Annotated in this window: 89 protein-coding genes, 4 tRNA genes and 3 pseudogenes (1 of these 96 cut by a window edge); 34 read left to right on the plus strand and 62 right to left on the minus strand. The window is 71.2% G+C overall.

Features of this window, described 5'->3' with window-relative positions; genetic code table 11:
- The coding region (locus ACFYX4_RS04015; RefSeq protein ID WP_389325380.1) for a HAMP domain-containing protein at positions 1–3,083 on the plus strand (3,083 nt) is incomplete at its 5' end.
- Between the two features lie 10 nt (positions 3,084–3,093).
- Positions 3,094–3,408: pseudogene (locus ACFYX4_RS04020) on the plus strand (two-component system response regulator); the annotation flags it as partial.
- A gap of 85 nt (positions 3,409–3,493) precedes the next feature.
- On the opposite strand, the gene ACFYX4_RS04025 reads toward ACFYX4_RS04020, so the two are convergent.
- Positions 3,494–5,377, minus strand: coding sequence for an AMP-dependent synthetase/ligase (locus ACFYX4_RS04025; RefSeq protein WP_389325382.1), 1,884 nt, complete (start codon positions 5,375–5,377; stop codon positions 3,494–3,496).
- A 202-nt stretch (positions 5,378–5,579) separates the two neighbouring features.
- A complete protein-coding gene (gene lepA, locus ACFYX4_RS04030; RefSeq protein ID WP_389325385.1) occupies positions 5,580–7,448 on the minus strand; it encodes a translation elongation factor 4 in 1,869 nt (622 codons plus the stop codon).
- A gap of 242 nt (positions 7,449–7,690) precedes the next feature.
- Between lepA and rpsT the strand changes: the two genes are divergently transcribed.
- Positions 7,691–7,957, plus strand: coding sequence for a 30S ribosomal protein S20 (gene rpsT, locus ACFYX4_RS04035; protein WP_363088202.1), 267 nt, complete (start codon positions 7,691–7,693; stop codon positions 7,955–7,957).
- 374 nt (positions 7,958–8,331) lie between these two features.
- Here the strand turns inward: rpsT and holA are convergent, their stop codons facing one another.
- The 9 genes and pseudogenes from holA to leuS all read right to left on the minus strand — a co-directional run bounded on the left by holA (position 8,332) and on the right by leuS (position 20,869).
- Positions 8,332–9,318 (minus strand): DNA polymerase III subunit delta, encoded by a 987-nt coding sequence (holA, locus tag ACFYX4_RS04040; RefSeq protein ID WP_389325388.1) that lies wholly within the window; start codon positions 9,316–9,318, stop codon positions 8,332–8,334.
- Between the two features lie 130 nt (positions 9,319–9,448).
- Entirely contained in the window at positions 9,449–9,694 is a 246-nt protein-coding gene (locus ACFYX4_RS04045) for a hypothetical protein (protein WP_389325391.1), read from the minus strand.
- Positions 9,687–10,556 (minus strand): arylamine N-acetyltransferase, encoded by an 870-nt coding sequence (locus ACFYX4_RS04050; RefSeq protein ID WP_389325394.1) that lies wholly within the window; start codon positions 10,554–10,556, stop codon positions 9,687–9,689. The genes ACFYX4_RS04045 and ACFYX4_RS04050 overlap by 8 nt, the downstream gene beginning before the upstream one ends.
- A gap of 4 nt (positions 10,557–10,560) precedes the next feature.
- Entirely contained in the window at positions 10,561–13,425 is a 2,865-nt protein-coding gene (locus ACFYX4_RS04055) for a ComEC/Rec2 family competence protein (RefSeq protein WP_389325397.1), read from the minus strand.
- A complete protein-coding gene (locus ACFYX4_RS04060) occupies positions 13,422–14,603 on the minus strand; it encodes a helix-hairpin-helix domain-containing protein (protein ID WP_389325400.1) in 1,182 nt (393 codons plus the stop codon). Before ACFYX4_RS04060 ends, ACFYX4_RS04055 begins: the two co-directional genes overlap by 4 nt.
- Positions 14,604–14,715: 112 nt before the next feature.
- Entirely contained in the window at positions 14,716–15,561 is an 846-nt protein-coding gene (locus ACFYX4_RS04065) for a DegV family protein (RefSeq protein WP_389325403.1), read from the minus strand.
- A 10-nt stretch (positions 15,562–15,571) separates the two neighbouring features.
- Positions 15,572–16,879, minus strand: a pseudogene (locus ACFYX4_RS04070) (RNA-guided endonuclease InsQ/TnpB family protein).
- 246 nt (positions 16,880–17,125) lie between these two features.
- On the minus strand, positions 17,126–17,863 hold the full coding sequence (locus ACFYX4_RS04075) for a hypothetical protein (protein ID WP_389325406.1): 738 nt from the start codon (positions 17,861–17,863) through the stop codon (positions 17,126–17,128).
- A 132-nt stretch (positions 17,864–17,995) separates the two neighbouring features.
- Positions 17,996–20,869, minus strand: a complete 2,874-nt coding sequence (gene leuS, locus ACFYX4_RS04080; RefSeq protein ID WP_389325409.1) for a leucine--tRNA ligase — start codon at positions 20,867–20,869, stop codon at positions 17,996–17,998.
- A 415-nt stretch (positions 20,870–21,284) separates the two neighbouring features.
- Between leuS and ACFYX4_RS04085 the strand changes: the two genes are divergently transcribed.
- Positions 21,285–22,604, plus strand: coding sequence for a cytochrome b/b6 domain-containing protein (locus tag ACFYX4_RS04085; protein ID WP_389325412.1), 1,320 nt, complete (start codon positions 21,285–21,287; stop codon positions 22,602–22,604).
- Complete coding sequence (locus ACFYX4_RS04090) at positions 22,601–24,211, plus strand: NADH-ubiquinone oxidoreductase-F iron-sulfur binding region domain-containing protein (RefSeq protein WP_389325415.1); 1,611 nt, start codon at positions 22,601–22,603, stop codon at positions 24,209–24,211. The genes ACFYX4_RS04085 and ACFYX4_RS04090 overlap by 4 nt, the downstream gene beginning before the upstream one ends.
- A gap of 106 nt (positions 24,212–24,317) precedes the next feature.
- On the opposite strand, the gene ACFYX4_RS04095 is transcribed toward ACFYX4_RS04090, so the two are convergent.
- The 10 genes from ACFYX4_RS04095 to ACFYX4_RS04140 form a co-directional block, all read right to left on the minus strand.
- A tRNA-Ala gene (locus ACFYX4_RS04095) sits at positions 24,318–24,390 on the minus strand.
- 108 nt (positions 24,391–24,498) lie between these two features.
- Positions 24,499–24,732, minus strand: coding sequence for a hypothetical protein (locus ACFYX4_RS04100; protein WP_019523121.1), 234 nt, complete (start codon positions 24,730–24,732; stop codon positions 24,499–24,501).
- Positions 24,733–24,735: 3 nt separating this feature from the next.
- Complete coding sequence (locus ACFYX4_RS04105) at positions 24,736–24,909, minus strand: hypothetical protein (RefSeq protein WP_389325418.1); 174 nt, start codon at positions 24,907–24,909, stop codon at positions 24,736–24,738.
- Between the two features lie 275 nt (positions 24,910–25,184).
- Positions 25,185–25,257, minus strand: a tRNA-Ala gene (locus ACFYX4_RS04110).
- A 106-nt stretch (positions 25,258–25,363) separates the two neighbouring features.
- Positions 25,364–26,038, minus strand: a complete 675-nt coding sequence (locus tag ACFYX4_RS04115; protein WP_389325421.1) for a histidine phosphatase family protein — start codon at positions 26,036–26,038, stop codon at positions 25,364–25,366.
- Entirely contained in the window at positions 26,035–26,481 is a 447-nt protein-coding gene (rsfS, locus tag ACFYX4_RS04120; RefSeq protein WP_389325424.1) for a ribosome silencing factor, read from the minus strand. Before rsfS ends, ACFYX4_RS04115 begins: the two co-directional genes overlap by 4 nt.
- A gap of 101 nt (positions 26,482–26,582) precedes the next feature.
- Positions 26,583–28,460 carry a LytR C-terminal domain-containing protein gene (locus ACFYX4_RS04125; protein WP_389325427.1) on the minus strand — a complete coding sequence of 626 codons (1,878 nt, stop codon included), beginning with the start codon at positions 28,458–28,460 and terminating at the stop codon, positions 26,583–26,585.
- 16 nt (positions 28,461–28,476) lie between these two features.
- Positions 28,477–29,103, minus strand: coding sequence for a nicotinate-nucleotide adenylyltransferase (gene nadD / locus ACFYX4_RS04130; protein WP_389325430.1), 627 nt, complete (start codon positions 29,101–29,103; stop codon positions 28,477–28,479).
- A 79-nt stretch (positions 29,104–29,182) separates the two neighbouring features.
- Positions 29,183–29,347, minus strand: coding sequence for a hypothetical protein (locus tag ACFYX4_RS04135; RefSeq protein ID WP_389325433.1), 165 nt, complete (start codon positions 29,345–29,347; stop codon positions 29,183–29,185).
- Positions 29,348–29,455: 108 nt separating this feature from the next.
- Positions 29,456–29,617 (minus strand): hypothetical protein, encoded by a 162-nt coding sequence (locus ACFYX4_RS04140; RefSeq protein WP_389325436.1) that lies wholly within the window; start codon positions 29,615–29,617, stop codon positions 29,456–29,458.
- Between the two features lie 142 nt (positions 29,618–29,759).
- On the opposite strand from ACFYX4_RS04140, the gene ACFYX4_RS04145 reads away from it, so the two are divergent.
- Entirely contained in the window at positions 29,760–30,854 is a 1,095-nt protein-coding gene (locus ACFYX4_RS04145; RefSeq protein WP_389326715.1) for a M48 family metallopeptidase, read from the plus strand.
- A gap of 104 nt (positions 30,855–30,958) precedes the next feature.
- Here ACFYX4_RS04145 and ACFYX4_RS04150 read toward each other — a convergent pair whose 3' ends face one another.
- The 7 genes from ACFYX4_RS04150 to rfbA form a co-directional block, all read right to left on the minus strand.
- A complete protein-coding gene (locus ACFYX4_RS04150) occupies positions 30,959–32,029 on the minus strand; it encodes a hypothetical protein (protein ID WP_389325439.1) in 1,071 nt (356 codons plus the stop codon).
- A 112-nt stretch (positions 32,030–32,141) separates the two neighbouring features.
- Positions 32,142–32,735 carry a hypothetical protein gene (locus ACFYX4_RS04155; protein WP_389325441.1) on the minus strand — a complete coding sequence of 198 codons (594 nt, stop codon included), beginning with the start codon at positions 32,733–32,735 and terminating at the stop codon, positions 32,142–32,144.
- A gap of 102 nt (positions 32,736–32,837) precedes the next feature.
- Positions 32,838–34,124 carry a glutamate-5-semialdehyde dehydrogenase gene (locus ACFYX4_RS04160; protein WP_389325444.1) on the minus strand — a complete coding sequence of 429 codons (1,287 nt, stop codon included), beginning with the start codon at positions 34,122–34,124 and terminating at the stop codon, positions 32,838–32,840.
- A gap of 99 nt (positions 34,125–34,223) precedes the next feature.
- Entirely contained in the window at positions 34,224–34,691 is a 468-nt protein-coding gene (locus ACFYX4_RS04165; protein ID WP_389326718.1) for a hypothetical protein, read from the minus strand.
- Positions 34,692–34,886: 195 nt separating this feature from the next.
- Positions 34,887–35,993, minus strand: a complete 1,107-nt coding sequence (gene proB / locus ACFYX4_RS04170; protein WP_389326721.1) for a glutamate 5-kinase — start codon at positions 35,991–35,993, stop codon at positions 34,887–34,889.
- Between the two features lie 209 nt (positions 35,994–36,202).
- A complete protein-coding gene (gene rfbC / locus ACFYX4_RS04175; protein ID WP_389325447.1) occupies positions 36,203–36,808 on the minus strand; it encodes a dTDP-4-dehydrorhamnose 3,5-epimerase in 606 nt (201 codons plus the stop codon).
- A gap of 50 nt (positions 36,809–36,858) precedes the next feature.
- A complete protein-coding gene (rfbA, locus tag ACFYX4_RS04180; protein WP_389325450.1) occupies positions 36,859–37,728 on the minus strand; it encodes a glucose-1-phosphate thymidylyltransferase RfbA in 870 nt (289 codons plus the stop codon).
- A 104-nt stretch (positions 37,729–37,832) separates the two neighbouring features.
- On the opposite strand from rfbA, the gene rfbB reads away from it, so the two are divergent.
- The 9 genes from rfbB (at position 37,833) to ACFYX4_RS04225 (ending at position 50,656) form a co-directional block, all read left to right on the plus strand.
- Positions 37,833–38,822 carry a dTDP-glucose 4,6-dehydratase gene (rfbB, locus tag ACFYX4_RS04185; RefSeq protein ID WP_389325453.1) on the plus strand — a complete coding sequence of 330 codons (990 nt, stop codon included), beginning with the start codon at positions 37,833–37,835 and terminating at the stop codon, positions 38,820–38,822.
- The gene (rfbD, locus tag ACFYX4_RS04190) at positions 38,819–39,703 is read left to right on the plus strand and encodes a dTDP-4-dehydrorhamnose reductase (RefSeq protein WP_389325456.1); all 885 of its coding nucleotides are present in this window, start codon (positions 38,819–38,821) and stop codon (positions 39,701–39,703) included. The genes rfbB and rfbD overlap by 4 nt, the downstream gene beginning before the upstream one ends.
- On the plus strand, positions 39,700–40,968 hold the full coding sequence (locus ACFYX4_RS04195) for a lipopolysaccharide biosynthesis protein (RefSeq protein WP_389325459.1): 1,269 nt from the start codon (positions 39,700–39,702) through the stop codon (positions 40,966–40,968). The genes rfbD and ACFYX4_RS04195 overlap by 4 nt, the downstream gene beginning before the upstream one ends.
- 163 nt (positions 40,969–41,131) lie before the next feature.
- Positions 41,132–41,527 carry a DUF2304 domain-containing protein gene (locus tag ACFYX4_RS04200; RefSeq protein WP_389325462.1) on the plus strand — a complete coding sequence of 132 codons (396 nt, stop codon included), beginning with the start codon at positions 41,132–41,134 and terminating at the stop codon, positions 41,525–41,527.
- Positions 41,524–42,258, plus strand: a complete 735-nt coding sequence (locus ACFYX4_RS04205) for a glycosyltransferase family 2 protein (RefSeq protein WP_389325465.1) — start codon at positions 41,524–41,526, stop codon at positions 42,256–42,258. Before ACFYX4_RS04200 ends, ACFYX4_RS04205 begins: the two co-directional genes overlap by 4 nt.
- Positions 42,255–43,163 carry a glycosyltransferase family 2 protein gene (locus ACFYX4_RS04210; RefSeq protein WP_389325468.1) on the plus strand — a complete coding sequence of 303 codons (909 nt, stop codon included), beginning with the start codon at positions 42,255–42,257 and terminating at the stop codon, positions 43,161–43,163. The genes ACFYX4_RS04205 and ACFYX4_RS04210 overlap by 4 nt, the downstream gene beginning before the upstream one ends.
- A 72-nt stretch (positions 43,164–43,235) precedes the next feature.
- Entirely contained in the window at positions 43,236–45,449 is a 2,214-nt protein-coding gene (locus tag ACFYX4_RS04215) for a CDP-glycerol glycerophosphotransferase family protein (protein WP_389325471.1), read from the plus strand.
- 60 nt (positions 45,450–45,509) lie between these two features.
- Positions 45,510–49,085: a CDP-glycerol glycerophosphotransferase family protein gene (locus ACFYX4_RS04220; RefSeq protein ID WP_389325474.1), complete on the plus strand. Its 3,576-nt coding sequence runs from the start codon at positions 45,510–45,512 to the stop codon at positions 49,083–49,085.
- Positions 49,082–50,656, plus strand: coding sequence for a hypothetical protein (locus ACFYX4_RS04225; RefSeq protein ID WP_389325477.1), 1,575 nt, complete (start codon positions 49,082–49,084; stop codon positions 50,654–50,656). Before ACFYX4_RS04220 ends, ACFYX4_RS04225 begins: the two co-directional genes overlap by 4 nt.
- 82 nt (positions 50,657–50,738) lie before the next feature.
- On the opposite strand, the gene obgE is transcribed toward ACFYX4_RS04225, so the two are convergent.
- The 8 genes and pseudogenes from obgE to ACFYX4_RS04265 all read right to left on the minus strand — a co-directional run.
- Positions 50,739–52,175 (minus strand): GTPase ObgE, encoded by a 1,437-nt coding sequence (obgE, locus tag ACFYX4_RS04230; protein ID WP_389325480.1) that lies wholly within the window; start codon positions 52,173–52,175, stop codon positions 50,739–50,741.
- A gap of 107 nt (positions 52,176–52,282) precedes the next feature.
- A complete protein-coding gene (rpmA, locus tag ACFYX4_RS04235; protein ID WP_389325484.1) occupies positions 52,283–52,537 on the minus strand; it encodes a 50S ribosomal protein L27 in 255 nt (84 codons plus the stop codon).
- A gap of 14 nt (positions 52,538–52,551) precedes the next feature.
- The gene (gene rplU / locus ACFYX4_RS04240; RefSeq protein WP_004931419.1) at positions 52,552–52,872 is read right to left on the minus strand and encodes a 50S ribosomal protein L21; all 321 of its coding nucleotides are present in this window, start codon (positions 52,870–52,872) and stop codon (positions 52,552–52,554) included.
- A 173-nt stretch (positions 52,873–53,045) separates the two neighbouring features.
- Positions 53,046–54,152 (minus strand): iron-containing alcohol dehydrogenase family protein, encoded by a 1,107-nt coding sequence (locus tag ACFYX4_RS04245; RefSeq protein ID WP_389325486.1) that lies wholly within the window; start codon positions 54,150–54,152, stop codon positions 53,046–53,048.
- Positions 54,140–54,892: a sugar phosphate nucleotidyltransferase gene (locus ACFYX4_RS04250; RefSeq protein ID WP_389325489.1), complete on the minus strand. Its 753-nt coding sequence runs from the start codon at positions 54,890–54,892 to the stop codon at positions 54,140–54,142. The genes ACFYX4_RS04245 and ACFYX4_RS04250 overlap by 13 nt, the downstream gene beginning before the upstream one ends.
- A gap of 82 nt (positions 54,893–54,974) precedes the next feature.
- The gene (locus ACFYX4_RS04255; RefSeq protein WP_389325492.1) at positions 54,975–59,306 is read right to left on the minus strand and encodes a ribonuclease E/G; all 4,332 of its coding nucleotides are present in this window, start codon (positions 59,304–59,306) and stop codon (positions 54,975–54,977) included.
- A gap of 277 nt (positions 59,307–59,583) precedes the next feature.
- Positions 59,584–60,348, minus strand: a complete 765-nt coding sequence (locus ACFYX4_RS04260) for a TIGR03936 family radical SAM-associated protein (protein ID WP_389325496.1) — start codon at positions 60,346–60,348, stop codon at positions 59,584–59,586.
- A gap of 48 nt (positions 60,349–60,396) precedes the next feature.
- A pseudogene (locus tag ACFYX4_RS04265) lies at positions 60,397–60,591 on the minus strand (hypothetical protein); the annotation flags it as partial.
- A gap of 226 nt (positions 60,592–60,817) precedes the next feature.
- Here ACFYX4_RS04265 and ACFYX4_RS04270 point away from each other — a divergent pair.
- Positions 60,818–61,990 (plus strand): hypothetical protein, encoded by a 1,173-nt coding sequence (locus ACFYX4_RS04270; RefSeq protein WP_389325499.1) that lies wholly within the window; start codon positions 60,818–60,820, stop codon positions 61,988–61,990.
- A 224-nt stretch (positions 61,991–62,214) separates the two neighbouring features.
- On the opposite strand, the gene ACFYX4_RS04275 is transcribed toward ACFYX4_RS04270, so the two are convergent.
- The 11 genes from ACFYX4_RS04275 to ACFYX4_RS04325 form a co-directional block, all read right to left on the minus strand.
- Positions 62,215–64,164 carry a TIGR03960 family B12-binding radical SAM protein gene (locus ACFYX4_RS04275; protein ID WP_389325502.1) on the minus strand — a complete coding sequence of 650 codons (1,950 nt, stop codon included), beginning with the start codon at positions 64,162–64,164 and terminating at the stop codon, positions 62,215–62,217.
- A gap of 118 nt (positions 64,165–64,282) precedes the next feature.
- Positions 64,283–65,866: a CHAD domain-containing protein gene (locus ACFYX4_RS04280; RefSeq protein ID WP_389325505.1), complete on the minus strand. Its 1,584-nt coding sequence runs from the start codon at positions 65,864–65,866 to the stop codon at positions 64,283–64,285.
- Positions 65,867–65,996: 130 nt separating this feature from the next.
- Positions 65,997–67,193, minus strand: coding sequence for a rod shape-determining protein RodA (gene rodA, locus ACFYX4_RS04285; protein WP_389325509.1), 1,197 nt, complete (start codon positions 67,191–67,193; stop codon positions 65,997–65,999).
- Positions 67,190–69,457, minus strand: a complete 2,268-nt coding sequence (mrdA, locus tag ACFYX4_RS04290) for a penicillin-binding protein 2 (RefSeq protein ID WP_389325512.1) — start codon at positions 69,455–69,457, stop codon at positions 67,190–67,192. Before mrdA ends, rodA begins: the two co-directional genes overlap by 4 nt.
- Before the next feature lie 211 nt (positions 69,458–69,668).
- The gene (mreD, locus tag ACFYX4_RS04295) at positions 69,669–70,340 is read right to left on the minus strand and encodes a rod shape-determining protein MreD (protein WP_389325515.1); all 672 of its coding nucleotides are present in this window, start codon (positions 70,338–70,340) and stop codon (positions 69,669–69,671) included.
- 12 nt (positions 70,341–70,352) lie between these two features.
- Positions 70,353–71,294: a rod shape-determining protein MreC gene (gene mreC / locus ACFYX4_RS04300; protein ID WP_389325518.1), complete on the minus strand. Its 942-nt coding sequence runs from the start codon at positions 71,292–71,294 to the stop codon at positions 70,353–70,355.
- Between the two features lie 146 nt (positions 71,295–71,440).
- A complete protein-coding gene (locus tag ACFYX4_RS04305) occupies positions 71,441–72,460 on the minus strand; it encodes a rod shape-determining protein (RefSeq protein ID WP_030779466.1) in 1,020 nt (339 codons plus the stop codon).
- Between the two features lie 321 nt (positions 72,461–72,781).
- Positions 72,782–73,195, minus strand: a complete 414-nt coding sequence (gene ndk, locus ACFYX4_RS04310) for a nucleoside-diphosphate kinase (protein ID WP_389325523.1) — start codon at positions 73,193–73,195, stop codon at positions 72,782–72,784.
- A gap of 64 nt (positions 73,196–73,259) precedes the next feature.
- The gene (locus tag ACFYX4_RS04315; protein ID WP_389325526.1) at positions 73,260–73,625 is read right to left on the minus strand and encodes a DUF4233 domain-containing protein; all 366 of its coding nucleotides are present in this window, start codon (positions 73,623–73,625) and stop codon (positions 73,260–73,262) included.
- A 9-nt stretch (positions 73,626–73,634) separates the two neighbouring features.
- Positions 73,635–75,152, minus strand: coding sequence for a bifunctional folylpolyglutamate synthase/dihydrofolate synthase (locus tag ACFYX4_RS04320; protein WP_389325529.1), 1,518 nt, complete (start codon positions 75,150–75,152; stop codon positions 73,635–73,637).
- 89 nt (positions 75,153–75,241) lie between these two features.
- Positions 75,242–77,866 (minus strand): valine--tRNA ligase, encoded by a 2,625-nt coding sequence (locus ACFYX4_RS04325; protein ID WP_389325532.1) that lies wholly within the window; start codon positions 77,864–77,866, stop codon positions 75,242–75,244.
- A gap of 136 nt (positions 77,867–78,002) precedes the next feature.
- On the opposite strand from ACFYX4_RS04325, the gene ACFYX4_RS04330 reads away from it, so the two are divergent.
- A complete protein-coding gene (locus tag ACFYX4_RS04330) occupies positions 78,003–78,968 on the plus strand; it encodes a hypothetical protein (protein ID WP_389325535.1) in 966 nt (321 codons plus the stop codon).
- 83 nt (positions 78,969–79,051) lie between these two features.
- On the opposite strand, the gene clpX is transcribed toward ACFYX4_RS04330, so the two are convergent.
- The 5 genes from clpX to ACFYX4_RS04355 form a co-directional block, all read right to left on the minus strand.
- Positions 79,052–80,341: an ATP-dependent Clp protease ATP-binding subunit ClpX gene (gene clpX, locus ACFYX4_RS04335; protein WP_389325538.1), complete on the minus strand. Its 1,290-nt coding sequence runs from the start codon at positions 80,339–80,341 to the stop codon at positions 79,052–79,054.
- A gap of 191 nt (positions 80,342–80,532) precedes the next feature.
- Positions 80,533–81,198, minus strand: coding sequence for an ATP-dependent Clp protease proteolytic subunit (locus ACFYX4_RS04340; RefSeq protein ID WP_389325541.1), 666 nt, complete (start codon positions 81,196–81,198; stop codon positions 80,533–80,535).
- Between the two features lie 67 nt (positions 81,199–81,265).
- A complete protein-coding gene (locus tag ACFYX4_RS04345) occupies positions 81,266–81,871 on the minus strand; it encodes an ATP-dependent Clp protease proteolytic subunit (protein ID WP_389326724.1) in 606 nt (201 codons plus the stop codon).
- 393 nt (positions 81,872–82,264) lie between these two features.
- Positions 82,265–83,668, minus strand: a complete 1,404-nt coding sequence (gene tig / locus ACFYX4_RS04350) for a trigger factor (RefSeq protein ID WP_389325544.1) — start codon at positions 83,666–83,668, stop codon at positions 82,265–82,267.
- Positions 83,669–83,919: 251 nt separating this feature from the next.
- Positions 83,920–83,996: transfer RNA gene (locus ACFYX4_RS04355), tRNA-Pro, on the minus strand.
- Positions 83,997–84,161: 165 nt separating this feature from the next.
- Between ACFYX4_RS04355 and ACFYX4_RS04360 the strand changes: the two genes are divergently transcribed.
- Positions 84,162–84,232: transfer RNA gene (locus tag ACFYX4_RS04360), tRNA-Gly, on the plus strand.
- A 63-nt stretch (positions 84,233–84,295) separates the two neighbouring features.
- Here the strand turns inward: ACFYX4_RS04360 and ACFYX4_RS04365 are convergent.
- Together ACFYX4_RS04365 and ACFYX4_RS04370 are read right to left on the minus strand one after the other, a co-directional pair.
- Complete coding sequence (locus ACFYX4_RS04365) at positions 84,296–84,643, minus strand: DUF1330 domain-containing protein (RefSeq protein ID WP_389325547.1); 348 nt, start codon at positions 84,641–84,643, stop codon at positions 84,296–84,298.
- 107 nt (positions 84,644–84,750) lie between these two features.
- Positions 84,751–84,945 (minus strand): hypothetical protein, encoded by a 195-nt coding sequence (locus ACFYX4_RS04370; protein WP_130436771.1) that lies wholly within the window; start codon positions 84,943–84,945, stop codon positions 84,751–84,753.
- A 441-nt stretch (positions 84,946–85,386) separates the two neighbouring features.
- On the opposite strand from ACFYX4_RS04370, the gene ACFYX4_RS04375 reads away from it, so the two are divergent.
- Positions 85,387–86,550: an acyltransferase family protein gene (locus tag ACFYX4_RS04375; RefSeq protein ID WP_389325550.1), complete on the plus strand. Its 1,164-nt coding sequence runs from the start codon at positions 85,387–85,389 to the stop codon at positions 86,548–86,550.
- A gap of 58 nt (positions 86,551–86,608) precedes the next feature.
- On the opposite strand, the gene ACFYX4_RS04380 is transcribed toward ACFYX4_RS04375, so the two are convergent.
- Both ACFYX4_RS04380 and ACFYX4_RS04385 read right to left on the minus strand, forming a co-directional pair.
- A complete protein-coding gene (locus tag ACFYX4_RS04380) occupies positions 86,609–87,064 on the minus strand; it encodes an HD domain-containing protein (protein WP_389325554.1) in 456 nt (151 codons plus the stop codon).
- Positions 87,065–87,103: 39 nt separating this feature from the next.
- Complete coding sequence (locus ACFYX4_RS04385) at positions 87,104–88,288, minus strand: PP2C family protein-serine/threonine phosphatase (RefSeq protein ID WP_389325557.1); 1,185 nt, start codon at positions 88,286–88,288, stop codon at positions 87,104–87,106.
- Between the two features lie 163 nt (positions 88,289–88,451).
- Here ACFYX4_RS04385 and ACFYX4_RS04390 point away from each other — a divergent pair, with 163 nt between their 5' ends.
- On the plus strand, positions 88,452–89,714 hold the full coding sequence (locus ACFYX4_RS04390; RefSeq protein WP_389325560.1) for a GNAT family N-acetyltransferase: 1,263 nt from the start codon (positions 88,452–88,454) through the stop codon (positions 89,712–89,714).
- 26 nt (positions 89,715–89,740) lie between these two features.
- Here the strand turns inward: ACFYX4_RS04390 and ACFYX4_RS04395 are convergent, their stop codons facing one another.
- Both ACFYX4_RS04395 and ACFYX4_RS04400 read right to left on the minus strand, forming a co-directional pair.
- Entirely contained in the window at positions 89,741–90,547 is an 807-nt protein-coding gene (locus ACFYX4_RS04395; protein ID WP_389325563.1) for an Fpg/Nei family DNA glycosylase, read from the minus strand.
- A gap of 66 nt (positions 90,548–90,613) precedes the next feature.
- Entirely contained in the window at positions 90,614–91,099 is a 486-nt protein-coding gene (locus tag ACFYX4_RS04400) for a ribose-5-phosphate isomerase (RefSeq protein WP_389325565.1), read from the minus strand.
- 227 nt (positions 91,100–91,326) lie between these two features.
- Between ACFYX4_RS04400 and ACFYX4_RS04405 the strand changes: the two genes are divergently transcribed.
- Together ACFYX4_RS04405 and ACFYX4_RS04410 are read left to right on the plus strand one after the other, a co-directional pair.
- Entirely contained in the window at positions 91,327–92,778 is a 1,452-nt protein-coding gene (locus ACFYX4_RS04405; protein ID WP_389325568.1) for an amino acid permease, read from the plus strand.
- 309 nt (positions 92,779–93,087) lie between these two features.
- Positions 93,088–94,260, plus strand: coding sequence for an RNA-guided endonuclease InsQ/TnpB family protein (locus ACFYX4_RS04410; RefSeq protein ID WP_389325571.1), 1,173 nt, complete (start codon positions 93,088–93,090; stop codon positions 94,258–94,260).
- Between the two features lie 83 nt (positions 94,261–94,343).
- Here ACFYX4_RS04410 and ACFYX4_RS04415 read toward each other — a convergent pair whose 3' ends face one another.
- On the minus strand, positions 94,344–96,761 hold the full coding sequence (locus ACFYX4_RS04415; protein ID WP_389325574.1) for a protein kinase: 2,418 nt from the start codon (positions 96,759–96,761) through the stop codon (positions 94,344–94,346).
- A gap of 275 nt (positions 96,762–97,036) precedes the next feature.
- Here ACFYX4_RS04415 and ACFYX4_RS04420 point away from each other — a divergent pair, with 275 nt between their 5' ends.
- Positions 97,037–97,756, plus strand: coding sequence for an LPXTG cell wall anchor domain-containing protein (locus ACFYX4_RS04420; protein ID WP_389325578.1), 720 nt, complete (start codon positions 97,037–97,039; stop codon positions 97,754–97,756).
- 188 nt (positions 97,757–97,944) lie between these two features.
- Here the strand turns inward: ACFYX4_RS04420 and ACFYX4_RS04425 are convergent, their stop codons facing one another.
- The gene (locus ACFYX4_RS04425) at positions 97,945–98,526 is read right to left on the minus strand and encodes a biotin transporter BioY (RefSeq protein WP_389325581.1); all 582 of its coding nucleotides are present in this window, start codon (positions 98,524–98,526) and stop codon (positions 97,945–97,947) included.
- A gap of 462 nt (positions 98,527–98,988) precedes the next feature.
- On the opposite strand from ACFYX4_RS04425, the gene ACFYX4_RS04430 reads away from it, so the two are divergent.
- The 10 genes from ACFYX4_RS04430 (at position 98,989) to ACFYX4_RS04475 (ending at position 111,598) form a co-directional block, all read left to right on the plus strand.
- On the plus strand, positions 98,989–100,278 hold the full coding sequence (locus tag ACFYX4_RS04430; protein WP_389325584.1) for an ROK family protein: 1,290 nt from the start codon (positions 98,989–98,991) through the stop codon (positions 100,276–100,278).
- Between the two features lie 307 nt (positions 100,279–100,585).
- Positions 100,586–101,653: an ABC transporter substrate-binding protein gene (locus tag ACFYX4_RS04435; RefSeq protein WP_389325587.1), complete on the plus strand. Its 1,068-nt coding sequence runs from the start codon at positions 100,586–100,588 to the stop codon at positions 101,651–101,653.
- Between the two features lie 5 nt (positions 101,654–101,658).
- Positions 101,659–102,501, plus strand: coding sequence for an ABC transporter permease (locus tag ACFYX4_RS04440; protein ID WP_389325590.1), 843 nt, complete (start codon positions 101,659–101,661; stop codon positions 102,499–102,501).
- Positions 102,477–103,211 carry an ABC transporter ATP-binding protein gene (locus tag ACFYX4_RS04445; protein ID WP_389325593.1) on the plus strand — a complete coding sequence of 245 codons (735 nt, stop codon included), beginning with the start codon at positions 102,477–102,479 and terminating at the stop codon, positions 103,209–103,211. The genes ACFYX4_RS04440 and ACFYX4_RS04445 overlap by 25 nt, the downstream gene beginning before the upstream one ends.
- A gap of 169 nt (positions 103,212–103,380) precedes the next feature.
- Positions 103,381–104,718: an LLM class flavin-dependent oxidoreductase gene (locus ACFYX4_RS04450; protein ID WP_389325596.1), complete on the plus strand. Its 1,338-nt coding sequence runs from the start codon at positions 103,381–103,383 to the stop codon at positions 104,716–104,718.
- Between the two features lie 79 nt (positions 104,719–104,797).
- A complete protein-coding gene (locus ACFYX4_RS04455; RefSeq protein ID WP_389325598.1) occupies positions 104,798–105,727 on the plus strand; it encodes a TauD/TfdA dioxygenase family protein in 930 nt (309 codons plus the stop codon).
- A 113-nt stretch (positions 105,728–105,840) separates the two neighbouring features.
- Entirely contained in the window at positions 105,841–107,220 is a 1,380-nt protein-coding gene (locus tag ACFYX4_RS04460; RefSeq protein ID WP_389325601.1) for an amino acid permease, read from the plus strand.
- Between the two features lie 342 nt (positions 107,221–107,562).
- Complete coding sequence (locus ACFYX4_RS04465; RefSeq protein WP_389325604.1) at positions 107,563–109,758, plus strand: MMPL family transporter; 2,196 nt, start codon at positions 107,563–107,565, stop codon at positions 109,756–109,758.
- Positions 109,759–109,763: 5 nt separating this feature from the next.
- Positions 109,764–110,963: a sensor histidine kinase gene (locus ACFYX4_RS04470; protein ID WP_389325607.1), complete on the plus strand. Its 1,200-nt coding sequence runs from the start codon at positions 109,764–109,766 to the stop codon at positions 110,961–110,963.
- Entirely contained in the window at positions 110,960–111,598 is a 639-nt protein-coding gene (locus ACFYX4_RS04475) for a response regulator (protein ID WP_389325610.1), read from the plus strand. The genes ACFYX4_RS04470 and ACFYX4_RS04475 overlap by 4 nt, the downstream gene beginning before the upstream one ends.
- Before the next feature lie 29 nt (positions 111,599–111,627).
- On the opposite strand, the gene ACFYX4_RS04480 is transcribed toward ACFYX4_RS04475, so the two are convergent.
- Together ACFYX4_RS04480 and ACFYX4_RS04485 are read right to left on the minus strand one after the other, a co-directional pair.
- Entirely contained in the window at positions 111,628–112,404 is a 777-nt protein-coding gene (locus tag ACFYX4_RS04480) for an SAM-dependent methyltransferase (RefSeq protein ID WP_389325613.1), read from the minus strand.
- Between the two features lie 65 nt (positions 112,405–112,469).
- Positions 112,470–113,129 carry a DsbA family protein gene (locus ACFYX4_RS04485; RefSeq protein ID WP_389325616.1) on the minus strand — a complete coding sequence of 220 codons (660 nt, stop codon included), beginning with the start codon at positions 113,127–113,129 and terminating at the stop codon, positions 112,470–112,472.
- Between the two features lie 160 nt (positions 113,130–113,289).
- On the opposite strand from ACFYX4_RS04485, the gene pepN reads away from it, so the two are divergent.
- Positions 113,290–115,343, plus strand: the 5' portion of a protein-coding gene (gene pepN / locus ACFYX4_RS04490) for an aminopeptidase N (RefSeq protein WP_389325620.1). Its footprint extends 526 nt past the window's final position; 2,054 of the gene's 2,580 nt are visible here — the first part of the coding sequence; it begins with the start codon at positions 113,290–113,292; the stop codon falls past the right edge of the window.

Here is a 115,343-nt window from a genome sequence, read left to right on the forward strand (position 1 = left end):
CGACCATCAACACCATGGTCGACCAGCTGTCCGCCTTCGCCGACGAGGTCACCCGGGTCGCCCGCGAGGTCGGCACCGAGGGCAACCTCGGCGGCCGGGCCCAGGTGCGAGGCGTCTCCGGGGTCTGGAAGGACCTCACCGACAACGTCAACTTCATGGCGGACAACCTGACTTCGCAGGTCCGCAATATCGCCCTCGTCTCCACGGCCGTCGCCCAGGGCGATCTGGGCAAGAAGATCACGGTGGAGGCGAAGGGCGAGATCCTGGAGCTGAAGTCGACCATCAACACCATGGTCGACCAGCTGTCCGCCTTCGCCGACGAGGTCACCCGGGTCGCCCGCGAGGTCGGCACCGAGGGCAACCTCGGCGGCCAGGCGCAGGTGCGGGGCGTCTCCGGGGTCTGGAAAGACCTCACCGACAACGTCAACTTCATGGCGCTGAACCTGACTTCGCAGGTCCGCAACATCGCGCAGGTGACGACGGCGGTCGCCAACGGCGACCTGTCGAAGAAGATCACCGTGGACGCCCGGGGCGAGATCCTGGAGCTGAAGGACACCGTCAACACGATGGTGGAGCAGTTGCGCGCCTTCGCCGACGAGGTGACCCGGGTGGCGCGTGAGGTCGGCACCGACGGGCGGCTGGGCGGGCGCGCTCAGGTGCTGGGCGTGTCGGGCGTGTGGCGGGACCTCACCGACAACGTCAACTACATGGCGGACAACCTGACTTCGCAGGTCCGCAATATCGCGCAGGTGGCCACCGCCGTGGCCCAGGGCGATCTGTCGCGGAAGATCGACGTGGACGCGCGCGGCGAGATCCTGGAGCTGAAGACCACCATCAACACGATGGTCGACACGCTGTCCTCGTTCGCCTCCGAGGTCACCCGGGTGGCCCGCGAGGTGGGCTCGGAGGGCCAACTCGGCGGCCAGGCGCGGGTGGAGGGCGTGTACGGCACCTGGAAGCGGCTGACGACCAACGTGAACGAGCTGGCGCTGAACCTCACCACCCAGGTCCGGGCGATCGCCGAGGTGGCCTCCGCGGTGGCCCAGGGCGACATGTCCCGTTCGATCTCCGTGGAGACGCGCGGCGAGGTCGCCGAGCTGAAGGACAACATCAACCTGATGGTGGCCAACCTGCGCGAGACGACCCGCGCGAAGGACTGGCTGGAATCCAACCTCGCCCGGCTCGCCGCCCTGATGCAGGGCCACCGGGACCTGATGGAGGTCGCCGACCTGATCCTGCGGGAGCTGACCCCGCTGGTGAACGCCCAGTACGGCGCCTTCTACCTGGCCGACCCGGACCAGGACGCGGCGGTGCGGACGACGGTCCCGGCCAAGGGGCTCGCGTTCATCGCCGGTTACGGCTCGGCGGAGGGCGCGACCGTGGAGACGGGCGGCCTGCCGGTGCACGGCCTGGTCCACCAGGCGGCCCGCGAGAAGAAGCGGATCCTGGTCGAGGAGGCCCCGCCGCACTACATCAAGATCAACAGCGGTCTGGGCGAGGCCTCCCCCACCACGATCGTCATCATCCCGATCCTCTTCGAGGACAAGCTCCTCGGCGTGATCGAGCTGGCGTCCTTCTCCCGCTTCTCCGATGTGCACCTGGCCTTCTTCGACCAGTTCGTGAACACCATCGGCGTCGCCATCAACACGATCATCGCCAACTCCCGTACGGAGTCGCTGCTCGGCGAGTCCCAGCGGCTGGCGATGCAGCTCCAGGAGCGCTCCGACGAACTCCAGAAGCAGCAGGCGGAGTTGCAGCGCTCCAACGCGGAACTGGAGGAGAAGGCAGCGCTGTTGGCGACCAGCTCGCAGTACAAGTCGGAGTTCCTGGCCAACATGTCCCACGAGCTGCGCACGCCCCTGAACTCGCTGCTGATCCTGGCCCGGCTGCTCTCCGACAACCCCGACGGCCATCTCTCCGACCAGGAAGTCCAGTTCGCGACGACGATCCACCGCTCGGGCTCGGACCTCCTGCAACTGATCAACGACATCCTGGACCTGTCGAAGATCGAGGCCGGCCGGATGGACGTACGCCCCAAGCGGCTGCCGCTCATCAAGCTGCTGGACTACGTCCACGCCACCTTCCGCCCGGTCACGCTCGACCGGAGGCTCGCCTTCGAGGTGGCGGTCGGCGAGGACGTGCCGCGCGAGATGTACTCGGACGAGCAGCGGCTCCAGCAGATCCTGCGCAACCTGCTCTCCAACGCGATCAAGTTCACCGCGTCCGGCCGGGTGGAGCTGCGGGTGAACCGGGTCAAGGATCCCGAGCACCGCTATGTGAAGAGCAGCGACGAGGTGATCGCCTTCACGGTCTCCGACACCGGCATCGGCATCGCGCCCGAGAAACTCCCGGTGATCTTCGAGGCGTTCCAGCAGGCCGACGGCACCACCAACCGCAAGTACGGCGGCACGGGCCTCGGTCTGTCCATCAGCCGGGAGATCGCGGGCCTGCTCGGCGGTCGCATCGTCGCCGAGAGCGAGCCCGGCAAGGGCTCCACGTTCACCCTGTACGTCCCCGTCGTCAGCCCCGGCCACGCGGCCGCCGCCGAGCGCACCGCGTCGGCCCTGCCCGCCGAACCGCATCCGGCCGCGCACGACGCCGACGACTCATGGCCGGCCCCCACCAAGCTGGAGGCCTGGCAGGTGGGCCGGGCCGGACAGGTGCTGCCCGGCCGCCGGGTGCTGATCGTGGACGACGACATCCGCAACGTCTTCGCGCTCACCCACGTCCTGGGCCGGGTCGGCATGCCCGTCCTGTACGCGGAGAACGGCCGCGAGGGCATCGAGACGCTGGAGCGCAACCCGGACGTCGAACTCGTCCTGATGGACATCATGATGCCGGAGATGGACGGCTACGAGACCATCGCCGCCATCCGCCGCACCCCGCGCTGGACGGGGCTGCCCATCGTCGCCCTCACCGCCAAGGCGATGCCCGGCGACCGGGAGAAGTCCATCGCCCGGGGCGCCAACGACTACGTGCCCAAGCCGGTGGACGTCGACCGGCTGCTGACGGTCGTGTGCGCCCTGCTGGATCCCGAGGGCGCCGAGGACGAGGAGCCCGCCGGCCAGGCACCGACCGAGTGAGGGCACCGTCATGAGCGCCGAGGCACCCTTCGACGAACGCGCCGGGATCCTCCTCGTCGACGACATGGAGGACAACCCGACCGCCCTGGAGGCGGTCCTGGTCTCCCTCAACCAGCCCCTGGTACGGGCCCGTTCGGGCGAGGAGGCGCTGAAGGTCCTGCTGCGGCGCCGGATCGCCCTCGTCCTCCTCGACATCCGCATGCCGGGCATGGACGGCGTCGAGGACGACTCCGGCTACACCTTCCGCGGCTACGCCACCGGAGCGGCGGACTACCTACAGAAACCTTTCGACCCGTGGGTACTGAGAGCCAAGGTGAATGTGTTTAGGCCAGGGGCGCGAGGAACTGCGCGACCAGCCCAATCAGACCCGCAGCCGCCACGCAGTCCCCGGCCACCCCTCCGAGAACGCGCTACGCCTCCCGCGTCCCCGCGTACATCTCATCGATCAGATGCTTGTACTCCCGCTCGACCACCGGCCGCTTCAGCTTCAGGCTCGGCGTGATCTCCCCGTGCTCCACATCGAGATCCCGGGGCAGCAGCCGGAACTTCTTGATCGTCTGCCACTTCTGGAGCCCCTGGTTCAGCTGCTCGACGTACCCCTGGACCAGGGAGACGGTCGCCGGCGCGGCGACGACCTCCGCGTACGACTTCCCCGCGAGCCCGTTCTCCGCGGCCCAGCCCAGGATGGACACCTCGTCGAGGGCGATCAGCGCGGTGCAGAAGTTCCGGTCCGCCCCGTGCACCAGGATGTTCGACACGTACGGGCAGACCGCCTTGAAGTGGCCCTCGACCTCGGCCGGCGCGATGTACTTGCCGCCCGACGTCTTGATCAGGTCCTTCTTGCGGTCGGTGATCCGCAGGTACCCGTCGGCCGACAGCTCGCCGATGTCGCCGGTGTGGAACCAGCCGTCCGCCTCCAGCACCTCGGCGGTCTTCTCGGGGAGCCCGTGGTAGCCCTCCATGATGCCGGGCCCGCGCAGCAGGATCTCGCCGTCCTCCGCGATCCGCACCTCGGTGCCGGGCAGCGGCTTGCCGACCGTGCCGGTGCGGTAGGCCTCGCCCGGGTTCACGAAGGAGGCCGCGGAGGACTCGGTCAGGCCGTAGCCCTCCAGGATGTGCACCCCGGCGCCGGAGAAGAAGTAGCCGATCTCGGGGGAGAGCGCCGCGCTGCCGGAGATGCAGGCGCGCAGGTTCCCGCCGAACGCCTCACGGATCTTGGAGAAGACGAGCGCGTCGGCGACCTTGTGCTTCGCGCCGAGTCCGAACGGGACGGAGGCGGTGCCGGTGCGCCGGAAGTTGTCCTGGGCGGCCTTGGCGTACTCGCGGGAGACCCCGGCGGCCCACTGGAAGATCTTGTACTTGGCGCCGCCGGCGGCCCGTGCCTTCGCGGCGACCCCGTTGTAGACCTTCTCGAAGATGCGGGGCACGGCCGCCATGTAGGTCGGCTGCACGACCGGCAGATTCTCGATGATCTTGTCGACGCGGCCGTCGACGGCGGTGACGTGCCCGACCTCGATCTGTCCGGAGGTCAGCACCTTGCCGAACACGTGCGCGAGCGGCAACCACAGGTACTGCACGTCCTCGGAGCTGACCAGCCCGGTCGCGGCGATCGCCTTCGCCATGTACGACCAGTTGTCGTGCGGCAGGCGCACGCCCTTGGGGCGGCCGGTGGTGCCGGAGGTGTAGATCAGCGTCGCGAGCTGGTCCTTGGTGATCGCGCCGACCCGCTCCTTGATCAGCTCAGGCTCCTGCTCCAGCCTGGCAGCGCCGCGCTTCTCCAGCTCGTCCAGGGTGAGGATCCAGTCGCCGGTCTCCACGCTCTCCAGGCCCGCCGCGTCGACGACGATCACATGGGTGAGCTCGGGCAGCTCGGGGCGCTTCTCCACCGCCTTGGCGAGCTGGGCCGCGTCCTCGGCGATCAGCACCCGGCTCGCGGAGTCGGACAGGATGTACGCCGACTCCTCGGCGTTGGTCTGCGGGTAGATCGTCGTCGTCGCCGCGCCGGCGCACATGATGCCGAGGTCGGCGAGGATCCACTCGATCCGGGTGGACGAGGCGAGCGCCACCCGCTGTTCCGGCTGTACGCCCAGTTCGATGAGTCCCGCCGCGATGGCGTACACCCGCTCGGCGGCCTGGGCCCAGCTCAGCGACTTCCAGTCGTCCGGCCCCTGGCCGGACGCGGCCGGCACGGGATGGCGATAGGCCTCCGCGTCGGGCGTGGCCGACACGCGCTCCAGGAAGAGGCCCGCGACGGACGGCGGACGGTTCTCGATCAAAGTCTGTGTGTCGCTCACGACATCCTCCGGGGCCCGCGACGATGCGGCTGGCTCAGTGCGGCTGTTGTTTAACTCGCGAGTAACTATCGAGCAGGCTTCAGCGTAAAGGGCGACCGCCCGGCACGTAAGGGGTCACGTACTGTCACTTTCTACAGACCACAGGCACGGGGCCCGCCGCGCAACCGCGCGACGGGCCCCGCGACACCCGTGTCGCCCCGGCCTACTTCTTGCCCTTGGCCGACGCCGAGCCGTCATCGCTGCTGAGCACGGCGATGAAGGCCTCCTGCGGAACCTCCACCGAACCCACCATCTTCATCCGCTTCTTGCCCTCCTTCTGCTTCTCCAGCAGCTTGCGCTTACGGGAGATGTCGCCGCCGTAGCACTTGGCGAGGACGTCCTTGCGGATGGCGCGGATGGTCTCGCGGGCGATGACCCGGGAGCCGATGGCGGCCTGGATCGGCACCTCGAAGGCCTGCCGCGGGATGAGCTCGCGCAGCTTGGCGACGAGCCGCACACCGTAGGCGTACGCGGCGTCCTTGTGGGTGATCGCGGAGAAGGCGTCCACCTTGTCGCCGTGCAGCAGGATGTCGACCTTGACCAGGGAGCTGGTCTGCTCGCCGGTGGGCTCGTAGTCCAGCGACGCGTACCCGCGCGTCTTCGACTTCAGCTGGTCGAAGAAGTCGAAGACGATCTCCGCGAGCGGAAGGGTGTAGCGGATCTCGACCCGGTCCTCGGAGAGGTAGTCCATGCCGAGCAGGGTGCCGCGCCGGGTCTGGCACAGCTCCATGATCGAGCCGATGAACTCGGTCGGCGCCAGGATGGTGGCGCGCACGACCGGCTCGTACACCTCGCTGATCTTGCCTTCCGGGAACTCGCTCGGGTTGGTGACCGTGTGCTCGGCGCCGTCCTCCATGACCACGCGGTAGACCACGTTCGGAGCGGTGGCGATGAGGTCGAGCCCGAACTCGCGCTCCAGCCGCTCCCGGATCACGTCCAGGTGGAGCAGGCCGAGGAAGCCGACGCGGAAGCCGAAGCCGAGGGCTGCGGAGGTCTCCGGCTCGTAGACGAGCGCGGCGTCGTTGAGCTGGAGCTTGTCCAGGGCCTCGCGCAGCTCGGGGTAGTCGGATCCGTCCAGCGGATACAGACCCGAGAAGACCATGGGCTTGGGGTCCTTGTAGCCGCCGAGCGCCTCCGTCGCGCCCTTGGCCTGGCTGGTGACGGTGTCGCCGACCTTCGACTGGCGGACGTCCTTCACACCCGTGATCAGGTAGCCGACCTCGCCGACGCCGAGGCCGTCGGCCGACAGCATCTCCGGCGAGTTGGTCCCGATCTCCAGCAGCTCGTGCGTCGCGCCCGTGGACATCATCCGGATCCGCTCGCGCTTGTTGAGCTGCCCGTCGATGACACGGACGTAGGTGACCACGCCGCGGTAGGAGTCGTAGACGGAGTCGAAGATCATGGCGCGGGCGGGCGCGTCCTTGACGCCGACCGGCGCCGGGACCTCAGCGACGACCTTGTCGAGCAGCGCGTCGACGCCCAGGCCGGTCTTGGCGGAGACCTTGAGCACGTCCTCCGGGTCGCAGCCGATGAGGTTGGCGAGCTCCTCGGAGAACTTCTCCGGCTGGGCGGCCGGCAGGTCGATCTTGTTCAGCACGGGGATGATCTTGAGGTCGTTCTCCATCGCCAGGTAGAGGTTGGCGAGGGTCTGGGCCTCGATGCCCTGGGCGGCGTCGACGAGGAGGACGGTCCCCTCGCAGGCGGCGAGCGACCGCGAGACCTCGTAGGTGAAGTCGACGTGCCCGGGGGTGTCGATCATGTTGAGGATGTGCGTGTTGTCCTTGTCGTGGCTCGGAGCCCACGGCAGACGCACCGCCTGCGACTTGATCGTGATACCGCGCTCGCGCTCGATGTCCATGCGGTCGAGGTACTGGGCACGCATCTGCCGCTGCTCGACCACACCGGTCAGCTGGAGCATCCGGTCGGCGAGCGTGGACTTGCCGTGGTCGATGTGCGCGATGATGCAGAAGTTGCGGATCAGTGCCGGGTCGGTACGGCTCGGCTCGGGCACATTGTTAGGGGTCGCGGGCACGCAGGGTCCTGTCTCTTGAGGCGCCTTATGCCTCGGGTCGGATCTATACGTAGGTTCCATGGTCCCACGGGCGGCGACCTGGAAGCGGTTTGGGCCACTCTCCCGCCCGCTGGTACGCTGGGTGGCTGTGTCTCATGCCCTCTCAGCACGAGGCACGTCATAAGAAATCACCTGGTACGGGCCTGGATCCTCCCTCGCGGAGATCCTCCTGGCCCCGTGCCTGAACCTGTAAAGGCTCATTCGTGGCGAACATCAAGTCCCAGATCAAGCGGATCAAGACCAACGAGAAGGCTCGGCTGCGCAACAAGGCCGTCAAGTCCTCCCTGAAGACCGCGATCCGCAAGGCCCGCGAGGCCGCTGCCGCGGGTGACGTCGAGAAGGCCACCGAGCTCCAGCGCGCTGCCGCGCGTCAGCTCGACAAGGCCGTCTCCAAGGGCGTCATCCACAAGAACCAGGCCGCCAACAAGAAGTCGGCGCTCGCTTCCAAGGTCGCGACCCTCAAGGGCTGACCCTTCTGATCTGACCGCCGGACGGACCCAGAGCGGGCCCTCTCTCATCCGCTCCCACCCGGCCCCCGGAACCGCGCGCGGCCTGCGTTCGCCACGCGGGCGCGGTTCCAGCACCGCTTGAACCGAAAGCCCCCGCTCCCGCCCTTCCCCAGGACGGACGCGGGGGCTTTCGGCTTGCGCGGCGGCTATGGGCTCGCGGGAGCTTGGGGTGGGGCGGGGTCAGGGGAGTGCGGGAGCTCGTGATCGCCGGTCCGGCAACCCCCTGAAGGGGCGCCGGACGGTGTCGATCTGCGGCTCCGCCGCGTGGGCGCGACCAGCCACGACGGTGCCGCAGGCAGCCGACTACGCACCCGGCACCACCAGCGGAGCGTCCCTCACCGACCCCTGGAACGCGCCGCCCGGGCGATCGTCACCACGGCCTTCTCCAGGGCGTACTCCGGATCGTCCCCGCCGCCCTTGACTCCCGCGTCCGCTTCGGCGACGGCCCGCAGCGCGACGGCGACCCCGTCCGGCGTCCACCCGCGCATCTGCTGGCGCACCCGGTCGATCTTCCACGGCGGCATGCCCAGCTCCCGCGCGAGGTCGGCCGGACGGCCCCCCCGCGCCGAGGACAGCTTGCCGATCGCCCGCACGCCCTGCGCGAGCGCGCTCGTGATCATCACGGGCGCGACACCGGTCGCCAGCGACCACCGCAGCGCCTCCAGCGCCTCCGCCGCCCGCCCCTCCACGGCCCGGTCCGCGACGGTGAAGCTCGACGCCTCCGCCCGCCCGGTGTAGTACCGCCCGACGACGGCCTCGTCGATGGTCCCCTCGACGTCGGCGACGAGCTGCGACACGGCGGACGCCAGCTCCCGCAGGTCGCTGCCGATCGAGTCGACCAGCGCCTGGCACGCCTCGGGCGTGGCCGACCGCCCGGTGGCCCGGAACTCCTGCCGGACGAAGGCCAGCCGGTCCGCCGGCTTGGTCATCTTCGGACAGGCCACCTCCCGCGCCCCCGCCTTGCGCGCGGCGTCCAGCAGCCCCTTGCCCTTGGCCCCGCCCGCGTGCAGCAGCACGAGCGTGATCTCCTCGGCGGGCGCCGAGAGATACGCCTTGACGTCCTTCACGGTGTCGGCCGACAGGTCCTGCGCGTTGCGCACGGCCACGACCTTGCGCTCCGCGAAGAGCGACGGGCTCGTCAACTCGGCCAGCGTGCCGGGCTGCAACTGGTCCGGGGTGAGATCCCGCACGTCCGTGTCGGCGTCGGCGGCCCGGGCGGCGGCCACCACCTCCTGCACGGCACGGTCGAGCAGCAGGTCCTCCTGCCCCACGGCAAGCGTCACCGGGGCGAGAGGGTCGTCGTTCGCAGTCTTCCTGGCCATTGCCCACAGCATCCCACGGCCCACTGACAACGGCGTCGGCCACGAGCGCTCCCCGACGCTTCGGCCCCGGTGCCGACGCACCCCGGCCCCCGCACCCCGGCTCCCGGTCTCGCCGCACCCCGGCGGAGCGTCACGGCTCCTCGCGCCACCCCTCCCACTCCCCCGCGAACGCGTCCAACTCCCCCGCGTCGAGCCGCTCCTCCTCGTCCCGCAGCACCACCAGCCACTGCGCGTCCTCCGCGTCGTCCTCGCCCGCCAACGCGTCCCGGACGACGTGCGGCTCCTCACGCACCCCGAACCGCTCCCTCAGCGCCTCGACGACCTCCTCAGCGGCATCCCGGTCCGGCAGCACCAGCACATGTCTCACATCACTCACGCCCCCATCCTCCCCGCACCTCCGGCACCCGCTCCAACCGGATCCCGAACCGCTCCCGGTACACCGCCAGCACCTCCTCGTCCTCCGTCAACTCCCGCTCCTCACCCGCCCCGTCGGCCGCCGTCACCTTCAACCGGCGTCCGCTCAGCGTGATCCGTCCCCCGTCCTCCGCGACCCGCGAACAGACCAGCGACCGTGTGAAGTGCGACTCCGGGGAGGTGCGGTGCCACCACGCCCCGGCCGCGAAGTCGCCCAGCGCCCGCGGCCGCACGTCGAGGCGGTACTCACGCGCCTTGTTGCGGACGACGTCCAGATCACCCGCCGAACGCCCCGCCCCGCCCTTCACCCCGGCCGCGTCCGCCCCGGCCTCCACGATCCGGAACACACCCCCGGGATCCTGCTGTTCGCCCCGGTGCTCCCACCGCAGCGGATAGTGACTGTGCGCCCCGAAGCCCACGTCGGCCAGCCACTCCCCCGCGTCCACCGTCCGCACCAGCAGCGCGAGATGGTCGTACGGGATCCCGAGCCGCCCCGCCTCCCCGTACACCCGGCCCATCACCAGCGTCACATCGAAGCCGAGCCCCCTGAGCAGCGCCCCGAACGCCCCGTTCAGCTCGTAACAGAAGCCGCCCCTGCGCTGCTCGACCACCTTCTCCACCAACCGCCGCTCCTCGAGGACGACCTCCTCTCCGAGGTGGACGGACAGATTCTCGAAGGGCACCGTCTGAAGATGCCGCAGATGCAGCTCGCGCAGCACGTCGACGGTGGGCCACGCCGGGTACGCGACCCCGAGGCGGCTCAGATAGGCCTCCAGCAGACGGGCGTCGAGCGGCGATGAGGAGGCGACCTGTGCGGAATCCATGCCCTCAGTCTCCCGCCACCCGCAGCTCCGCGCCCGTACCGGCGACCGCGAGTGCCCCGTCCCGGTCCGTCCGCAGCACCATCGCGCCCATCGCCCGCAGCGCCGCGACCGTGCCGGGAGCGGGATGCCCGTACCTGTTGTCCGCCCCGCAGCTGATCAGCGCGAGCCGCGGGGCCACCGCCCGTATCAGGTCCGGGTCCTGGTAGGCCGACCCGTGGTGGGCCACCTTGAGCACATCCACCCCGCCGCCCAGCAGCGCGGCCGCCGGCGAGCGCAGCAGCGCCCGCTGGGCCGGGGGTTCGAGGTCCCCGAGCAGCAGCATCCGCAGCCCGGCCGTGCGCACCAGCAGCGTCACGCTCGCGTCGTTCGGCCCGTCCGGCGCCGGCACCGGGGCCGGCGGCGGCCACAGCACCTCCCAGTCGAGAGGGCCGGCCCTCCGCCGCTCCCCCGCCACCGCCCGCACCACGGGCACCCCCCGGGCCCGCGCCTCCCTCCTCACGAACTCCGCCTGCTCCACGGGCTCCTCGAACCCCGTCGTCGCGATCGCCCCCACCGCCCGGCCCCGCAACACCCCCGGCAGCCCCGCCACATGGTCGGCGTGGAAGTGGGTCAGCACGACGAGCGGGACGCGGGTGACGCCCAGCGTGCGCAGGCACCGGTCGACGAGGACCGGATCCGGCCCGGCGTCCACCACCACACCGACGCCCGCCCCCGCCGCGAGCACGGTCGCGTCACCCTGCCCCACATCGCACATGGCGAGCCGCCAGCCCGGCGGGGGCCAGCCGGTGAGCACCCGGGTCAGCGGCGGCGGCTGCACCACGACGAGCAGCAGCAGCGCTCCGCAGATCCCGCACAGCCACGGATGCCGCGACAGCCGCCGCCCGAGCAGCACCAGCACGGCCGTGGCAAGGGCGAGCAGCAGCGCCCCGGTCCAGCCGCCCGGCCAGTCCAGCCCCGCGCCGGGCAGCGCCGCCCCGGTCCGCGCGACGTCCGCGATCCACCCGGCCGGCCAACTCGCGCACCACGCCAGCGCCTCGGCCACCGGCATCGCCACCGGAGCGGTCCCGAGCGCCGCGAAACCCAGCACCGTCGCCGGCGCCACCGCGAACTCCACGAGCAGATTGCACGGCACCGCCACCAGACTCACCCGCGCCGACAGCACGACCACCACCGGCGCGCACACCGCCTGCGCGGCCCCCGCCGCCGCCAACGCCTCCGCCAGCCGCGGCGGCACCCGCCGCCCGCGCAACGCGGCGCTCCAGCGCGGGGCCAGCGTCAACAGCGCTCCCGTCGCCAGCACGGACAACAGGAACCCGTAACTCCGCGCCAGCCACGGGTCGTACAGCACCAGCAACAACACCGCCGTCGCCAGCGCCGGGAGCAGGGACCTGCGGCGACCGGTCGCGAGGGCCAGCAGGACCACGGCTCCGCAGGCCGCCGCCCGCAGCACGCTCGGGTCGGGCCGGCACACGACGACGAACCCGAGCGTCAGCGCCCCGCCCAGCAGCGCGGTCGTCCTGAGCGGGATGCCGAGCCTCGCCGCCGGCCCGCGCCGTTCTACGTGCTGCGCCAGGCCGGGCGGGCCGAGGAGCAGGGCGAGCATGATCGTGAGGTTGCTCCCGGACACGGCGAGCGTGTGCGCGAGGTCCGTCTCCTTGAAGGCCTCGTCCAGCTCGGGCGTGATCCGTGAGGTGTCCCCGACGACCAGCCCCGGCAGCAGCGCCCGCGCGTCCGCCGGGAGCCCGTCGGTGGCCTCCCGCAGCCCGGCGCGCAGCCGCCCCGCCGTGCGCTGCGCAGCCGACGGCCCCCGCACCACCTCGGGCCCCGCCGGGTCCCGCACCCGCAGCACGGCCGCCGTCCGGTCCCCGCCGCTCAGCGCCGGCGTCAACCGCCCGGTCACCCGCACCCGGGTGGAGGGCAGCAGCCCGAGCCACCCCGCCCGCGCCGCCCGCTCGGCGGCCCCCGGCCGCTCGCCTCCCGCGAGATCCACGACCATCAACACCGGCGTCCGAGTCCCGACCACGGCCCTCGCCGCCCCCTCCACCCCCGCTGGCCCGGCCGCCCCCGCTGGCCCGGCCACACCCATCACCCCTGCTGGCCCGGCCACACCCACCGGCCCTGCCTCCCCGGCACTCCCCGCCGACCCCACAGGCCCCGTCGGCCCTGTCACCCCGGCACTCCCCGCCACGCCCACCGGCCCTGCCGCCCCGGCACTCCCCGCCGACCCCACAGGCCCCGCCGGCCCCGCCGGCCCCGCCGGCCCCGCCGTCCCGGCCTTCCCGGCCTTCCCGGCCGGCATTTCGACGCCACGCACCTCGACCCCGCGCACCTCGGCGTCGATCAGCACGGCGTCCGGGGCCCGGCGGTCACCGCTCCCCCGGGGCCGGGCGAGCCGTGGGTCGGAGGTGATCTCCACCTCGGCGGTGACCCTGGCGTACTCCTCGGCCAGCGCAGGCACCGGCCCCCGCCGCAGATCGGCCCCGTGCAGCCCGGCCGACGCGGCGGCCGCAGCCACGCAGAGCAGCACAGCGGCGACGGTCGCCCGCAACCGGCCGACCCGCACGCTGGAGGACGGCTCCCCGGCGGACGGCTCCCGGGCAGACCGCCCGCCGGACGACCATCCCCGCCGCCGCCCCCGCCACTCCGCGCCGAGGAGCACCCCGGTCACAGTCAGACAGACCACCACCGCACCGGTCACCACCCCCGGCGAGGCGTGCAGTGTCACCGCCGCCGTCGCCCAGGCCGCCAGCGCGGGCGGCACGAGCCGCAGATCCACCGGCCCCTTCTGCCGGGGGTGAGCGTCGCCCAAGCGCTTCCCGGAGTCAGCGTGTACGTCCCGCCGACGCGACGAGGCCTCGTCGTGCCTCATGGCCGTACGAGGTTCCGCAGGTCGGCGAAGCGTCGCTCGCCGATGCCGTTGACCTCGCGCAGTTCGTCCACCGACCGGAAACCGCCTTGCTGCGTGCGGTAGTCGACGATGTGCCGCGCCAGCACGGGCCCCACCCCCGGCAACGCATCGAGCTGCTCGACGGTGGCTGTGTTGAGGGAGACCGGAGCTCCCGGCGCGGTCCCCGCAGCGCCGCCCCCGGGCCCGCCGCCCGATCCTGCGGCCCCGCCCACGGCCGGGCCGCCCGCCGTGCCACCGCCCCCCGCCGGACCGCCGACGACGACCTGTTCCCCGTCGACCAGGAACCGCGCCCGGTTGAGACCGTCGGTGTCCGTGCCCGGCCGCACCCCGCCGGCCGCGTTCAACGCGTCGACGACACGCGACCCGGCCGGCAGCCGGTGGATCCCGGGTTTCCGCACCTTCCCACTGACGTCGACCACGATCTCGCCCGAGGCCGCACCCACCCCCACCCCCATACCGACACCCGCACCCGCATTCGCGCCGCCGGCAACCCCCGCCGTACCCCGCGCCCCCACCACACCCGACGCTCCGGATGCTCCGCCCGCACCGGCCCCCTCGCCCGGTCCGCTCCGCTCGCCTCCCGCGTGGGCTCCCGCCGCCCGCACCACCTCCGGCGCCCGCACCGGCTGGGCCCCGCCGGACCAGAAGTGCTGCACGGCGAAGGCCGCGACGGCGACGACGACCACGGCGAGGGCGAGCACGCTCCTGGGCTCCAGCCCACAGCGCGCCTGCACCCACACGGGCATCCGCTCCCGCAAGGCGAGCCCCACCCGAGCCCGCCAGTCCTCCGTCTCCGGACCGGCGCGGACCCCCGCCCGCCAGTCCCCCGCTTCCGGCCCGTCCGCCGCCGCCCGAGCCGCACCCCCACCGGTCTCCCCGGTGTCCCCGATGTCCCCGATGCCCCCGGCATCCCCGCCACCACGCACCCCCAGCGGCCCCGTCCCCAACTCCCTCCGTCGCACCGCCCGTTCCCCGAACAGCAGCTCCGCCCGCCGGCGCAGGTCCTCCGCCGGGGTATGACGGTCGTCCACCCGGCCGCGAGCGGGGTGACGTCGGTGTCGGAGACGTCCGTCGGAGCCGGGTCGCCGCCCGGGTCCGCTGGTCGGATTCGTCGTACGTGAGCGTGATCGAAGTGCCATGCGACGAGGATCGGACACTTCGCCGCACCGCGATGATCTTGCTCAGTTTCCGTGGACGGTGCCCCGGTTGTGGACAACTCCGTCACCCACACGAGTGGCCCTCACCGGCGCGTCACCGATGCGAGACCACAGCCCCCAACAACCCTGGCCCGGTGTGCGCACCGATCACCGCCCCCACCTCGCTCACATGCAGCTCCGCGAGACCGGGCACCCGGGCCCGCAGGCGGTCCGCGAGGGCCGCCGCCCGCTCGGGGGCCGAGAGATGGTGCACGGCGATGTCGACCGGAGCGCCGCCCGCCCGGTCGGCCACCAGCTCCTCCAGGCGGGCGATCGCCTTCGACGCCGTCCGCACCTTCTCCAGGGGCTCGATCCGGCCCCCGTCGAGCTGGAGCAGCGGCTTCACCGCGAGCGCGGAGCCCAACAGGGCCTGCGCGGCGCCGATCCGGCCGCCGCGGCGCAGATAGTCGAGGGTGTCGACGTAGAAGTAGGCGGAGGTGGCGGCGGCCCGCTTCTCCGCGGCCGTGACCGCCTCGTCGACCGTGCCGCCCGTCTCCGCGGTCTCGGCCGCCGTGAGCGCGCAGAAGCCCAGCGCCATCGCGATCATGCCGGTGTCCACCACCCGCACCGGCACCGGCGCCTCCCGCGCCGCGACGACGGCCGCGTCGTACGTGCCCGACAGCTCGGCGGAGAGATGCAGGGAGACGATGCCGGTGGCGCCGGACTCGGCGATGCGGCGATACGTCTCTGCGAAAAGCTGGGGGCTGGGGCGCGAGGTCGTGACGGAGCGTCGTTTCTGCAACGCCTGGGCGAGGGAGCGCGTGGAGATCTCGGTGCCCTCTTCGAGGGCCTGGCCGCCGACGACGACGGTCAGGGGCACCGCGGTGATGCCGTGGCGCTCCATCGTCCGCTGCGGCAGATAGGCCGTGGAATCGGTGACGATCGCGACATGGCGGGACATGAGCTGGAGGTTACCTGCCTTGACATGCTCCTCGCCCTGAGGGGCGAGGATTGTGGCCTTCTCGACTTGTTGCTGTGCCGCTATGCGGCACGGCTCCGGTCGGGAATCCGTGGCTTCCTGTTTCTTCGCGCTGTGCCGGGATCGCTCCTGGTCCTACCGGCGCTCCGCAGGCCGATACCGCCAGTCCGGCGGCCGTCTTGACGTTGATCGCGGCGTTGGTGTCCCGGTCGTGGACGGCGCCGCAGGCGGTACAGGTCCATTCCCGGACGTCGAGAGGTTTGGGCCCGTCCACAGTGCCGCAGGTGGAGCAGGTCTGGGAGGTCGGTGTGAACCGGCCGATCTTGACCAGGGTGCGGCCGTAACGGGTGGCTTTGTACTCCAGCATGTTCACGAACGACGACCATCCGGCGCCACCACCAGCTCTCCACCAAGCTGATCTCCGAGAACCAAGGGATCGCCGTGGAGGACCTGTCGGTGGCGGGACTGGCCCGCACGAGGCTGGCCAAGTCCGTCCAACTCGCGGCGTGCGTCAGCGACTTCGGCGTGGGCACGGGCGACTTTCAGGCGTGCCTTGGCCCGGTTCGTCGATCCCTTCTGCTTGCGGGACAGCTCCTTGTGGGCCTTCTTCAGCTTCTTCTCCGCGCGCCGGAGGAAGCGCGGGGAGTCGATCTTCGTGCCGTCGGAGAGGACCGCGATGGGGGTACCCCCTCTGGGGGAGGGTGAGGCCGAGATCGATGCCGATGGTGCGGTCGGTCTGCGGCATCCGTGCCGCGTCGACGGCGGGATCGGTGTCGAGGACGAAGGGGGCGAAGTACCTGCCGGCCGCGTCCTTGACGACGGTGACGGAGGTGGGGGTGGCGGGAAGGGTACGGGACCGTTTCACTTTCACCGCGCCGATCTTCGGCAGGTTCAGACGGCCGCTGCCGGTGATGTGCCAGCGGGCATTGGCGGTGAACCGGATCGACTGCCTGGCGTCCTTGCGGAACTTGAACCGGGGTGGGCCCAGTTTCCGTCCCTTGCGGGTGCCCTTGAGGGAGGCGAAGAAGTTGCGGTACGCCTGCTCGGCGTCCCGCAGGGACTGCTGGAGGACGACGGAGGACACCTCGCCCAGCCAGGACCGCTCGGCTGTCCGCTTCGCCTCGGTGACCAGCTTCCGGGACAGCTGACCGACCGTCGGGAACGCCTGCCCGGCTAGGCGGGCGTCCTCGCGGGCACGCACGGCGTCGTTGAACACGACACGGGCGCACCCGAACGCCCTGGCCAGCGCGGCCTGCTGAGCGGCGTCGGGGTACAACCTGAAGGCGTACCGGAGCTGCATGACGATCACACTAGGCAAGCCGAACCCGCGTCGCCACCCATGCGAACGATCCATCACCGCCATGAAGCAGGATCCAGCTCCGCCGCAACGAGACCGCGACGCTCGGTGCCGCAGCCACACGATTCGTTTCACCCCCGGTCTGAGGCCGGAGCACTACAAAGAATGTCCGGTAGCCCCAGGACGGCAGCCCGGCCCCGTCCGGCCGGGCCTTCCTCTACAGTGCCGGCCGCCGCGTCGAGCGACCCGTCAGGTCGTGCTCTCGGGGCGGGGCTTCTTCTGCCAGGAGTACGTGGGCCGCGGGCCCGGCGGGGTGATCGCGGGCCGGGTCGGCTCCTGCGCGGTCGGCGCTCCGGGCGTCTCCGGCCAGGACTGTCCGCCGTCCGCCGGCTCCGCGGCCGGGGCTTCGGGCCACGGGGGCGGTGTGCTGCTGCCGGAGTCCGCGGTGGTCCAGTGGCGCAGGGCGCCCGCCTCCACGTCGATCTGGGCGCTGAGGGTGTCCAGCTCCTCGTCCGCGAAGCGACGGGCCCGGTCGCGGGCCGCCCAGCGCAGCGAGTCGGCCGACGCCGTGACGCGCTCGGTGCGCTCCCGCAGCGACGGCAGCCGCTCGACGAGCGTGGCCCGGTCGGGCTCCGTCTCCAGGCGCTTGAGTTCGCCGTCCAGTTCGTACCCGTGGGCGCTGAGGCGCTGGAAGAGCGCGAGGGACTCCTTCAGCGACTCGTCCTCGCTGGCTCCGGCCCGCAGCGCGTCCTGGGTGGCGCGCATGGAGGTGCGCAGCTTGAGGCGGAGCTGTGCGATCTCGCCGGCGGGCCCGAACTGGGTGAAGGACTTGGCCCGCAGGGTGTGGTCCTCGACCGTGCGCCGGGCTTGGGTGAGGGTGCGGTCCACGCCGCGCTTGGCCGCGCCGACCGCCTTCACCGTGGCATAGGCGCCGAGCGCCAGGAACAGCACGAAGAGCAGTGCGAAGACTGCGATCACTGCTTCCACGAGCTCCTCCTCCGGAACGGTCCCGGCACACCATGCGCCGCTCTTCAACGGTAAACGCAACGGGCAGGCCGGAAGTTCCAGAAGAACCCCGAACCTGCCCGTAGGGGACCACCCTGACACCCGCCGGAGGGCCTACTCCGGAACGATGTTCACCAGCTTCGGCGCCCGCACGATCACCTTGCGGATGCCCGCACCGCCCAGCGCGCCGACGACGTGCTCGTCGGCCAGCGCCACCTTCTCCAGCTCCTCGTCGGAGATGGACGGCGACACCTCCAGACGCGCCTTGACCTTGCCCTTGATCTGCACGACGCAGGTCACGGTCTCGTCCACGACGTACGCCGGGTCGGCTACGGGGAAGTCCCGGTGGACGACCGAGTCGGTGTGGCCCAGCTTGCGCCACAGTTCCTCGGCGATGTGCGGGGCCAGCGGCGCGACCAGCAGCACCAGCGGCTCGGCGACGGAACGGGGCAGCGGGCCGCCGGCCTTGGTCAGGTGGTTGTTCAGCTCGGTGACCTTGGCGATGGCGGTGTTGAACCGCATGCCCTCCAGGTCCTGGCGCACCCCGTCGATCGCCTTGTGCAGGGCGCGCAGGGTGTCCTCGTCGGGCTCGCCGTCGACCACGGTGACCGCGCCGGTGCCCTCGTCGACGACGTTGCGCCACAGCCGCTGGAGCAGCCGGAACTGGCCCACCACCGCGCGCGTGTCCCACGGGCGGGAGACGTCCAGCGGGCCCATCGCCATCTCGTACAGGCGCAGGGTGTCGGCGCCGTACTCGGCGCAGATCTCGTCCGGAGTGACCGCGTTCTTCAGGGACTTGCCCATCTTGCCCAGCAGCCGGGAGACCTTCTCGCCCTGGTAGTAGAAGGCGCCGTCGCGCTCCTCCACTTCGGCGGCCGGCACCGCGATGCCGCGGCTGTCGCGGTAGACGAAGGCCTGGATCATGCCCTGGTTGTACAGCTTGTGGAACGGCTCCACGGAGGAGACGTGCCCCAGGTCGTACAGGACCTTGGACCAGAAGCGCGCGTACAGCAGGTGCAGCACGGCGTGCTCGGCGCCGCCGACGTACAGGTCGACGCCGCCGTGCGGCTGACCCTCGCGCGGGCCCATCCAGTACTGCTCGATCTCGGGGTCGACCAGCTGCTCGCCGTTGTGCGGGTCCAGGTAGCGCAGTTCGTACCAGCAGGAACCGGCCCAGTTCGGCATGGTGTTGGTCTCACGCCGGTACGCGCGCGGGCCACGGCCGTCGCCCAGGTCCAGGGTGACGTGGACCCAGTCCTCGTTGCGCGACAGCGGCGTCTCGGGCTGGGTGTCGGCGTCGTCCGGGTCGAAGGTGCGCGGCGAGTAGTCCTCGACCTCGGGCAGCTCCAGCGGCAGCATCGACTCGGGCAGGGCGTGGGCGACGCCGTCCTCGTCGTAGACGATCGGGAAGGGCTCGCCCCAGTAGCGCTGGCGGCTGAACAGCCAGTCGCGCAGGCGGAAGTTGACGGTGCCCTCGCCGATGCCGGACCGCTCCAGCCACTCGGTGATCCGCGCCTTGGCGTCGGCGACGCCCAGGCCGTCCAGGGAGACGTCGTCGTTGGACGAGTTGATGATCTTCGCGTCGTACGACCCGAAGGCGTCCTCCCAGGTGGAGGTGTCGGTGCCCCGGCCGTCGGTCGGCTCGACGATGCAGTGGATCGGCAGCTCGAAGGCGCGCGCGAACTCGAAGTCGCGCTGGTCGCCCGCGGGGACGGCCATGATCGCGCCGGTGCCGTAGCCCATCAGGACGTAGTCGGCGATGAAGACCGGGACGCGCTCGCCGTTGACCGGGTTCGTGGCGTACGAGCCGATGAAGACGCCGGTCTTGTCCTTGGCCTCGGCCTGCCGCTCCACGTCGGACTTGGACGCGGCCTGCGCGCGGTACGCGGCGACGGCGTCGGACGGGGTGGCGTGGCCGCCGGTCCAGACCTCGTGGGTGCCCTCGGGCCAGGCGTCCGGGGTGAACTTCTCGACCAGGGGGTGCTCGGGCGCCAGCACCATGTAGGTCGCGCCGAACAGGGTGTCCGGGCGGGTGGTGAAGACGGTGATGCGCTCGCCGTCGATGGGGAAGTCGACGCGGGCGCCCTCGGAGCGGCCGATCCAGTTGCGCTGCTGGAGCTTGATGGCCTCGGGCCAGTCCAGCGCGTCCAGGTCGGTCAGCAGCCGGTCGGCGTAGGCCGTGATGCGCATGTTCCACTGGCGCAGCTTGGCCTTGAAGACCGGGTAGTTGCCGCGCTCGGAGCGGCCGTCGGCGGTGACCTCCTCGTTGGCCAGGACCGTGCCCAGGCCGGGGCACCAGTTGACGGGCGCGTCGGAGGCGTAGGCCAGGCGGTACTCGCCCAGGACGTCGGCGCGCTCGATCTCGGTCAGCTCGCTCCAGGAGCGGTCGCCGCGCGGGGCGCGCTCACCGGACTCGAACGCGGCGACCAGCTCGGCGATCGGTCGGGCCCGGCCGGCCTCCTCGTCGTACCAGGAGTTGAAGATCTGGAGGAAGATCCACTGGGTCCACTTGTAGTAGTCCGGGTCGATCGTGGCGAACGACCGGCGCTTGTCGTGGCCCAGGCCCAGTCGGCGCAGCTGGGACTTCATGTTGTTGATGGCGGCTTCGGTGGTGACGCGGGGGTGCTCGCCGGTCTGCACGGCGTGCTGCTCGGCGGGCAGGCCGAAGGCGTCGAAGCCCAGGGTGTGCAGGACGTTGTGGCCGGTCATCCGCTGGAAGCGGGCGAAGACGTCGGTGGCGATGTAGCCCAGCGGGTGGCCGACGTGCAGGCCCGCACCGGACGGGTAGGGGAACATGTCCATGATGAACTTCTTGGGCCGGGCGACGACCTCGGGGTCGCCCGCCAGGTCGCCCTTGGGGTTCGGCGCCGCATAGGTGCCCTCGGCGTCCCAGAAGTCCTGCCAGCGTGCCTCGATCTCGGCCGCCATGCCGGCCGTGTAGCGGTGCGGCGCGGCCGCCTCGGTGGCCGCGGGGTTCGTCTCGCTCATGATCCTTTAAGCTCCATCGATCGTCTCTGCCAGCGGCTGCGATTCAAGAAACGAAAAATCCCCTCACACAGGAGGGGACGCCGCGCCGATTCCGAACCGTCCGGTTCACCGGCGTTCGGGACTGATCAGCGCGGCTCGCTAAGCAGAAGGCGTACGGCACGCATGGCCACAGGGTACCGCAGCGCTTGAGCAGACTGCGACGTGCTTCCGTATGCGTGGTCGACAATGACGTCGAGACCCCCGGGACTGAACCAAAGTCAAGGTTTACCTGGCGTAACAGCCGCTATGGGACATCACAGCAGTCACATCGTCCTTTGATAACAACGCAATAACTCAAACCTCGTACCCATCGGTATGGCGCCCACTTAGAGTTCGGCAGCGGGACCGCTTTCCCGAACTGCTCGGAGTTGCCCCCATGAACGCTTCACGTAGTAACAGCTCGCTCCCCCAGACCGGCCGGTCGGCGTACGGGGTGGCGACCGCTGTCGTCCTCATCCTCATACCCGTGCTGGTGCGGGTCGGAGGCGACCGGTTCCAGGAGTTCCTGAACTTCGGCGCGGGCGTGCTGTCCCTCGTCACGCTCAGCTGCTCGGTGATCTGGGGCCTCGTCGCCCAGGACCGGATCTTCCTCAACACCCGCCAACGCCTCATCGGCCAGGCGATCCACCGGACGATGGCGGTCGCCTCGATCGCGTTCCTGCTGCTGCACATCACCACGAAGATCCTGCTGGACCACACCCAGCTCATCGGCGCGATCATCCCGTTCTCGCTCGGCCTCACCGGCAGCGGTTTCCTCATCGGCCTGGGCTCGCTGGCCGGCCTGCTGATGATCTTCGTGGGCATCACCGGGGCGCTGCGCTCCCGGTTCGCCTCCCCGGCCCCGGTCGCCGCCCGCTGGCGCGCGATGCACATGCTGGCCTACCCGGCCTGGTGCGCCGCGCTGATCCACGGACTCTACGCGGGTCGCGCGGCCAAGCCGATCTTCGTGATCCTCTACGGCCTGTCCCTGCTGGGCGTCATGGCCGCCCTCGCGCTGCGCTCCGCCCCGCGGCCGGTCAAGCGCCAGGTCGCCGACAGGATCGCCGCGTTCCTCGGCAGCGAGCCGGAGCCGGCCGGCCGCGACGCGCTGGAGGCGAGCCGCGCGCGCATGGCCGAGGCGACCGGCTCGGGCTCCCTGCCCGGCTACGAGAACCGCTCCGGCCGCTCGGGCCGCTCCTCCAACGCCGACACCATGAGCTCCTCGCGCATGACGCCGTCCTCGTCGTCGATGTACGACACGTCCGCGGGAGCGGAGCCCGCGAACGGCTTCGCCGCCGCCTACCGCGCCGTCAACACCCCGCGCCAGCCGCAGTCGTACCCGACCGACCAGACCGCGCGCATGAACATGCCGTTCGACATGCAGTCCACCGAGGCCATGCCGCGCGTCGACAACGGCGGCAGCACCTCGGGCACCTGGCCCATCCCGTCCCCGCCGCCGGTCGGCGAGGCTCCCCAGTCCGTCTACGACCCGCTCCAGGACACGGGATTCAACATCCCGGTCTATGGCAATCAGGGCACCGGCGGATACGGCGGGAGTGATGTGTACAACACCGGTGAGACAAACGCCCAGTACGGCACGTACAACCCGAACGACACGTACAACAGCGGTCCCGCCAATGAACCATCGCCCGGAGCGTCCTTCGACTCTCCGGGTTCGGGCGAACCTTGGAACACGCCTTCCGGAGGCTATAGGTGAACGAGGCCCTGCCCGACGTCCCAGAAGTCCGCGTGGTCGGGCTTCCGCAGCTCACGTCGGGCTTCGACCTTGTCGAGAGACTCGACCTGCCCATGCACCTGAAGGTGCACGGGCCGCTCGAACCCATGGGCGGAGAAAAGCTGTCGCAGCTCTCCGAACGCATCAACCTCAAGGGCCGCGGCGGCGCGGGCTTCCCCTTCCACAAGAAGCTGCGCTCGGTCGCCGACGCGGCGATCAAGCGCGGCGTACGGCCGGTCGTCGTCGTCAACGGCAGCGAGGACGAACCGGCCTGCCGCAAGGACACGGTGATGATCAACCGTGCCCCGCACCTCATCCTGGACGGCGCCCTGCTGGTCGCCGAGGCCCTGGGTGCCCGCACGCTCGTGGTGGCGGTCACCCGTGAGTCGACCGAACGCTCCATGGAGGCCGCGCTCGCCGAGCGCGGCCTCAGCAACGGCCGCCGGTCGGCGCTGAAGGCCTTCGTCCAGCGCAACCCGATCCGCATGGTCACCGGCGCCGCCGCGTCGGTGATCCGCTCCATCGACGGCGGCCCGGCGATCCCGCCCGGCCGCAAGGTCAGCGCCTCGCAGAACGGCGTCGGCGGCGCCCCCACCCTGCTGTCCAACGCCGAGACCTTCGCCCAACTGGCCATCGCCGCCCGCATCGGCTCCGAGCGCTACGGCAACACCGGCCTGTACGACGAGCCCGGCACCGTCATGCTGACGGTGTCCGGCGCCGTCGCCCGCCCCCTGGTGATCGAGGTCCCCACGGGCGTCCCGCTCCGCTACGTCCTGCAACTGGCCGGCGCCCCGCCGGTCCCGCAGGGCGTGCTGACCGGCGGCTACCACGGCAAGTGGATCGACGCGGCCACCGTCAACGAGGCGGTCGTCTCCCGCAACTCCCTGGACGCCGTGGGCGGCGCCCTCGGCGCGGGCGCGATCCTGCCGATCAGTCAGGAGACCTGCCCGCTGGGCGAGTCGCTGCGCGTGGCCCAGTGGCTGGCCGAGGAGAGCGCGGGCCAGTGCGGCCCCTGCTACCTCGGTCTGCCGGCCGCGGCGCGCGGCATGGAGGACATCCTCAACGGCGGCGGCCCGGCCGCCCTGGAGGCCCTCAAGCAGGTCGCCAAGAACGTCAAGCGGCGCGGTGCGTGCTCGCACCCCGACGGCTCCGCGATGTTCCTCGAGTCGACGATCAAGGCGTTCACGGACGACCTGGCGGCGCACGTCCTCGGCAACGGCTGCGGACGGCCCGTGGAGGGCGTTCTGCCGCTCTTCGAGGGCGGCATGGGCCCGTCGAGCCTCCCGGGCGGCTCGGAGCCCGCGGACACCGGCGACAGCCGTCAGAAGATCTTCGTGGACTGGACCCTGTGCCGCGGCCACGGCCTGTGCGCGGACATCCTCCCGGAGGTCTTCCAGCTCGGCGCGGACGGCTTCCCCACCGTCGCGCAGGCGAAGGTGCCGCGCTACGCGGAGGCCAAGGCCCTGCGCGCGGTGCGCCGCTGCCCGGCGCTGGCCCTGCGCATCGAGGAGGACACGCGCGGCCAGGCGCCCGCCCGCAACCTCCCGGTCCTCTCCCAGGGCCGCGGACGCCGCGCCCTGGGCCGCTGATCCGGCGCATCGAGCGCCCCGTCGAGCCACGCGTGCGTGGCTCGACGTTCGGCGTGCGCGCAGACGCAAAAGATCCCGCCGGATCGGAATCCGGCGGGATCTGCTGTGGAGCTAAGGAGAATTGAACTCCTGACCTCCTGCATGCCATGCAGGCGCTCTACCAACTGAGCTATAGCCCCTTGCTTTGTTCCGCCCGGTTTCCCTGGCGGCGACGCCAACATTACACGGTCCAGGGGGTGGACCACCAAATCGTTTCCGTTCTGTCCGCTTTGGCAAGGAAAGTCAGGTCAGGCCGTCACGAACGAGTAGAACCGCTTGAGCGTGCAGTGCTCCTCCAGCAGCCGGCCGTAGATCGGCTCGCCCTCCAACTCGCGGTACGTCTCGATCGGGTCGCCTTTTATGATCAGCGCCCGCGCGCATTCCTCGCACCAGTACTGGTAGTCGGGATTGAGCGGCTCCATGTCCCGCACGATCGGGGTGCCGCTGCCGCACCAGTCGCACTTCCGCCTGTGTGCACCCATCGATCAGCTCCAGCTGTGGCCGCAGGCCGTGCACACGTAGGAGATCCCGCCGTTGTCCCCCAGGACTTGGGCGACGAACGCGGAACCGCAGGAAGGGCAGCTGAGCCGGGTGGCCGTTCCCCGTGTCCTCGCCGCTCCGGAGAGGTGGCCGACCTCTCCGAGGATGCTCGCAGGCATCGCTACTCCCTCCCGTCGGGCCGCGCCCCCTTCCGGCCGTTTGATTCTGCCACGGCCGGGCCAATACGGTCAGCGACGCCTCAGTACCAGTCCGGACACGGCACCTCGGCGCGACTGCCCCAGCGAACGCGAACATGCATGTGAGAAGCGCTTTCGCAGAGGTATACGCCTCCGGGGCTCAAGTGACTCAAGCCCACGACAAAAGATCCCGCCCCCTGGTGGGGGACGGGATCTTCTTCGAACGATCTCCGACGACTCCGGAGAGAGTCAGACCGTGGAGCTAAGGAGAATTGAACTCCTGACCTCCTGCATGCCATGCAGGCGCTCTACCAACTGAGCTATAGCCCCTGGTTCCACGCGGCGAGGCCTCGTGGTGTTTCGCCCCGCTCGGCGGGGCGAACAAGAAGAACTTTAGCCTGCGACCTGCCGGAAAGTGAAATCGGGCCCCGGCCGCTCAGTCGTCGTCGCCGAGCACCGGTTCCGGCAGGGTGCCGGCGTTGTGCTCCAGCAGACGCCAGCCCCGGGCGCCCTCGCCCAGGACGGACCAGCAGCAGTTCGAGAGCCCGCCGAGGCTCTCCCAGTTGTGGGCGTCCAAGCCGAGGAGACGGCCGATGGTGGTGCGGATCGTGCCGCCGTGGCTGACGACGACGAGCGTGCCGTCCTCGGGAAGCTTCTCCGCGTGCCGCAGCACCACGGGGGCGGCGCGGTCGGCGACCTCCGTCTCCAGCTCGCCGCCGCCGCGGCGGACCGGCTCACCGCGCTTCCACGCGGCGTACTCGTCGCCGTGCCGGGCGACGATCTCCTCGTGCGTCAGCCCCTGCCACACGCCCGCGTACGTCTCGCGCAGACCCTCGTCGTGGGTGACGTCCAGGCTCGTCAACGCGGCGAGCTCGGCCGCCGTGTTCGCGGCCCGGGACAGGTCCGAGGCAACGATGGCGTCGGGCTTCAGGGAGACGAGCAGCCGGGCGGCGCGGCGGGCCTGGGCGACCCCCTCCTCCGTCAGCGGGACGTCGGTGGTGCCCTGGAAGCGGCGTTCGACGTTCCAGGCGGTCTGGCCGTGCCTCCAGAGGATGATCCGGCGGCCACGGCCCTCCGTGCGTCCCGCGGCGGCCTGCGAGCGCGCGGTCACCGCAGGTCTCCGAAACCGGCGGTGTCCTCCTCGGCGGCCTGGAGCTTGGCGTGTTCCTGCGCCTTGCCGCGGGTCGCCACGGCGTCCTCCGGGAGGCTGAGCTCGGGGCAGTCCTTCCACAGCCGCTCCAGGGCGTAGAAGACGCGCTCCTCGCTGTGCTGGACGTGCACGACGATGTCCACGTAGTCGAGCAGGACCCAGCGGGCCTCGCGGTCGCCCTCGCGGCGCACCGGCTTCGCGCCGAGCTCCTTCTGGAGGCGCTCCTCGATCTCGTCGACGATCGACTTGACCTGGCGGTCGTTGGGGGCGGAGGCCAGCAGGAAGGCGTCCGTGATCGACAGGACGTCGCTGACGTCGTAGGCGATGATGTCGTGCGCGAGCTTGTCGGCTGCCGCCTGGGCGGCGGTGTTGATGAGCTCGATGGAGCGGTCGGTGGCGGTCACTACGCGGCTTTCCGTCGGCGGTCGATTGACCTCAAGGGTCTCACGACCGCCGACGGCGCCCCGTCCGTTTCCTGTCCGCCCGCCGGGTGGCCGGCCCGCCGCTAGGAAGCCGAGGGCTTGTAGTCCTCGCCGAGGACGACGGTCACGTCCGCGTTGGCGGCGACCGTGCCCTTCTTCACGACGCCGGTGGGCAGGCCCAGGGTCTTGGCGACCTCGGTGGCGTTCTCCTTCTGGGCGTCGTCCCCGTAGAGGACCTCGGACGCGCCCTGCGTGCCGGACGGCGTGCCGCCCTCCAGGAAGGTGAAGCCGCCGTTGAGGAGGACCACGCGCGCTTCCTCGGAACGGGACTTGGTGCCGCTCGCGTTCTGCACGGAGACGCTGACGGCGGCGTCCTTGTCGGGGCTCTTGGCGGTGCCGCCGAGGACGTTCTTGACCACGCTCGCGCCGGCCTGCGCGCCGAGCGTGCCGTCGGTCTCGACGGGCAGCAGGGCGGTCTTGTAGTCGCCGCCCTTGGCGAGGTCGGCGAGCCCGGCGAGGAAGGCGCCGAGGTCACGGTCGGTCAGCGAGGGATCGAGGATCTGCGCCAGGGTCTGGACGGTGGTCGTGGCGGCCTGCGCGTCGGAGGACACCTTGCGCAGCACGGCCTGCATCACCTGGCCGAACCGCTCCAACTGGGCGTCCTGCGCCTCGCCCTCGGCCCGGTAGGTGGCGTAGGCGACGGCCGTCTTGCCGCTGAGGGTCTGGTTCTCGCCCTTGTTGACGAGGGGGGCCTCGCCCTTCTTGGCGTTGGGGGCCGGCACGGCGGTGTCGGTGTCGACCTCGATGTTGCCGACCAGGTCGACGAGGTTCTGGAGGTAGGGGGTGTCGAGACGCCAGGTGCCCTGGATGCGGGTGCCGAGGACGGTGTCCAGCGCCTCGCGCGTGCCTGCCGAGCCGTCGGCGTCGACGGACTTGGCGAGGGTCGTGGTGGTGCCGTCGTCGGCGGTGACGACGAGGGAGTTGGGCAGCAGCACCGTGGTGCCCTGCTTGGTGGTGGTGTTGTCGACGAGGAGCACGGTGGAGGTGCCTTCGCCGCCGGTGTCGTGCAGGTGGACGACGACCACGTCGCGCTTCTGGGCGGCGGAGGCGGTCGTGGAGCCGGCCTCGGAGTCGTCGGAGGACGACAGGCCGGGCAGCTTCCCGGCGTACCAGAGGTAGCCGACGCCGCCCACCGCGACCAGGGCGAGGACGACGACGAGGGCGACGAGCCGGCTGCGGGCGCGGCGCTTGGCCTCCTCGCGGCGCTCGGTGCGGTTCTCGGTGAAGTCGAGCCAGTCGATGACGTCCTCGGCGTCGCCGTCGGGCTCCTCCACGAACGCGAACTGCTCGGTGCGGTAGTCGTGTCGGTCCCCCTCGGACGCCCCGTCGGCCTCCTGCGCCCCGCGCGCGGCCTCGGCCGCCCCGGACCCCGCCGCCCCGGACCCCGCCGCCCCGGCGTCCGCGAGCCCGGCGTCCGTCGACGGCGGCTCCGCCGGGCGGGTCGTCTCCGGCCGTCCGGCCTGCTGGGGGATGTAGGCGGTCTGCTCGGTGACGCGCGGCTGCTGCCCGCTGGTCGCGGTCTGCCCGTAGGGGTCGTAAGGGTCCGGGTGGTAGGAGTCCTGGTCGTAGGGGTCCGTGGTCCCGGTGGTGTAGGGGTCGTAGCCCGCCGGGGCCTGACGGCCCGTGTCGTACCCGGGGACGGGCGGCTGCTGTCCGGTGCCGTACGGGTCGTACGCGGGCGCCTGCTGCTGCCCGGCCGTCGCGTAGGGGTCGTAGCCGTAGCCCTGCTGCTGGGCGTACGGGTCGTAGGCCTGTCGCGGGACCTGCTGGGCCGGGACCTGCCGGTACACCGGCTGCCCGTACTCGTCGTAGCCCACGAGTTCGTACGAGGTCTCGCCCCGACCGGCGTCGTGACCCGTGTCGTGGCCGCCGTCGTAACCCGCGTCGTATCGGTCGTTCACCGGTCCCCCTCTCGGCTCACTCGCCGCGGTACAGCTCGCGCTTGTCGATGTAGCGCACGACTCCGTCCGGCACCAGATACCAGACGGGGTCGCCCTTGGCGACTCTCGCGCGGCAGTCCGTGGAGGAGATGGCCAGGGCGGGGACCTCGACGAGGGAGACGCCCCCCTCGGGAAGTCCCGGGTCGGCGAGGTTGTGGCCCGGCCGGGTCACCCCGATGAAGTGGGAGAGGGAGAACAGCTCCTCGCTGTCCCGCCAGGTCAGGATCTGGCCCAGGGCGTCCGCGCCGGTGATGAAGAAGAGGTCGGCGTCGGGGTTGAGGGCCCGCAGGTCGCGCAGGGTGTCCACGGTGTAGGTGGGGCCGCCCCGGTCGATGTCGATGCGGCTGACCGAGAACTGCGGGTTCTCGGCGGTCGCGATGACCGTCATCAGATAGCGGTCCTCGGCCGGGGAGACCCGGCGGTGGCTCTTCTGCCAGGGCTCGCCGGTCGGCACGAACACGACCTCGTCCAACTGGAACTGGGCGGCGACCTCACTGGCCGCCACCAGGTGCCCGTGGTGGATCGGGTCGAACGTTCCGCCCATGACGCCGAGGCGGCGCTTGCCCCGCTTCGCCGGGCCGGTAGGCATGTCCTGCTCTCCCATGCGTGCAGACCCTACCGGCCCCGCCTGAGGGCGCCGTCCGGCGGAGGCCCGGGATGCCCCGGTATGAACACCGGGCGGCTCAGCGGTCGCGGTTGAACCGGGTGGTGATCCACAGCAGGAGCAGCAGGATCAGGAACGCGGAACCACCGGTGACCAACGGGCTCAGGCTCTCGTGGTTGCCACCCTTCTCCTCGCCCTCGGCGGCGAGGGTGACCAACTGGGCAGCGGCGCTGTGGAAGCTCATCTTCGGCAGGACCTATCCGATGGAGGGCGGGATAAAGATGTCGGCCCATCGTAAGCATGCGCCTCGCCGCCCATCACCCCGACTCCGCACGGGAACCTTCGCGGACGCTCAGTCGTCCTTCCGCTTGTAGCCACGAAGCAGGAACCAGGCGGTCAGCGCACAACCCACCAGCATCACGGCGAGGACGACTCGGAGCAGGTTCCCCGCCCCTTGCTGCTGGGCGGCGCCGGCGGCCTCGGTGAACCAGGCTGCTGCGGGGTTGTGCTCCATGGCGCGGGTCTCCTTCTGAGTGGTGCCCGTCCACCGTAACTCCGCCTAGGCTGGGCCCTGCTCCGGGAGCGCAAAGGGCCCCACAAGGGTCCGTAAAGGACCGTGCATACGAGGGTCCATACACACGCACATGGGGGATGACATGTCCGACGACGGCCACGAGCAGACCGGGCACGAGAACGTGCCGAGCAGGCAGCGCACCCGCTTTCCCGGGATCTCCTCGCGTGCGTACGAGCACCCGGCCGACCGTTCCGCCCTGGTCGCGCTGCGCAAGCTGAGCGGCTTCGACACGGTCTTCAAGGCGCTCAGCGGGCTGCTGCCCGAGCGGAGCCTGCGGCTGCTGTTCCTGTCCGACTCGGTGCGCGTGTCCGACCAGCAGTTCGCGCACCTGAACGACATGCTGCGGGACGCCTGCTACATCCTGGACCTGGCGAAGGTCCCCCCGATGTACGTCACCCAGGACCCGCAGCCCAACGCTATGTGCATCGGCCTGGACGAGCCGATCATCGTGGTCACCACGGGCCTGGTCGAGCTGCTCGACGAGGAGGAGATGCGGGCGGTCGTCGGCCACGAGGTGGGGCACGCCCTGTCCGGCCATTCCGTGTACCGCACGATCCTGCTGTTCCTGACCAACCTGGCCCTTCGGGTGGCCTGGATCCCGCTGGGCAACATCGCGATCATGGCGATCGTCACGGCGCTGCGCGAGTGGTTCCGCAAGTCGGAGCTGTCCGCGGACCGCGCGGGGCTGCTCGTCGGCCAGGATCTGAAGGCCTCCATGCGCGGCCTGATGAAGATCGCGGGCGGCAACCACCTGCACGAGATGAACGTGGACGCGTTCCTGAAGCAGGCCGAGGAGTACGAGGCGGGCGGCGACCTGCGCGACTCCGTGCTGAAGATCCTGAACGTGCTGCCCCGCTCCCACCCCTTCACCGCCGTGCGCGCGGCCGAGCTGAAGAAGTGGTCGGAGTCCCGCGACTACCAGCGGATCCTGGACGGCCACTACCCGCGCCGCACCGAGGACAAGGACACCTCGGTCACGGACTCCTTCCGTGAGTCGGCCTCGCACTACGCCGACCACGTCAAGAGCTCCAAGGACCCGCTGATGAAGCTGGTCACCGATCTCGCGGGCGGGGCGGGCGACCTCGGCGGCCGGGTCCGGCGCGGCTTCGACGGCTTCACCGGCTCGGCGCCCCCGAAGGAGCGCCCGACGGACGCGCCGCCGCGCGAGGACGGCTGACCGGGAGCCCGCACACGAGGACAGCTGACGGCGAGCCCGCACCCGCACACGAGGACAGCCGACGGCGAGCCCGCGCGACCGACGTGACGCCCGCCCGGCGTGACTCACACCTGCGGCTCCGCGCTGTTCGCCAGTGCCCCGCACAGCGCGGGCGCGCCGCCCGTCGCGTACGGATCCGTGCCGGCCGGGCCGCCCTCCTTGGCGGTCTGGCCGGCGAGCAGCGGCCGCAGATGGTTGACGGAGTCCTCGGCGCAGGACAGCGGGCCGGCCTGGACGTAGGAGACGATCAGCTGGGTCTGGCGCAGCCGCAGGTCGTCGCGGTCGAAGCGGAACTGGAGCTCACGGCGCACGGTGAACAGCGAGACCGGCGCCTTCGCGTCGGCACCGACCGGCCGCAGGGCGTAGACGAAGGTGTGGTCGGCGGTGACCTCCAGGGTCGCCGAGTCGGCCTCGGCGGCCTGAAGGGTGCCCTGGACGCGGATCTCGCGGTCGGCGAGTTCGGCCCGGGAGGGGTCGAAGCGCACCAGCCAGCCGGTGGGAGCGTGCCGTCCGTCGGCGGCGGGGTGGGCGAAGCTCTCGTCGAACTGGTCGAGCTGGTCGGGCGAGATCAGCAGCCGCACCGGCCGGACCTGCTGCCCGGTGAGCACCTCCGGATAGAGGGAGGAGCGCATGATGTAGTCCCGGGCGGTGAGCAGCGCGGTGACGACCTGGCTGTCGGAGAAGTGCGCGGTGCGCCGGGACGCGGGCAGCGGGATCCCGGCCGCGCCGATGCGGAAGTTGGCGGCGGGGCTGTGCGCGTAGAGGTGGGCGGTGTCGGCCGATCCGGGCACCGCGCCCTGCGGGGCGAGCGGAATGACGGTCATCCGCAGCGGTTCCGCGACTCGGCGGGCGGCCGGGTTCTGGTAGGGGTGGCGGATGCCCATGAAGATCGCGGTGCCGAAGGCGAGCGCGATCAGCACGACCAGGACGAGCGCCTGCCGGGACAGACCCCGGTGGACGGGCGGGCGGCGGCGTACGGCGGGCGCGTGCTCGGCGATGCGTTCCTCGGCGGAGTACTCCTGGAGGCGGGCAGCGCGGACGAACGATTCGTCGAAGACGACGGATCGGTACTCGTCCTCGCCACCGCCGGGAGTTCCCTCGGGTGTCCCCTGCGGTGGGTCTCCTGGCCCGCCCATACTTTCAGAGTAGGTCGCGCAGAGGTCGGGTAAACGCCCTGCATTCTGACAACTTCTGACAGGTTCTCACCGGTTGATCGCCGCCCGTCCGGGGTGGGCGGGGGCACCGGGTTCAGGGCGTGCGCGGGACGGCGGAGACGGGTGGCCGGATCTCGTCGGCGTTCGCCTCGGAGGTCAGGGAGGGGACGAGTCCGCCGCCCTGGCCCAGCCCGGTGGAGGCGGGCAGCGGCACCTGGTCCCGGCTGCCGGCGGAGGCCCCCCGGTAGACCGCGGCGAAGGCCAGCGCGACCATGCCGATGCCCATGACCAGGGCGAGCACCCAGGCGACGGGACGGTGCCAGCGGGCCTGGCGGCCGTAGGGGCCGACGTCGCCGTAGTGGCGCTCCCAGGCGGCCACGTCGTCGCCGTCGAGGTCGTCGTGGTCCGGATCATGGCCGAAGGGGCCGGGGCCGTCCGGGCCGTAGGGGTCGTCGTAGCGGTCGCCGCGGGCGCGGGCGCTGCGGGCTTCGGCCTCGGAGGCCTCGGCTCTGGCCTGCGCTGCGGCCAGGAGGCGTTCGACGGCGGTCGGCTCGTGCACCACGGCCGCCTGTACGAAGGCCTCGTCGAAGACCACGGAGGCGAACTCTTCGTCCGACACCCCGCGGTCGTGGTCGTCGTCGGGCTCCCAGCCGTCCGGGAACGGCATGCCCCCCACGTCCTCCGGCACGGATCCAGAGTAGACCTGGGGGGTCAATTTGGGCAGGCGGTAGGGAAATTCATCCGCCTGGTGAGACGCCCCTCACGCCTCTTCCGGCACCGCGCGTCCCGGTCAGCGCCTGATGTGTCCGTCGCCGGTGACGATGTACTTCGTGCTGGTCAGCTCCGGCAGGCCCATGGGGCCGCGGGCGTGCAGCTTCTGGGTGGAGATGCCGATCTCCGCGCCGAAACCGAACTGGCCGCCGTCGGTGAACCGGGTGGAGGCGTTGACGGCGACGGTGGTGGAGTCGACCAACTGGGTGAACCGGCGGGCGGCCTGCTGGGAGGTGGTCACGATGGCCTCGGTGTGGCCGGAGGTCCACAGCCGGATGTGCTCGACGGCCTTGTCGAGGGAGTCGACGACGGCCGCGGCGATGTCGTGGGAGAGGTACTCCGTCTCCCAGTCCTCGGGGGTGGCCTCGACGACGGTGGCCTTGGAGTCCTTGGCGTACGCGAGCACCCGCTCGTCGGCGTGGACGGTGACGCCGGCCCCGGCGAGGGCGTCGAGGGCGCGGGGCAGGAACTCGGGGGCGATGTCCTGGTGGACGAGGAGCGTCTCGGCGGCGTTGCAGACGCTGACCCGGTGGGCCTTGGAGTTGATGAGGATCTCGACGGCCATGTCCAGGTCGGCCTGGGCGTCGACGTAGACGTGGCAGTTGCCGGTGCCGGTCTCGATCACCGGGACGGTGGACTCGGAGACGACCGTCCGGATGAGGGAGGCGCCGCCGCGCGGGATCAGCACGTCCACCAGCCCCCGGGCGCGCATCAGCTCGCGCACGCTCTCGCGGCTCTCGCCGGGCACGAGCTGGACGGCGTCGGCGGGCAGTCCGGCGCCGCCGACGGCGTCGCGGATCACCCGGACGAGGGCGGTGTTGGACTCGTAGGCGGAGGCGGAGCCGCGCAGCAGCACGGCGTTGCCCGACTTCAGGCAGAGCGCCGCCGCGTCGACCGTGACGTTGGGGCGGGCCTCGTAGATGATGCCGACCACGCCGAGCGGGACGCGGACCTGGCGCAGGTCGATGCCGTTGGGCAGGGTCGAGCCGCGCACCACCTCGCCGACGGGGTCGGGCAGCGCGACGACGTCCCGCACGTCGGAGGCGATGGCCCGCACCCGCTCCGGGGTGAGGGTCAGCCGGTCGACGATGGCCTCGCTGGTGCCGGCCTCGCGGGCCTTGGCGATGTCCTTGGCGTTGGCCTCGACGATCTCGCTCGCACGGACCTCCAGCGCGTCCGCGATGGCGAGGAGCGCGTCGTCCTTCGCGGCCCGGGGCAGCGGCGCGAGGTCGGCGGCAGCCGCCTTGGCACGGTAGGCGGCCTGAGTGACCGGGGAGAGGGCGTCGTACGGCGAGAGCGTGGTCATACGGGAAGGGTAGTGCGCGACGCCGAGCAGTTCAGCGCTCGTTCCACCCGCCGAGACACTTGCCGAGACGCACGCCGGGGCGGGCCTCGGGGTCGAGTCTCAGAAGGGATGGACCCCCACCGGCGTCGCCGGCGCCGGGCCGTGGCCCTCGGCGATGCGCTGGTGGTAGGTCTGGCGGTCGATGACCTCCAGGCCGACGATCTCCCAGGGCGGCAGGCCGGCCGTCTGGCGGTGCTCGCCCCACAGGCGCAGGGCGACGGCCGCCGCGTCGTGCAGGTCGCGAGCCTCCTCCCAGTAGCGGATCTCCGCGTGGTCGGCGGCGTAGCGGCTGGTCAGGAGGAAGGGGTGGTCGTGGGCGAGCTGTTCGAGGGCGCGCCGCAGCTCCTTCAGGTCGGCGTCCGCGCCGGAGACGCTGAGGGTGACGTGCCACAGCCGGGGCACGTCCTCGGGCCGGGTGATCTCCACCCCGTCGGCCTCCGCGGCCCGGTACCGCTCCCCGGCGGCCACGCTGGTCAGGGCGCGCTCCTCGCCGGCGATCCCGCGGGCCGCTGCCGCCCCAGGGCGCACTCGTCTCACGACGGCCTCCTTTACGCAGCGCTCGTGCGGAACGTGTCGGTGTCCCAGAGACAAAGTTGAGCAGGCCGCACGGCTCCTTGGGGCGGTTTCACGGAACGTCCCCCACCGGTCATGGCCGTTCGACCCCGACCGTGAGCCGCCGTTCGACGCCCGCGGAGCGTCCCGCCCGCCCCGCCCGGAAGCCCGTCAGGGGTGCAGGATCACCAGATCGTCCCGGTGGACGACCTCCCGCTCGTACTCGGCGCCCAGCTCGCGTGCCAGTTCGCGGGTGGAGCGGCCGATCAGGAGGGGGATCTCCTTGGCGTCGAAGTTGACGAGGCCGCGGGCCACCGCGTGTCCGGTGCCGTCGCGCAGCTCGACGGGGTCGCCCGCGCTGAACTCGCCCTCGACGCCGGCGATCCCGGCCGGCAGCAGCGACTTGCGCCGCTCGACGACCGCGCGCACCGCGCCGTCGTCCAGGGTGAGCGAGCCCTGCGGGGTGGAGGCGTGCTGGAGCCACAGCAGCCGGTCGGCGGAGCGCTTGCCGGTGGCGTGGAAGTGGGTGCCGGTGTCGCCGCCGGTGAGGGCGTCGGCCGCGTGGACGGCGCTGGTGAGGACGACGGGGATGCCGGCGGCGGCGGCGATCCGGGCGGCCTCGACCTTGGTGACCATGCCGCCGGTGCCGACGCCCGCCTTGCCGACGCTGCCGATGTCGATGCCCTCCAGGTCGGCGGGGCCCCGCACCTCCGCGATCCGCGAGGTGCCCGGCCTGCTGGGGTCGCCGTCGTAGACGCCGTCCACGTCGGAGAGGAGGACCAGCAGGTCGGCGTGGACGAGATGCGCCACGAGCGCGGCGAGGCGGTCGTTGTCGCCGAAGCGGATCTCGTCGGTGGCGACGGTGTCGTTCTCGTTGACGATCGGGAAGGCGCCCATCGCCAGCAGCTTGTCCAGGGTGCGGGAGGCGTTGCGGTGGTGGGCGCGGCGGCTCATGTCGTCGCTGGTCAGCAGCACCTGGCCGACGCGGACGCCGTAGCGGGCGAAGGAGGCGGTGTAGCGGGCGACGAGGAGGCCCTGGCCGACGCTGGCGGCGGCCTGCTGGCGGGCGAGGTCCCTGGGGCGGCGGCGCAGGCCCAGCGGGGCGAGCCCGGCGGCGATGGCGCCGGAGGAGACCAGGACGATCTCCCGCTCCCCGCCGCTACGGCTCTTGGCGAGCACGTCGACGAGCGCGTCGACGCGGTCGGCGTCCAGTCCGCCGGCGGCGGTCGTCAGCGACGAGGAGCCCACCTTGACGACGATCCTGCGGGCTTCCACCACGTGCTGCCTTGCCACTGTCACCTGCGTCGTCCTCACTCGGCTGTCCCACGCGCCGCGTGCTCCCCCGCCGCGGCGCTCGTCTCGCAATCTACGCGAGCGACGGGCGGCGCCGCCTGTCCGTTTCGCCGGTCGGACAGGCCCGGCGGCGGCGGAAAGCAGTGACCCGGCCGTCCTCGCGGGGACGGCCGGGCCACAAGAAGGCGGTGGGTTCAGCCGCGGTTCGCCAGCGAGGCGCGGAAGGCCACGCACTCCTCGTACACCGGCAGGATGCCCGCCGCACGGGCCTCGGCCAGCGTCGGGCCCTGGGCGTCCTTGGCGGACAGTTCGGGCTCGCCCGCGACCGGCCACTCGACGCCGATCTCCGGGTCGAGGGGGTGCACGGTGCGCTCGCGCTGGGGCGCGTAGCCCTCGGAGCACAGGTAGGTGACGGTGGCGTCGTCGGTCAGCGCGCAGAAGCCGTGGCCGAGGCCCTCGGAGAGGTAGACGGCCTTGCGGTCCTGGTCGTCGAGGCGCACCGTCTCCCAGCGGCCGAAGGTCGGCGAGCCGACCCGGATGTCGACGATCACGTCGAGCACGGCGCCGCGGACGCAGGTCACGTACTTCGCCTGGCCGGGCGGCACGTCGGCGAAGTGGATGCCGCGCACGACGCCGGCCGCGGAGACGGAGAGGTTGCCCTGCTTGAGGTCGAGCGGGTGGCCGACGGCCTCCTCCATGCGCTCGGCCTTGTACCACTCCAGGAAGAGGCCGCGGGCGTCCCCGTGCTGCTGGGGGACGAACTCCCAGGCGCCTTCGATGCCGAGCGGGTTCACCTTCATCGCTACCGTTCCGTTTCTCTCTCGGGCCGCGTGCTCGGGCCCGGTGTCTCTCAGGCCTCGTGCGCGAGCAGGTCGAGCAGGTAGTCGCCGTAGCCGCTCTTGGTCAGCGGTTCGGCGAGCGTGCGCAGCCGGTCGTCGTCGATGAAGCCGGCGCGCCAGGCGGCCTCCTCCAGGCAGCCGATCTTCATGCCCTGGCGCTCCTCGACCACCCGGACGTACTCGGAGGCCTGGACGAGGGACTGGAAGGTGCCGGTGTCGAGCCAGACGGTGCCGCGGTCGAGGACCGAGACCTGGAGCTCGCCGCGGTCGAGGTAGTACTTGTTGACGTCGGTGATCTCCAGCTCGCCGCGGGCGCTCGGCTCGAGGCCCTTGGCGATCCCGACGACCCGGCTGTCGTAGAAGTAGAGGCCCGGAACGGCGTAACGGGACTTGGGGTTCTTCGGCTTCTCCTCGATGGAGCGGGCGCGGCCCTGCTCGTCGAAGTCGACGACGCCGTAGGCGGTCGGGTCGGAGACCGCGTGGGCGAAGACCACGCCGCCCTCGGGATCGCTGTAGCGGGCGAGCTGCCGGCCGAGGCCGTAGCCGTGGAAGATGTTGTCGCCGAGGATGAGCGCGACGGACTCGTCGCCGATGAAGTCCTCGCCGATGACGAAGGCCTCGGCGATGCCGTTGGGGCTGTCCTGCGTGGCGAACTCGATGTTCAGGCCCCAGTCGGACCCGTCGCCCAGGAGCCGCTCGAACTGGGGGCGCTCGTCCGGTCCGGTGATGACCAGGATGTCCCGCAGGCCCGCCATCACCAGGGTGGACAGCGGGTAATAGATCATCGGCTTGTCGAAGACCGGCATCAGTTGCTTCGACACCGCACGGGTGATCGGCCACAGTCGGGAACCGGTACCACCGGCGAGCAGAATTCCACGCATGGGCCCGCAGCCTACGGCAGGGTACGAACCGCTCCCGCCACCCCCGCCGTGACAAGGGCCACTGAACGGCGCGTGACACGACGGGCTATAGAATGTGGGCTCTTATGAAGATTCTTGTCACCGGCGGTGCCGGGTTCATCGGTTCACAGTTCGTACGGGCGCTGCTCCTCGGCGAGCTGCCCTCGGGCGAGGGCGCCCAGGTCACCGTCCTGGACAACCTGACCTACTCCGGCAACGAGGAGAACCTCGCCCCCGTCGCCGACAAGGCCGGTTACACCTTCGTCCACGGCGACATCCGTGACTTCGCCACGGTCGACGACGTGATGCGCGGCCAGGACGCGGTGGTGCACTTCGCCGCCGAGTCCCACGTGGACCGCTCGATCGCGGACTCCTCGCCGTTCGTGACCACCAACGTGCTGGGCACGCAGGTGCTGCTGGACGCCGCCAAGCGCCACGGCGTGGGCCGGTTCGTCCATGTGTCCACGGACGAGGTCTACGGCTCGATCGCCGAGGGCTCGTGGACCGAGGACTGGCCGCTGGCGCCGAACTCGCCGTACTCGGCGTCGAAGGCCGGCTCGGACCTGCTGGCGCTGTCGTACCACCGCACGCACGGCATGGACGTGGTGGTGACCCGCTGCTCCAACAACTACGGGCAGTACCACTTCCCCGAGAAGATGATCCCGCTGTTCACCACGAACCTGCTGGACGGCAAGAAGGTCCCGCTGTACGGCGAGGGCCTGAACGTGCGTGACTGGCTGCACGTCTCCGACCACTGCCGGGGCATCGAGCTGGTGCTGCGCGGCGGCCGGGCCGGCGAGGTCTACCACATCGGCGGCGGCACCGAGGTCACCAACAAGGAGCTCACGGGCCTGCTCCTGGACGCCTGCGGGGCGGGCTGGGACATGGTCGAGCACGTCGCCGACCGCAAGGGCCACGACCTGCGCTACTCCCTGTCGATCGCGAAGATCTCCGAGGAGCTGGGCTACACCCCGCTCGTCACCTTCGAACAGGGTCTCGCCGACACCGTCCAGTGGTACCGCGACAACCGCGCCTGGTGGGAGCCGCTCAAGGCGAAGGCGGCGCTTCCCGCATGACCCGCTGGCTGATCACCGGCGCGGGCGGCATGCTCGGCCGGGACCTGACCGAGGTGCTCGAGCAAAGCGGGGCCGGACAGGTCACCGCCCTGACCCGGCAGGAGCTGGACGTCACCGACGCCGCCGCGGCGCGCGCGGCGGTGGCCGGCCACGACGTCGTGGTGAACGCGGCCGCGTGGACCGATGTGGACGGCGCCGAGGCCGACGAGGCCGCGGCGACCCGTGTCAACGGCGAGGGCCCGCGGGCGCTGGCGCAGGCGTGCGCGGACGCCGGCGCCGTGCTGATCCAGGTCTCCACCGACTACGTCTTCCCGGGCGACGCGGCCGAGCCGTACCCGCACGACGCCCCGACCTCGCCGGTGAACGCCTACGGGCGCGGCAAGCTGGCCGGCGAGCGCGCGGTGACCGAGCTGCTGCCCGAGCGCGGCTATGTGGTGCGCACGGCGTGGCTGTACGGGGCGCACGGGCGCAACTTCGTCGCGACCATGCTGAACCTGGCCGGGCAGCGCGAGACGCTGGACGTGGTCGACGACCAGCGCGGGCAGCCGACCTGGACCGTGGCGCTCGCCCGGCAGATCGCGGAGCTGGGCGAGGCGGCGGTGGCCGGACGGGCTCCGGCGGGCGTCTACCACGGCACCGCGTCCGGCACGGGCACCTGGTTCGACCTGGCGCGGGCCGCGTTCGAGCTGACGGGCCTGGACCCGGAGCGGGTGCGTCCGACGACGTCGGAGAAGTTCGTACGGCCGGCCCGCCGGCCCGCGTACAGCGTGCTCGCGCACGAGCGGTGGGCCGAGGCGGGCGTGGCGGTCCAGCCGCACTGGCGCGATCAGCTCACCGAGGCGCTGAAGGTCGTCGCTCCGGGTGGGCGGACGGGCGCGTGAGCCTCCTCGACCGCATCGCCACGGCGTTGCCGCAGGGCACGGCGTTCGTCGGAGCGGGGACGGCGCTGCTCGGCATCGCCAGCTACATCCATCTCGCGGCGGCGGGCCACTCGCTCCCCGTGGAGGGGATGGCGAGTTTCTCGGTCCTGTGGACCGTGGTGTCCTCCATAGGCCTGGGGCTGTTCTTCCCGGTCGAGCAGGAGATCACCCGGGTGGTCGCCGCCCGGGTGGTGCACGGCGACGGGGCGCGGCCGGTGCTGCGGCGGGGCGCGGTGCTCTCCGCCGCGCTGCTCGCGGTGGTGCTGGTGCCGCTCGGCGTGTTCGCGCAGCAGGTCGCCGATCTGTTCTTCCACGGCGACACCGCGATGGTCCTCGCGCTCGGCGGGGCGTTCGCGGCGCTGGCCGTGGCGTACGTGACCCGGGGCGTCCTCGCCGGGCTCGGCCGGTTCCAGGCCTACGGGACGCAGCTGGGGCTGGACGGCGCGCTGCGGATCGTGCTGCCGGCGGGGCTCGCGCTGGCGGGCGTGGACTCGGTGTTCGCCTTCGCGGCGGTCCTCACGGTGGCTCCGCTGCTCGCGGTGCTGGCGACGCTCGGGCCGGTGGTCAAGGGCGCGCGGTCGGGGTCGGCGGCGCACTGGCGTGACCTGATCGAGCACCTGGGTCTGCTGGTCGGTTCCACGCTGCTGGCGCAGGTGCTCGTGAACATCGCGGTGATCAGCACCAAGCTGATCTCGACGGACGACGACGCGCTGGTCGCGGCGCTGCTGTCGGCGCTGGTCCTGGCGCGGGTGCCGCTGTTCGTCTTCGGCGCCTTCCAGGTGTCGCTGCTCGCGGGCCTGTCGTCGGCGGCGGCCGAGGGCGACACGCAGAAGTACCGTCGGCTGCTGCTGCGGGCGGCGTCGGTCACCGGCGGGCTCGGGGTGGCCGGGGGCATCGGCGCGGTGGCGCTGGGGCCGGCGCTGCTGCCGGCGCTGTTCGGCGCGCCCGACGTGCTGGGGCCGGTCGATTTCGCCTGGCTGTCGCTCGGCACGACGCTGTACATGCTGGCGATGGTGCTGGGTCAGGCCCTGCTGACGAGCGGCGCCGCGCGGATGCAGCTGGTTGCGTGGATCGTGGGAACTGCGGCGCTGGTGGCGGTCACGCTGAGTTCACTTCCGCTGAGAACGAGGGTCGAGGTGGCGTACACGGCGGGGTCCTTCGCGGTGGTCGCCTTCATGACGTTCGTTGTTCGTGCTCGTGTAGGCTACCGTTCGTTGCACTCCTAAGAATGATCACCATTCTATCACTCTCCGTAAGCATTGCGACAAAATGTAACGGACAGTGGACTGCAGTTCGGCGGCCTCGTTCTGCGGCCGTCCGCCTCGGAATCCCCCTGGAAGAGTAGACAGGCCCCTTTCCAATGAGTCGTCCGATACACCGGAGTGCGGCATGAAGTTGTGGATGCTGACCTCGGTCACCGGAGTCCTTCTCGTCCTGTGCATCGCCGAGCTGCTGCGCCGGCGCAAGCTCAAGGAGAAGTACGCGTTCCTGTGGGTGATCACCGGACTGGTGATCATCCCGCTCGGCTTCTTCCCCACGGTTCTGGACTCCGTGGCCCGCACGGTCGGAGTCGCCTCGGGCGTCAGTCTCATCCTGTTCCTGAGCGTGGCCTTCCTCTTCATCGTCTGCCTCCAGCTCAGCTGGGAGGTGGGCCACCTGGAGGAGGAGGGCCGCACGCTTTCCGAGGAAGTGGCCCTGCTGCGCATCGACGTCCAGGAGCTGCGGTCCAGGCTCGCCGCCGAGGAGACCCCGGCCGCTTCTGCCGAACGGGGGAATCTGAAGTGATCGACGGCAAGCGCGTACTGATCATCATGCCGGCGTGGAACGAGGCCGAGGGCGTCGCCGACGTCATCAAGGAGACCTACACCACGCTTCCCGGAGTGGACATCCTCGTCGTCGACGACGGCTCCGCCGACAACACGGCGGTCGTCGCCCGCGCGGCCGGCGCCACCGTGATGAAGCTCCCGTACAACCTCGGCGTCGGCGGCGCGATGCGGGCCGGCTACAAGTTCGCGCACGACCGCGGCTACGACATCGCCATCCAGGTCGACGCCGACGGCCAGCACGACCCGCGCAACGTGCCCGAGCTGCTCGACCGCCTGGAGACCGGCGCCGACCTGGTCATGGGCGCCCGGTTCGCCGGCACCGGCGACTACGAGGCCCGCGGCCCGCGCCGCTGGGCGATGCTCGTCCTCGCCTTCTGGCTGTCGCGCATGGCGCGCACCAAGCTCACCGACGTCACCTCCGGCTTCCGCGCCTGCAACCGCGACCTCATCAACGCGTTCGCCCGCTGGTACCCGGTGGAGTACCTCGGCGACACCGTCGAGTCCACGATCGCCGTGCTCCGCGCCGGCTACCGCGTCGAGCAGGTGCCCGTCGCGATGCGCCCGCGGGTGACCGGCACGCCCAGCCAGTCGCCGTGGAAGGCCACCCTCTACCTCGGCCGCATCGGCATGATCCTGCTGCTCGCGTTCAGCCGCCGCTCCTCGCTCGGCCCGGCTCAGAAGGGCAAGTGAGCCCGGTGCAGACCCTCGACATCATGCTGCCGCACTACGGCGACACCGCCCTGATGCAGGCAGCCGTGCGCAGCGTGCTCGACCAGACCGACAAGGACTGGCGGCTCACCGTCGTCGACGACGGCCGCGAGGAGGGCGTACCGGAGTGGTTCGCCTCACTCGGCGACCCCCGGGTCCGCTATATGCGCAACGAGCGCAACCTCGGCATCACCGGCAACTTCCGCAAGTGCGTGGACCTCGTCGAGTCGACGCACTTCACCATGCTCGGCAGCGACGACCTGCTGCTGCCTACCTACGTCGAGACGATCCGCGCCGCCGTCGAGGCCGAGCCGGACGCGGCGATCTACCAGCCGGGCGTCGAGGTCATAGACGAGAACGGCAACCCCTCCACCTCCCTGGGCGACGAGGTCAAGCGGCGGCTGTACGCGCCGAAGAACGCCGACGGCGCCCGGCTGGTGCTCTCGGGCGAGCCGCTCGCGGCGAACCTGCTCGGCGGCAACTGGCTGTACTTCCCGTCGATCTGCTGGCGCGCCGACGCCGTCAAGGCGGTCGGCTTCCGTGAGGACCTCTCGGTCATCCAGGACCTCGCGATGATCATCGAGCTGATCCGGCGCGGCGAGAAGCTGGTCGTGGACCCGGCGCTCGCCTTCCGTTACCGACGTCACTCCGGCAGCCTCTCCTCGGCCGAGGCCGTGACCGGAGCCCGCTTCGGCGAAGCGGTACGGTTCTTCAACGAGGTCGCCGAAGACCTCGACCGGCACGGCTGGCCCAAGGCCGCCCGTGCCGCCCGGCGGCACCTGTCCATGCGGCTGCACGCGCTGACCATGCTCCCCGGAGCACTGCGTCACCGCCGCTCGGACGCCGTGCGCCGCCTGCTCGGATATGCCCTGACCAGATCCGAGTGATCGTCACGCGCGGGACGGGTTCCCGCCCCGCGGACCGCAAACCGCCGAACCCTTCCGAAGGTCCAAGCCCTGATGACTTCCACGCAAGCCGCAGAGCCGTCCCCCGCCCCCCGGTTCAGCATCATCGTTCCGGCGTACGGCGTCGAGGCCTATCTGCGTGACTGCTTCGACTCCGTGCTCAGCCAGTCGTTCGAGGACTTCGAGATCATCGCGGTCAACGACGCCTCGCCCGACTCCTGCGGCGAGATCATGGCCGAGTACGCGGCCGAGGACCCGCGGGTCGTGGCGGTGCAGCTCGAACAGAACGTGGGCCTGGGCCAGGCGCGGAACGTGGGCATGGCCCGCGCCAAGGGCGCTTACCTGCTGTTCCTGGACAGCGACGACACGATGCTGCCCGGCTCGCTGCTGGCCGTCTCCCGCCGCCTGGAGGAGACCGGCGACCCCGAGCTGCTGGTCTTCGACTACGCCCGCACCTACTGGGACGGCCGGGTCAGCCCCAACGCCAAGCGCTCGGTGCTCACCGCGAGCCCCCGCGAGGCGGTGCGCCTGGACGACAACCCCGACCTGCTCGGGCTGCTCCAGGTCGCCTGGAACAAGGCCTACCGCCGTGACTTCGTGGAGCGCTGGGGCTTCGAGTACCCCACGGGCTACTACGAGGACACCCCGTGGACCTACCCGGTGCTGGTGGCCGCCGAGACCATCGCCGTCCTGGACCGGATCTGCGTCCACTACCGCCAGCGCCGCCAGGGCAGCATCCTGTCCTCCGCCAGCCGCAAGCACTTCGACGTCTTCGACCAGTACGAGCTGGTCTTCGCGTTCCTCGCCCGGCACCCCGAGTTCGAGCGCTGGCAGAGCGCGCTGTTCGAGCGCATGGCCTTCCACCTCGGCGTGATCGAGCGGATGCCGGGCCGGCTGCCCGCCGGAGCCCGCGCCGAGTTCCGCGCCCGCCGGCTGGAGGCCGAGCGCGCCCACCGCCCGGCCGGCTACCGCGAGCCCAAGGACGGCGGCGCCAAGGCCGCCGCGCGCCGCCGCCCCGGCGACCGCCTCCCGCGCCGGCTGCGCCCCCTCGCCCGCCGGGCCTACCGCGCCGCCCTCAAGTTGAAGAAGCCGGTGCGCCACGCCGTCCTGATGACCTACTACCGGGCCCAGCGGATGCTGCCGGTACAGAAGGACACCGCCGTCTTCGCCGCGTACTGGAACGCCGACTACTCCTGCAACCCGGCGGCCATCCACCGCAAGCTGCGGGAACTCGCCCCGAAGGTGAAGACGACCTGGGTGCTCAAGCCCGGCGCGCGCAACACGCCGCCGCCCGGCACCACCGTGGTCCACCCCGGCTCGTTCCAGTTCTGGCGGGCGATGGCCCGCAGCAAGTACTTCGTGAACAACGTGAACTTCCCCACCCTCGTGGTGAAGCGGCCGGGTCAGGTCTTCGTGCAGACCCACCACGGCACGCCCCTCAAGCGGATGGGCGTCGACCTGATCGACTTCCCGCTCGGCCAGGCCGACCTGGAGATGGACACGCTGATGCAGCGCGTCGACCGCTGGGACTACAGCGTCTCCAGCAACAGCTTCACCACCGCCGTCTGGGACCGGGCCTACCCGTCCACGTACACCTCCCTGGACTACGGCTACCCGCGCAACGACGTCCTGGCGAACGCCACCGACGCCGACCGGGCGCGGGCCCGCGAGAAGCTCGGCCTCGCCCCCGACGCCAAGGTCGTGCTGTACGCGCCGACGCACCGGGACTACATGGCCGTACCGCGTCCGATGCTCGACGTGGAGCACTTCGCCGAGCAGCTCGGCGACGGCTTCACCGTGCTGGTGCGGGCGCACTACTTCAACCTCGGCGCCGGCCCCGCCGAGGGCTCCGGCGTCGTCGACGTCAGCGCGCACCCGTCGGTGGAGGAGCTGTACCTCGCGGCCGACTGCCTGCTCACCGACTACTCGTCGCTGATGTTCGACTACGCGCTCCTCGACCGGCCGATCGTGCTCTTCGCGAACGACTGGGAGACCTACCGCGCCACCCGCGGCACCTACTTCGACATTCACACCCAGTCTCCCGGCCATGTGGTGGCAACCGAGAAGGACCTTCTGGACGTCTTCCTCACGGGGCGCTGGGCCGACGACACCTCCGCGAAGGCACGGACGGAGTTCCGCAGGCGGTTCTGCGAGTACGACGACGGCCGTGCCTCCGAACGTGTGGTACGCAAGGTCTTCCTGGACGAGGAGGTCGATCCCCCGGCGGTGATCTCCCCGGAGCGTCCGAGCCGTCCGGCGCGAGGCTAGAGCTACCGTGTCCGGCAAGTCCGGTTGACGAACAACCTTGAGAAAGGCGCAGTACCCCAGATGCCTCCCCGTCTGTCACTAGTCGTTCCCTCCTACAACGTGGAACTGTTCCTCGACGAGTGCCTCCAGTCGCTCGCGGACCAGACGTTCACCGACTGGGAGGCGATCGTCGTGGACGACGGCTCCAAGGACGGCAGCCTGGCGATCGCCGAGAAATGGGCGCGCAGAGACAGCCGCTTCCGCGTCGTCGCACAGGAGAACAAGGGACTCGGGCCGGCCCGCAACACCGGTGTCGCCCATCTCACCGAGGGCACCGAGTTCCTCGCCTTCGTCGACAGCGACGACATCGTGCTGCCCGACGCCTACGAGCGGTGCATCGCCAGCCTGGAGAAGTCCGGCTCGGACTTCGTCAGCGGCAACGTCAACCTCCTCAAGGCCGGCGAGATCCTGATCTCCCCGCTGCACGCCAAGCGACTGCGCACCGACCGCACGCGCACTCACATCAGCCGCGACAAGGACCTCGTCTACGACCGCACCGCCTGGAACAAGGTGTTCCGCCGGTCGTTCTGGGACAGGCACGCCTTCGAGTTCCCCGGCATCCTCTACGAGGACGCGCCGGTCACCCTGCCCGCGCACTTCCTGGCCACCGCCGTGGACGTGCTCAGCGAGCCGATCTACCTGTGGCGCCAGCGCACCGGCGGCGCGCCCTCCATCACCCAGCGCCGCACCGAGCCGGTCAACGTCCGCGACCGCATCCGCTCGTGCGACTCGGTGAGCCGCTTCCTGGCCTCCCAGCCGGGCGAGGAGTACGCCCAGCACAAGCGCTGGTACGACGAGATCTTCGTCACCGACGAGCTGCCGCTCTTCATGGGCGTCCTCGACCAGGCCGGCGACGAGTTCCGCGAGCTGTTCATGTCGGGCGCGGCGGACTTCCTCAGCCGGGTCGACGCGCGCGTCATGCCCCGGCTGCCCGTCTCGCTGCGCCTGAAGTGCCACCTCATCCGCGAGGGCCGGCTCGACGAGCTCATGGAGCTGCTCGCCTTCGAACGCGAGGCCGGCCGGGCCGTCCCCGTGGTCCGGCAGGGCCTGCGCTACTTCGCCGACTACCCGGTGATCGACAAGAAGCGCGCCGTGCCCCGCTCGGTGCTGCGCGTGGACTCCGACTTCGCCGCCCGGGCCCGCGCCGAGGAGATCGTCTGGCGCAGCGGCCGACTGCACATCGGCGGCCACTCCTACATCCGCAACCTGGCCGCCGAGCGCCCCCAGCCGACCACCCTGCGCGTGTTGATGCTGCGCGAGACCGGCAGCCGGCGCACCGTCCTGGTCCGGCCCAGCCGCACCCAGGCCTCCCGCGCCACGCAGACCTCCGGCCAGTCCCTGCACAACTACGACTGGTCGGGCTTCTCCCTCGACCTGGACCCCGCCAAGCTCAAGGCCCGGGGCGGCTGGCGCGACGCCGTGTGGCGGGTCACCGTCGCCACCGTCCAGCAGGGCATCGTCCGCCACACCCGGCTCAAGGCCGGCGAGAGCGGCAGCGCCGAGAGCCCGGCGCCGTTCTGGGTGGACAAGGACGTACGGGTCGTGCCGTTCATCAACGACGACCACCTCTACCTGCGGGTCGAGCGGGTCCGCGCCAGGCTGACCGGCCACCGCGCCGAGAACGGCGTGCTGGAGCTGACCGGCGTCCTCGGCCACGAGGCCGCCGCCCAAGACGCCTCCCTCGCCCTGCGCCTCAAGCACGGCTCGACCGACGCCACGCTCGAATACCCGGTGGAGCGCACTCCCGGCCAGGGCTTCTCCCTGCGGGTGCCGCTCGCCGACCTCGACGTCGAGGGCCGCGACTCCGGGAACCTGGAGGTCGTCGACAAGTGGACGGCCGAGCTGGTCATCGGCGGCGCCAAGCGCGGGCACTCCGTGGCCGTCGACGTCGGCCAGGACGACCGCGCCCCGCAGCACCCGCTGCACGGCGGACCGACCGCGCAGTGGGGCGGACGCGTCACGGCCGTCACCGACGACGGCGTGGGCCGCCTCGCGCTGCGCACCCAGCCCGTCCAGCCCATGATCGGCGAGCTCTCCGTCACCCCCGAGGGCCGCATCGTGCTGACCGGCACGCTGCCCGTGACCGTGGACGAGCCGGTCGAGGTCGTGCTGCGGCACAGCCGGCACGCCGAGGAGCACTCCCACCCAGCCACCGTCACCGACGGGACGTTCCACGCCGAGTTCCTGCCCGTGCCCACCAGCATCAGCGAGGTGCCGCTGCGCCAGGGCCGCTGGTACGTGTTCGCCCGCACCACCGACAGCCGGGTCGAGGTGCCGGTGCGCGCCGTGCCCTCGTCGCTCACCGGGCTGCCCGTGCGCTTCGCCGTCCGCGGCCGGGAGTACGCCCTCACCCACCGCTTCTTCGACCGGCTCCTGATCGAGGCCGCCCCCGACCTCGGCCCCGAGGAGTTCGGCTGGTTCCGTCAGCGCCAGATGCGCACCGGCGTGTACGCGCAGGCGCGCACCGCCCCGCTGCGGGACACCGTCCTGTACGCCTCCTTCTCCGGCCGCCAGTTCTCGGACTCGCCGCGCGCCGTCTACGAGGAGCTGGTGCGCCAGGGCGCCGAGCTGGAGCACATCTGGGTGGTGGAGGACCGCCGCGCCGAGATCCCCGAGGGCGTCAAGGTCATACGACGGTGGAGCCGCGACTGGTACGAGGCGCTCGGCCGCAGCCGGTACATCGTCACCAACACCCATCTGCCGCACTGGATCCGGCGCCGCGAGGGCCAGGTCATCGTGCAGACGTGGCACGGCACCCCGCTCAAGCGGATCGGCCACGACATCGACAGCGTCCAGTTCGCCGACCGCAAGTACCTGTCCAAGGTCGCGGAGGAGACGCCGAGCTGGAGCTTCCTCGTCTCCCCGAACCGCTTCTCCACGCCGATCATGAAGCGGGCGTTCCAGTACGAGGGCGAGATCCTCGAGTCCGGCTACCCGCGCAACGACGTCCTGCTGTCCGAGAAGACGGAGGACCTCGCCCGCGCCGTGCGTGAGCGGATAGGCCTGCCGGAGGGCAAGAAGGTCGTGCTGTACGCGCCGACCTGGCGGGACGACCAGTTCTACCAGGCGGGCAACTACAAGTTCGATCTGCGGCTCGACGTGAAGAAGGCGGCTGAACGCCTCGGCGACGACCATGTCCTCCTCATCCGCAAGCACTCGAACATCGTCGACGCGGTGCCCGGCGCCGGCGACGGCTTCGTCTTCGACGTGTCCAGCTACCCGGACATCGCCGAGCTGTTCCTGATCACCGACGTGCTGGTCACGGACTACTCGTCGCTGATGTTCGACTTCGCCAACACAGGTCGTCCGATGCTGTTCTTCACCTACGACCTGGAGTACTACCGCGACCAGCTGCGCGGCTTCTACTTCGACTTCGAGAAGCGGGCCCCCGGGCCGCTCCTGCAGAGCTCCGACGAACTCATCGACGCGCTCGCCGACATCGAGGACATCAGCGCCTCGTACGCGAACGCGTACCGCGAGTTCAAGGACGTGTTCTGCGATCTCGACGACGGTCATGCCGCCGAGCGGGTGATCACCCGGATGCTGGAGCTCGCGCACCCCGACCGCCCCCCTCTTGAGCCCGCGGAGCAGCGTTGAAAGCACCAAGGATCCCCCTCGACCGAGAGCGTCTGAGAAAGCGTCTGGAGCGCATCCCGCAACGGCGACGGCTGCCGCTGGCCGTGTACGCGACCACCCAGCTGATCTTCCTGACCTGGTGGGCGGCGTTCTACCCGGGCGGGATGAGCTACGACTCCATCGCGTACGTGTGGCACGTCACCACCGGCCACTGGATGTCCAACCACTCGGTGGCCTACGACGCGCTGGTGTGGCTGTCCCTCAACACCACCGGCGATCTGGCGCTGCTGACGTTCGCCCAGAGCGTCGCCATGGCGTCGGCGCTGGCCTATGTGTCGGTGACGCTGCGTCAGTTCGGCGTGCCGGGCAAGTGGAGCGCGACGGCCACCATCGCGTGCGCGGTGATCCCGTCGATCGGCTCGTTCGTCATCTTCGTGTGGAAGGACGTGCCGTTCGTCATCGGCGCGGTCCTCGCGTTCGGGGCGGCCGGGCGGCTCGTGGTGCGCCGGATGCGCGGGGTGGACTCCACGCGGGACAAGGCGTTCCGCAACGAGATCGCGGTGCTGTTCGCCGGCTTCCTGTGCATGGGCCTGTTCCGCAACAACGGCCTGCTCGTCGCGGTCATCGCCGCGCCGGTGCTGCTGCTGGTGCTGCCGAGGATGCGCAAGGCGCTGCTGGTCGCCACGGTGATCCCGGCGCTGACCGCCGGTCTGCTCCAGACGGTGATCTATCCGGCGGTCGGCGTGATCACGCCGACGAAGGACCAGGTGTACGCGATGAACTACGCGGACATCGCGGTGGTCTACGGCAAGGCCCCCTCCACCTTCACCAAGGCCGACAAGGCGCTCATGGCGCAGGTGGCGCCGCTGTCGCACTGGAGCGGCCGGGCCGCCAACTGCTACAACGCCGACTGGGCGATGCAGAAGCCCATGAACCGCAAGAAGGCCGACGAGCTCAACGCCCAGCTGCTCGACCTGTGGATGCGGGTGCTGAAGCGGACGCCGGACCAGATGATCTCGGCGCGGCTGTGCCGCTCGCACATCGCCTGGTCGCCGTACCCCGGCCCGATCGACAAGATGGGCCACACGCTGATCAGCCCGCCGTCCGTGCCGAAGAACCTGTTCGGCTGGGCGGACTGGAACAAGGACATCAAGGACAGCTCCTACCGGCCGGTCCTGAAGATCCGCCCGCTCAACGACCAGCTGCACGACGTGGCGTTCTTCGTGTGGAAGGCCAGCAAGACGGCCCAGCTCCAGTGGCTGCTGTTCCGCGGCGCGACCTGGTGCTACGTGGCGTACGCGGTGCTGCTGGCGTTCTCGCGCCGGCACCGCTCCTGGGCTCCGGTCGGCCTGATGTCGATCACGCTGGCGCTCCAGCTGACGGTGGTGGCGGCCAACCCGGCCCCGCTGGCCCGGTACATGTTCGCGCCGATGTTCCTGGGCATCCTGACGCTGCCGCTGTTGGCCGCGAAGCCGCGCTTCGGCAAGCGGACCGACACGGATGCCGGGACCTCCGGCCCGTCCCGCAAGACGGAGGACGAGGACGCCTCCTCCGCCGAGGACCGGGACACCCAGCCGGCGCCGGTCGCCTGAGACCGGCCGGGCACGACGAAGGGGTCCGTCCGCATCACCCTCGGGTGAAGCGGACGGACCCCTTTCATACGTCCGGTTCCGGCTAGAACGCGTCGAACTCGTCGAACTCCCGGTCCGCCTCGTCCCGTTCGGCCTGGCGGTCGCGGCGGCGCTGGGCGGCCGGGCGGGGTGCCTCGAAGCGGTGGTCCTCGCCGCGCCGGCCGAGCATCTCCGCGCCGGTCGACATGGACGGCTCCCAGTCGAAGACGACCGCGTTGTCCTCGGGTCCGATGGCCACGCCGTCCCCGGCGCGGGCGCCGGCCTTCATCAACTCGTCTTCCACACCGAGGCGGTTGAGCCGGTCGGCGAGGTAGCCGACGGCCTCGTCGTTGTTGAAGTCGGTCTGGCGCACCCAGCGTTCGGGCTTCTCGCCGCGGACGCGGAACAGGCCGTCCTCCTCCAGCGTGACGGTGAAGCCGGCGTCGTCGACCGCCTTGGGCCGGATGACGATCCGCGTGGCCTCCTCCTGCGGCCTGGCGGCCCGCGCCTTGGCCACCAGGTCGGCGAGGGCGAAGGACAGCTCCTTGAGGCCCATGTGCGCCACGGCGGACACCTCGAAGACGCGGTAGCCGCGCGCCTCCAGATCCGGCCGCACCATCTCCGCGAGGTCCTTGCCGTCCGGAACGTCGATCTTGTTCAGGACGACGAGGCGGGGACGGTCGTCCAGACCGCCGTACTCGCGCAGTTCGGCCTCGATGATGTCGAGGTCGGAGGCGGGGTCGCGGTCGGACTCCAGGGTGGCGGTGTCCAGGACGTGCACGAGGACGCTGCACCGCTCGACGTGGCGCAGGAACTCCAGGCCCAGGCCCCTGCCCTGGCTGGCGCCCGGGATCAGGCCGGGCACGTCGGCGATGGTGTAGACGGTGGAACCGGCCGTCACCACGCCGAGGTTCGGCACGAGCGTCGTGAAGGGGTAGTCGGCGATCTTCGGCTTGGCCGCGGACAGCACCGAGATCAGCGAGGACTTGCCGGCGCTCGGGTAGCCGACCAGCGCCACGTCGGCGACGGTCTTCAGCTCCAGGACGATGTCCTGGAGGTCGCCCGGCTCACCGAGCAGCGCGAAGCCGGGCGCCTTGCGGCGGGCGGAGGCGAGCGCGGCGTTGCCGAGGCCGCCCCGGCCGCCCTGTCCGGCGACGTACGTCGTGCCGTGGCCGACGAGGTCGGCGAGGACGTTGCCGGCCTTGTCGAGGACGACGGTGCCGTCCGGCACGGGCAGCACGAGGTCCTGTCCGTCCTTGCCGGAGCGGTTGCCGCCCTCGCCGGGCTTGCCGTTGGTGGCCTTGCGGTGCGGGGAGTGGTGGTATTCGAGCAGCGTGGTCACGGACTGGTCCACGGTGAGGACGACGTCGCCGCCGCGCCCGCCGTTGCCGCCGTCGGGTCCGCCGAGCGGCTTGAACTTCTCACGGTGGACGGAGGCACAGCCGTGACCTCCGTTACCCGCGGCGATGTGCAGCTCGACGCGGTCCACGAAGGTGGTCATGGTTCGGTGCCTCCAGAGAAACGTACGTCTGTGTGGTGGTGTAACACGCGAAAGGCGGACCCGCCTTCCCGACCGGGAAGTGAGGTCCGCCTCGCGTAAGCGTCCGATCAGGCGACCGGAACGATGTTCACGACCTTACGGCCGCGGTGGGTGCCGAACTGCACCGAGCCGGGCAGGAGCGCGAACAGCGTGTCGTCGCCGCCACGGCCCACGCCGGAACCCGGGTGGAAGTGCGTGCCACGCTGGCGGACCAGGATCTCACCCGCGTTGACGACCTGACCGCCGAAGCGCTTCACGCCGAGCCGCTGGGCATTCGAGTCGCGACCGTTCCGGGTGGACGATGCGCCCTTCTTGTGTGCCATCTCTCCTCAGTCCCTTACTTCGCAGCCGCGGGGATCTCAGTGACCTTGATCGCCGTGTACTGCTGGCGGTGGCCCTGACGACGGCGGTAGCCGGTCTTGTTCTTGTAGCGCAGAATGTCGATCTTCTGGCCCTTGTGGTGGTCCACGACCTCAGCCTGGACCTTGATGCCGGCCAGCACCCACGGGTCGCTGGTCACAGCGTCGCCGTCGACAACGAGCAGGGTCGAGAGCTCGACCGTGTCGCCAACCTTGGCGGTGGAAATCTTGTCAACCTCAACGATGTCGCCGACAGCAACCTTGTGCTGGCGACCACCGCTGCGCACGATGGCGTACACGCGGATCTCACTCTCTCGCTCGGGAACGGCACCCCCGCAGTCCAGCCGCCGGGCGAAACACCACGAACGGACCTCTCCCGGCCGCCGAGGCACCCGGGAGGAAGAGGTTTACGGGGATGTGGCGCGCCACTCGACACGCCGACGGTCCAGGTTACGGGCCCCCCGTTCCAGGGTCAAACCGACCCGACCCCGCCCACCTCGCACCGCTCCTCCTGCGCGCTCTCGCCGATGGCTTCGGCGTACTCGGCGTAGGCGTCCCCGATCTCCTCGGGGGTGAGGGCGAGGTGTTCGAGGATGGTGTAGCGGCCGGGGCGGGTCTCCGGGGCGTAGGCGACCGCCCGGACGAACTCCTCGACCGTGAAGCCGATCTCCTGGGCCAGGACCGGCAGACCGTGCCGGCGCAGCACGCCGGCCATGTGGACGGACTCCTCGTGCGCGCCGCGCAGGTACATGGCGAAGGCGGCGCCCAGGCCGCACTGCTCGCCGTGGGCGGCGGCGCGCTGGGGGAAGAGCAGGTCGAAGGCGTGGTTGATCTCGTGGCAGGCGCCCGAGGAGGGGCGCGAGTCGCCCGAGACGGACATCGCGATGCCGCTGAGGACCAGCGCCTCGGCCAGCACCTGGAGGAAGCCGGTGTCGCCGACCCCGCCGGGATGCCTGAGCACCGCTTCGCCGGCCTGCCGGGCGATCGCCGCGGCCAGTCCGTCGATCTTCTCGCCGTTGACCCGGTTGGCCAGCTCCCAGTCCGCGATGGCGGAGATGTTGGAGACCGCGTCGCCGATCCCGGCGCGCACGAACCGCACCGGGGCCTGCGCGATCACGTCCAGGTCGATCACGACCGCGATCGGGTTGGGCACGCCGTAGGAGCCGCGCCCGGCGTCGTTGTCCAGCGTCGCCACCGGCGAGCACAGCCCGTCGTGCGCCAGGTTCGTCGGGACCGCCACCAGCGGCAGCCCCACCCGCGCCGCGGCGAACTTCGCACAGTCGATGATCTTCCCGCCGCCCAGCCCGACGACCGCCTCGAAGCGGCCCGCCCGCATCTCACCGGCCAGCCGCACCGCGTCGTCCAGCGTCCCGCCGCCCACCTCGAACCAGGTCGCCCCCGGCATCGAGGCCTCGAGTCGCTGACGCAGCCGCGCGCCGGAGCCGTTCGACACCGCCACCGCCAGCCGGCCCGAGCGCGCGATCCGCTCGTCGGCCAGCACACCCGCCAGATCGTCCAGCGCACCCGCACGGATGTCCACCACGACCGGCGAAGGAATCAACCGCGTCAGTACCGGCACGCGATCTCCCGACCCCGCGCCAGATCGTCATGATTGTCGATCTCCACCCACGGCACATCACCGATCGGCGCCACATCGATGCGGAAGCCGCGGTCCACCAGCTCCTGGTACCCGTGCTCGTAAAACTGCTGCGGATCCACCTCCCACACGCTCCTCAGCGCGTCCGCCAGCTCCCCGGCCGCGTCCCCCTCGATCAGGGTCACGCCGATGTACTCGCCGCTCGCCTCCGCCGGATCCATCAGCTTCGTGATCCTCGTCATCCCGCGCTCCGGGTCGACGACGACCTTCATCTCCTCCTCGGCGAGCTTCTTCACCGTGTCCACCGCGAGGATGATCTTCCTGCCGTCACCGCGCGCGGCCAGCAGCGTCTTCTCCACCGACACCGGGTGCACGGTGTCGCCGTTGGCGAGGATCACCCCGTCGCGCAACGCGTCCCGCCCGCACCACAACGAATAGGCGTTGTTCCACTCCTCCGCCTTGTCGTTGTCGATCAGCGTCAGCTTCAGCCCGTACTTCGCCTCCAGCGCCGCCCGCCGCTCGTACACCGCCTCCTTGCGGTACCCCACGATCACCGCGACCTCCGTCAGCCCGATCTCCGCGAAGTTCCCCAACGTCAGATCGAGGACGGTCAGCGGTGAGGGGCCGTCCTCGCCTGCCACCGGGACCAGCGCCTTGGGCAGGGTGTCCGTGTAGGGGCGCAGACGCCGTCCGGCGCCGGCCGCCAGCACGAGGCCGATCATCGTGGTTCTCTCCTTGTGGTTCTCGAAAAAGACCGTGGCCCTGTCCTGGAAGCGGACAGGGCCACGGGTGCGGGTGAGGGGGTCAGTCCTCGTCGGCCGGGGCCGAGACCGACGGCGCCGTGCGCTGCGCCGCCACCGTCTTCTTGGCCACCGACTTGGCCGCCTTCTTGGCCGTCGTCTTCTTGGCGGCCGTCTTCTTCGCGGCGGTCTTCTCGGCCGTGGCCGTCGCCTTCTTGGTGGCGGCCTTCTTCGCCGTGGCCTTCTTGGCGGTCTTGCGGACCGCCTTCTTGGCCGGAGCCGCGGCAGCGACCTCACCGGCGGGCTCCGCGACCTCGGCCGCCTCGGCGGCCTCTGCCTCGGACGCCTCAGCCTCGGCAACCGGGGCGGTCTCCGCACCGGACGCCTCCGCCGGGACGACCACGACGGCCGTCTCCTCGGACGCGGTGGGCGCGGTGGCCTTGCGCACGGCACGACGCCGCGGACGGGCCGGAGCAGCGCTCTCGGCGGCGACCGGCTCGGCGGCAGCGGGCTCGGCGGCGACCGGCTCGGACGCCTCCGCAGCGGCCTCCGGGACCTCGGCGGCCGCTTCCGCCGCCGGCTCGGCGACCGTCACCACGGCGGCCTCCGCCCCCGCGGGCGAACCGGCCGGAGCGGACACCTTGCGGGTCGCACGACGACGCGGACGGCCCTTGGGCGCGGCCTCCTCGGCGGGCGCGGCCTCGGCCACGGCGGCGGCCGGTGCCTCGGCGGCAGCAGCCGACGCCTCGACGACCGGGTCCTCCACGGCGACCGGCTCGGCCTGCACGGTGGCGGCCTCGGCCTGCCGCACCGGACGCTCGGCCTCCTGCTCGGCGGTCACGTCCTGCGCGGTCGGCACCGACTGCTCGGCAAGGACCGTCTCCTCGGAACCGGCCGAACCGGCCGTCGCGCGCCTGCCGGCGCCGCCCCTCGGCGCGCCCGCCGGAGCGGACACCCGACGGCTCGCCCGGCGTCGGCCGCGTCCGCGCGTGGCCGCGGCCTCCGCCTCGGCGACGCTGCTGTACAGCTCCTCGTCCGCCGTGAAGTCGGGCGACTCCAGGGCGACCGGCGCGGCGGCCTCGGCGGCGACCTCGGCCTCGGTCTCCTCACCGGCGGACACCACGGCCTCGGCGGCCTCGGCCGGCTCCGCGGTCACGACCTCGTGCTCGTGCTCGTGGGCCTGACCGTCACCGCCGCGACCGCGCTTCTTGCGCTTGCCGCCGCCACCGGGGGCGGACGGCTGCTCCAGGTGGACGATGACGCCCCGCCCGTTGCAGTGGACGCAGGTCTCCGAGAACGACTCCAGCAGCCCCTGCCCGACCCGCTTACGGGTCATCTGCACGAGCCCCAGCGAGGTCACCTCGGCGACCTGGTGCTTCGTACGGTCGCGGCCCAGGCACTCGAGGAGGCGGCGCAGCACCAGGTCCCGGTTGGACTCCAGCACCATGTCGATGAAGTCGATGACGATGATGCCGCCGAGGTCGCGCAGCCGCAGCTGGCGCACGATCTCCTCGGCCGCCTCCAGGTTGTTCCTGGTGACCGTCTCCTCCAGGTTGCCGCCCTGGCCGGTGAACTTGCCTGTGTTGACGTCGACGACGACCATCGCCTCGGTCCGGTCGATCACCAGCGAACCGCCGCTGGGCAGCCAGACCTTGCGGTCCAGCGCCTTGGCGAGCTGCTCGTCGATCCGGTAGGTGGCGAAGACGTCGACCTCGGAGGTCCACTTCGACAGGCGGTCGGACAGGTCCGGCGCGACGTGCGAGACGTACCCGTGGATCGTCGACCAGGCGTCGTCGCCGCTGACGACGACCTTGGTGAAGTCCTCGTTGAAGATGTCGCGCACGACCCGGACGGTCATGTCCGGCTCGCCGTAGAGCAGCGTCGGGGCGTTGCCGCTCTTGGCCTTCTTCTGGATGTCCTCCCACTGCGCCTGGAGCCGCTCGACGTCGCGGCGCAGCTCGTCCTCGCTCGCGCCCTCGGCGGCGGTGCGCACGATGACGCCCGCGTCCTCGGGGACGATCTTCTTGAGGATCGTCTTCAGCCGGGCCCGCTCGGTGTCGGGCAGCTTGCGGCTGATGCCGGTCATCGAGCCCTCGGGCACGTACACGAGGTAGCGGCCCGGCAGGGAGACCTGGCTGGTCAGACGGGCGCCCTTGTGCCCGATGGGGTCCTTGGTCACCTGGACGAGGACCGACTGGCCCGACTTCAGGGCGGACTCGATGCGGCGCGGCCCGTTGGCCATGCCCAGCGCCTCGAAGTTGACCTCGCCGGCGTACAGGACGGCGTTGCGCCCCTTGCCGATGTCGATGAAGGCGGCCTCCATAGACGGCAGCACGTTCTGGACCTTGCCCAGGTAGACGTTGCCGACGTACGAGGTCGACTGCTCCTTGTTGACGTAGTGCTCGACGAGCACGCCGTCCTCCAGGACGCCGATCTGCGTGCGGTCGCCGTGCTGCCGGACGACCATCACGCGCTCGACGGCCTCGCGGCGGGCCAGGAACTCGGCCTCGGTGATGATCGGGACGCGGCGGCGGCCCTGCTCACGGCCTTCCCGGCGGCGCTGCTTCTTGGCCTCCAGACGGGTGGAGCCCTTGATGGACTGCACCTCGTCGGACGGCTCGCCGGCCTTGCGCGGCTCACGGACCTTGACGACGGTGCGCTCCGGGTCGCCCTCGCCCGGCTCGGCCTCGGCGGCGGTGTCCCCGGCGCGGCGGCGACGGCGACGGCGGCGACGGCTGCCCGCGGTGGAGCCGGCGTCGTCCGCGTCGTCGGCGTCCTCTTCCTCCTGCTCGGCGGTGTCCTCGGAGTCCTGCGCGGCCTGCTCGGCGGCGAACTCGTCGGAATCGGCGTCCCCGGACTCGCCGTCCGCGGAGTCGCCCCGACGGCGACGACGGCCGCCCCGGCGACGACGGCGGCGCGAGCCGCCCTCCTCGGACTCGTCGTCGTCGACGGCGTCCTCGGCGGACTCGTCGGCCTCCTCCGGCTCCGGCTCGTCCTCGGCGGCCGGCGCGGCGGTCTCGGCGGGCTCGGCGCTCTGCCGCACGGTCTCGGCGGTCTCCTCGCCCTGACCGGCGGCCCCCCGGCGACGACGGCGACGGCGCGACCCGGTCTGCTCCTCCGGCAGCTCCTCGGTCTCCACGGCGGGCTCCGCGGCCTCTACGGCCTTGACGGACTCGACGGGCTCGACGGGCTCGGCCTCGGCCGCGGCGGCCTCGGCGGCGGCGCGCTCCGGGGTCTGGAAGCGGGGCTCGGTGAAGACGGGCGCCTGGAACACGGCGACGGCGGGACGCGCCGGGCGGCGCGGCGACTCGGCGTCCTCGCCGGCCGGACGCGCGGGCTCGGAGAACCCGACGGCGGCCTTGCGGACCACCCGTCGCCGGGCACGGCGCGGGGAGGCGTCCTCGTCGGCCTGGGAGGCGGCGGTCTCGGCGGCCTGCGCGGCGGCGGGGGCCGGTGCGGAGGCCTGCGCGGGGGCATGGGCCGGCGCTTCCGCCTCTACGGCCTCAGGGGTCTCGGCGGCCACGGAGGTCTCGGCGGCAGCCGGGGTCTCGGCCCGACGCGTGGCACGACGACGCGTACGGCGCGGGGCGGCCTCCTCGGCGGCGGCCTCCTCGGCGGCCGGAGCCTCGACGGCGGGCGTCTCGGCAGGCGTCTCCGCCGCCTCGGCGCGCGCGGGAGCCTCGACGGCTTCGGCCGCCGGGGCCGGCGCTTCGGCGGGCGCGGCGGCCCGGCGGGTGGCACGGCGACGGGTACGGGGGGCGGGCGCGGCCTCGGCGGCGGGCTCCTCGACGGCCTCCGCGGTCGCGGCGACCTCGGCGGTCGCCTCGTCGGCACCGGTAGCGGTCGCGTCGGCGACGGGCTCCGTTTCCGTCGCCTCGGGAGCGCCGGCCGGCGTGGACACGCGGCGCGTGGCGCGGCGACGGGTACGGCGGGGAGCGGCGTCCTCCGTCACGGCGGGCTCCTCGGTGGCGGTCTCCGCGACGGGGTCCGCCGCCTCGACGGCGGGCAGGACGGTCTCGGCGGGCACCACGGTCTCGGCCGCGGCGGGGGCGCCGGCGGGCGCGGAGGCCCGACGGGTCGCACGACGACGCGGACGCGCGGGCGCGGCCTCGTCCGCCTCCGCGGTGTCACCGGCCTCGCCGGTCTCTCCGGTCACCGCGGTCTCTACGGTTTCGAGGGCCTCGTCGGCCTTCTCCTCGTCGATGTCGTCCGCCACCAGATCGGCGGACGCGACGGCCGGTATGGCCGGCGCGACGGTCTCGGCCGAGGTGTCGGCGGCGGCCGTCGGCGGGCCCGCCGGGCGGGAAGCGGCACGGCGCCGACGCGGCGGCAGCGTGTCGCTGGGGGTGTTGTTCTGTTCTTCGGAACCCTGGGTGGGTTCGGTCGGCTCGAGCATGCGGGTGTGTCTCCCGTCAGGCTCCCGGGCGCCGCGCTGGTCCGGCGCCGATCGGGAAGGATCGGTCGCCGTTGACGTCCGCGGCTCGCGCTGTGCGCGGTGCCGCCGTCCGGGGCGCGGCCGCCGCACGGGAGCTCTCTGTGTCTTGTCTCGCCGGTTCCGTACGCCGTGTTGCCTACGGCCTGGCGAAAGTCTTCTGGTCGGTGCGCTGCCCGACCCAGGTGGCTCCCGAGTACGAGGGCGGCGCTACGACGTCCGTCCCTGTGCGGAACCTTCCTTACGCCGGCGCCTTCGCGGCGGCAGTCGGATCGGCCGTTGAACGGGCCTCGGCTGCCTCGCGGTCGGGCGCGAGCGGGTCGGTCACCACGCCGGTCTCTTCATCGAACAGCCCCTGCGCCAGCCTGGTCACCGCTGCGGGGACCGGCGGCGCCAGGTCGGCCACGGCGCGAAGACCGGACAGGACGTCGTCGGGTCGTACGGCAGGCGTCACGTGCCGAACAACCAGCCGCAGTATCGCACAGGGCTGGTCGATAGGCCTATCAGCCTGTGGAGGGAGCGTTTCCAGCCGGACCACCGCGGAGCGGGCGTCGAAGGTGCGGACGCCGTTCTTGGCGAGGCGCTGGACCTCCACGGTGTCGGCCGCGGTGAAGGCGGCCACCGCTCGGTCGGCGTCCGCCGGGTCCACGCCGTCCAGGCGCAGCTCCCATACGGAGGCCGTGAGCCGGTCGGCGAGCCCGGAGGTGTGGGCCTCGACCGCCTCGATCACGTCGAGCCCGGGGGGCAGCGACTCGTCGAGGAGCTCACGCAGCTTCTGCGGGTCCCGCGCCTGGGTGAGCGCGATCTCCAGGTACTCCGCCTCACTGCCCGTGCCGGTGGGTGCGGCATTGGCGTACGACACCTTCGGGTGCGGCGTGAACCCCGCCGAGTACGCCATCGGCACCTCGGCACGGCGCAACGCGCGCTCGAAGGCGCGCTGGAAGTCACGGTGGCTGGTGAACCGGAGGCGGCCGCGCTTGGTGTAGCGCAGTCGGATGCGCTGCACCGCCGGTGCGGGCGGCGGGCCTTCGGGCTGTCGCTTGCCCAGTGTCGTTCAGTCCTTCGTGAGAGCGGTCTTATTGCTACCAAGAGTACGTGCCCCGCGTCCCGAAGGTTCCCTCCGTTCCAACGGCCGCCCGCTAGCGGGGCTCCCCGAAAGCAGCCGCCGGACGTCGACGCGGGCCTGGCGCGCCGACTCGCGGGCTGCGGTCAGGGCCTGCCGGGCACCCCGGCCCACCGCTCGGGCTGCCCCGTGGGCTTCTTGTCGAGGTCCCTGACCAGGTGGACGCCGTGGTCGCCGGTCCGGATCCCCGCCCTCGTCCGTCCGGATTCCCCCGGCGCGGGCGGCGTTAGTCCGATACGTCGATTATCGGCGCGTTCCGCCCCGGGACGCGCCTGCATCCGCCGTGCTCCCGCCAAGCTCGCACTCGGGTTCGGGGAGATCGCCCGGACCGGGAGAGGCAAGGAGCACACAGATGAGTCCTGATCTCAGGACACCCCCGCGGCTGTTCGGGCCGTCGGCCCGCGCCGGCTTCAGGAAGGCGGGCATGGCCGCCACCCTCGCGCTGGTGCTGGCGGCGGGCGCGGCCGGCCCGGCCACCGCGGCGGCGTCGGCCGTCGCCGGCCCGGCGGCCACGACGGTGACCACCCCGGACGACGGCTGCGAGCCGGGCGCGGACAAGCCGGACCACACCAAGCCCGGACCCGCCAAGCCGCACCATGACGCCCCCGGCTACGGGAAACCGCACCACCATGACAAGCCCGCGCCCGCGAAGCCGGCACACGACAAGCCGGGCCACACCAAACCGGGCCCCGCCAAGCCGGCGAACGGCAAGCCGGCGCACGACAAGCCCGTCGGCCACACCAAGCCGGGCAACGCCGAACCGACCGCCCTGAAGCCGGGCCAGACCAAGCCGGAGGGCATCAAGCCGGGCCAGACCAAGCCGGGGAACGCCAAACCGAGCAGCCCCAAGCCCAGCCAGGCCAAGCCGAGTTCAGGCAAGCCCGGTCAGACCAAGCCGGGGAACGCCAAGCCGACCGCCCACAAACCCGGTCAGACCAAACCCGGCAACGCCAAGCCGGCCCTCTCCACGGGCAAGCCGAAAACCGTCGCGCCCGGGGCCGGTGACAAGGAGTGCAAGGGCCCGAAGGACGAGCACCCCCACGGGCACGGGAACGGGAACGGATACGGGCTGGGGAACGGACACGGTCACGGCAACGGCCACGGCAACGGCCACGGCCCTGCCGGCCCGGCCGGCCCGTGCTCCGACATCGACGCCCTCCGCCCCGAGGCCGGCGTCGAGTACCGCAGCGTGCTGACCGGCGGACGCTACTACGCCGGCGTCCGTGACATCACGGACAGCGGCGACGGCACCATGCTGTGGACCGACCTCACCGGCAACGAGGGCTATCCGGCGGGCGGCCCCGGCGGCCTGCCCTGCGGGGCCGCGCTCGCCGGGCTCGCGGACACGGACACCGTCGCGTTCGACGTCCTCACCACCACCGGACGCGTCTACGAGATCACCTGCACCAGGGAGACCAACGACAACGACGCCTCCATCCTCGACTGCACCGACGAGGTGTGGGAGGAAGTGTCGCTGCGCCCGCGGCCCGGCGCGCTGAACAGCGGGGTCGACCCCGACGCCTGACGCACCGCGCCGACGCCCGACCCGCCACGACAGAAGGGGGGGGGGGGGGGGGGGGGGGGGCGGCGCCCCGCGCCGCCCCCCCCCCCCCCCCCCCCCCCCCCCCCGCGCGGGCGGCGGCCCCCCCCGCCCCCCCGCCCCCCCCCCCCCCCCCCCCCCCCTGGGGGGGGGCCCTCTGGGCCCCCCCCCCCCCCCCCACGCCCCTCACCGCCTACGGCGACGCCCGCTCAGTGGCTGTGCCCGCTCGCCGCCGGCTGCTTCACCGACAGCGGCAGCAGCTTCTTCCCGGTCGGACCGACCTGGATCTCCGTGCCCATCGCGGGGCAGACGCCGCAGTCGAAGCACGGCGTCCAGCGGCAGTCCTCGACCTCCGTCTCGTCTAGGGCGTCCTGCCAGTCCTCCCAGAGCCAGTCCTTGTCGAGGCCGGAGTCGAGGTGGTCCCAGGGCAGGACCTCCTCGTAGCCGCGCTCACGGGTGGTGTACCAGGCCACGTCCACGCCGAACTCCGCCAGCGCCTTGTCCGCGCAGCTCATCCAGCGGTCGTACGAGAAGTGCTCGCGCCAGCCGTCGAAGCGGCCGCCGTCCTCGTAGACGGCGCGGATGACGGAGCCGATACGGCGGTCGCCGCGCGAGAGCAGGCCCTCCACGATGCCGGGCTTGCCGTCGTGGTAGCGGAAGCCGATCGAACGGCCGTACTTCTTGTCGCCGCGGATCTTGTCGCGGAGCTTCGCCAGACGGGCGTCGGTCTCCTCGGCGGAGAGCTGCGGCGCCCACTGGAAGGGGGTGTGCGGCTTGGGCACGAAGCCGCCGATCGACACCGTGCAGCGGATGTCGTTGGAGCCGGAGACCTCGCGGCCCTTCTGGATGACGTTCATCGCCATGTCGGCGATCTGGAGGACGTCGTCGTCGGTCTCCGTCGGCAGACCGCACATGAAGTACAGCTTCACCTGGCGCCAGCCGTTGCCGTAGGCGGTGGCGACCGTGCGGATCAGGTCCTCCTCCGAGACCATCTTGTTGATGACCTTGCGCATGCGCTCGGAGCCGCCCTCGGGCGCGAAGGTCAGACCGGAGCGACGGCCGTTCCTCGTCAGCTCGTTCGCCAGGTCGACGTTGAAGGCGTCCACGCGGGTCGACGGGAGGGACAGGCCGATCTTGTCCTCCTCGTAGCGGTCCGCGAGGCCCTTGGCGACGTCACCGATCTCGCTGTGGTCGGCGGAGGACAGGGACAGCAGGCCGACCTCCTCGAAGCCGGTCGCCTTCAGGCCCTTCTCGACCATCTCGCCGATGCCGGTGATCGACCGCTCGCGCACCGGGCGGGTGATCATGCCGGCCTGGCAGAAGCGGCAGCCGCGGGTGCAGCCGCGGAAGATCTCCACCGACATGCGCTCGTGGACCGTCTCGGCCAGCGGGACCAACGGCTGCTTGGGGTAGGGCCACTCGTCGAGGTCCATCACGGTGTGCTTCGACACGCGCCACGGCACGCCCGACTTGTTGGGCACGACACGGGCGATCCGGCCGTCGGGCAGGTACTCGACGTCGTAGAACGCCGGGATGTACACCGAGCCCGTCCTCGCGAGGCGGAAGAGGACCTCCTCGCGGCCGCCGGGACGGCCCTCCGCCTTCCACGCGCGGATGATGGCCGTCATGTCGAGCACGGCCTGCTCGCCGTCGCCGATGACCACCGCGTCGATGAAGTCCGCGATCGGCTCGGGGTTGAACGCCGCGTGCCCGCCGGCCAGGACGATCGGGTCGTCGAGCGTGCGGTCCTTGGACTCCAGCGGGATGCCCGCGAGGTCCAGGGCGGTGAGCATGTTCGTGTAGCCCAGCTCCGTGGAGAAGGACAGGCCGAACACGTCGAAGGCCTTCACCGGGCGGTGGCCGTCCACGGTGAACTGCGGGACGCCGCGCTCCCGCATCAGCTCCTCCAGGTCCGGCCACACGCTGTACGTGCGCTCGGCGAGGACGCCTTGCTGCTCGTTGAGGACCTCGTAGAGGATCATGACGCCCTGGTTGGGCAGACCGACCTCGTACGCGTCCGGGTACATCAACGCCCAGCGGACGTCGCACTCGTCCCAGGGCTTGACGGTGGAGTTCAGCTCGCCGCCCACGTACTGGATCGGCTTCTGCACATGCGGGAGCAGGGCTTCGAGCTGCGGGAAGACCGATGCGACAGGCATCTCTCGAACCTTCTTGAGCTTGCAGGGGTGACCATCAAGCGTAGCGCGCCCCCGAAGCGGCCCCGTACGCCGGAGAAGACGGGCGGCGAACGGGGCCCGGACCAGCGGTGAACGCGGCTCAGATCCGCATCGCCTCGCTGATCGTCTCCCACGCCTCGGGCAGCGCCCCCTCCGCCAGTTCCGCGCGCCGCTCCTCCCTCCCGTACAACAACCCGAACGTGAACGCGTTCTCGCCCGCCGCGTGCGCCTCTTCGGCGAGGTCCTGGAGCGCCTCGCGGGTCATCACGCTGTCCTGGTGGTCGCCGAGCAGGCTCTGGAGGGACTTCATCATCCGGACGAGGTCGACGGCCGGCTCGCCGAGCGCCGGCGCCGCCGTCTCCGCCGAATAGCGGGTCCGCTTGGCCTTCTTGCGGGCGTCGTGCAGCGCGAGGTCCCGCTCGGGGCCGGGCGCCCGTCCGAGCGCCTCCTCGACCAGCGCGGCCACCTGTCCGAAGTCCTTCCGCACGGCCTTGGCGATCACCTTGGACGGCTGCCCGCCGGCCGCCGCGAGCAGGGGCGGCTCGGCGACCAGCCGGTCCAGCGCGTCCAGCAGTTCCAGGTACCGTCCGCCGTCCAGGACGGCGATCAGCCGCCGGCGCGAGCCTCCGCTGCGGGCGTGGGACCAGGCGCTCAGACGGTTGCGGACCGGGGCGGTGACGAGGGTGTGCGGGAGCAGTTCGAGGGCGGCGGTCAGCCGCTCGGTCAGCACCTCCTGATCCCGGTCGACCCCCAACTCCCCTGCGAGCCACTTGAGTTCCTCGCCGATCGGGTCGGTGACGGCCCGGTCGAGGACCTTGGCGTAGGAGCGGAAGACGCTGCGCGCCCGGCGGGTGGCGACGCGCATACGGTGCACGGAGTCGGAGACGTCACGGCGGACGGCGGGATCGAGCTCGACGAGGGCGTCGCGCTGGGCGCGCAGATAGGCCAGGACATGATCACCGGCGTTCACCGCCCCGACGACCGCACTCCCCGCCCGGACCCCGCCCTGCTTCCCCTTCTCCCCCGGCCCCTTCCCCTTCCCGCTCCCCTTGCCCTTCCCGCTCCCCTTGCTCTTCTTCTTCCGTCCCGGGTCGGTCTCCGCGAGCGCCCGTGCCAGCTTCGAGGCCGAGGACGACGGCCGTACGCCCGCCGTGCGCAGCCGTTTCTCCACCTTGTCGAGGAAGCGCGGGTCGCCGCCGTCGGCGAGCTCGACCTCGATCTCGGTCCACTGGGCGGAACCGCCCTTCCCGGTCAGCCGGTCCGCCCGCACCGCGTCCACGGAGACCTCGGCGAGCAACCGCCCCTCGGCGTCGACGAGATGACGCACATCGCGGGCCGAGCGCAGCCGGACCACCGGCACCAGCTCGGCGCCCCGCACCCGTGAGCGGACCAGCCCGGCGAGGACCTTGGGGACCGTGTCGGACAACGGGGCGCGGATCTCGTCCCGCACACCCGGCGCGACGGGCACCTTCAGATGCCAGCCGGCGTCCGAGCCGCCGGTGCGGCGACGCAGCGTGAGGGAGGCGGCGGCAAGCCGTGCGTCGGCGGTGTCGTAGTAGGTGGCGTCCAGTTCGGCGACGCCCTTGTCGAGAACGGCCGCGACCCCGGCGACGCCGGTCAGGTCGGGCAGCCCACTGTCCTCGGATTCGTACTTACGCTCGATCTCGCGTGTCGTCTCCGCCATGGACCGAATCTAGTGCCAGGAACGACGACCCGGGAGAGGGCCTGGGGGCGGCAGCCCCCAGCAACGCCCACAAAAACAGACAGCCCCCGGCAACAGACAAGTCACCGACAACGGCCCAACCGCCGGAGGCTCACGCCGACATGGGCCGCTGCACCCTGATCGACTGCAACAACCCCACCGCCACCCACACCGCGAACATCGACGAGCCGCCGTAGGACACGAACGGCAGCGGGAGCCCGGTGACCGGCATGATGCCCAGCGTCATGCCGATGTTCTCGAAGGCCTGGAAGGCGAACCAGGCGACGATCCCGGCGGCGACGATCGTGCCGTACAGCTCGGTCGTCTCACGGGCGATGCGGCAGGCGCGCCACAGGACGACGCCGAGCAGGACGATGATCAGGCCGCCGCCGACGAAGCCGAGCTCCTCGCCCGCCACCGTGAACACGAAGTCGGTCTGCTGCTCGGGCACGAACTGGCCCGTCGTCTGCGAGCCCTCGAAGAGTCCCGCTCCGGTCAGCCCGCCCGAACCGATCGCGATCCGGGCCTGGTTGGTGTTGTAGCCGACGCCCGCCGGGTCGAGGCTGGGGTTGGCGAAGGCCGCGAACCGGGCGATCTGGTAGTCGTCCAGAATGTGCAGCTGCCAGACCGCGATCGCGCCGGCCGCGCCCGCGGTGATCAGGCCGAAGACCCAGCGGTTGGAGGCGCCGGAGGCCAGCAGCACACCCAGCACGATGATCACCATGACCATGACCGAGCCGAGGTCGGGCATGAGCATCACGACCAGCATCGGCACGGTGGCGAGCCCGAGCGCCTGAAGGACCGTGCGATGGTCGGGGTAGGGCTTGTCGCCCGCGTCGACCCGGGCCGCCAGCAGCATCGCCATGCCCAGGATGATCGTGATCTTCACGAACTCCGAGGGCTGGAGCGAGAATCCGCCGCCCAGCACGATCCAGGAGTGCGCGCCGTTGACGGTGGAGCCCAGCGGGGTGAGCACCAGCAGGATCAGCAGCACCGACAGCCCGTACAGGACCGGCACCGCGTTGCGCAGGGTGCGGTGGCCGAGCCAGATCGTGCCGACCATCAGGGCGAGCCCGATGCCGGTGTTCATCACATGCCGGATCAGGAAGTAGTACGGGTCGCCCTGGTTGATCTCCGTGCGGTTGCGCGTCGCCGAGTACACCAGCAGCGAGCCGATCAGCGACAGGGCCGTGGCCGACAGCAGGATCGGCCAGTCCAGGCGGCGGGCCACCGAGTCGCGGGCGAAGAGCCGCGTCCAGCCGGCCCGCTGCGGCCCGTACCCGGAGACGGAGAAGCCGTTGCCGCTCATGAGCACACCCTCCGGCTTCCCCGTCCACGCGCCCCGCGCCGTCGTCGCCGCCGGGTGTCGCGGTTCACCTCGGGCGAGGCGACCGTCGCCGCCGGCAGCGACCCGCCGGCCGGCGTCGCGCTCTTCTCGGTGGCCTTCTGGAAGGTCTGCTGCTCCTTCGCCGGGTCCTTGGAGATCTTCGGGGAGGCGATGGTGCCGTCCGCCTTGATCTTCGGCAGGCCCTGCTGCGGGGTGGGCAGCAGCGCGTTCTTCGGCGTGATCGTGCCGTCGTCGGCGACGCCGTACAGCGCGTCGTATATGTTGCGCACGGCCGGGCCGGAGGCTCCGGAGCCCGTACCGCCCTGGGAGATCGTCATCACGATCGAGTAGTCCTTGGTGTACGTGGCGAACCAGGACGTCGTCTGCTTGCCGTAGACCTCGGCGGTACCCGTCTTGGCGTGCATCTCGATCTTGTCCTGCGGCCAGCCGCCGAAGCGCCAGGCCGCGGTGCCGCGGGTGGCCACGCCGGCGAGGGCGTCGTCCATCTGCGCCAGCGTCTGCCTGCTGACCGGCAGCTTGCCGTGCGCCTTCGGCTTGATCTCCTGGACGGTCCTGCCGTCGGCGCTGACGATGGCCTTGCCGACCGTCGGGTCGTACAGCGTGCCGCCGTTGGCGATGGCCCCGTAGATGGTCGCCATCTGAATCGGCGTCACCAGGGTGTCACCCTGGCCGATGGAGTAGTTGATCTCGTCACCGGCGCGCATCTTGTTGCCTTCGAGGCAGTTCTCGTACGCGATCTTCTCGACGTAACTGCCGTTCTTCTTGCCGGTCTTGCACCAGCCGTTCTTGTTGGCCTCCCAGTACGACTGCTTCCACTCGCGGTCCGGGACGCGGCCGGTGACCTCGTTGGGGAGGTCGATGCCGGTCTCCGCGCCGAGGCCGAACTGGTGGGCGGTCTTGTAGAAGTAGTCGTTGGGCTTCTTCTTCGGGGCGATGCCGCCGTCCCGCTGCCACTCGCGGTGGGCGAGCTGGTAGTAGACGGTGTCGCAGGAGACCTCCAGGGCGCGGCCGAGGCTGATCGGGCCGTGGTTCTGGGACTCGAAGTTCTTGAAGACCTGGCCGCCGACCGCGTACGAGCTGGAGCAGTTGTAGCGGCCGTCGAAGTCGTAGCCGGCCTGGACGGCGGCGGCCGTGGAGACCACCTTGAACACCGAGCCCGGGGCTGCCTGACCCTGTATGGCCCGGTTCAGCAGCGGGTAGTTGGAGGACTTGCCGGTGAGCCGCTTGTAGTCCTTGGCGGAGATGCCGCCCACCCAGGCGTTCGGGTCGTAGGACGGGTTGGACGCCATGGCGACGACACGGCCGGTCTTGGCCTCCATCACCACGACCGCGCCGGAGTCGGCCTTGTAGCGCTGGTTGGTGTTGCGGTCCCACGCCTTGCGGGCTTCCTTCATCGCCTCGTTCAGCTCGTACTCGGCGACCCGCTGCACGCGGGCGTCGATGCTGGTGACGAGGTTGGAGCCGGGCTGCGCCGCGTCGGCCTCGGCCTGGCCGATGACCCGGCCGAGGTTGTCGACCTCGTAGCGGGTGACGCCGGCCTTGCCGCGCAGCTCCTTGTCGTACTCGCGCTCCAGGCCGCTGCGGCCGACCTGGTCGGAGCGCAGATAAGGCGAGTCGGTGTCCTGGGCCTTGGTGATCTCCTCGTCGGTGACCGGCGAGAGATACCCGAGGACCTGGGCGGTGTTGGCCGCGCCGGGGCTCGCGTAGCGGCGCACGGCCTCCGGCTCGGCGGTGACGCCGGGGAAGTCCTCGGCGCGCTCACGGATCTGGAGGGCCTGCTTGGGCGTGGCCTCGTCGGTGATGGGGATCGGCTGGTACGGCGAGCCGTTCCAGCAGGGCTGGGGCGTCTGGGAGTCGCACAGCCGGACCTTCTGCGTGACCTCCTCGGCGGTCATGCCGAGGACGCCCGCGAGCTTGGTCAGGACGGCCTTGCCGTCGTCCTTCTGCTTGAGCAGCTCGGTGCGGGAGGCGGACACGACGAGCCGTGTCTCGTTGTCGGCGAGCGGCACGCCCCGCGCGTCCAGGATGGAGCCGCGCACGGCGGGCTCGACGACCTGCTGGACGTGGTTGCCGGAGGCCTCCTTGGCGTACGCCGCGCCCTCCCGGATCTGGAGGTACCACAGCCGGCCGCCGAGGGTGCCGAGCAGGGAGAGGACGAGGACCTGGATCACGACGAGCCGGATCTGGACCCGTGGGGTCCGCCCGGTCTCGGGAATGTTCGTCACTGCGGCTGACTCCCCCTCTCGGTGCGCGGACGCGAGTACGCGGACGTGTGTGACGTGTACGCAGACGTGCGGGTGGATCTGTGTACTGAGCTATGTACGGCGCTATGTACAGATCCGTGTACGGATCCGTGTGCGTGCAAAGGATGAACGACGGGCCGGCACGCCCCCGTTCCGCCGGGGCCGTCCCCCGTCCGGGTGAACCCGCCCCCGCTCACAGCCGCTTGACCCCCTTGATGCGCCCGGCCCGCGCCACCCGCGCCCGGGCCGCCTTCATCCGCAGTCCGCCGCGCTGCCCGCCGATCCTCAGGCCCGTCCCGGAGGACAGCCAGCCGGAGGAGATGTCGGCCGCCCTGCCCCCGGGGCCGGTCTCGCCCAGCGGGTCGTTCTCCGCGCGCCGGGCCAGGAACATCACGCCGGGCACCACGAACGGGGCGAGCAGCAGGTCGTACAGAGCCGCCGAGAACAGCAGACCCGTGAGGCCGACGCCCCGGGCGGCGGTGTCGCCGACGAGGGCGCCGACGCCCGCGTACAGCAAAGTGGAGCCGACCGCGGCGGCCACGACCACCACCATCGGCCCGGTGGCCGACTTGACCTGGCCGTTCTCCGGCTTGACGAGGCCCGCGAGGTAGCCGATCACGCACAGCACGAGCGCGTAGCGCCCGGCGGCGTGGTCGGCGGGCGGCGCGAGGTCGGCGAGCAGCCCGGCGCCGAAGCCGATGAGCGCGCCGCCGACATGGCCGTAGACGAGGGCGAGGCCCAGCACGGTGAGGAGGAGCAGGTCGGGGACGGCTCCGGGGAGGTGGAGGCGGGCGAGGACGCTCACCTGGACGACCAGGGCGACGATCACCAGCGGGACGGAGAGCAGGATCCGGTTGACGCGCATCGTTGTCAGCTCCTACTGCTCGTCCTGGCCGTCTGCGGGTGCGTTCGCGCCCGGGGTGACCGTGACGGTCACCCTCGGCGTCGGGACCGGCTTGGGCTTCGCGGGGAGCACCGTGTCCCGCGGGTCCTTCTTCGGCGCCTCGACGACGACGCCGACGATGTCCAGCTTGGTGAAGCCGACGTACGGCGTGACATAGAGGGTGCGGGTCAGATCGCCGCCGGAGGGGTCGACGCGGGAGACCACGCCGACGGGGACACCGGGCACGAAGGGCCGGTCGGCCTGGGAGCCGAAGGTGACGAGCCGGTCGCCCGCCTTCACCTCCGCCTTGCCGTTGAGGAGTTCGACGCGCAGCGGACGGTCGCCCTGCCCGGAGGCGAAGCCGAGCTCGTCGCCGGCCTCCATGCGGGTGCCGACGGTGAAGTCGGGGTCGTTGGCGAGGAGCACGGTCGCGGTGTCCGGGCCGACGGTCGTCACCCGTCCGACGAGTCCGTCCCCGTTGAGGACGGTCATGTCGCGCTTGACGCCGTCGTTCGCGCCGATGTCGATGGTGACGGTCCAGGAGAAGCCCTGGGCCGCTCCTATCGCGATGACCTCGGCGCCCTTGATGCCGTACTGGCCGGCGCCGGCGAGCTTCAGCATCTTGTCGAGCTGCGTCAGCCGGCTGCGGTTGCGGTCGTCGCTGCCGAGTTTCGCCTCGAGAGCCGCGTTCTGCTGCTCCAGCTCCGCCAGCCGGTCGTGGCGCTCACCGGAGTCGCGGACCGCGGAGACGGCGTTGCCGACCGGGTCGACCGCCGAGGACACGCCGTCCTCGATGGGGCCGAAGACCGCGGCCGCGGCCTGTCGGGCACCGTCGACCGGGGAGTCCTCACCGCCACGGATGTCCACCGTGATCAGCGCGAACGCTACGGCGATCAGCAGCACCAGGAGCAGCCGGCTCTCTCGTGTGTCCCTCACGTGCGGCGGCCGTGCCCTTCCTCATAGGAATTCGGGTAGCCCCCGGCCGTACGGCCAAGGGGCGCTTTGTGGGAGCTTATGCATCAATATCAACGATCCGCCGCACGAGAGGAGATCGTCTCGTACGGCGGAATCGAAGCGTTACGTCATCTGCGCGGCGCGGCGTCCAGAACCTGCTGGAGCGCCTCGAACTCCTCGACGCACTTGCCGGATCCGAGCGCCACGCTGTCCAGCGGGTCCTCGGCGATATGGATCGGCATACCGGTCTCGCGCCGCAGCCGCTCGTCCAGACCGCGCAGCAGGGCGCCGCCGCCGGTCAGCACGATTCCGCGGTCCATGATGTCGCCGGACAGCTCCGGCGGGCACTTGTCGAGGGTGGTCTTCACCGCGTCGACAATGGCGTTGACCGGTTCCTCGATCGCCTTCCGGACCTCGGCCGCGGAGATGACGACGGTCTTCGGCAGCCCGGAGACGAGGTCCCGGCCACGGATCTCGGTGTGCTCGTCGGAGTCGAGATCGTACGCCGAACCGATCGTGATCTTGATCTGTTCGGCCGTCCGCTCACCGAGGAGGAGGGAGTACTCCTTCTTGATGTGCTGGATGATCGCGTTGTCCAGTTCGTCGCCCGCGACGCGGATGGACTGGGCGGTGACGATGCCGCCGAGCGAGATGACCGCGACCTCCGTGGTGCCGCCGCCGATGTCCACCACCATGTTGCCGGTGGCCTCATGGACCGGCAGACCCGAGCCGATGGCCGCGGCCATGGGCTCCTCGATGATGTGCACCTGGCGCGCGCCTGCCTGCGTCGACGCCTCGATGACGGCACGGCGCTCGACGCCGGTGATGCCCGAGGGCACACAGACGACGACCCGCGGCCGAGCCAGATACCTCCGCTTGTGGATCTTCAGAATGAAGTAGCGGAGCATCCGCTCGGTGATCTCGAAGTCGGCGATCACGCCGTCCTTCAGCGGACGCACGGCCACGATGTTGCCGGGCGTGCGCCCGATCATCTTCTTGGCTTCGGCGCCGACGGCGAGAATGCCGCCGGTGTTGGTGTTGATGGCGACGACGGACGGCTCGTTCAGTACGATCCCACGACCCCTGACGTACACCAGCGTGTTGGCGGTCCCGAGGTCGACAGCCATGTCACGGCCGATGAACGACATTGAGTTCCCCATCAGGATTCGACAGGCCTTCCCATGAGCTTTTGAGGGCTTTTCAGGTCGGCGAGGTGGGTGCTGTGACGTGAAGGCTTCCATCGTAGACGCGCCTGCACGAACACTGCGCGAGGGTCTTCGCCATTGTCAGCAGATGCCGGAGCGCCTCGCTTGTGGAGACGGTCCATCGGGGGCATCCGTTCCCCCGATCGCCACGCATATGCCGAAGGACGGCCGAAAAGGCACGGCCGTCCCTGGTCGGAGAAGCGGGCGAAATGACGGCCCCTCAGAAAAATTCGCAAAAACCCCTCAGGGCCTCTTCGCCGTCTCTCAGGCCCGGCCGGGGAAGAAGATCTTCACCTCGCGCTCGGCGGACTCCTCGGAGTCGGAGGCGTGGATCAGGTTCTCACGCACGATCACACCGAAGTCGCCGCGGATGGAGCCGGGCGCGGCGGCGATCGGGTCGGTGGGACCGGCGAGCGCACGCACTCCCTCGACGACCCGCTCACCCTCCACGATCAGCGCGACGACGGGCCCAGACGCCATGAACTCCATCAGCGGCTCGTAGAAGGGCTTGCCCTTGTGCTCGCCGTAGTGCTGCTCCAGCGTGTCCTGGTCCAGGGTGCGCAGCTCCAGCGCGGTGATCCGCCAGCCGGCCTTGCGCTCGATGCGGCTGATGATCTCGCCGGTCAGGCCACGACGGACGGCGTCGGGCTTGAGCAGGACGAGGGTGCGCTGGCTCACGGGAGGACTCCTTCTGGTGCCGGTGTGCGGTGGGATGAGGTTACAGGGCGTGTCCGCGCGCCTGTCACACAGCGTCAGCGGCGTCCGGGGACGGGGCGTCCGCCTGTGCCGCGAAGCGGGCCTTCGCCTCGTCGATCTTGCGGCCGTAGTGCACGGACGCCCACCACAGGGCGCCGAAGAGGACGCCCAGCACGAACATCATCGGGACGAAGAAGCCGGCGGCGACCAGGGCGATCTGGAGGGCCCAGCCCAGGGCCACTCCCCCGGGCCGGGTCACCATGCCGCACAGCAGCACGCTGAGCAGCATGGCGACGCCGCACACCGTCCACACCGTGGACATGGACAGGTCGGGATCCTTCATGGCGACCAGCCCGGCGAAGCCGATGATGAAGAACTCGCCGATCAGGGTCGAGGAACAGAGCGTGCGCATGATGTGGACTCAGCCCTTCAGCAGCAGCCGGGCTTCCCCGACGGTGATGACGGATCCGGTGACCAGGACGCCGCCGCCGGCGAACTCGCCCTCCTCCTCGGCGAGCGTGATCGCCGCCTCCAGGGCGTCGGGCAGCCGCGGCTCGACCTGGACGCGGTCCTCGCCGAACACCTCGACGGCGATCCCCGCCAGCTCGTCCGCGTCCATCGCGCGATGGCTGGAGTTCTGCGTGACGACGACCTCCGCGAAGATCGGCTCGAAGGCCTCCAGGAGCCCCCGCACGTTCTTGTCGGCGCTCGCGCCGACGACGCCGATCAGCCGGCTGAAGTCGAACGCCTCGCCGACCGCCTCGGCGGTGGCGCGGGCGCCCGCCGGGTTGTGGGCGGCGTCCAGCACGACGGTCGGGGACCGCCGCACGACCTCCAGCCGCCCCGGCGACGACACCGACGCGAAGGCCTTGCGGACGGTGTCGATGTCCAGCGGCTCGGGCCGCTGGGAGCCCACGCCGAAGAACGCCTCCACGGCGGCGAGCGCCACGGCCGCGTTGTGCGCCTGGTAGGGACCGTGCAGCGGGAGGTACACCTCCCCGTACTCGCCGCCGAGCCCGCGCAGGGTGAGCAGCTGCCCGCCGACGGCGACCTGCCGGGCCACGACCCCGAACTCCAGGCCCTCCCGGGCCACGGTCGCGTCGACCTCGACGGCCTTCTTCAGCAGGACCTGCGCGGCGTCGACCGGCTGCTGCGCCAGGATGACCGTCGCGTCCTGCTTGACGATCCCGGCCTTCTCGCCGGCGATCGCGCCGGGCGTCTCGCCCAGCCGGTCGGTGTGGTCCAGATCGATGGGGGTGACGACGGCGACGTCCCCGTCGATCACGTTGGTGGCGTCCCAGGAGCCGCCCATGCCCACCTCGACGACGGCGACGTCGACGGGCGCGTCGGCGAAGGCGGCGTACGCCATGCCGGTGAGCACCTCGAAGAAGGACAGCCGGTACTCCTGCTGCGCGTCGACCATCTCGACGTACGGCTTGATGTCGTTGTACGTCTCGACGAACCGCTCGGCGGAGATCGGCGCGCCGTCCAGGCTGATGCGCTCGGTGATCGACTGGACGTGCGGGGAGGTGTACCGGCCGGTGCGCAGCTCGAAGGCGCCGAGGAGGGCCTCGATCATGCGGGCGGTGGAGGTCTTGCCGTTGGTGCCGGTGATGTGGAGGGAGGGGTACGAGCGCTGCGGCTCGCCCAGGACGTCCATCAGCGCGGCGATCCGCGCGACGGAGGGCTCCAGCTTCGTCTCGCCCCACCGGCCGGCCAGCTCGGTCTCGACCTCGCGCAGGGCCTTGTCGGCCTCGGGGTCCTCGGGACGCGCGGGCACTCCGGCGCTGGGCGGGCCGCTCTGGGTGCGCAGGGTGCGACTGCCTGCCTCGATCACCGCGAGATCGGGATCGCGCTCGGTCTCGGCCGCGACGAGCTCTTCGAAGGCGTCGAGGGGGTCGGGCGTGTCATGGGGGCCGTTGCCGGGGTGGTCGCTCACGGGGCCAGTCTACGGAGGGGAGGTGACAGAGGTGGGCGAAGGCCCCCGGAGCTGGATGTTCCGGGGGCCTTCGATCGCTTGCGCGCCGCTCAGGACTGCGGCAGGCGCTCCAGCTGGGTCTGGATGCGGGCGATGTCCTCGTCCGCCTTCGCCAGCCGCGTGCGGATCTTCTCCACGACGTTGTCCGGCGCCTTGGCCAGGAAGGCCTCGTTGCCCAGCTTGGCGTTGGCCTGGGCCTTCTCCTTCTCGGCGTTGGCCAGGTCCTTCGCCAGCCGCTTGCGCTCCGCCGCCACGTCGATCGTGCCGGACAGGTCCAGCGCGACCGTCGCCCCCGCGACCGGCAGGGTCGCCGTCGCCGAGAAGGCCTCGCCCTCCGGCTGGAGCCGCAGCAGCTGACGGATGGCGGCCTCGTGCGGCGCCAGCGCCGTGCCGTCGAGGCTCAGCCGGGCCGGGACGCGCTGACCGGGCTGGAGCCCCTGGTCGTGACGGAAGCGGCGGACTTCGGTGATGACGGCTTGGAGGGTTTCGAGTTCCTGCTCGGCGGCCTTGTCCCTGAACCCGGAGTCCTTGGGCCAGTCGCCGACCACCAGCGACTCACCGCCGGTGAGCGTCGTCCACAGGGTGTCGGTGACGAAGGGGACGATCGGGTGCAGCAGCTTCAGCGTGACGTCCAGGACCTCGCCGAGGACCCGCTTGCTGACCTCGGCGGGAGCCCCGCCCGCCTGGAAGGTGGTCTTGGACAGCTCCACGTACCAGTCGAAGACCTCGTCCCACGCGAAGTGGTACAGCGCCTCGCTGAGCTTGGCGAACTGGTAGTCCTCGTAGTAGGCGTCGACCTGCGCCACCGTCTCGTTGAGGCGGGACAGGATCCAGCGGTCGGTGGACGACAGCTGCTCGGCCGGGGGCAGTTCGCCCTCGATCGTGGCGCCGTTCATCATCGCGAAGCGCGTGGCGTTCCAGATCTTGTTGGCGAAGTTGCGGGACGCCTGGACCCAGTCCTCGCCGATCGGGACGTCCGCGCCCGGGTTGGCGCCCTTGGCGAGGGTGAAACGCACAGCGTCGGAGCCGTACTTGTCCATCCAGACCAGGGGATCGACCGCGTTCGGGTTGGACTTCGACATCTTCTTGCCGAACTCGTCACGCACCAGGCCGGTCAGGGCGATGGTGTGGAACGGCGCCTCGCCGTCCATCGCGTAGAGGCCGAACATCATCATCCGGGCGACCCAGAAGAAGATGATGTCGTGGCCGGTGAGCAGGACGTCGGTCGGATAGAACTTCCGCAGATCCTCGGTCTGTTCCGGCCAGCCGAGAGTGGAGAAGGGCCACAGTCCGGACGAGAACCAGGTGTCGAGGACGTCGGAGTCCTGGGTCCAGCCCTCGCCGGCCGGCGGCTCCTCGTCGGGGCCGACGCAGACGATCTCGCCGTCCGGGCCGTACCAGATCGGGATGCGGTGGCCCCACCACAACTGGCGTGAGATGCACCAGTCGTGCATGTTGTCGACCCAGTCGAAGTAGCGCTTCGACATCTCCTCGGGGTGGATCTTCACGCGGCCGTCGCGGACGGCGTCGCCCGCCGCCTTCGCCAGCGGGCCGACCTTGACCCACCACTGCATCGACAAGCGCGGCTCGACCGTGGTCTTGCAGCGCGAGCAGTGGCCCACCGAGTGCATGTAAGGACGCTTCTCGGCGACGATCCGGCCCTGCTCCTTGAGCGCGCCGACGACCGACGAACGGGCCTCGAAGCGGTCCAGCCCGATGAAGGGGCCGTGGACCGTGATGACGCCGTGCTCGTCCATGATCGTCAGAGCGGGCAGATCGTGGCGCTGGCCGATGGCGAAGTCGTTCGGGTCGTGGGCCGGGGTCACCTTGACCGCGCCGGTGCCGAACTCGGGGTCCACGTGCTCGTCGGCGACGACCGGGATGGTGCGGTCGGTGAGCGGGAGCTTGATCTGCTTGCCGACCAGGTGCTTGTACCGCTCGTCGTCGGGATGGACGGCGACGGCCGTGTCACCGAGCATCGTCTCCGCACGCGTGGTGGCGACGACGAGGGAGTCCTCGCCCTCGCCGTACCGGATGGAGACCAGCTCGCCCGCGTCCTCCTGGTACTCCACCTCGATGTCCGAGATGGCCGTCAGACAGCGCGGACACCAGTTGATGATGCGCTCGGCGCGGTAGATCAGCTCGTCCTCGTAGAGCCGCTTGAAGATGGTGAGGACGGCCTTGGACAGGCCCTCGTCCATGGTGAACCGCTCGCGGTCCCAGTCGACGCCGTCGCCGAGGCGGCGCATCTGGCCGAGGATCTTGCCGCCGTACTCCTCCTTCCACCGCCAGACGCGCTCGACGAACTCCTCGCGGCCCAGGTCGTGGCGGGACTTGCCCTCCTCGGCGAGCTGCTGCTCGACCTTGTTCTGGGTGGCGATGCCGGCGTGGTCCATGCCGGGCAGCCAGAGCGACTCGTAGCCCTGCATGCGCTTACGGCGGGTCAGCGCGTCCATCAGCGTGTGCTGGAAGGCGTGGCCCAGGTGGAGGGAGCCGGTGACGTTCGGCGGCGGGATGACGATGGTGTACGCGGGCTTGTCGCTCTTCGCGTCCGCGGCGAAGTAACCCCGTTCCACCCAGCGCTCGTACAGCTTCCCCTCTACCTCGGCCGGCGCGTACTGGGTCGGCAGTTCGGTGCTGGGCGCTGGTGGCTGCTGCTGAGCGTTCTCGGTCACGGGCTCAGTTTAGGGGTGTCACGGCGCAGTCCCGAAACGCCTTTGTTCTGTAACGGTGAGGGCCCCGCCGCCGACGGGGACCACCCCTTGAGCCAGGATGTGAAAACCACATAAGCATCTGGAGGGGAACCCAGTAATGAGCTACAACCAGCCGGGCCCGTACGGCGGGCAGCAGCCTCAGCAGCCCGGTCCGTACGGCCAGCCGGGTCCGTACGGCCAGCCGCCGCAGGCCCCCCAGCCCGGCTATGGCTACCCCCAGCAGCCCCAGGCCCCGCAGCCCGGCTACGGCTACCCCCAGCAGCCGCAGCCGGGCCCGTACGGCCAGCAGCCGCCCACCACGCCCATGGGCCAGGTGCCTTACGGTCAGCCGCCCCACGGCCAGCCCCCGTACGGCGTTCCGCAGCCGCCGGCGCCGGGCGGCGGCAAGAAGAAGGCCGCGATCATCATCGGCGCGGTGGCGGTCGTCGCGGCGATCGCGGTGGGCGCGGCGCTCGTCCTCAGCACCAACAGCGGCAGCGGCTCGGACATCGCCGACGACGGCCCGCACAAGCTGACGACGCCGGCGACGGTGCTCACCGACTACAAGAAGTCGAACGAATCGGACGGGGACTCCTTCAGCGAGGACGACCTCAAGGACGCCGAGAAGCACGGTGTGAAGAACGCCAAGGACGTGGAGGCCGAGTACGCGTCCGGCGACAAGAGCAACCCGCTCGCCCAGCAGATGATCAAGTTCATGGGCGTGTACGGCGACATCGAGGACCCGGAGGCGGTCGTCGACGGCATGTTCGCCGAGATGAAGAAGGAGGCGGGCAAGGACGACGAGGGCGAACTCGTCGGCTCGCCCAAGGAGTACAGCCCGGCCGCTCTCGATGGCGGGGTCCTCAAGTGCCAGGAGACCAAGATCTCCGGCGGCTCCGGTGCCGCGGCCGAGGGCGGGCCGAGCGAGTTCAGCATGCCGGTGTGCATCTGGGGCGACCACAGCACACTGGGCATCGTCATCAACATGGACCTGGCGGACGCGATGTCCGGCAAGGCCGCCGACATGAACGGCGCGGCGGAGCTGACGGCCAAGTTCCGCAACGAGGTCCGCGTCAAGGCCTGACGATCGAGACCTGACGCAACAACGAGGGCGCCCCCACCGCAACGTGCGGTCGGGGCGCCCTCGTTCGTGCGCCTGCGGCGGTGTTACGCCGTCTTCTGCTCGCCCGAGCCCCGGCCGCCGCGCTGCTCGCGGGGGATCAGGGTGGGGTTCACGTTGGAGTGGACGACGTCGGCGGTGATGACGACCCGGGCCACGTCCTTGCGGGACGGGACCTCGTACATCACCGACATCAGGACCTCCTCCATGATGGCGCGCAGACCGCGGGCGCCGGTCTGGCGGAGGATGGCCTGGTCGGCGATGGCTTCGAGGGCCTCTCGCTCGAAGTCCAGCTCCACACCGTCGAGTTCGAAGAGGCGCTGGTACTGCTTCACCAGCGCGTTGCGCGGCTCGATCAGGATCTGGAGCAGGGCCTCGCGGTCCAGGTTGTGCACCGAGGTGATCACCGGCAGACGGCCGATGAACTCGGGGATCATGCCGAACTTGACAAGGTCCTCGGGCATGACGTCCTCGAACTGGTCCTTGGCCTCCAGCTCCCGCTTGGAGCGGATCGTCGCGCCGAAGCCGATGCCCTTGGCGCCGGCCCGGGTCTCGATGATCTTCTCCAGGCCCGCGAACGCGCCGCCCACGATGAACAGGACGTTCGTCGTGTCGATCTGGATGAACTCCTGGTGCGGGTGCTTGCGGCCGCCCTGCGGCGGGACGGAGGCGGTGGTGCCCTCCAGGATCTTCAGCAGGGCCTGCTGGACGCCCTCGCCCGACACGTCACGCGTGATCGAGGGGTTCTCGCTCTTGCGCGCGACCTTGTCGATCTCGTCGATGTAGATGATCCCGGTCTCGGCCTTCTTGACGTCGTAGTCGGCCGCCTGGATCAGCTTCAGCAGGATGTTCTCGACGTCCTCGCCGACGTACCCCGCCTCGGTGAGCGCTGTGGCGTCGGCGATCGCGAAGGGGACGTTCAGCATGCGCGCGAGGGTCTGCGCGAGGAGGGTCTTGCCGGAGCCCGTGGGGCCCAGCAGGAGGATGTTGGACTTCGCCAGCTCGATGGCGTCCTCGCGGCTCTGGCCGCCGCCGTTCTCGCCGGCCTGGACCCGCTTGTAGTGGTTGTACACCGCGACGGAGAGGGCCTTCTTCGCGGCCTCCTGGCCGACGACGTACCCCTCCAGGAACTCGTAGATCTCGCGGGGCTTGGGCAGTTCCTCCCAGCGCACCTCGCTCGTCTCGGCGAGTTCCTCCTCGATGATCTCGTTGCAGAGATCGATGCACTCGTCGCAGATGTACACACCGGGCCCTGCGATGAGCTTCTTGACCTGCTTCTGGCTCTTGCCGCAGAACGAGCACTTGAGCAGATCGCCGCCGTCACCGATGCGTGCCACGGTGTGCTTCCCCTTCGCCTGGGAGACGCCTGGACGCTACGAGTCCAGCGGCTCCTGGTGCTGCCTTATGTCCGACGGTACCTTGCCGGGCCCCCCGTTCGGGCCCCCCTTGGCACGGTTCACTGCTGCCCACTGCGACGCGGACCGTGTCCCACCGTGCCAAGGAGCGGCGGACGATACCACTACCCGCGTCAGCGGACGTCGCTGTTGTTCAGCTTCCGGGTGGAGATGATCTGGTCGACGAGGCCGTACTCCAGCGCCTCCTCGGCCGTGAGGATCTTGTCGCGCTCGATGTCCTCGCGGATCTTCTCGATCGGCTGGTTGGAGTGCTTGGCCAGCATGTTCTCCAGCTGGTCACGCATCCGGGTGAACTCCTTGGCGATGATCTCCAGGTCGGAGAGCTGCCCGCGGCCGGTGGAGCCGGCCGGCTGGTGGATCAGCACGCGGGAGTTCGGCAGGGCCATGCGCTTGCCCGGCGTACCGGCCGCGAGCAGGATCGCCGCGGCGGAGGCCGCCTGGCCCATGCAGACGGTCTGGATGTCCGGCTTCACGAACTGCATCGTGTCGTAGATGGCCGTGAGCGCGGTCATGTCGCCGCCGGGGCTGTTGATGTAGACCGAGATGTCCCGGTCCGGGTCCATCGACTCCAGGCACAGCAGCTGCGCCATGACGTCGTTGGCGGAGGCGTCGTCGATCTGGACGCCGAGGAAGATCACGCGCTCCTCGAAGAGCTTCGCGTACGGGTCGTACTCGCGGATGCCCTGGGAGGTGCGCTCGACGAAGCGCGGGACCACGTAGCGGCTGTCGGGCCGGGGCCCTTCGTACTGGCCGCTGGCGGCGCCGGGGAAGTTGCTCATGTGCGTGTTCACCATCCTGGTGCGTTCTGGGCTGAGGTCTCGGCGGTGCGTGGCGTGGCCGGGGCGGTCAGGCACCGGTGCCGCCGCCTCCCGGAACACCGGAGGCATGCGTGATGATCTCGTCGATCAGGCCGTACTCCGCGGCCTCCTGCGGGGTGAACCAGCGGTCGCGGTCACCGTCGCGGATGATCGCCTCGACCGTCTGACCGGAGTGCAGGGCGGTCAGCTCGGACATGCGCTTCTTGGTGCGCAGCAGGTACTCGGCCTGGATCTTGATGTCCGAGACCGTGCCGCCGAGGCCGGCGGAACCCTGGTGCATCATGATGTCGGCGTGGGGCAGCGCGAAGCGCTTGCCCGCCGCACCGCCGGTCAGCAGGAACTGGCCCATGGACGCGGCCATGCCCATGGCGATGGTGACCACGTCGTTCGGGATGTACTGCATCGTGTCGTAGATGGCCATGCCTGCCGTCACCGAGCCGCCGGGGCTGTTGATGTACAGGTACACGTCCTTGGTCGGATCCGCGGCCAGGAGCAGCAGCTGTGCGGTGATCTTGTTGGCGATGTCGTCGTCGACCTGCTGTCCGAGGAAGATGATTCGCTCGTTGAGCAGCCGGTTGTAGACCTGGTCACCGAGGCCGCCACCGAAGGAAGGCTCGCCGGCGGCGGAGGGCATCAGATTCGTCACGTATCCACCTGCTCGTCTTACGACGGCGCCGGGCCGTCTCACGTGTTCTGCCGGGGCGTGGGGCCGTCCGGCGGTTCGGCGACTCCCCTGCCCTCGTATTCATGGACCCTAACGCGCGGGTCCCTTCGGGGAATCCCGGAGAGGTGGGTGTTCGCCGGGGGCGTAGAGCTGTGCGGGAGCTCCGCAGGAGCTCCGCTGGTGGTGCGGGGGCCGGATCGTCGGGGTGCTTGCGGGGGTCTTCGGGCTGCGGGAGCGATGTGGCTTGTCGCGCAGTTCCCCGCGCCCCCGGCGTTCGCTGCCCTGGCGTACGCCGAAGGGGGCCCCGGAGCTTGATCGCCCCAGGGCCCCCTTCTGACTACGTCAGCGGTGACGCTCGGCTGGTCAGGCCTCGTTCTTGGCCTCGGCGGGCTTGTCCTCGGAGGTCTCCGCCTCGGCGGCCGGGGACTCCTCGGTCTCGGAGGTCTCCTCGTCCTCGTCGTCGAGGTCGATGACCTCGCCGTTGGTGTCCTTCACCGTGGCGGACTCCACGACCAGGGCCAGGGCCTTGCCGCGGGCGACCTCGCCGACCAGGAGCGGGACCTGGCCGCCCTCGACGACCGCCTGGGCGAACTGGTCGGGGGACATGCCGGAGGAGGCGGCGCGGCGCATGAGGTGCTCGGTGAGCTCCTCCTGGTTGACGTTGAGCTTCTCGCGCTTGACGAGCTCGTCCAGGACGAACTGGGTCTTGATGCCCTTGACCGCGGCCTCGCGGGTCTCGGTCTCGAACTCCTCGGCGGTCTTGCCCTGGATCTCCAGGTACTTGTCGAGGGTCAGACCCATCTGGCCGAGCTGGTGGTGCTCCAGGTTGTGCTTGCGGGTGTTGACCTCGTCCTCGAGCAGCTTCTCGGGGACGGGCACCTCGACGAGCTCCAGGAGCTTCTCCAGGACGCGCTCCTGGGCCTGGGTGGCCTGGTCGAACTGCTTCATGTCGGCGAGGCGCTTGCGGCTGTCGGCCTTCAGCTCGTCGAGCGTGTCGAACTCGGAGGCGAGCTGCGCGAACTCGTCGTCCAGCTCGGGGAGTTCACGCGCGGCGACCTGGGTGACCTTGACGGTGACCTCGGCCTCCTTGCCGGCGCCGGTGCCGCCCTTGAGCTCGGAGGTGAAGGTGGTCTCGCCACCGGCCTCCAGGCCCTTCACGGCGTCGTCGATGCCGTCGAGCAGCTCGCCGGAGCCGATGGTGTAGGAGACGCCGCTCGCGACGCCGTCCTCCAGCACCTCGCCGTCGACCTTGGCCTCCAGGTCCACGGTGACGACGTCGCCGTCCTCGGCGGCGCGCTCGACCGGGGAGGTGGAGGCGAAGCGCTCACGGAGCTGCTCGACGGACTTCTCCAGGTCCTCGTCGGTCACCTCGACGGCGTCGACCTCGACCTCGATGGCGGAGAAGTCCTCGGGGAGCTCCAGGGAGGGGCGGATGTCGACCTCGGCGGTGAAGTTCAGCGTCTCGCCGTCCTTCAGCTCGGTGATGTCGACCTCGGGCTGGCCCAGGACGTCGATCTCGGCCTCGTTGACCGCCTCGGTGTAGAACTTGGGAAGCGCGTCGTTGACGGCCTCCTCCAGGACGGCACCGCGGCCGAACCGCTGGTCGATGACCCGGGCGGGGATCTTGCCCTTGCGGAAGCCCTTCACCGTGACCTGCTGGTTGATCTTCTTGTACGCCGCGTCGAGGCTGGCCTTGAGCTCCTCGAAGGGCACCTCGACAGTGAGCCGAACCCGGGTCGGGTTCAGGGTCTCCACGGCGCTCTTCACGGTTCGGTCTCCTTGTGGCTGACATCTTGGGTTTCGCCGGAGCCAGACAGGTCCGGCGATTTCGCCGCCCGGGAGAGTTCTCAGGCCGAGTGGGGCCGGGACACACGGGCGCGCAGTTTGCATAGTAGCCGCAGCCGAGGGACGGCCCAAAAGACGACCACCGGCCAGGCGCACGGTGTGATCGCGCAGTGGTTCGCGCCACCGGCCACGCGGGCGGTCGCGCGGGGGATCGCGCAGATGAATCGCGCAGGTGGTCGGGGTGGCGGGATTTGAACCCACGGCCTTCCGCTCCCAAAGCGGACGCGCTACCAAGCTGCGCCACACCCCGTCTGGTGCGACACGTAGGGTACATGCCCGCAGCCCGCCTGACCGCCGCCTTTACCCAGTCGGGAGACGGGTCGCGGCGCGAGCCGGAGGCGAGGTGTGCGGCGAGGCGGCCCGACCCGCTACGATGCCTGAAGCGCCGCGGCCGACCGACCTGCGGCGGCGCTGTGCGGGCGTAGCTCAATGGTAGAGCACTAGTCTTCCAAACTAGCTACGCGGGTTCGATTCCCGTCGCCCGCTCCGAATGACTCAGGGCCAGGTCAGAGGGTGATTCCTCTGCCTGGCCCTGATCATTTGCGGGGGCTATTCAGCGGGCAGGGCCTCTCGCATCGCCTTCGCGGTGGCCGTCGGGTCGTAGTCCTCCGGGACGCCTTCGACCAGGATGATGTCGCCCTCGATGTGACGCGAGCGCAGCGGTGCGATCTCCCGGTACGCGGGCGAGTCCCACCAGGCCCGCGCCTCGGTGATCCCCGGGAAGCCGATCACGACGACGTGACCGGGCCAGCCGCCCTCCTTCACCTCGTGCTGCGTGGCGTGCACGAGGAAGTGCCCGCCGTACGGCTCGAAGGTGGCGGGGATGCGCTCGATGTACTCGGCGATCTCCGGGTGCGGAGCGGCCTCTCGCAGGTGAGCAATGGCGTAGGCGGGCATGGTGTCCTTCCGGTCGGTCGGGCTCCGTACCCCGGGACCATGGCATGCCGACGCGCCAGGGGCGATGACCTGACAGGTAAGGGGGCCCTGTTCCAGCCCTCGGCGTCTCAGAAGCTGATCTGGTTGATCGTCTCCGCCAGGGAGTTCAGGAAGCGGTTGATCGACGGGGCCATGCCGGTCGAGGCGAGGAAGAAGCCGAAGAGGATCGCGACGATGGCGGGGCCCGCCTTGATGGAGCCGCCCCGGATCAGCACGACCAGGACGATCGCCAACAGCAGCACCACTGACAGTGAGATGGCCACAACTGATCACACATCCTCGGTCGGTCCGCACTCCCGGCCCGGGGTCGCGACCCGCGTACCCCGCCATGGACCATCGTGCCACCAACAGGGCCCTGATATGCGGCCCGTGACGCAACCTCGACCTCGACTGTCCGTCACGTACCGTGCGGGAGAAGCCCGGAAAGGCCGCCGCACAGGAATTCGAGCGCATATCGCCGCCACAAATTCACAACTGGTGCGCAGCTGATTCGAATTGCGGTGGGAGACGGTCGTCCACACGCCCACAAGCGGCGGCATGTACCTTTGAGTGTGGATTATTCATGACATTCGGGGCACGGTGTGACCCACAAGACAGGCATTGCGGCGTCGAGTTCGGTGAATTCGTGGGTAGGCGGGCGCGGACAATCAGAAATGACGTCGTGCGTTTCACGTATCACCGCGGACAACGCTAGGGTGCCTCAGATGTTCCACGCCGCCTCGTCTCTCGTGCCGAGCCCGCGCTCTTCCCCGAGCGAGAAAGATCAGCACCAGCGGTCCCCCTCCCGGACCCGGGACAGACGGCCCACGCGGCGTGACGCGTTCTTCGACAACGCCAAGTACCTGGCGATCGTGCTGGTCGCGGTGGCGCACTCCTGGGAGCCCCTCAAGGGCGGCGACCGGGGACTTCAGGCGGCGTACCTCGTGGTGTACACGTTCCACATGCCGGCGTTCATCGTCATCTCCGGCTACTTCTCCCGCGGTTTCGACGCGAGCCCCGGCCGGCTGAAGCGGCTGCTCACCGGCGTCGCCGTGCCGTACCTCGTGTTCGAGACCGCCCACTCCCTCTTCAAGCGCTACGCCGGTCACAGCCCCGACCAGGGGATCAGCCTCCTGGACCCGTACTACGTGACCTGGTTCCTGTGCGCGCTGTTCGTCTGGCGGCTGACCACCCCGCTGTGGAAGCTGATCCGCCACCCGCTGCCGGTCGCGCTGTGCGTCGCCATGCTGGCCTCCGTCTCCCCCACCATCGGCGACGACCTAGACGCCCAGCGTCTGCTCCAGTTCCTGCCGTTCTTCGTGCTGGGGCTGTGCCTGAAGCCGGAGCACTTCCAGCTGGTGCGCCGCCGCTCGGCGCGGATCGCGGCCGTGCCGGTGTTCGCGATCGCGCTGACCTTCGCCTGGTGGGCGGTGCCGCGGATGGACAACGCCTGGTTCTACCACCGCGACTCCGCCCAGGAGCTGGGCGCTCCCTGGTGGGCCGGGCCGGTCATGCAACTCGCCCTGTTCGTCTGCTCGTTGCTGCTGACCGCCTGCTTCCTCGCCTGGGTTCCGGGTCGTGCGACCTGGTTCACCGCGCTCGGCGCGGGCACCCTGTACGGCTATCTGCTGCACGGCTTCCTGCTCAAGGGCGCCGAGTACGGCGGCCTGTTCGAGCCGGCCTGGCTGCACGGCCCGCTCGGCGTGATCGCCGTCAGCGTGACTGTGGCCGCCGCCGTCACCCTGCTGTGCACGAGGCCCGTGCAGCGGGCGTTCCGGTGCGTGGTGGAGCCCAGGATGGAATGGGCGTTCAAGCGCGACGCCGCCGAACTGGCCCGTGCGCGGGAGAAGTCCCGCGACCAGCGGCACGAAACGGTCCCGGCGGCTTAGCGGCTCAGCGGCGGCTCAGCAGCTCAACGGCGGCTCGGCGGCTCAGCGGCTCAGCGGCTCAGGACGTGTCCCGGCTCCCGGTGAGGCCCAGGAGGGCGCGCATGTGCGCGTACTTCCCGGTGAGCCGGGTGCGGGTCGGGGCGTCGAGGGCGGCGAGCCGGGCCGGGTCGGCGTTGTGCGCCAGGTCGGCTTCCTTCACCAGCAGCGCGCCCGGGGTGGCGAGGATGCGCTCCGCGTACGCCTCCGGCGGCTCTCCGGCCCGCTTGGTGACCGCGCGCACGATGTCCTTCGTGCGGTCGCTGAGTTCGGCCTCGTCCAGCCAGGCCGCGGAGAGGGCGTCGTCCTCGACGGCGTCGTGCAGCCAGGCCGCCGCGATCTGGTCGGCGTCGCCGCCGCGCTCCCGTACGCCCTCCGCGACCGCGCGCAGGTGTTCGGCGTAGGGGCGGCCGGCCTTGTCGGTCTGGCCCTCGTGCGCGGCGCGGGCGAGCGCCTCGACCTCGGTCAGGGTGAGCATCGCGGACCTCCAGGGCCTGGTATCGCGGACCTCCAAGGTCTAGTGGAGCGGTATCGCCTGGGCCGTGGGGCCGTCGCGGCAGACCAGGAGGAGGGCCCGGTCGTCGTTGACGTCCCGGGCGACGGCCTCGATCAGGTGCCAGGCGGCGCCCTGGAAGCCGCCGGCGACATAGCGGTCGGCCTCGCCGGTGAGGCGGTCGATGCCCTCGACGATGTCCCGGTCGGAGGTCTCCACCAGGCCGTCCGTGAAGAGCATCAGCACGTCCCCGGCGCGCAGGGAGCCCTTCACCGGGTCGAACTGGGCGCCCTCGTAGACGCCGAGCAGCGGGCCCTCGGCCGCCTTCTCCTCCCAGCGGCCGCTGCCCGCGCTGAGTTGGAGGCCCGGCGGATGCCCGGCCGAGTACAGCTCGTAGTCGCCGGAGTCGAGATCCAGGACGAGGTGGATGGAGGTCGCGAAGCCCTCGTCCCAGTCCTGGCGCAGGAGGTAGCCGTTGGCGGCGGGCAGGAAGGCGTGCGGGGGCAGCGAGCCGAGCAGTCCGCCGAACGCGCCGGACAGGAGCAGGGCGCGCGAGCCGGCGTCCATGCCCTTGCCGGAGACGTCGGTGAGGACGACCTCCAGGGTGCGGCCGCCGTTGGTGCGGGCCGCGACGACGAAGTCCCCGGAGAACGACTGGCCGCCGGCCGGGCGCAGCGCCATCTCGCGGTGCCAGCCCTGCGGCAGCTTCGGCAACTTGCTCTGCACGCGGATGCGTTCACGCAGGTCGAAGAGCATGGTGCCGCCGCGCCGCCACGGCACGCCGACGCGGCTGCGGAACTGGGCGATGAGCAGCCCGAAGAGACCGCAGGCCGCGACGACGAGCACGACGCCCGGGGTGACCCGGGAGGGGCCCTCGGTGTAGGGGCCCAGCTGCACCGACTCCACGATGAGCGCCGTGGCCGCCGCCGCGTAGAGACCGAGCAGGCTCGCGGGGCGCAGCAGGAGGCCGCCCGCGACGATCGGCAGGACGAGCGCGGCCGGCGAGCACCACACCGAGTTGGCGAGGGTGGTGACGGCGATCAGCGGGACGGTGAGCAGCAGTCCGGCCAGCGCGATCCAGTCCGAGCCGTCGCCGCGGAAGTAGTCGACGGCGCTCCGGCGCACGCCGGTGCGGACCCGGTGCACCAGGTGCTTCAACCGGGCCGTCAACGTCTCGGCTTCCGCGCGCCGCTGTCGTCCTGCTGCCATTAGTTCGGGACCCTATCCATCCAACCCGCCGCTTGGCACGGGAGGTCCCACTTGTCCCCCGTCCGAGGCTCAACTTCACAGTGAACGGCACGGAAAGCGATTCCGCCGCGGGGAGGGAGAAATTCCCTGGCTCGTCCTTCATCGCGCTGGTAGGCATGGATCCATGACGACTGAGGCGACGGGGCCCGTGCCCCATTCCGGTACCGCCCTGCGGGTGCTGCGGCAGGACGACTGGGACGAGTGGTACGACGTTCTGGTGCGTGCCTTCGGAGGCGTCGACGAGCCGGCGGAGGAGCGCGCGCTGTGGAGAGCGCTCACTCCGTGCGAGCGCGCCCTGGGCGCCTGGGACGGCGATCTTCCGGTGGGGTCCGCGGGGGCTTTCGACTTCCGCTTGACGGTGCCGGGCGGCGCCTCGGTGCCGGCCGCCGGTGTGACGATGGTCGGCGTGGCCGCCACGCACCGGCGGCGCGGCGTCCTGACGGCGATGATGCGGCGGCAGCTCGACGACATACACGCGTGGGGCGAGCCGTTGGCGGTCCTCACGGCCTCCGAGCCCGCGATCTACGGCCGGTTCGGGTACGGCGCGGCGACCTTCTCCCTCCACGGCGAGATCGACACGAGCCGGGTGCGGCTGTCCGTCCCGCCCGGCACCGATGACGTACGGCTGCGCTACGCCGACCCCGCCGAGTCCCTCGACGCGTGCGAGGCGCTGTACGCGCGGACGGTGCCGTCGCGGGCCGGGATGCTGGCGCGGCGGCCGGGCTGGGACCGGCTGATGGTGCTGGATCCGGAGGGCGGACGGGAGGGGGCGTCGCGGCTCCAGTGCGTGCTGGCCGAGCGGGACGGCGAGGTCAGCGGGTACGCGCGGTTCCGGGTCCGGCCGCGCTGGACGGACACGGGGCACAACGGGGAGGTGCTGTTGACCGACCTCACCGCGGTGGACCCGCAGACGAGCGCGGCGCTGTGGCGGTTCCTGTTCGGGATCGACCTGACCACCTCGCTGACGGTGCGGGGGCGGCCGGTGGACGAGGCCTGGCAGCATCTCGTCTCCGATGTGCGGCGGTGTCAACTGCGGGTGCGGGACGCGCTGTACGTGCGGCTGGTGGACATCGGGGCCGCGCTGGAGGCGCGGACGTATCCGGCCCCGGTGGACGTGGTGTTGGACGTGGAGGACGCCTTCTGCCCCTGGAACGAGGGGCGTTGGCGGCTGACCGGGGACGCGAAGGGCGCGAGCTGTGTGCGTACCCGGGACGCGGCCGATCTGGCGCTGACGGTACGGGAGTTGGGGGCGGCGTACCTCGGGGGCGTGAGCCTGGGCGCGTTGGGCGCGGCCGGACGGGTGCGGGAGCTGCGGCCGGGTGCGCTGGAGGAGGCCTCGGTGGGGTTCGGGGGGTGGGGTGCGCCGTGGATGCCGCACGGGTTCTGAGCGGCGGCGGGGTGTGACGAACTGAGTCAGTTCTGCTGGCAGTCGGGGCACCAGAAGAGGTTGCGGGCGGCGAGGTCGGCGGTGCGGACGGTCTCGCCGCAGAGGTGACAGGGCTGGTGGGTGCGCCGGTAGACGTAGACCTCGCCGCCGTGGTCGTCGACGCGGGGCGGGCGGCCCATCGCCTCCGGGGTGTGCTCCGGGCGGACGGTGTCGATGCGGTTGTTGCGGACGCCCTCGCGCATGAGGGCGACGAGGTCCGACCAGATCGCGTCCCATTCGGCGGGGGTGACGTCCTTGCCCGCGCGGTACGGGTCGACGCCGTGCCGGAAGAGGACCTCGGCGCGGTAGACGTTGCCGACGCCGGCGATGACCTTCTGGTCCAGGAGGAGGGCGGCGATCGTCGTACGGCTGCGGGAGATCCTCCGGTACGCGGCGCCGGGGTCGGCGTCCTCGCGCAGCGGGTCGGGGCCGAGGCGGGCGTGCACCGCCTGCTTCTCGGCGTCCGTGATCAGGGCGCAGGTCGTCGGGCCGCGCAGGTCGGCGTACGAGGTGCCGGTGGCGAGGCGGAGGCGGACGGTGTCCGTGGGCGGGGGCGCGGGGGCGTCACCGAGGGCGACCTTGCCGAAGAGGCCCAGGTGGATGTGGACCCAGGAGGCCTCGAAGGCGAGGAAGAGGTGCTTGCCGTGGGCCTCGGCGCCGGTGAGGGGGGTGCCGGTGAGAAGGGCGGCGGCGTCGCTGAACTTGCCCTGGGGGCTGGTCACGCGCGGGGCGCTGCCGGCGAAACGCGCGGTGTAGTCCTGCGCGAGCCGGTGGATCGTGTGCCCTTCCGGCACCTGACGCCGCCCTTTCTCCTCGATCGAGCCGTGGGGCCGGGCCGACCGCCCGGCCCCGTCGGGAGCCTACTGCTGCGGGTGGTGCGCCGGGATCGCCGGCAGCTCGCCCGTCGTCTCGTACGACGCGAGCATGTCGATGCGGCGGATGTGGCGTTCGTCACCCGAGAAGGGGGTGGCGAGGAAGGTCTCGACGAACTTCGTCGCCTCGTCCTGGCTGTGCATGCGGGCGCCGACCGCGACGACGTTGGCGTTGTTGTGCTGGCGGCCCAGGGACGCCGTCTCCTCGCTCCAGGCGAGGGCCGCGCGGACGCCCTTCACCTTGTTCGCCGCGATCTGCTCGCCGTTGCCGGAGCCGCCGATGACGATGCCGAGGGAGTCGGCGTCGGCGGCCGTCCGCTCGGCCGCGCGGAGGCAGAAGGGCGGGTAGTCGTCCTGGGCGTCGTAGATGTGGGGGCCGCAGTCGACCGGGTCGTGGCCCGCCGCCTTCAGCCATTCGACGAGATGGTTCTTGAGTTCGAAGCCCGCATGGTCCGAGCCGAGATACACGCGCATGGGATGAGTGTGACACGCGGGTCGCGGGGTAACAGCGCGGGGTATCGGGCCAGAAAAGCGTAGGCAGATCAATGGAACCTCAGGGAAACCTCAAGTAACGATCCGGAATCAGAGGTTCCCCAATCCGAATGCCTCGGATTCACTGGACCGGCTCGTACACCTCCTAGTACGGCCCGTACACCGCTCGTACGGGAGAAACCCCACGCGGCGCAAAGGAAATCCGTTCCATGACTTCGCAGCCGACCCTGACGAAGGCCGAAAACGGCCCCGGAGGGCCCGGAGAACCCGGGCACGGTCTCCAGGCGGGCCTCAAGAACCGCCATCTCTCGATGATCGCCATCGGTGGCGTCATCGGCGCCGGACTGTTCGTAGGTTCCAGCTCCGGCATCGCCACCGCCGGGCCCGGCATCCTCCTCTCGTACGCCCTCGTCGGCACGCTCGTGGTGCTGGTGATGCGGATGCTCGGGGAGATGTCCGCGGCCAACCCGACCTCGGGTTCCTTCTCCGCTCACGCCGACCGCGCGCTCGGCCCCTGGGCCGGCTTCTCCATCGGCTGGCTGTACTGGTTCTTCTGGGTCGTCGTCCTCGCCGTGGAGGCGACCGCGGGCGCGGCGATCCTCGAGTCGTGGATACCGGCGGTGCCCCAGTGGGGGTGGGCGCTGATCGTGATGGTGGTGCTGACCGCCACCAACCTGGTCTCCGTCGGCTCCTACGGTGAGTTCGAGTTCTGGTTCGCCGGGATCAAGGTCGTCGCCATCGGCGCCTTCATCGTCGTCGGCGGGCTCGCCGTGTTCGGCGTGCTGCCCGGCGCGGACACCGAGAAGGCCGGCCTCGGCAACCTCGTCGACCACGGCGGCTTCCTGCCCCACGGGGCCGGCGCGATCCTCACCGGTGTGCTGCTCGTCGTCTTCTCGTTCATGGGCAGCGAGATCGCGACCCTGGCCGCGGGCGAGTCGGAGGACCCGCAGCGGGCGGTGACCAAGTCCACCAACAGCATCATCTGGCGTATCGCCGTCTTCTACCTCGGCTCGATCTTCGTCGTCGTCGCGCTGCTGCCGTGGAACGACCCCTCCATCAAGGAGAAGGGCTCGTACGTCGCCGCGCTGGACTCCCTGGGCATCGCGCACGCCGGTCAGATCATGAACTTCATCGTGCTGACCTCGGTGCTGTCCTGTCTGAACTCCGGTCTCTACACCGCTTCCCGGATGGCGTTCTCGCTGGGCGAGCGCGGGGACGCGCCGAAGTCGTTCGCTCGGACGAACAGCCGGGGTGTGCCGATGACGGCGATCATCGCGTCCGTGGTGTTCGGGTTCGTCGCGGTGTTCTTCAACTACAAGTTCCCGGACTCCGTGTTCCTGTTCCTGGTCAACTCCAGCGGTGCGGTCGCGCTGTTCGTGTGGCTGGTCATCTGCTTCTCGCAGCTGCGCATGCGGAAGATCATCCAGGCGGAGGCGCCGGAGAAGCTGGTCGTGCGGATGTGGCTGTACCCGTACCTGACCTGGGCGACGGCCGCGCTCATCGTGTTCGTGCTCGGCTACATGCTGACCGACACCGAGAACGACGGGCGCAAGACGGTGCTGTTGTCGCTGCTCGTCGCGGCGGTGGTGCTGGTCATCGCGTTCGTGAAGCAGAAGGTGAAGGGGACGGCGAAGACGGACTCCGTTCCCGTCGGGAAGTAGTCGCCGTCGTCTGACGTCTGCCGTCTGTAGACATCCGAAGGGGCCCGTCTGTGCTGCGGGCCCCTTCGGGCGTTTCAGCCTGTGCGAGGAACCCCGGGCGTTGACGCCCGGGAGGAATCGCATCTGGTGGTGGCGGTGCGGAGCACCGCGGAATCGGGCCGGAGGCGACAGGGACGCGAAGCGGCCGGGTGACGGCGGAGCCTGGCCGTGGTCGGCGCTGTGGGCGTGGGGCTGGGGCTGGTCGCTCGTTCGGGTGAGGGGAAGGGGAACGTGTGATGGCTGCTCGTACGGGTGCGTACGTTCATGGTCATGAAGCTGGTGGTGCGGGTCAAGCTCCTGCCGACGCCCGTGCAGGCGGCGGCACTTGAGGCGACCCTGCATGCCTGCAACGAGGCCGCGACCTGGGCCGCCCACGTCGCCTTCGAGGAGAAGGCGGCCAAGCCCCTGGCCCTGCGCAAGCACACCTACCGGCAGATCAAGGCCCGGTGGAATCTGGGTGCGCAGGCCGCCCAGCACGCGATCAAGAAGATCTGCGACGCCTACACCACGCTGCACGCCAACCTCCGTCACGGAAACCATGGCAAGCCCGGCTCCAGGCGGTACGAGAAGGCGGCAGGCAAGCCGGTCACCTTCCGCGCGGACGCCGCGCAGCCCTATGACGACCGGATGCTGTCCTGGCAGCACGAGCAGCGCACGGTGTCGGTCTGGACCACGGCCGGGCGGATGAAGAACGTCGCGTTCACCGGCGAGCCGGGGCAGCTGGCGGTGGTGGCCGCGCACCGCAAGGGTGAGTCCGATCTGATGTGCCGGGGCGGGCAGTGGTATCTGCTGGTGACCTGCGACATCGCCGAGGCCGAGGGGAACGCACACCCGGCGGGGTTCGTCGGGGTGGACCTGGGCATCGTCAACATCGCCACCACCTCCACCGGCAAGCGGCACAGCGGGCGACGCCTGAACCGGCGCCGTGAAACGGACCGGAAGCTGCGCACCAAGCTTCAGAAGAAGAACACAAAGTCCGCCGAGCGGCGGGCGAAGAAGCACGCGGGCAAGGAGAAGCGCCGGGCCCGCGACATCAACCACAAGATCAGCAAGCGCATCGTGGCGGAGGCTCAACGCACCGGTTGTGGAATCGCCCTGGAAGACCTGACGGGCATCCGTGAACGGGTACGGCTGAGAAAGCCCCAGCGCGTCACGCTGCACTCCTGGTCCTTTCACCAGCTCGGCACCTTCATCGCCTACAAGGCGAAACGTGCAGGAGTCCCGGTGGTGTACGTCGATCCGGCGTACACCAGCCGGGAATGCTCCCGCTGTCACCACATCGAGAAAGCCAACCGGCCCTCCCAGGCCGTGTTCGTCTGCCGGTCGTGCGGCTTCGCCGAGCACGCCGACCGCAACGCGTCCCACAACATCAGCCACCGCGGCTGGTACGCGTGGGTCCGCGGGGCCGAGTCACAGGCCCCTGCCCTCACCCTCATCGCCTGACCGGCGACACCATCGAGTGTGAGAGCTGGACGCAGCCGGGACCACCGAAGCCATCGGTGAACCCGAGCAGCAAGCCCGGGACTTCAGTCCCGGGTAGTTGACAGGACGGTGAAGCTGTCCTTGACCTTCTCGTACGTCTGCAGCGCGCCCGGCTCGACGGCCGGCTGATACCAGGTGTTGATCTGGTACGTCTTCCCCTCTTCCTCGAAGCCGAGGAGTACGGCGTGCCAGGGGGTGCCCTGGAGGGTGAACGTGTACTCCCAGACGACCGCGGGGCGGCCCCGGAACGTCGTCTCCTCCAGCCTGATCTTGCGGTAGCCCTGGCCCTGGTGGGCGTTGCGCTCCGAGGTCCGCCAGGTCTCCATCAGGTCGCCGCGGGCGAGGGACGACTTGGCGACGAGCTCCTGCGTGCCGTCGGGCGAGGTGTAGTGCACCTCGGCCCCCGTCATCACATCCCGCCGCCACCCCACGGGCGTGGCCCACGCATACCCCCCGGCCTCTTGCCGCACACCGGCCGGCAGACTCGGCGGCCTGTAGGTGCCTTCGACGGTGGGCGAGGGGTTGGTGGTGGGGCTCCCCCCCGGGGTGGTGGTGGCGGCGGTGGGGCTGTGACCCGGGGTGGCGGGGGCGGTGGTGGCGGTGCGCGGCCGTGGTGAGGGGCCGGCCCGGTCGTCCCCTCCGCCGGCCCCGGGCACCGCCACCCACACGATCGCGGCGACGCCGCCCGCGGCCAGGACGCCTGCGGCGGCCAGCAGGGCGGTGCGGCGACCGTGGGGACTCGGGGAGCGGGAGGTGCGGGGCGGGCGGGGCTCGGGGGCGGCGTGGGGTCGGGGGTGGTCGGGGGCATCGGGGAGGCCGGTCGCCGGGGCCGAGCGGGTGGCGGAGGGCGGGGCGGGCCTGTGTTCCGTCGGCGGGGCCGCCCGGTGTTCCGTCACTGCCTGCGCGCGGGCGAGGGAGACGCCGGGGTGATGGTGGGGCGGGGTGACTTCGGAGGAGCCACCGGGCTGGGCGGAACCGAACTGACGGGGGTCGGGCTCGCTGCGAACGGGGCGCTCGGGGGCGGGTTCGGGCTGCCGCGGGTCGGGCGGCCGGGGCACGGGTACCTCTGAGGCGCGCACCGGCTCGAACCCAGCCGGCTCGGGCTCCCCGGTTGCGGGGTCCGGCCCCCGCCAGCCGGGCGGCCGAGGCTCCGGTGCCTCCGACACGGACCCAACCGGCACGGGCTCCCCGGGTACGGGCTGCCCGGGGTCCGGCTCCCGCCGGCCGGGCGGCCGAAGCTCCGGTACCTCCGGCGCGGGCTGCCCGGGATCGGGCTCCCGCCAGTCGGACGGTCCGGGCCCGTCCTCCGACACCGGTTCACCGCGAGCAGGTCGCCCAGGGGCGGGCTCCCCCGGGCCGGGCGGCCCAGGCTCGGGGGGCTGCGGCGCGGGCTTCCCCGATTCGGGCGGCACCCCGGGGGCCGGCTCTTCCTCGCTGTGCACCGCCGACCCCGGCGGTCCAGCACCCGGCGTCGCCGGCCCCGTCCCCGGGACCACCCCTTCCAGCGCCCCTGCCCCCGGCGCTCCGAGTCCCCGCTCCCCATCCCCCGGCGCTCCGAGTCCCCGCTCCCCATCCCCTGGCACTCCAAGACCCCGCTCCCCCTCCCCCGCCACTCCAAGACCCCGCTCCCCCTCCCCCAGCCAATGTGCCGGCTCTCCCCTCTCAAGGAGCCCCGGCCCCGGCGAATTCACCGGCAGGGTCGGGGTCGGGGGTGGGAAGGCCACCGGGTGCAGGGCTGACCGGAGGGTGTTCAGGTCGGCTCGCAGGGCCGGGTCCTTGTGCAGGGTTGCGGTCAGGATCTCGCGTAACGGGCCCGCGTTCGACGGGAGTTCGGGCGACTCGTAGAGGACGGCGTGGAGGGTCGACAGGGTGGTGTCGCGGGAGAAGGGGGAGTGGCCGGACAGGGCGGCGCAGAGGGTGGCGGCCAGGGACCAGACGTCCGAGGACGGGCCCTGGGGGCGGCCGGAGATGCGTTCGGGGGCCATGTAGTCGGGGGAGCCGACCAGCATGCCGACCATGGTGAGCGCCTCGGTGTCCTGGATCGCGGCGATGCCGAAGTCGGTGAGGACGACGCGCCGCCCGCCGTCCTCCACCAGGACGTTGCCCGGCTTGATGTCACGGTGCAGCACGCCCCGCGCGTGCACCTGCCGAAGCGCCGCGATCAGCCCGAGGCCGATCCGGGCCGTCTCACGGGGCCCGAGCGGCCCCTCCTCGGCGGTGAGGCGTTCCAGGGAGCGGCCGGCGACCAACTCCATGACGATCCACAGGCGTTCGCCCGCGTCCACGACATCGTAGATCCGCACGACGCCGGGATGGTCGATGCGGGCGGTGGCCCTGGCCTCCCGCAGGGATCGTTCGCGGCGGGTGCGCGCGTCCTCCGCGTCGAGCCCGTCGATGCGCATCTCCTTCACCGCGACCTCGCGGTCGAGCATCTCGTCGGCGGCCCGCCACACCCGCCCCATTCCCCCCTGTCCGATGCATTCGGCCAACCGGTAACGGCCCGCCACCAGAAAACCTGGGACCCCGCCGCCCCCTGCGCCCCCGCCGCTCCCGGCACCACCTGAATTTCCTGGATTTCCTGCGTTTCCCGTAGTCCCCGGCAATTCGCTGCACCCCCTCCATTGCCCGAACCCTGGAACACAATGGTCACACTTAATGCCGTACCAGCATAGTGCGGAGAAATCTTGTGGTACCTCTTCAAGTACTGCGAATTCAGGCGCAGCCAAGGGGGACGAACATGAGTTCTCGTCGTACGACGACCATCGCCGGCTCGCTGGTCACGGCATCCTTCTCGGCCGTGATGATCCTCGCCCTCCCCGCCGTCGCGGAGGACCAGGGCCCCGGGAGCGGCAAAGGGGGAAAGGCCGTCGACGAGGCGCCCGCGGGCGTGAAGCTGAGCACGCTGCTGCCCGAGAGGATCTCGGTCGACAACGGCTCACGGAAAACGGCGATCACCGCCACGGTGAGGAACGAGGGGACCAAGAACAGCGGCAGCGTCAGGCTTCTGGTCGTCGGGTTCGACGGGCTGACCGTCAAGAACGTTCCGGGGTGCGCCGCGATCCCGGAGCAGGATCTCCCCGAGGGGTCGAACAGCGGTTTCGCCTGCCCCGTCGGCGATCTCGCGGCCGGCGCGTCGAAGTCGTACGCGGTCGACGCGACCTTCGACACGGGCCGCACCGGGAAGATCTGCCTGCCCGTGCAGACGGCGGACGGGTCGAAGACGTTCTGGCAGCAGGGCCCGGTGCCGTTCGGCACGACGAACCCGTCGCCGAACGCGCCCGCGACCCCGCTGCTGCTCGGCACCGACAACACGCCCGCGGCGCCGAGCGGCGACGAGCTGCCCAGGACCGGTCCGGCGGACGTCCTGCCGTGGGGCGCGGCCGGGGCGGCGCTGCTGGCGGCGGGCGCGGCCGGGCTGTGGTGGTCGCGGCGGCGGCCGGAGCGGCGCGAAGCCTGATCCAGAGGTCGAATGCCTGATCTGCCTGCTCCGGAGACCGGATGCCTGTTGCCGGGCAGCCGGGGCGCTCACGGCGAAGGTCGCAGAAAGCAGAAAGCAGAAAGCGGGAGAGGCCCGTTCGGGGCAGCGTGTCTGCCTCGAACGGGCCTCTCCCGGTGACGGTGCAGAGGAAGGGAACTGCCGGTCGCTCAGCGGTCGGCGAACTTCCAGGCCGTGGGCAGCAGCCCCATCGCCAGCGCCGCCTTCAGCGCGTCGCCGATCAGGAACGGGGTGAGGCCGGCCGCGATCGCGGCGGAGGCGGAGATGTCGGCGGCGTAGGCCAGGTACGGGACGCCGACGGCGTAGATGATCGCCTCGCCGACCAGCATGGCGCCCGCCATCCGCCACACGCTCCGGTCCGCGCCCCGTCGGGCCAGGGCGCCGACGACGGTGGAGGCGAGGATCATGCCGAGGACGTACCCGAAGGACACGGCGGTCGCGCCGGAGGTCCCCTCCGCGAACCACGGGACGCCCGCGACGCCGGCCACCGCGTACAGCGCGAGGGCGAGGAAGCCGCGCCCGGCGCCCAGGGTCGTCCCGACGAGCAGCGCGGCGAAGGTCTGGCCGGTCACCGGCACCGGGGAGCCGGGCACGGGGACGGCGATCTGGGCCGCGAGGCCGGTGAGCGCGGCACCGCCGAGCACGAGCGCGATGTCCCGGACACGGGAGGCCGGGAGGAGGTCGGCGAGGACCTGTCCGGGGCGGACGGTGGGTGCGGCGGCGATGCTCATGGGTGCTCCGCGGGACGGGGACGGTTCGGGACACGGCGACGCTATCCCAGCGGGAGCGGTCCGCTCACCGTCAGTGGTCGACAAACGGATGATCGGCCACTTGGTGGGCTCCGGACAAAGGATGGGGGTTACACCCGTACCGGCGTGACTCTGGTCACTGAGGTGGCGTGGTGCGGGATACGGGGCGGGGGCGACGGACGTCTGTAGGTTTCCGCCAATCGGGGCGCGGGCGTGGAACGGGCCCGTCTCGCCCGTCGGTCACCGTCTGGGCAGCCGTGGGCGGCTTTGCTAGCTTCGGGCGCATGGTCGCCCAGTCCCGGAACTTCTCGTCGCGTCGCCACGTCGACCTGCGACGCGTGGGCGCGACCGCCTGTCGCCCGCCCGTGTGAGGCGGGCGGAGCCGATCCGCGGCGCCTCCTCAGCAGCAGGCGCAGTGTCGGACCGGCCCCGAGGAAGTTCTCCATGCCCCGTACCGCGGTTTCTCCCCTGACGGCGTCCCCCGAGTTCATCGGAACCCTGACCTCCCCCGCAGGACGCCCCACCTCATCCGCAGGACGCCCCGCCTCCCCCGTCTCCCGGATCGCGGACAGCGACCGGCGGCGCACCAGCGCCAGCGTGATCCTGCGGTCCGTCCTGGAGCACGGGCCGGTCGCGCGCAGCACCATCGCGCGGCTGACGGGGCTGTCCCCGGCCTCCGTCACCGACCACTGCGCGCGGCTCTCCGGCCTGGGGCTGATCCGGGAGTCGGCCGTGCCGCGGCGCAGCAACGGCGTGGGCCGGCCGCACGTCCCCGTGGACCTCGACGATTCGCGGTTCGTGGTGGGCGGGGTGCATGTGGCGGTGCCGTACACCACGGTCGCGCTGCTGGATCTGCGCGGGCGGGTGGTGGCACGCCGGGAGCTGCCGCACGACGGCCCCGGCGCCGTCGAGCCGGGGGCGGTGCTGGCGCGGGCCGCCGAGGGGCTGGGCTCGTTGCTCGACGCGGCGCCCGGCTGCCGGGCGCTGGGCGTGGGGGTGGCCGTGGGCGGCTGGGTGGACCGGGACTCGGGGACCGTCGTGGAGCATCCGCTGCTGGGCTGGCGGGACGTGCCCGTGCGGGACGCGGTCGCCGCCCGGGTCGGGCTGCCGGTCCAGGTGGACGGGCACGCGCGGGCGCTGGTGAACGCCGAGCGGCTGTTCGGGCGGGCCCGCGGCAGCAGCAGCGTGCTGCACCTGTTCGCCGGGAACGTCGTCGACGCGGCGTTCGCCACCCATGACGAGGTGCACCACGGGCCGCGCTCGCAGGCCGGCGCGATCGCCCATCTGCCGCTCGCCGGGGGCGTCGAGCCGTGCGACTGCGGCCGGGTCGGCTGCCTCCAGGTGGAGCTGAGCGAGCGGACGCTGTGCCGGCGGGCCCGGGAGGCCGGGGTGATCGACGGGGCGAACCCGATGCGGGTGGTCGCCGCCGCGGCCGACGGCGATCCGGTCGCCGTGGGGCTGCTGGTGCAGCGGGCGCGGCTGGTGGGGCGGGCTGCGGCACTGCTCGTGGACGTGCTCAACCCGGAGAGCGTGGTCGTCACCGAGGTCGGGACGCTGTACCGGGAGGACTGCCTGGCGGCGCTGCGGGAGGAGGTCGGGCCGGAGCGGGCGGCGGCGGTCGCGCCGAGCAGCTTCCCGGACGCCGTTCTCGCGGTGGCGGGCGGCGCGGTGGCCCTCGACGTCCTCTACCGGGACCCGCTGGCCGTCTCGACCCGGCTGCGGTCGGCCGCCTGAGCCGGATCGACTTAATTCAGAAACTCCGAATGTTGACAGGCCTCGCACCAGGACAGGAATATCTTTCCATGAGCTGTCGCACCCTCTGTTGCTGACGCCCCCCGGCGCGCCGGGAGCGCGCCCTTCTTCCTGCCTTTCCCGGCGGGAACACATCTGACGTATCTGACGCATCTGCTGAATTCCCTTTCCCGGGCCCGTCCGGTCTGTTCCGCCGCGCCCCGCCTGTGGAATTCCACCTGCCTTCTCACCGTTTTCCTGCTCCTTCGGTCCTTCGGTCCTTCCGCTGCTTTCCTCTGGGGGTTCTCCCATGCCCGTCTCCCGTGCGCCCGGTCTCGACCGGCGTCTCTTCCTCACCTCTCTGCTCGGCGCCACCGCCGCTGCCGCCGGACTGAGCGGATGCGCCGAGAGCAGCGCGGCCACCGGGTCCGAGGGGGCCTCCACCGCTCCGCTCTCCGACACGGTGCCCGCCGGCACCAGCCTGAAGATCGCCTCGTACCAGAACACCCAGCAGCTCCAGTTCAAGCTGGCGAGACTGCCCGAACTGCCGTTCAAGGTGTCGAGTTGGCTGAACATCGGGGCCGGGCCCGACGTCATCAACGCCTTCCGCTCGAAATCCCTCGACCTCGCCAACAACGCGGGGATCCCGCCGATCCAGGCGTACTACCAGGGATTCGACGCGAAGATCGTCGCGATCAACGTCACGCGCAAGCCGAACTACCTCTTCGCCACCAAGCCCGGCAGCGACATCGAGAGCGTCGGAGACTTCAGGGGCCGCAAGCTCGCGTTCTCGCAAGGGCAGGCGCAGGGCGTCGTGCTGCTGCGGGCGCTGAAGAAGGCGGGCCTGAAGTACGACGACGTGGACCTCGTCCCGCTGACGAGCAACCAGTTCCTCACCGCCCTCCAGTCGGGCCAGGTGGACATCGCGCCGCTCGGCAACAGCCAGGCCCCGGCGTATCTGAAGCAGTACGGCTCCAAGGGCGCCCGCACCATCACCACCGACGTCGTCGACCTGCTGAACCTGCTGTGGGCGCCGGTCTCCGTGCTGAACGACCCCGCCAAGGCCGCCGCGATCGCCGCGTACATCCCGCAGTGGGCCAAGGGCCTGGTCTGGCAGTACGAGAACCCCGACGTCTGGAACCAGGAGTTCTACGTCAAGACGCAGAACCTGACCCTCCCCCAGGCCCAGTCGATCACCGCGCTCGCCAACAAGCCGCTGTTCTCGCCGAGTTGGGACGAGGCCATCAAGTGGGAGCAGGAGACCGCGGATCTGCTCGCGGAGGGCGGCTTCGTGAAGAAGTTCGACGTCGCCGAGCTGTTCGACCACCGCTTCGAGCACATCGCCGCCGAGTCCGTGCCGGCCGAGTACCGGAAGTGACCGCCATGACCACGACCACCCTGAAGCCGGCCGCCCCCGCCGCCGTCGCCGACGAGCGGCCCCGTGAACGCCGCCGCGGCCTGGCCCCCGGCAAACGCCTGCCCGCCGCCCGGCTCACCGGCCCCGTGCTGCTGCTCGCGCTGTGGGCCGCCGCCTCCGCCGCCGGACGGCTCGACCCCGGCGCGATCCCCGCGCCCTGGACGGTGGTGGAGACCGGCGCCCAGCTGTGGACCGACGGGACGCTGACCACCGACATCCTCACCTCGCTGCAACGGGCCGCCTCCGGCTTCGCCATCGGACTGACCGCCGGCGTGGTGCTCGCGCTGGCCTCCGGGCTGACCCGCACCGGGGAGGCGCTGATCGACGGGACGGTCAACCTCAACCGGGCGATCCCGACCCTCGGTCTGATCCCGCTGTTCATCCTCTGGCTGGGCATCGGCGAGACCTTCAAGATCGCGATCATCGCCATCGTCGTCTACATCCCGATCTACCTGAACACGCATTCCGCGCTGTCCGGGATCGACCACCGGTTCGTCGAACTCGCCGAGGTGCAGGGGTTGTCCAAGCTCCAGTTCATCCGGCAGATCGTGATCCCCGGCGCGCTGCCCGGCTTCTTCGTCGGGCTGCGGCTCGGCGTCACCGGATCCTGGCTCGGACTGGTGGTCCTGGAGCAGATCAACGCCACCAGCGGCCTCGGCTACATGATGTTCCAGGCCACCAACTACGGCCAGTCGGACGTGATCCTCGTCGGCCTGGTCGTCTACGGGATCTTCGGTCTGATCTCCGACAGCACGGTCCGCCTGATCGAACGGAGGGTGCTGTCGTGGCGCCGCACACTGAGCAACTGACCCGCCCCGCCGTCCAGTTGCGCGGACTGACCCGCTCCTTCGAGGGGCGCACCGTCCTCGACGGCATCGATCTGGACATCCCCGCCGGACAGTTCGTGGCCCTGCTCGGACACAGCGGCTCCGGCAAGAGCACCCTGCTGCGGGCGGTCGCCGGACTCGACCACGAGGTCGTCGGCAGCGGCCGGCTCAGCGCGCCCGAGCGGGTGTCGGTCGTCTTCCAGGACTCCCGGCTGCTGCCCTGGCGGCGGGTGCTGCCCAACGTGCTGCTCGGGCTCGACGGCAAGGACGCCGAGGCCAAGGGGCGCGCCGCCCTCGCCGAGGTCGGTCTCGCGGGGCGCGAACGGGCCTGGCCCAGCGAGCTGTCCGGCGGCGAGGCCCAGCGCGCCGCGCTCGCCCGCTCGCTGGTACGCGAGCCCGAACTGCTCCTCGCCGACGAGCCGTTCGGCGCGCTCGACGCGCTCACCCGGATCAGGATGCACTCCCTGCTGCGCGAGCTGTGGGAGCACCACCGGCCCTCCGTCCTGCTCGTCACCCACGACGTGGACGAGGCGATCGTGCTCGCCGACCGGGTCCTCGTCCTGGAGCACGGCCGGGTCGGCGTCGACCTGACCATCGACCGTCCGCATCCGCGGTCCTACCGGGATCCGCTGCTCGGGGAGTACCGCGAGCGGTTGCTGGCGGCGCTGGGTGTCACCGAGGACGTCGGGTGACGGTCTCCCGCGGTGACCGTCCTCTGGGGGCTGCCGCCCCCAGGCCCCGCTTCGGCCCTGAACGGGCCTCGTCCTCAAACTCCCCCCAGAGGGAGCGCCCCCAGACGGGCTGCACAGTCCGGCCATCACTCCGAAAGTCCTCCCCTCCTGCTCAGAGCAAGGGACACCCATGACCCGGCAGCTCCACCTCAACGCCTTCCTGATGAACACCGGCCACCACGAGGCGTCCTGGCGGCTCCCCGAGAGCGACCCGTACGCCCATGTCGAGCTGAACCACTACGTCCGGCTCGCCAGAGCCGCCGAACGCGGCTCCTTCGACTCCCTCTTCCTCGCCGACGGACCGCAGTTGTGGGGCAACATCGCCCAGCGTCCGGCCGGCGCCCTGGAACCGCTCACCCTGCTCACCGCGCTGGCCACGGCGACCGAGCACATCGGCCTCATCGCCACCGCGTCCACCTCCTACAACTCGCCCTACAACCTGGCCCGCAAGTTCGCCTCGCTGGACATCATCAGCGGGGGCCGGGCGGGCTGGAACATCGTCACCACCGCGGGCGCCGAGGCCGCCCGCAACTTCGGGCTGGACGCCGAGCCCGCCCACGCCGAGCGGTACGCCCGCGCCGCCGAGTTCCTCGACGTGGCGCTGAAGCTCTGGGACAGCTGGGAGGACGACGCGATCGTCGCCGACAAGGCGGCCGGCGTGTGGGGCGACGACGCGAAGATCCACCCGCCCCGGCACAAGGGCCGGTACTTCAGCGTCGAGGGCGCCCTCAACGTGCCCCGCGCGCCCCAGGGTTACCCGCTGCTGGTGCAGGCCGGATCCTCCGAGGACGGCAAGGCGTTCGCCGCCCGGTACGCGGAGGCCGTGTTCACCGCCCAGCAGACCATCGAGGACGCGCAGGACTTCTACGCCGACCTCAAGTCCCGTACGGCGGCGGCCGGCCGGGACCCCGAGCACATCAAGGTGCTGCCCGGGATCGTGCCGGTGATCGGCTCGACGGAGGCCGAGGCGCTGGCGAACGAGCGGGTGCTGGAGGACCACATCGTCCACGAGCACGGCGTCCAGCGGCTGGAGCAGCTGCTCCAACTGGAGCCTGGCACCTTGGAGTTGGACGCGCAGCTGCCCGACGGGCTGCCCACGGAGGACGCCGTCGAGGGCGCCAAGAGCCGCTACACGCTCGTCGTCGAACTCGCCCGGCGCGAACGGCTCACCGTGCGGCAGCTGATCGCACGGCTCGGCGGCGGGCGCGGGCACCTCACCTTCGCCGGGACGCCCGAGCAGATCGCCGACAAGATCGAGACCTGGTTCACGCAGGGCGCCGCCGACGGCTTCAACATCATGCCCGCGGTCCTGCCCTCCGGCCTGGACGCCTTCGTCGACCACGTCGTCCCGATCCTGCGCGCCCGGGGCCTGCTCCGCACGGAGTACGGCCCCCGCCGGACCCTGCGCGAGCGCTACGGCCTCCCGCGCCCCGCCAACCAGTACGCCCGCACCCCCGCCCTGGTCTGACCCGCCCACCCGCCTCCGCCCCGCAGTCGCCCTCGTCCGCCCCGCACCGCCCGCCCTCGTCCCGAAAGGACACCCCTCCATGTCCCTCGACATCCGCAAGGTCACCGCGAACATCGGCGCCCAGGTCTCCGGCGTCGACATCGGCAAGCCCCTCGACGAGGACACGGTCGCCGACCTGCGCGAGGCCCTCAACGTCCACAAGGCGCTCGTCTTCGACGACGTCGACCTCGACGACGATGGCCAGCAGGCCTTCGCCCGCCACTTCGGCGACCTCACCACCGCCCACCCGACGGTGGGCGCCGTCGACGGCGCCCCGAACGTGCTGCCCGTCGACAGCGAGCAGGGCAGCGCCAACCACTGGCACACCGACGTCACCTTCGTCCTCAACCCGCCGCAGGCCAGCACCCTGCGCAGCATCACGCTCCCGCCGTACGGCGGCGAGACCCTGATCGCCAGCTCGGCCGCCGCCTACCGGCAGCTGCCCGAACCGCTGCGGCGGCTCGCGGACGGCCTGTGGGCGGAGCACACCAACGACTACGACTACGCGGTCCCCGACGAGGACATCGACGCCGAGCGGGCCGAGCAGCGCGCCCGGTTCACGTCGATCAAGTACCGCACCGCCCACCCGGTGGTCCGCGTCCACCCGCTGACCGGGGAGCGCGGACTGTTCATCGGCGGGTTCGCGCAGCGGATCGTCGGCCTGTCGGTGGGCGAGTCCCGCAGGATCCTGGACCTGCTCCAGTCGTACGTGACCCGGCCGGAGAACGTCCTGCGGCACCGCTGGTCGCCGAACCAGCTCGTGCTCTTCGACAACCGCATCACCCAGCACTACGCCATCGACAACTACGACCGGCAGCCGCGCCGGTTGCACCGGGTCACCGTCGCCGGTGACGTCCCGATCGGCGTCGACGGCAAGGAGAGCCGGTCGGTGGAGGGTGACGCGGCGCACTACACGCCCGTGGCCGCTCCGGCGGAGAGCCCGCGGGCGGCGGCGACCGTAGCGGCGTAGACACGGTCGGTTCCGGAGATGTCCGGATAGTGGTCGGCCCCTCCGTCGTGGCGGAGGGGCCGACCAGACTGGGCGCGTTTTTTGCCCTCTCACGCATTGGACGAGCCGCGCCCATGCCCAGCACCACCGTCGGGACTCCCCCGGAGTCGGACGCCCCCCTGTCCCACGGCCTCAAACAGCGCCACCTGTCGATGATCGCCCTCGGCGGGGTCATCGGCGCGGGCCTGTTCGTCGGCTCCGGCGCGGGCATCGCCGCCGCCGGCCCCTCGATCGTCCTCGCCTACGCCCTCTCCGGCCTCCTCGTGATGCTGGTGATGCGGATGCTGGGCGAGATGTCGGCCGCCCACCCGTCGTCGGGCTCCTTCTCCGCGCACGCCGAGCGGGCCATCGGGCCATGGGCGGGCTTCACCGCCGGCTGGTCGTTCTGGGTGCTGCTGTGCACGGCCGTCGGCCTGGAGGGAATCGGCGCCGCGAAGATCGTCACCGGCTGGCTGCCGGGCACGCCCGAGTGGGCGTGGGTGGCGCTGTTCATGCTGGTGTTCTGCGGGGCGAACCTGGCCGCCGTGAAGAACTTCGGCGAGTTCGAGTTCTGGTTCGCGGCCCTCAAGGTCGGCGCGATCACCCTGTTCCTGGCGCTGGGCGTGCTGGCGATCGCCGGGGTCCTCCCCGGCACGGACTCCCCGGGCGCCGCCCATCTGACCGACCTCTTCCCGAACGGCGGCGAGGGCCTGGTCGTCGGCCTCCTCGCCTCGGTCTTCGCCTACGGCGGCCTGGAGACCGTCACCATCGCCGCCGCCGAGTCGGAGGACCCGGTGCGCGGGGTGGCGAGCGCGGTCCGCACCGCGATGTGGCGCATCGCACTGTTCTACGTCGGCTCGATGGCGGTCGTCGTCACCCTCGTCCCGTGGGACTCCGAGGAGGTCGTGGCGAAGGGCCCGTACGTCGCCGCCCTCGACCAGCTGGGCATCCCGGGCGCCGGGCAGCTGATGAACGTCGTCGTCCTGGCCGCGCTGCTGTCGGCGATGAACGCCAACGTCTACGGCGCCTCGCGGATCGCCTACTCGCTGGTGGCGCGCGGCCAGGGCCCGAAGGCGCTGGGCCGGGTCTCGGGCGGGGTGCCGCGCGTCGCCGTCCTCGCCTCCTGCGCCTTCGGCTTCCTCTGCGTGCTGCTCAGCTACTGGCGGCCCGACGACGTCTTCCCCTGGCTGCTGAACATGATCGGCGCGGTGATCCTGGTCGTCTGGATCTTCGTCGCCGTCTCGCAGCTGCGGCTGCGGGCCCGGCTGGAGCGGGAGGCGCCGGAGCGGCTCGCCGTGCGGATGTGGGCGTTCCCGGTGCTGACCTGGGTCGCGCTGGCGGGCATGGCGGCGATCCTGGTCCTGATGGCCCGGGAGCCCGGCACGCGCGTGCAGCTGTACTCGACGGGCGCGATGACGGCCGTCCTGGCGGCCGCCGGCTACGCCTGGCAGCGCAGGCGCGCGACGTCGCCGTAAGGATCCAGCAGCCGATCCCCGAACCCGCTGCCGCCCCCGCGAGGCCCCCGTGTGACACGCACGGGGGCCTCCCTGTCTGTCCGCGGCAGGCTCTTTGTTGCTAGCGTGTAGTTGCAAGCTGCTCGCAATAAGCGGGCATGATGCGTCCTGCCTCGTGATCGTCTTCTCACCCTTCACGACGGCAGGCGGACAGAAGGAGACCCCCGCGAGGACGTGACTCGCGGGGGTTTTCCCGTGCCCGCGGTGGGGTTTTCCCGTGCCCGCGGGTAGGCCGATCGGTTGACGGCAGGTTCCACCGGGCGCCTCTGTCGGGCGACCGCCCCCGCCCGACAGCCTTTCAGCATGAACTCACTCACTGTGCGCGTGGCGCGCTCCAGTGCCCGGCACCCCTGGCGGGCGATCGCCGGCTGGCTCGTGTTCGTGGCGTTGTGCCTGGCCGTCGGGAGCGCCCTCGGGACGAACGCGGCGCGGACCGCGGACTACCGGGTCGGCGAGGCCGGCCGGGCCGAGGCCATGGCGGCCGAGGGCGGGCTGGAACGCAGAGCCACCGAACAGGTGCTGATCTCGGCCCGTTCGGGCGCCCTCGACGCCACCGCCGCCCAGGCCGCCGCGCGGAACCTAGCCGCCCGTATGGAGCGGCTGCCCGAGGTCGCCTCCGTCGCCGCGCCCGTCCGGTCCGCGGACGGCGGGACGCTCCTGGTCGAGGTGGCGCTGAAGGGCGAGGAGCGGGACGCGAAGGACAAGGTGGACGCGCTGGCCGCGCAGACCGCGGCCGTGCAGAAGGCGTACCCCCGGCTGTCGCTGGAGGAGACCGGGAGTCCTTCCATCAGCAAGGGAGTCGACCAACAGCGCGCGGACGATCTGGCGCTGTCGGAGAAGATCACGCTGCCGGTCATCCTGCTCACGTTGCTGGCCGTCTTCGGCTCGCTGACCATGGCCGCGGTGCCGCTGCTGCTCGCGCTGTCGTCGATCGCGGCGGCCGTCGGCCTGTCGATGGCCGCCTCGCACCTCTCCCCCGACGCCGGCGTCGGCACCAACGTCATCCTGATGATCGGTCTGGCGGTCGGCGTCGACTACACGCTGTTCTATCTGAAGCGGGAGCGCGAGGAGAGGGCACGCGGCGGGGGCCTGCTGAGCCCGGAGGCGCTGGTGGAGCTGGCGGCGGCCACCTCCGGCCGGGCCGTGGTGGTCTCGGGGCTCGCGGTCGTCGCCTCCACCGCCACGCTCTACCTGGCCTCGGACGTCATCTTCTCCTCGCTCGCCACCGGCACCGCGCTGGTCGTGCTGGTCGCGGTGGCCAGCTCCTTGACGGCGCTGCCCGCGCTGCTGACCGTGCTGGGCAGACGGGCCGAGCGCCGGGCGCGACGCCGGGCCGAACGCGGCAGGCCCGCCCGGCGCGACCGCGGCACGGCCGACGGCCGCCTGTGGACGGCGCTGCTGCGCCCCGCCGCCCGGCATCCGCTCGCCACCCTGTGCGTCTCCGTCCTCGCCCTGCTCGGGCTCGTCCTGCCGCTGGCCGGCCTGCACCTCACCGAGATGAGCCGGGACACCCATTCCCGCGAGATCCCCGCGATGCGGGTGTACGACCGGCTCAACGAGACGTTCCCCGAGCGGCGCGTCACCCACCAGGTCGTCGTCCGCGCCGACGCCTCCCGCGCCCCCGCGGTCGCCGGCGCTCTGCGCGAGCTCGCCGACCGCGCCGCCGCCGACCCCCTGTTCACCGGCACGCCCCGGCTGCGCGCCTCCGCCGACCGGCGGATCAGCACCGTCGAACTGAACGTGCCCCACCTGGGGAACTCGGACGAGGCGTACGCATCGCTCGACCACCTGCGCGACACCCACCTGCCCGCCACCGTCGGCCGGGTCGAGGGCGCCGAGTACGGCGTGAGCGGCGACGTCGCCCGCTACACCGACTATCCCGCCCACCAGAACGCCAAACTGCCCCTGGTGTTAGGGGCGTTGCTGCTGGTGACGTTCCTGATGACGCTGTACGCGTTCCGCTCGGTCGTCCTCGCCCTCATCGGCGTCGCCCTGAACCTGCTGTCCGCCGCTGCCTCCCTCGGGCTGCTGGTGCTCGTCTTCCAGGAGACGTGGGCGCAGGGGCTGCTGGACTTCACCTCGACCGGCTCGATCGGCTCGCGGGTCCCGCTGTTCCTGTTCGTGATCCTGTTCGGACTCTCCATGGACTATCAGGTGTTCGTGGTGAGCCGGATCCAGGAGGCCGTGCGCGCCGGGACCCCCACCCGACAGGCGGTGCTCGACGGGATCCGCCGCTCGGCGAGCGTGGTGACCAGTGCCGCGTTCGTGATGACGACGGTGTTCGTCAGCTTCGTCTTCCTGCACATCATCGAGATGAAGCAGATCGGCTTCGTGCTCGCGGCGGCCGTCCTGCTGGACGCCTTCGTCGTACGGATCCTGGTGCTGCCGTCGGCGATGCTGCTGCTCGGCGAGCGGAGCTGGTGGCCCTCGCGGCCCACGCCGGCGTCGGCGCCGGTGGCACAACTCCCCCACGAGCGACCGGCGGTCGACGTACGTTGATCGGTATGACCGCTCTCACCGGGCCCTCCGCCGACGTCCTGTGGGCCACGGCGCTGCGCCGCTGGAACGCCGTGTGCTGGCTGCTGTTCGCCGCGATGGCCGTCGGGATCGCCACGATGGCCCGCTCCCGCGGGAGCATGTTCGCGGCGCTGGGCCTGCTGGGCTGCGTGGTGCTGTGCTACGCGCTCCTCGACCGCTTCCCGGACAACCCCGTGGTGCGGCCCCACGGCTATCTCACCGTGCTGGCGGTCGCGTTGGGCGGGCTGGCCCATCTGCGCACCAGCTACGCGGCGCTGTTCATGGTGACGCTGCCGCACTACTGGATGTTCGGGCGGACCCCGAGGATCTCCATGGGGTTCCTCGGACTGGCCACCGCCTCGACGCTGCTGGGAAGTTGGCTCCAGCAGGGCTGGACGGCGGAGTTCCTCGGCGAGACGACCGTGTCGACCCTGATCGTCGTGGCGGTGGGGGTGCTGATCGGGCTGTGGGCGCACTCGGTGGTGGCGCAGAGCAGCGAACGCGCCCGACTGATCGAGGAGTTGGAGCAGGCTCAGGCCGAGTTGTCGGCGGCGCACCAGCGGCAGGGCGCGGCGGACGAACGGGAGCGGCTGGCGCGCGAGATCCACGACACGCTCGCGCAGGGGTTCGCGTCGATCGTCGTGCTGGCGGAGGCGGCCCGGGCGGGGCTCGCGGCCGATCCGGCGCGCAGCGCCCAGCAGTTGCGGTCGATCGAGTCGACGGCCCGGGAGAACCTCACGGAGGCACGGGACCTGGTCGCCTCGGGCGGGCGGCCGGGACAGGCGGCTACGGGCTCCGTGGCGGCCACGCTGCGCCGGGTCCTGGACCGTTTCACCGAGGACACCGGGCTCGCCGTGGACGCCGATCTGGCGGACCTCGACTGCGACCAGCCGACCCGGATCGCCCTGCTGCGCTGCACCCAGGAGTCGCTGGCCAACGTGCGCAAGCACGCCCGTGCCTCGACGGTCGGCGTGGTCCTGGCCCGGCGGCCGTACGGGGTGGAGCTGGAGATCACCGACGACGGCGCCGGGTTCGCGGTGGAGGAGTCCAGCGGGTTCGGACTCGACGGGATGCGCAAGCGGCTGGCGGAGCTGGGCGGGCGGCTGACGATCACCAGCTCGGTCGGGGACGGGACGAGGATCCTGGCGACGGTTCCCCCGGCCGGGGGTCTGGAGGGGGCGGCATGAGCGCGGCGGGAGTGCGGGTCGTCGTGGTGGACGACCACACGGTGATGCGGGCCGGGGTGATCGCCCTGCTGGCCGGCGAGGACGGTGTCGAGATCGTCGGCGAGGCGGGCGACGGGCGCGCGGCCCTGGACCTGGTGGCGCGGTACGACCCCGATGTGGCGCTGGTCGACCTGCGGATGCCGGTGCTCGACGGGGTGGCGACGACCGCCGAGATCGTCGCCCGCCATTCACGCACCCGGGTGCTGATCCTGACGACGTACGACACGGACGCGGACATCGAGCGCGGGGTGGAGGCCGGGGCCATCGGCTATCTGCTGAAGGACGCCACGCGCGAGCAGTTGGCGGACGCGATCCGCGCGGCGGCCCGGGGGGAGACGGTGCTCGCGCCGCGGGTGGCGGAGAAGCTGGTCGCCCGGATGCGGCGGCCGGTCCAGGAGCCGCTGACGGCGCGGGAGACGGACGTGCTCGGCGCGGTGGCCGACGGGCTCACCAACGCCGAGATCGGCCGGCGGCTGGTCATCACGGAGGCCACGGTGAAGACGCATCTGCTGCGGCTGTTCGCCAAGCTGGACGTCAACGACCGGACCCGGGCGGTGGTGGTGGCCATGGAGCGGGGGCTGCTGCGGCGGCCGTAGCCGCCCGCGGCCCGCCCCCGCGGAGGCGGTCAGGGCTTGCGGCCCAGGCCGCCGTGCTGGCCGATCGGGTGGGGGGTCGTGCCCGGGTCCGGGCGCCACAGGGGGACGGAGACCACGCCGGGTTCGATCAGGTCGAGGCCCTCGAAGTAGGCCTCGATCTGGTCGACGGGGCGCAGGAAGTAGGGGACGGCGCCGGTCTCGTTGTAGGCGTCCTGGGCCTGTTCGTAGACGGGGTCGGTGCCTCGGGAGCCGTCGTTCACGCAGAGGTGGCTGCCGGAGGGCAGGCCGGCGAGCAGGTCGTGGACGAGGGCGACGGCGCGGTCGTGGTCGGCGACGTGGCCGAGGATGCCGCTGAGGATCAGGGCGACGGGCCGGTCGAGGTCGAGGGTCCGGCCGGCCGCCTCCAGGATGCCGGCGGGGTCGTAGAGGCTGAGGTCCTCGTACGCGGTCGCGCCCTCGGGCGAGGAGGTGAGCAGGGCGCGGGCGTGGGCCAGGACCAGCGGGTCGTTGTCGACGTACACGATCCGCGCGTCGGGGGCGTGTCGCTGGGCGACCTCGTGGGTGTTGTCCACGGTGGGCAGGCCGGTGCCGACGTCGAGGAACTGGCGGACGCCCGCCTCCAGGACGAGGTGGCGGATGCTGCGGCCGAGGAAGGCGCGGCTGCTGCGGGCGATGGTGACGATGCCGGGGAAGACGGCGGTGTAGGCGTCGCCCGCCGCCTCGTCCACCGGGTAGTTGTCCTTGCCGCCCAGCCAGTAGTTCCAGATCCGGGCCGAGTGCGGTACCGAGGTGTCGATCTCCGTCATGGGGACATGGTGCCCCCGCGAGAGCCGCTCGCGGGGGCACTTCACGCAGACCTCTGGGGCAAGCTTTACAGGTTGCTGAAGTCCGGGCCCTTGGTGCGGGTGCGCTTGAGCTCGTAGAAGCCGGGGACGGAGGCGACCGCGAGGGTGCCGTCCCACAGGCGGGCGGCCTCCTCGCCCTGGGGCGCGGGGGTGACGACCGGGCCGAAGAACGCGATCTGCTCGCCGTCGGGGCCGGGCACCGCGATGACCGGGGTGCCGACGTCCTGGCCGACCTTCTCGATGCCCTCCTTGTGGGAGGCGCGCAGCTCGGCGTCGAACTCGAAGTCCTCCTGGTCGGCGTAGTCGATGAGGTCGGCGGGCAGTCCGGCGTCGGCGAGCGCGCCGGCGATCGCCTCCAGGGTCGGGCCCTCGCCCTTGTTGTGGAAACGCTCGCCGAGCGCGGTGTAGAGCGGGCCGAGGACGTCCGCGCCGTGCTTCTGCCAGGCGGCGGTCACCACGCGGACCGGCTTCCACGCCTTGGTGGCGAGCATCTCCCGGTATTCCTCGGGCAGTTCGTCGATCTTGTCCTCGTTGAGTACGGCGAGGCTCATCACATGCCAGCGGACCTCGATGTCACGGACCTTCTCCACTTCGAGCACCCAGCGGGAGGTCATCCAGGCCCAGGGGCACAGCGGATCGAACCAGAAGTCGACGGGGGTCTTGCCGGCGGTGGCGCTCTCGGACATGTCTCTCCTCGGCAGGAAGCGTTTCCGGGGAGAACGCTTCCGTCCGGGCAGGTCATTCCCCAGCGGCCCCCGCTGTTTCCCCGCTGTCCGGCGTCAGGGGCGCATGGCAGGATCGATCCTGTCCTGAACGCTGTGTCAACGCCCCGAGGGAGTACCGCCCGTGCCCGGTGAGAACCTGTCCCGCGACGAGGCCCGGGAGCGGGCCGCCCTGCTGTCCGTCGACGGGTACGACGTGTCCCTCGACGTGCGGTCGGCGGTGGGCGACCAGTCCGGGGACGGGCCGCGCACGTTCCGCTCCGTCACCACGCTCCGCTTCCGCTGCAACGAGCCGGGCGCGTCGAGCTTCGCCGATCTCGTCGCCCCGAGCGTGACCGCCGTCACCCTCAACGGGCGCGATCTCGACCCCGGGGAGGTCTTCGACGGCGCCCGCATCCTGCTGGAGGACCTGGCCGCGGAGAACGAGCTGGTCGTCGACGCCCGGTGCGCGTACTCCCGCACCGGCGAGGGCCTGCACCGCTTCGTCGACCCCGAGGACGGCGAGGTCTACCTGTACACGCAGTACGAGCCGGCCGACTCCCGCCGGGTCTTCGCCAACTTCGAGCAGCCCGACCTCAAGGCCCCGTTCCGCTTCGAGGTGCGGGCCCCGGAGGAGTGGGCAGTGTGGAGCAACGGCGTCGGCGAGCGCGCCGACGGGGTGTGGCGGTTCGCGGAGACGAAGCCGATCTCGACGTACATCACCTGTGTGGTGGCGGGCCCGTACCACTATGTGACGGACTCCTACGAGCGGACGTTCGAGGACGGCACGCGGCTGGAGATCCCGCTCGGCGCGCTGTGCCGCAAGGGCCTCGCGCCCCACTTCGACGCCGACGACGTCTTCCTCGTCACCAAGCAGGGCCTGGACTTCTTCCACGACCACGTCGACTACCCCTACCCCTTCGGCAAGTACGACCAGGCGTTCGTGCCCGAGTACAACCTCGGCGCGATGGAGAACCCGGGGCTGGTGACCTTCCGCGAGGAGTACATCTTCCGGGGCAAGGTGACACGCGCGTCGTACGAGGCGCGGGCCAACGTGATCCTGCACGAGATGGCGCACATGTGGTTCGGCGACCTGGTCACCATGGAGTGGTGGGACGACCTGTGGCTGAAGGAGTCCTTCGCCGACTTCATGGGCTCCTTCTCGATGGTCGGCGCGACCCGCTTCACCGACGGCTGGATCACCTTCGCCAACCGCCGCAAAGCATGGGCCTACCGCGCCGACCAGCTGCCCTCCACCCATCCGATCACCGCCGACATCCGCGACCTCCAGGACGCCAAGCTCAACTTCGACGGCATCACCTACGCCAAGGGCGCGTCCGTCCTGAAGCAGCTGGTGGCGTACGTCGGGCAGGACGCGTTCCTGGAGGGCGCCCGCCGCTACTTCAAGCGGCACGCGTACGGCAACACGCGCCTCGGCGACCTGCTGTCGGTGCTCGCGGAGACCAGCGGCCGGGACATGGGCGCCTGGGCGCGGTCCTGGCTCCAGACGGCCGGGGTGAACTCGCTGACCCCGCAGGTCCTGCTGGACGCCTCGGGGCGGATCGACGAGCTGGCGGTGCTCCAGGAGGCCCCCGAGTCGCACCCGGAGCTGCGCCCGCACCGGGTGGCGATCGGTCTGTACCGCCTGCGGGACGGCCGTCTGGAGCGGTACGCCCGCGCGGAGGCCGACGTCGACGGGCCGCGGACGCTGGTGGCGGAGCTGGCGGGCGCGGAGGCGCCGGAGCTGGTGCTGGTCAACGACGAGGACCTGACGTACTGCAAGATCCGCTTCGACGACGCCTCGCTGGAGACCCTGCGGGCTCACCTCGGGGACGTCACCGACCCGCTGGCCCGCGCCCTGTGCTGGTCGGCGCTGTGGAACCTGACCCGGGACGCGCTGCTGCCGGCGCGGGAGTTCGTGGACCTGGTGCTGCGGTTCGCCGGCCGCGAGACCGACATCGGCGTGCTCCAGATGCTGCACGCCTGGGCCGGCTCCGCCCTCGTGCACTACGTGGACCCCGCCTGGCGGCCGGTCGGCGAGCGGCTGCTCGCCGAGGGCGCGCTCGCGCGGCTGCGGTCCGCCGAGCCGGGCAGCGAGCACCAGCTGGCGTGGGCGCGGTTCCTGGCGTCGGTGGCCTCCTCTGCGGACGACTTCGAACTGCTGCGCGGTCTGCTGGACGGCACCGCGAAGATCGACGG

This window comes from Streptomyces sp. NPDC002328, assembly GCF_042890065.1.
In the GTDB taxonomy this organism is placed as follows: Bacteria; Actinomycetota; Actinomycetes; order Streptomycetales; family Streptomycetaceae; genus Streptomyces.

What these genes read in the sequence shown, in the direction of transcription:
- ACFYX4_RS04140 (WP_389325436.1), bottom strand. Translation starts at nt 29,617, where the DNA reads ATGGAGCACAACCCCGCAGCAGCCTGGTTCACCGAGGCCGCCGGCGCC.
- nadD (WP_389325430.1), bottom strand. Translation starts at nt 29,103, where the DNA reads ATGGGAGAGCAGGACATGCCTACCGGCCCGGCGAAGCGGGGCAAGCGC.
- ACFYX4_RS04430 (WP_389325584.1), top strand. Translation starts at nt 98,989, where the DNA reads ATGCCCCGTACCGCGGTTTCTCCCCTGACGGCGTCCCCCGAGTTCATC.
- obgE (WP_389325480.1), bottom strand. Translation starts at nt 52,175, where the DNA reads ATGACCACCTTCGTGGACCGCGTCGAGCTGCACATCGCCGCGGGTAAC.
- ACFYX4_RS04060 (WP_389325400.1), bottom strand. Translation starts at nt 14,603, where the DNA reads ATGGCACTTCGATCACGCTCACGTACGACGAATCCGACCAGCGGACCC.
- ACFYX4_RS04150 (WP_389325439.1), bottom strand. Translation starts at nt 32,029, where the DNA reads ATGGGCGGGCCAGGAGACCCACCGCAGGGGACACCCGAGGGAACTCCC.
- ACFYX4_RS04405 (WP_389325568.1), top strand. Translation starts at nt 91,327, where the DNA reads ATGACTTCGCAGCCGACCCTGACGAAGGCCGAAAACGGCCCCGGAGGG.
- ACFYX4_RS04055 (WP_389325397.1), bottom strand. Translation starts at nt 13,425, where the DNA reads ATGAGGCACGACGAGGCCTCGTCGCGTCGGCGGGACGTACACGCTGAC.
- ACFYX4_RS04305 (WP_030779466.1), bottom strand. Translation starts at nt 72,460, where the DNA reads ATGTCGTTCATCGGCCGTGACATGGCTGTCGACCTCGGGACCGCCAAC.
- ACFYX4_RS04375 (WP_389325550.1), top strand. Translation starts at nt 85,387, where the DNA reads ATGTTCCACGCCGCCTCGTCTCTCGTGCCGAGCCCGCGCTCTTCCCCG.
- ACFYX4_RS04255 (WP_389325492.1), bottom strand. Translation starts at nt 59,306, where the DNA reads ATGCTCGAGCCGACCGAACCCACCCAGGGTTCCGAAGAACAGAACAAC.
- ACFYX4_RS04480 (WP_389325613.1), bottom strand. Translation starts at nt 112,404, where the DNA reads ATGACGGAGATCGACACCTCGGTACCGCACTCGGCCCGGATCTGGAAC.
- ACFYX4_RS04475 (WP_389325610.1), top strand. Translation starts at nt 110,960, where the DNA reads ATGAGCGCGGCGGGAGTGCGGGTCGTCGTGGTGGACGACCACACGGTG.
- ACFYX4_RS04315 (WP_389325526.1), bottom strand. Translation starts at nt 73,625, where the DNA reads ATGCGCACGCTCTGTTCCTCGACCCTGATCGGCGAGTTCTTCATCATC.
- ACFYX4_RS04160 (WP_389325444.1), bottom strand. Translation starts at nt 34,124, where the DNA reads ATGACCACGCTCTCGCCGTACGACGCCCTCTCCCCGGTCACTCAGGCC.
- ACFYX4_RS04280 (WP_389325505.1), bottom strand. Translation starts at nt 65,866, where the DNA reads ATGGCGGAGACGACACGCGAGATCGAGCGTAAGTACGAATCCGAGGAC.
- rfbC (WP_389325447.1), bottom strand. Translation starts at nt 36,808, where the DNA reads ATGAAGGTGAACCCGCTCGGCATCGAAGGCGCCTGGGAGTTCGTCCCC.
- ACFYX4_RS04220 (WP_389325474.1), top strand. Translation starts at nt 45,510, where the DNA reads ATGCCTCCCCGTCTGTCACTAGTCGTTCCCTCCTACAACGTGGAACTG.
- ACFYX4_RS04390 (WP_389325560.1), top strand. Translation starts at nt 88,452, where the DNA reads ATGACGACTGAGGCGACGGGGCCCGTGCCCCATTCCGGTACCGCCCTG.
- ACFYX4_RS04250 (WP_389325489.1), bottom strand. Translation starts at nt 54,892, where the DNA reads ATGATCGGCCTCGTGCTGGCGGCCGGCGCCGGACGGCGTCTGCGCCCC.
- ACFYX4_RS04200 (WP_389325462.1), top strand. Translation starts at nt 41,132, where the DNA reads ATGAAGTTGTGGATGCTGACCTCGGTCACCGGAGTCCTTCTCGTCCTG.
- ACFYX4_RS04435 (WP_389325587.1), top strand. Translation starts at nt 100,586, where the DNA reads ATGCCCGTCTCCCGTGCGCCCGGTCTCGACCGGCGTCTCTTCCTCACC.
- ACFYX4_RS04050 (WP_389325394.1), bottom strand. Translation starts at nt 10,556, where the DNA reads ATGGATTCCGCACAGGTCGCCTCCTCATCGCCGCTCGACGCCCGTCTG.
- ACFYX4_RS04485 (WP_389325616.1), bottom strand. Translation starts at nt 113,129, where the DNA reads ATGTCCGAGAGCGCCACCGCCGGCAAGACCCCCGTCGACTTCTGGTTC.
- ACFYX4_RS04365 (WP_389325547.1), bottom strand. Translation starts at nt 84,643, where the DNA reads ATGCCCGCCTACGCCATTGCTCACCTGCGAGAGGCCGCTCCGCACCCG.
- ACFYX4_RS04085 (WP_389325412.1), top strand. Translation starts at nt 21,285, where the DNA reads ATGAACGCTTCACGTAGTAACAGCTCGCTCCCCCAGACCGGCCGGTCG.
- holA (WP_389325388.1), bottom strand. Translation starts at nt 9,318, where the DNA reads ATGGCCAGGAAGACTGCGAACGACGACCCTCTCGCCCCGGTGACGCTT.
- ACFYX4_RS04400 (WP_389325565.1), bottom strand. Translation starts at nt 91,099, where the DNA reads ATGCGCGTGTATCTCGGCTCGGACCATGCGGGCTTCGAACTCAAGAAC.
- ACFYX4_RS04455 (WP_389325598.1), top strand. Translation starts at nt 104,798, where the DNA reads ATGTCCCTCGACATCCGCAAGGTCACCGCGAACATCGGCGCCCAGGTC.
- rfbD (WP_389325456.1), top strand. Translation starts at nt 38,819, where the DNA reads ATGACCCGCTGGCTGATCACCGGCGCGGGCGGCATGCTCGGCCGGGAC.
- ACFYX4_RS04410 (WP_389325571.1), top strand. Translation starts at nt 93,088, where the DNA reads ATGAAGCTGGTGGTGCGGGTCAAGCTCCTGCCGACGCCCGTGCAGGCG.
- leuS (WP_389325409.1), bottom strand. Translation starts at nt 20,869, where the DNA reads ATGAGCGAGACGAACCCCGCGGCCACCGAGGCGGCCGCGCCGCACCGC.
- mreD (WP_389325515.1), bottom strand. Translation starts at nt 70,340, where the DNA reads ATGCGCGTCAACCGGATCCTGCTCTCCGTCCCGCTGGTGATCGTCGCC.
- rfbB (WP_389325453.1), top strand. Translation starts at nt 37,833, where the DNA reads ATGAAGATTCTTGTCACCGGCGGTGCCGGGTTCATCGGTTCACAGTTC.
- rodA (WP_389325509.1), bottom strand. Translation starts at nt 67,193, where the DNA reads ATGAGCGGCAACGGCTTCTCCGTCTCCGGGTACGGGCCGCAGCGGGCC.
- ACFYX4_RS04465 (WP_389325604.1), top strand. Translation starts at nt 107,563, where the DNA reads ATGAACTCACTCACTGTGCGCGTGGCGCGCTCCAGTGCCCGGCACCCC.
- ACFYX4_RS04380 (WP_389325554.1), bottom strand. Translation starts at nt 87,064, where the DNA reads ATGCTCACCCTGACCGAGGTCGAGGCGCTCGCCCGCGCCGCGCACGAG.
- ACFYX4_RS04100 (WP_019523121.1), bottom strand. Translation starts at nt 24,732, where the DNA reads ATGGGTGCACACAGGCGGAAGTGCGACTGGTGCGGCAGCGGCACCCCG.
- ACFYX4_RS04415 (WP_389325574.1), bottom strand. Translation starts at nt 96,761, where the DNA reads ATGGGGCGGGTGTGGCGGGCCGCCGACGAGATGCTCGACCGCGAGGTC.
- ACFYX4_RS04420 (WP_389325578.1), top strand. Translation starts at nt 97,037, where the DNA reads ATGAGTTCTCGTCGTACGACGACCATCGCCGGCTCGCTGGTCACGGCA.
- ACFYX4_RS04330 (WP_389325535.1), top strand. Translation starts at nt 78,003, where the DNA reads ATGAGCTACAACCAGCCGGGCCCGTACGGCGGGCAGCAGCCTCAGCAG.
- ACFYX4_RS04270 (WP_389325499.1), top strand. Translation starts at nt 60,818, where the DNA reads ATGAGTCCTGATCTCAGGACACCCCCGCGGCTGTTCGGGCCGTCGGCC.
- ACFYX4_RS04340 (WP_389325541.1), bottom strand. Translation starts at nt 81,198, where the DNA reads ATGAGCAACTTCCCCGGCGCCGCCAGCGGCCAGTACGAAGGGCCCCGG.
- ACFYX4_RS04145 (WP_389326715.1), top strand. Translation starts at nt 29,760, where the DNA reads ATGTCCGACGACGGCCACGAGCAGACCGGGCACGAGAACGTGCCGAGC.
- ACFYX4_RS04135 (WP_389325433.1), bottom strand. Translation starts at nt 29,347, where the DNA reads ATGAGCTTCCACAGCGCCGCTGCCCAGTTGGTCACCCTCGCCGCCGAG.
- ACFYX4_RS04450 (WP_389325596.1), top strand. Translation starts at nt 103,381, where the DNA reads ATGACCCGGCAGCTCCACCTCAACGCCTTCCTGATGAACACCGGCCAC.
- ACFYX4_RS04275 (WP_389325502.1), bottom strand. Translation starts at nt 64,164, where the DNA reads ATGCCTGTCGCATCGGTCTTCCCGCAGCTCGAAGCCCTGCTCCCGCAT.
- ACFYX4_RS04215 (WP_389325471.1), top strand. Translation starts at nt 43,236, where the DNA reads ATGACTTCCACGCAAGCCGCAGAGCCGTCCCCCGCCCCCCGGTTCAGC.
- ACFYX4_RS04440 (WP_389325590.1), top strand. Translation starts at nt 101,659, where the DNA reads ATGACCACGACCACCCTGAAGCCGGCCGCCCCCGCCGCCGTCGCCGAC.
- ACFYX4_RS04425 (WP_389325581.1), bottom strand. Translation starts at nt 98,526, where the DNA reads ATGAGCATCGCCGCCGCACCCACCGTCCGCCCCGGACAGGTCCTCGCC.
- ACFYX4_RS04345 (WP_389326724.1), bottom strand. Translation starts at nt 81,871, where the DNA reads ATGCCCTCCGCCGCCGGCGAGCCTTCCTTCGGTGGCGGCCTCGGTGAC.
- ACFYX4_RS04460 (WP_389325601.1), top strand. Translation starts at nt 105,841, where the DNA reads ATGCCCAGCACCACCGTCGGGACTCCCCCGGAGTCGGACGCCCCCCTG.
- rpmA (WP_389325484.1), bottom strand. Translation starts at nt 52,537, where the DNA reads ATGGCACACAAGAAGGGCGCATCGTCCACCCGGAACGGTCGCGACTCG.
- ACFYX4_RS04470 (WP_389325607.1), top strand. Translation starts at nt 109,764, where the DNA reads ATGACCGCTCTCACCGGGCCCTCCGCCGACGTCCTGTGGGCCACGGCG.
- rfbA (WP_389325450.1), bottom strand. Translation starts at nt 37,728, where the DNA reads ATGCGTGGAATTCTGCTCGCCGGTGGTACCGGTTCCCGACTGTGGCCG.
- ACFYX4_RS04065 (WP_389325403.1), bottom strand. Translation starts at nt 15,561, where the DNA reads ATGTCCCGCCATGTCGCGATCGTCACCGATTCCACGGCCTATCTGCCG.
- ACFYX4_RS04385 (WP_389325557.1), bottom strand. Translation starts at nt 88,288, where the DNA reads ATGGCAGCAGGACGACAGCGGCGCGCGGAAGCCGAGACGTTGACGGCC.
- ACFYX4_RS04105 (WP_389325418.1), bottom strand. Translation starts at nt 24,909, where the DNA reads ATGCCTGCGAGCATCCTCGGAGAGGTCGGCCACCTCTCCGGAGCGGCG.